At 67.5% G+C, this 94345-nt stretch carries 95 protein-coding genes and 1 pseudogene (1 of these 96 running past the window's edge); 60 read left to right on the top strand and 36 right to left on the bottom strand.

What is annotated here, in order from left to right:
• Together AS181_RS15400 and AS181_RS25430 are read right to left on the bottom strand one after the other, a co-directional pair.
• A partial coding sequence (locus AS181_RS15400; RefSeq protein WP_058252432.1) for a DUF222 domain-containing protein occupies positions 1-811 on the bottom strand: 811 nt, incomplete at its 3' end.
• Positions 812-1239: 428 nt separating this feature from the next.
• On the bottom strand, positions 1240-1860 hold the full coding sequence (locus AS181_RS25430; protein ID WP_231742476.1) for a hypothetical protein: 621 nt from the start codon (positions 1858-1860) through the stop codon (positions 1240-1242).
• Between the two features lie 525 nt (positions 1861-2385).
• Between AS181_RS25430 and AS181_RS15390 the strand changes: the two genes are divergently transcribed.
• The 3 genes from AS181_RS15390 to AS181_RS15380 all read left to right on the top strand — a co-directional run bounded on the left by AS181_RS15390 (position 2386) and on the right by AS181_RS15380 (position 4197).
• A complete protein-coding gene (locus AS181_RS15390) occupies positions 2386-2580 on the top strand; it encodes a hypothetical protein (protein WP_058252431.1) in 195 nt (64 codons plus the stop codon).
• Positions 2581-2761: 181 nt separating this feature from the next.
• On the top strand, positions 2762-3649 hold the full coding sequence (locus tag AS181_RS15385; protein WP_058252430.1) for a DUF3558 family protein: 888 nt from the start codon (positions 2762-2764) through the stop codon (positions 3647-3649).
• Entirely contained in the window at positions 3646-4197 is a 552-nt protein-coding gene (locus AS181_RS15380; protein WP_058252429.1) for a DUF3558 domain-containing protein, read from the top strand. The genes AS181_RS15385 and AS181_RS15380 overlap by 4 nt, the downstream gene beginning before the upstream one ends.
• A gap of 7 nt (positions 4198-4204) precedes the next feature.
• Here the strand turns inward: AS181_RS15380 and AS181_RS15375 are convergent, their stop codons facing one another.
• A complete protein-coding gene (locus tag AS181_RS15375) occupies positions 4205-5032 on the bottom strand; it encodes an acyl-[acyl-carrier-protein] thioesterase (RefSeq protein ID WP_058252428.1) in 828 nt (275 codons plus the stop codon).
• Between the two features lie 100 nt (positions 5033-5132).
• On the opposite strand from AS181_RS15375, the gene AS181_RS15370 reads away from it, so the two are divergent.
• From AS181_RS15370 to AS181_RS15355, 4 genes are read left to right on the top strand one after another with little or no spacing between them, the layout of a single operon-like run.
• Positions 5133-6809: an FAD-dependent oxidoreductase gene (locus tag AS181_RS15370; protein ID WP_078114127.1), complete on the top strand. Its 1677-nt coding sequence runs from the start codon at positions 5133-5135 to the stop codon at positions 6807-6809.
• 2 nt (positions 6810-6811) lie between these two features.
• Entirely contained in the window at positions 6812-8086 is a 1275-nt protein-coding gene (locus AS181_RS15365; protein ID WP_058252447.1) for a glycosyltransferase family 4 protein, read from the top strand.
• Entirely contained in the window at positions 8073-8804 is a 732-nt protein-coding gene (locus AS181_RS15360; protein ID WP_058252426.1) for a class I SAM-dependent methyltransferase, read from the top strand. The genes AS181_RS15365 and AS181_RS15360 overlap by 14 nt, the downstream gene beginning before the upstream one ends.
• A gap of 25 nt (positions 8805-8829) precedes the next feature.
• Positions 8830-9885, top strand: coding sequence for a prenyltransferase (locus tag AS181_RS15355; protein WP_058252425.1), 1056 nt, complete (start codon positions 8830-8832; stop codon positions 9883-9885).
• A 342-nt stretch (positions 9886-10227) separates the two neighbouring features.
• On the opposite strand, the gene AS181_RS15350 is transcribed toward AS181_RS15355, so the two are convergent.
• Both AS181_RS15350 and AS181_RS15345 read right to left on the bottom strand, forming a co-directional pair.
• Positions 10228-11085: an LLM class F420-dependent oxidoreductase gene (locus tag AS181_RS15350; RefSeq protein ID WP_058252424.1), complete on the bottom strand. Its 858-nt coding sequence runs from the start codon at positions 11083-11085 to the stop codon at positions 10228-10230.
• A gap of 114 nt (positions 11086-11199) precedes the next feature.
• Entirely contained in the window at positions 11200-11802 is a 603-nt protein-coding gene (locus AS181_RS15345; protein WP_175404341.1) for a TetR/AcrR family transcriptional regulator, read from the bottom strand.
• Between the two features lie 168 nt (positions 11803-11970).
• Here AS181_RS15345 and AS181_RS15340 point away from each other — a divergent pair, with 168 nt between their 5' ends.
• From AS181_RS15340 to AS181_RS15330, 3 genes are read left to right on the top strand one after another with little or no spacing between them, the layout of a single operon-like run.
• The gene (locus AS181_RS15340; protein WP_058252423.1) at positions 11971-13347 is read left to right on the top strand and encodes a flavin-containing monooxygenase; all 1377 of its coding nucleotides are present in this window, start codon (positions 11971-11973) and stop codon (positions 13345-13347) included.
• Positions 13344-14297 carry an alpha/beta hydrolase gene (locus AS181_RS15335; RefSeq protein WP_058252422.1) on the top strand — a complete coding sequence of 318 codons (954 nt, stop codon included), beginning with the start codon at positions 13344-13346 and terminating at the stop codon, positions 14295-14297. The genes AS181_RS15340 and AS181_RS15335 overlap by 4 nt, the downstream gene beginning before the upstream one ends.
• Positions 14294-15049 carry an SDR family NAD(P)-dependent oxidoreductase gene (locus AS181_RS15330; protein ID WP_058252421.1) on the top strand — a complete coding sequence of 252 codons (756 nt, stop codon included), beginning with the start codon at positions 14294-14296 and terminating at the stop codon, positions 15047-15049. The genes AS181_RS15335 and AS181_RS15330 overlap by 4 nt, the downstream gene beginning before the upstream one ends.
• Before the next feature lie 147 nt (positions 15050-15196).
• Here AS181_RS15330 and AS181_RS15325 read toward each other — a convergent pair whose 3' ends face one another.
• Positions 15197-15895, bottom strand: coding sequence for a class I SAM-dependent methyltransferase (locus tag AS181_RS15325; RefSeq protein ID WP_058252420.1), 699 nt, complete (start codon positions 15893-15895; stop codon positions 15197-15199).
• A gap of 50 nt (positions 15896-15945) precedes the next feature.
• On the opposite strand from AS181_RS15325, the gene AS181_RS15320 reads away from it, so the two are divergent.
• The 7 genes from AS181_RS15320 to AS181_RS15290 all read left to right on the top strand — a co-directional run bounded on the left by AS181_RS15320 (position 15946) and on the right by AS181_RS15290 (position 24102).
• Positions 15946-16920, top strand: coding sequence for an NADPH:quinone oxidoreductase family protein (locus AS181_RS15320; RefSeq protein WP_058252419.1), 975 nt, complete (start codon positions 15946-15948; stop codon positions 16918-16920).
• A 74-nt stretch (positions 16921-16994) separates the two neighbouring features.
• The gene (locus AS181_RS15315) at positions 16995-17264 is read left to right on the top strand and encodes a DUF2277 domain-containing protein (protein WP_058252418.1); all 270 of its coding nucleotides are present in this window, start codon (positions 16995-16997) and stop codon (positions 17262-17264) included.
• A 235-nt stretch (positions 17265-17499) separates the two neighbouring features.
• Positions 17500-17760: a hypothetical protein gene (locus AS181_RS15310; RefSeq protein WP_231742473.1), complete on the top strand. Its 261-nt coding sequence runs from the start codon at positions 17500-17502 to the stop codon at positions 17758-17760.
• Between the two features lie 23 nt (positions 17761-17783).
• Positions 17784-20159: a TPR repeat region-containing protein gene (locus AS181_RS15305; protein ID WP_231742471.1), complete on the top strand. Its 2376-nt coding sequence runs from the start codon at positions 17784-17786 to the stop codon at positions 20157-20159.
• A gap of 166 nt (positions 20160-20325) precedes the next feature.
• Positions 20326-20883 carry a hypothetical protein gene (locus AS181_RS15300; protein ID WP_231742469.1) on the top strand — a complete coding sequence of 186 codons (558 nt, stop codon included), beginning with the start codon at positions 20326-20328 and terminating at the stop codon, positions 20881-20883.
• A gap of 575 nt (positions 20884-21458) precedes the next feature.
• Complete coding sequence (locus tag AS181_RS15295; RefSeq protein ID WP_175404340.1) at positions 21459-23288, top strand: ABC transporter substrate-binding protein/permease; 1830 nt, start codon at positions 21459-21461, stop codon at positions 23286-23288.
• 4 nt (positions 23289-23292) lie between these two features.
• A complete protein-coding gene (locus tag AS181_RS15290; RefSeq protein WP_058252416.1) occupies positions 23293-24102 on the top strand; it encodes an amino acid ABC transporter ATP-binding protein in 810 nt (269 codons plus the stop codon).
• 13 nt (positions 24103-24115) lie between these two features.
• On the opposite strand, the gene AS181_RS15285 is transcribed toward AS181_RS15290, so the two are convergent.
• From AS181_RS15285 to AS181_RS15275, 3 genes and pseudogenes are all read right to left on the bottom strand, one after another.
• Complete coding sequence (locus tag AS181_RS15285; RefSeq protein ID WP_058252415.1) at positions 24116-25030, bottom strand: amidohydrolase family protein; 915 nt, start codon at positions 25028-25030, stop codon at positions 24116-24118.
• Between the two features lie 44 nt (positions 25031-25074).
• Positions 25075-26130, bottom strand: coding sequence for an alcohol dehydrogenase catalytic domain-containing protein (locus AS181_RS15280; RefSeq protein ID WP_058252414.1), 1056 nt, complete (start codon positions 26128-26130; stop codon positions 25075-25077).
• A pseudogene (locus tag AS181_RS15275) lies at positions 26130-26769 on the bottom strand (PaaI family thioesterase). The gene AS181_RS15280 and the pseudogene AS181_RS15275 overlap by 1 nt, the downstream one beginning before the upstream one ends.
• Positions 26770-26966: 197 nt before the next feature.
• Between AS181_RS15275 and AS181_RS15270 the strand changes: the two are divergent.
• From AS181_RS15270 to AS181_RS15255, 4 genes are read left to right on the top strand one after another with little or no spacing between them, the layout of a single operon-like run.
• Complete coding sequence (locus tag AS181_RS15270; RefSeq protein ID WP_058252413.1) at positions 26967-27764, top strand: lysophospholipid acyltransferase family protein; 798 nt, start codon at positions 26967-26969, stop codon at positions 27762-27764.
• A 16-nt stretch (positions 27765-27780) separates the two neighbouring features.
• Positions 27781-29433, top strand: a complete 1653-nt coding sequence (locus AS181_RS15265) for an AMP-binding protein (protein ID WP_058252412.1) — start codon at positions 27781-27783, stop codon at positions 29431-29433.
• A 3-nt stretch (positions 29434-29436) separates the two neighbouring features.
• Positions 29437-30894 carry a wax ester/triacylglycerol synthase domain-containing protein gene (locus tag AS181_RS15260; RefSeq protein WP_058252411.1) on the top strand — a complete coding sequence of 486 codons (1458 nt, stop codon included), beginning with the start codon at positions 29437-29439 and terminating at the stop codon, positions 30892-30894.
• The gene (locus AS181_RS15255; protein WP_058252410.1) at positions 30891-32063 is read left to right on the top strand and encodes an alpha/beta hydrolase family protein; all 1173 of its coding nucleotides are present in this window, start codon (positions 30891-30893) and stop codon (positions 32061-32063) included. Before AS181_RS15260 ends, AS181_RS15255 begins: the two co-directional genes overlap by 4 nt.
• Positions 32064-32172: 109 nt before the next feature.
• Here the strand turns inward: AS181_RS15255 and AS181_RS24960 are convergent, their stop codons facing one another.
• The 11 genes from AS181_RS24960 to AS181_RS15205 form a co-directional block, all read right to left on the bottom strand.
• Positions 32173-32322: a hypothetical protein gene (locus tag AS181_RS24960; RefSeq protein ID WP_231742467.1), complete on the bottom strand. Its 150-nt coding sequence runs from the start codon at positions 32320-32322 to the stop codon at positions 32173-32175.
• Positions 32319-33353, bottom strand: coding sequence for an ABC transporter substrate-binding protein (locus tag AS181_RS15250; RefSeq protein WP_058252409.1), 1035 nt, complete (start codon positions 33351-33353; stop codon positions 32319-32321). The genes AS181_RS24960 and AS181_RS15250 overlap by 4 nt, the downstream gene beginning before the upstream one ends.
• Before the next feature lie 46 nt (positions 33354-33399).
• Entirely contained in the window at positions 33400-33750 is a 351-nt protein-coding gene (locus AS181_RS15245; RefSeq protein ID WP_058252408.1) for a 4Fe-4S dicluster domain-containing protein, read from the bottom strand.
• On the bottom strand, positions 33747-35369 hold the full coding sequence (locus tag AS181_RS15240) for an FAD-dependent oxidoreductase (protein ID WP_058252407.1): 1623 nt from the start codon (positions 35367-35369) through the stop codon (positions 33747-33749). Before AS181_RS15240 ends, AS181_RS15245 begins: the two co-directional genes overlap by 4 nt.
• Positions 35362-36135: an ABC transporter ATP-binding protein gene (locus AS181_RS15235; RefSeq protein ID WP_058252406.1), complete on the bottom strand. Its 774-nt coding sequence runs from the start codon at positions 36133-36135 to the stop codon at positions 35362-35364. Before AS181_RS15235 ends, AS181_RS15240 begins: the two co-directional genes overlap by 8 nt.
• A 5-nt stretch (positions 36136-36140) precedes the next feature.
• Complete coding sequence (locus AS181_RS15230; RefSeq protein WP_058252405.1) at positions 36141-37016, bottom strand: ABC transporter permease; 876 nt, start codon at positions 37014-37016, stop codon at positions 36141-36143.
• Positions 37017-37140: 124 nt separating this feature from the next.
• Positions 37141-38469 (bottom strand): alpha/beta hydrolase domain-containing protein, encoded by a 1329-nt coding sequence (locus AS181_RS15225; protein WP_058252404.1) that lies wholly within the window; start codon positions 38467-38469, stop codon positions 37141-37143.
• Positions 38470-38477: 8 nt separating this feature from the next.
• Positions 38478-38867: a carboxymuconolactone decarboxylase family protein gene (locus AS181_RS15220; RefSeq protein WP_058252403.1), complete on the bottom strand. Its 390-nt coding sequence runs from the start codon at positions 38865-38867 to the stop codon at positions 38478-38480.
• The gene (locus AS181_RS15215; protein WP_058252402.1) at positions 38864-39745 is read right to left on the bottom strand and encodes an NAD(P)-dependent oxidoreductase; all 882 of its coding nucleotides are present in this window, start codon (positions 39743-39745) and stop codon (positions 38864-38866) included. The genes AS181_RS15220 and AS181_RS15215 overlap by 4 nt, the downstream gene beginning before the upstream one ends.
• The gene (locus AS181_RS15210; protein ID WP_058252401.1) at positions 39742-40482 is read right to left on the bottom strand and encodes an SDR family oxidoreductase; all 741 of its coding nucleotides are present in this window, start codon (positions 40480-40482) and stop codon (positions 39742-39744) included. The genes AS181_RS15215 and AS181_RS15210 overlap by 4 nt, the downstream gene beginning before the upstream one ends.
• 271 nt (positions 40483-40753) lie before the next feature.
• Complete coding sequence (locus AS181_RS15205) at positions 40754-42220, bottom strand: aldehyde dehydrogenase (RefSeq protein WP_058252442.1); 1467 nt, start codon at positions 42218-42220, stop codon at positions 40754-40756.
• 64 nt (positions 42221-42284) lie between these two features.
• On the opposite strand from AS181_RS15205, the gene AS181_RS15200 reads away from it, so the two are divergent.
• From AS181_RS15200 to AS181_RS15165, 8 genes are read left to right on the top strand one after another with little or no spacing between them, the layout of a single operon-like run.
• Positions 42285-42866, top strand: a complete 582-nt coding sequence (locus AS181_RS15200; RefSeq protein ID WP_033206302.1) for a TetR/AcrR family transcriptional regulator — start codon at positions 42285-42287, stop codon at positions 42864-42866.
• On the top strand, positions 42866-44110 hold the full coding sequence (locus tag AS181_RS15195) for a cytochrome P450 (protein WP_058252400.1): 1245 nt from the start codon (positions 42866-42868) through the stop codon (positions 44108-44110). The genes AS181_RS15200 and AS181_RS15195 overlap by 1 nt, the downstream gene beginning before the upstream one ends.
• Positions 44110-44922 carry an SDR family oxidoreductase gene (locus tag AS181_RS15190; RefSeq protein WP_058252399.1) on the top strand — a complete coding sequence of 271 codons (813 nt, stop codon included), beginning with the start codon at positions 44110-44112 and terminating at the stop codon, positions 44920-44922. Before AS181_RS15195 ends, AS181_RS15190 begins: the two co-directional genes overlap by 1 nt.
• The gene (locus AS181_RS15185; RefSeq protein WP_058252398.1) at positions 44919-46286 is read left to right on the top strand and encodes a cytochrome P450; all 1368 of its coding nucleotides are present in this window, start codon (positions 44919-44921) and stop codon (positions 46284-46286) included. The genes AS181_RS15190 and AS181_RS15185 overlap by 4 nt, the downstream gene beginning before the upstream one ends.
• Positions 46286-46477 (top strand): ferredoxin, encoded by a 192-nt coding sequence (locus AS181_RS15180; protein WP_058252397.1) that lies wholly within the window; start codon positions 46286-46288, stop codon positions 46475-46477. The genes AS181_RS15185 and AS181_RS15180 overlap by 1 nt, the downstream gene beginning before the upstream one ends.
• Before the next feature lie 54 nt (positions 46478-46531).
• A complete protein-coding gene (locus AS181_RS15175; RefSeq protein WP_058252396.1) occupies positions 46532-47077 on the top strand; it encodes a hypothetical protein in 546 nt (181 codons plus the stop codon).
• A gap of 6 nt (positions 47078-47083) precedes the next feature.
• On the top strand, positions 47084-48352 hold the full coding sequence (locus AS181_RS15170) for a hypothetical protein (protein ID WP_058252395.1): 1269 nt from the start codon (positions 47084-47086) through the stop codon (positions 48350-48352).
• On the top strand, positions 48349-49257 hold the full coding sequence (locus tag AS181_RS15165; RefSeq protein ID WP_058252394.1) for an SDR family NAD(P)-dependent oxidoreductase: 909 nt from the start codon (positions 48349-48351) through the stop codon (positions 49255-49257). The genes AS181_RS15170 and AS181_RS15165 overlap by 4 nt, the downstream gene beginning before the upstream one ends.
• A gap of 302 nt (positions 49258-49559) precedes the next feature.
• On the opposite strand, the gene AS181_RS15160 is transcribed toward AS181_RS15165, so the two are convergent.
• Both AS181_RS15160 and AS181_RS15155 read right to left on the bottom strand, forming a co-directional pair.
• The gene (locus AS181_RS15160; protein WP_058252393.1) at positions 49560-50558 is read right to left on the bottom strand and encodes an NAD-dependent epimerase/dehydratase family protein; all 999 of its coding nucleotides are present in this window, start codon (positions 50556-50558) and stop codon (positions 49560-49562) included.
• Positions 50559-50561: 3 nt separating this feature from the next.
• Positions 50562-51614, bottom strand: coding sequence for a phosphotransferase family protein (locus AS181_RS15155; RefSeq protein ID WP_416259069.1), 1053 nt, complete (start codon positions 51612-51614; stop codon positions 50562-50564).
• Positions 51615-51864: 250 nt separating this feature from the next.
• Here AS181_RS15155 and AS181_RS15150 point away from each other — a divergent pair, with 250 nt between their 5' ends.
• Positions 51865-52728, top strand: a complete 864-nt coding sequence (locus AS181_RS15150; RefSeq protein WP_058252391.1) for a mycofactocin-coupled SDR family oxidoreductase — start codon at positions 51865-51867, stop codon at positions 52726-52728.
• 3 nt (positions 52729-52731) lie between these two features.
• Here AS181_RS15150 and AS181_RS15145 read toward each other — a convergent pair whose 3' ends face one another.
• The 3 genes from AS181_RS15145 to AS181_RS15135 form a co-directional block, all read right to left on the bottom strand.
• A complete protein-coding gene (locus AS181_RS15145) occupies positions 52732-53865 on the bottom strand; it encodes a TIGR03857 family LLM class F420-dependent oxidoreductase (RefSeq protein WP_058252390.1) in 1134 nt (377 codons plus the stop codon).
• The gene (gene fadD1 / locus AS181_RS15140; protein WP_058252389.1) at positions 53862-55451 is read right to left on the bottom strand and encodes a fatty-acid--CoA ligase FadD1; all 1590 of its coding nucleotides are present in this window, start codon (positions 55449-55451) and stop codon (positions 53862-53864) included. Before fadD1 ends, AS181_RS15145 begins: the two co-directional genes overlap by 4 nt.
• Before the next feature lie 206 nt (positions 55452-55657).
• A complete protein-coding gene (locus AS181_RS15135) occupies positions 55658-56119 on the bottom strand; it encodes a hypothetical protein (RefSeq protein WP_058252388.1) in 462 nt (153 codons plus the stop codon).
• A 103-nt stretch (positions 56120-56222) separates the two neighbouring features.
• On the opposite strand from AS181_RS15135, the gene AS181_RS15130 reads away from it, so the two are divergent.
• From AS181_RS15130 to AS181_RS15110, 5 genes are all read left to right on the top strand, one after another.
• Positions 56223-57134 (top strand): PaaI family thioesterase, encoded by a 912-nt coding sequence (locus AS181_RS15130; protein ID WP_058252387.1) that lies wholly within the window; start codon positions 56223-56225, stop codon positions 57132-57134.
• Positions 57135-57495: 361 nt separating this feature from the next.
• A complete protein-coding gene (locus AS181_RS15125) occupies positions 57496-58296 on the top strand; it encodes a TIGR03084 family metal-binding protein (protein WP_058252386.1) in 801 nt (266 codons plus the stop codon).
• Between the two features lie 109 nt (positions 58297-58405).
• A complete protein-coding gene (locus tag AS181_RS15120) occupies positions 58406-59566 on the top strand; it encodes an acyl-CoA dehydrogenase family protein (RefSeq protein ID WP_058252385.1) in 1161 nt (386 codons plus the stop codon).
• 60 nt (positions 59567-59626) lie between these two features.
• On the top strand, positions 59627-60799 hold the full coding sequence (locus AS181_RS15115) for an acyl-CoA dehydrogenase family protein (RefSeq protein ID WP_058252384.1): 1173 nt from the start codon (positions 59627-59629) through the stop codon (positions 60797-60799).
• 8 nt (positions 60800-60807) lie between these two features.
• A complete protein-coding gene (locus tag AS181_RS15110; RefSeq protein WP_058252383.1) occupies positions 60808-61461 on the top strand; it encodes a TetR/AcrR family transcriptional regulator in 654 nt (217 codons plus the stop codon).
• On the opposite strand, the gene AS181_RS15105 is transcribed toward AS181_RS15110, so the two are convergent.
• From AS181_RS15105 to AS181_RS15095, 3 genes are all read right to left on the bottom strand, one after another.
• Positions 61458-62096 carry a Pr6Pr family membrane protein gene (locus tag AS181_RS15105; RefSeq protein ID WP_058252382.1) on the bottom strand — a complete coding sequence of 213 codons (639 nt, stop codon included), beginning with the start codon at positions 62094-62096 and terminating at the stop codon, positions 61458-61460. The two genes, AS181_RS15110 and AS181_RS15105, sit on opposite strands and share 4 nt — an antisense overlap.
• 109 nt (positions 62097-62205) lie before the next feature.
• Positions 62206-63324 carry an NDMA-dependent alcohol dehydrogenase gene (locus tag AS181_RS15100; protein ID WP_058252381.1) on the bottom strand — a complete coding sequence of 373 codons (1119 nt, stop codon included), beginning with the start codon at positions 63322-63324 and terminating at the stop codon, positions 62206-62208.
• A 40-nt stretch (positions 63325-63364) separates the two neighbouring features.
• Positions 63365-64867, bottom strand: a complete 1503-nt coding sequence (locus AS181_RS15095; protein WP_058252380.1) for an aldehyde dehydrogenase family protein — start codon at positions 64865-64867, stop codon at positions 63365-63367.
• A gap of 209 nt (positions 64868-65076) precedes the next feature.
• Between AS181_RS15095 and AS181_RS15090 the strand changes: the two genes are divergently transcribed.
• The gene (locus tag AS181_RS15090; protein ID WP_058252379.1) at positions 65077-66195 is read left to right on the top strand and encodes an HPP family protein; all 1119 of its coding nucleotides are present in this window, start codon (positions 65077-65079) and stop codon (positions 66193-66195) included.
• Between the two features lie 8 nt (positions 66196-66203).
• Here the strand turns inward: AS181_RS15090 and AS181_RS15085 are convergent, their stop codons facing one another.
• The gene (locus AS181_RS15085) at positions 66204-67841 is read right to left on the bottom strand and encodes a sigma-54-dependent Fis family transcriptional regulator (RefSeq protein ID WP_139114214.1); all 1638 of its coding nucleotides are present in this window, start codon (positions 67839-67841) and stop codon (positions 66204-66206) included.
• A gap of 88 nt (positions 67842-67929) precedes the next feature.
• Between AS181_RS15085 and AS181_RS15080 the strand changes: the two genes are divergently transcribed.
• The 6 genes from AS181_RS15080 (at position 67930) to tuf (ending at position 74423) form a co-directional block, all read left to right on the top strand.
• Positions 67930-68805, top strand: a complete 876-nt coding sequence (locus AS181_RS15080; RefSeq protein WP_058252440.1) for an exodeoxyribonuclease III — start codon at positions 67930-67932, stop codon at positions 68803-68805.
• Entirely contained in the window at positions 68802-69575 is a 774-nt protein-coding gene (locus AS181_RS15075) for a hypothetical protein (protein WP_231742464.1), read from the top strand. Before AS181_RS15080 ends, AS181_RS15075 begins: the two co-directional genes overlap by 4 nt.
• A gap of 450 nt (positions 69576-70025) precedes the next feature.
• On the top strand, positions 70026-70397 hold the full coding sequence (gene rpsL / locus AS181_RS15070) for a 30S ribosomal protein S12 (protein WP_004020596.1): 372 nt from the start codon (positions 70026-70028) through the stop codon (positions 70395-70397).
• A gap of 6 nt (positions 70398-70403) precedes the next feature.
• A complete protein-coding gene (gene rpsG / locus AS181_RS15065; RefSeq protein ID WP_004020595.1) occupies positions 70404-70874 on the top strand; it encodes a 30S ribosomal protein S7 in 471 nt (156 codons plus the stop codon).
• Positions 70875-71021: 147 nt separating this feature from the next.
• Positions 71022-73127, top strand: a complete 2106-nt coding sequence (gene fusA / locus AS181_RS15060) for an elongation factor G (RefSeq protein WP_058252378.1) — start codon at positions 71022-71024, stop codon at positions 73125-73127.
• Positions 73128-73232: 105 nt separating this feature from the next.
• Positions 73233-74423: an elongation factor Tu gene (gene tuf / locus AS181_RS15055; RefSeq protein ID WP_058252377.1), complete on the top strand. Its 1191-nt coding sequence runs from the start codon at positions 73233-73235 to the stop codon at positions 74421-74423.
• Positions 74424-74525: 102 nt separating this feature from the next.
• On the opposite strand, the gene AS181_RS25425 is transcribed toward tuf, so the two are convergent.
• Both AS181_RS25425 and AS181_RS25420 read right to left on the bottom strand, forming a co-directional pair.
• Positions 74526-75050, bottom strand: coding sequence for a CDP-diacylglycerol diphosphatase (locus AS181_RS25425; protein ID WP_323055852.1), 525 nt, complete (start codon positions 75048-75050; stop codon positions 74526-74528).
• A 45-nt stretch (positions 75051-75095) separates the two neighbouring features.
• Entirely contained in the window at positions 75096-75419 is a 324-nt protein-coding gene (locus tag AS181_RS25420; RefSeq protein WP_231742461.1) for a hypothetical protein, read from the bottom strand.
• 196 nt (positions 75420-75615) lie between these two features.
• Between AS181_RS25420 and AS181_RS15045 the strand changes: the two genes are divergently transcribed.
• The 3 genes from AS181_RS15045 to AS181_RS15035 all read left to right on the top strand — a co-directional run bounded on the left by AS181_RS15045 (position 75616) and on the right by AS181_RS15035 (position 78464).
• Positions 75616-76509, top strand: coding sequence for an SHOCT domain-containing protein (locus AS181_RS15045; RefSeq protein ID WP_231742459.1), 894 nt, complete (start codon positions 75616-75618; stop codon positions 76507-76509).
• A gap of 226 nt (positions 76510-76735) precedes the next feature.
• A complete protein-coding gene (locus AS181_RS15040) occupies positions 76736-77632 on the top strand; it encodes an alpha/beta hydrolase (RefSeq protein WP_374100833.1) in 897 nt (298 codons plus the stop codon).
• Positions 77633-77717: 85 nt separating this feature from the next.
• Positions 77718-78464 carry an alpha/beta fold hydrolase gene (locus tag AS181_RS15035; protein ID WP_058252437.1) on the top strand — a complete coding sequence of 249 codons (747 nt, stop codon included), beginning with the start codon at positions 77718-77720 and terminating at the stop codon, positions 78462-78464.
• A gap of 321 nt (positions 78465-78785) precedes the next feature.
• On the opposite strand, the gene AS181_RS15030 is transcribed toward AS181_RS15035, so the two are convergent.
• The gene (locus AS181_RS15030) at positions 78786-79721 is read right to left on the bottom strand and encodes an oxygenase MpaB family protein (protein ID WP_058252375.1); all 936 of its coding nucleotides are present in this window, start codon (positions 79719-79721) and stop codon (positions 78786-78788) included.
• An 84-nt stretch (positions 79722-79805) separates the two neighbouring features.
• On the opposite strand from AS181_RS15030, the gene AS181_RS15025 reads away from it, so the two are divergent.
• The 10 genes from AS181_RS15025 (at position 79806) to AS181_RS14980 (ending at position 87194) form a co-directional block, all read left to right on the top strand.
• Positions 79806-80819 (top strand): o-succinylbenzoate synthase, encoded by a 1014-nt coding sequence (locus AS181_RS15025; protein ID WP_058252374.1) that lies wholly within the window; start codon positions 79806-79808, stop codon positions 80817-80819.
• 100 nt (positions 80820-80919) lie between these two features.
• On the top strand, positions 80920-81153 hold the full coding sequence (locus AS181_RS15020) for a hypothetical protein (protein WP_058252373.1): 234 nt from the start codon (positions 80920-80922) through the stop codon (positions 81151-81153).
• Positions 81150-81782 carry a TetR/AcrR family transcriptional regulator gene (locus tag AS181_RS15015; protein ID WP_058252372.1) on the top strand — a complete coding sequence of 211 codons (633 nt, stop codon included), beginning with the start codon at positions 81150-81152 and terminating at the stop codon, positions 81780-81782. Before AS181_RS15020 ends, AS181_RS15015 begins: the two co-directional genes overlap by 4 nt.
• Positions 81783-81857: 75 nt before the next feature.
• Complete coding sequence (locus AS181_RS15010; protein WP_058252371.1) at positions 81858-82787, top strand: SDR family oxidoreductase; 930 nt, start codon at positions 81858-81860, stop codon at positions 82785-82787.
• 11 nt (positions 82788-82798) lie between these two features.
• Positions 82799-83395, top strand: coding sequence for a hypothetical protein (locus tag AS181_RS15005; RefSeq protein ID WP_058252370.1), 597 nt, complete (start codon positions 82799-82801; stop codon positions 83393-83395).
• Positions 83392-83931 (top strand): hypothetical protein, encoded by a 540-nt coding sequence (locus AS181_RS15000; protein ID WP_058252369.1) that lies wholly within the window; start codon positions 83392-83394, stop codon positions 83929-83931. The genes AS181_RS15005 and AS181_RS15000 overlap by 4 nt, the downstream gene beginning before the upstream one ends.
• 28 nt (positions 83932-83959) lie before the next feature.
• Positions 83960-84598: a hypothetical protein gene (locus AS181_RS14995; RefSeq protein WP_058252368.1), complete on the top strand. Its 639-nt coding sequence runs from the start codon at positions 83960-83962 to the stop codon at positions 84596-84598.
• On the top strand, positions 84595-85167 hold the full coding sequence (locus tag AS181_RS14990) for a hypothetical protein (RefSeq protein WP_058252367.1): 573 nt from the start codon (positions 84595-84597) through the stop codon (positions 85165-85167). The genes AS181_RS14995 and AS181_RS14990 overlap by 4 nt, the downstream gene beginning before the upstream one ends.
• An 88-nt stretch (positions 85168-85255) precedes the next feature.
• Positions 85256-86449, top strand: coding sequence for an NAD(P)/FAD-dependent oxidoreductase (locus AS181_RS14985; protein ID WP_058252366.1), 1194 nt, complete (start codon positions 85256-85258; stop codon positions 86447-86449).
• A 7-nt stretch (positions 86450-86456) separates the two neighbouring features.
• Positions 86457-87194, top strand: coding sequence for a DNA alkylation repair protein (locus AS181_RS14980; RefSeq protein WP_058252365.1), 738 nt, complete (start codon positions 86457-86459; stop codon positions 87192-87194).
• A gap of 8 nt (positions 87195-87202) precedes the next feature.
• Here AS181_RS14980 and AS181_RS14975 read toward each other — a convergent pair whose 3' ends face one another.
• The 3 genes from AS181_RS14975 to mftR all read right to left on the bottom strand — a co-directional run bounded on the left by AS181_RS14975 (position 87203) and on the right by mftR (position 89452).
• The gene (locus AS181_RS14975; RefSeq protein ID WP_058252436.1) at positions 87203-87592 is read right to left on the bottom strand and encodes a DoxX family protein; all 390 of its coding nucleotides are present in this window, start codon (positions 87590-87592) and stop codon (positions 87203-87205) included.
• Positions 87593-87644: 52 nt separating this feature from the next.
• Positions 87645-88703, bottom strand: coding sequence for a ferredoxin--NADP reductase (locus AS181_RS14970; RefSeq protein WP_058252364.1), 1059 nt, complete (start codon positions 88701-88703; stop codon positions 87645-87647).
• 131 nt (positions 88704-88834) lie between these two features.
• The gene (gene mftR / locus AS181_RS14965) at positions 88835-89452 is read right to left on the bottom strand and encodes a mycofactocin system transcriptional regulator (RefSeq protein WP_058252363.1); all 618 of its coding nucleotides are present in this window, start codon (positions 89450-89452) and stop codon (positions 88835-88837) included.
• A 158-nt stretch (positions 89453-89610) separates the two neighbouring features.
• Here mftR and mftA point away from each other — a divergent pair, with 158 nt between their 5' ends.
• From mftA to AS181_RS14940, 5 genes are all read left to right on the top strand, one after another.
• The gene (gene mftA, locus AS181_RS14960) at positions 89611-89718 is read left to right on the top strand and encodes a mycofactocin precursor MftA (protein WP_058252362.1); all 108 of its coding nucleotides are present in this window, start codon (positions 89611-89613) and stop codon (positions 89716-89718) included.
• Positions 89718-90068, top strand: coding sequence for a mycofactocin biosynthesis chaperone MftB (gene mftB, locus AS181_RS14955; protein WP_058252361.1), 351 nt, complete (start codon positions 89718-89720; stop codon positions 90066-90068). Before mftA ends, mftB begins: the two co-directional genes overlap by 1 nt.
• 73 nt (positions 90069-90141) lie before the next feature.
• Positions 90142-91437, top strand: a complete 1296-nt coding sequence (gene mftC / locus AS181_RS14950; RefSeq protein WP_058252360.1) for a mycofactocin radical SAM maturase — start codon at positions 90142-90144, stop codon at positions 91435-91437.
• 102 nt (positions 91438-91539) lie between these two features.
• On the top strand, positions 91540-92739 hold the full coding sequence (gene mftD, locus AS181_RS14945; RefSeq protein WP_058252359.1) for a pre-mycofactocin synthase MftD: 1200 nt from the start codon (positions 91540-91542) through the stop codon (positions 92737-92739).
• A gap of 61 nt (positions 92740-92800) precedes the next feature.
• Positions 92801-93613 (top strand): mycofactocin-coupled SDR family oxidoreductase, encoded by an 813-nt coding sequence (locus AS181_RS14940; RefSeq protein ID WP_058252358.1) that lies wholly within the window; start codon positions 92801-92803, stop codon positions 93611-93613.
• 240 nt (positions 93614-93853) lie between these two features.
• Here the strand turns inward: AS181_RS14940 and AS181_RS14935 are convergent, their stop codons facing one another.
• On the bottom strand, positions 93854-94345 hold the 3' end of the coding sequence (locus AS181_RS14935; protein ID WP_058252357.1) for a CaiB/BaiF CoA transferase family protein. The gene runs 621 nt beyond the window's last position; only the last 492 of its 1113 coding nucleotides appear in the window; its start codon lies off the right edge, out of view — the gene reads right to left on this strand; it ends in the stop codon at positions 93854-93856.

The following is a 94345-nucleotide window of genomic DNA, read 5'->3' as shown; positions in this document are numbered from 1 at the left end:
CCGGGCCCACACCATCAGCGGGGATGGTCACCACTACCTGAGTGCGGGGTGCACCTGCGGTGGTCATCGCCGCACCGATCGCGGCCTGATCGAGCAGTAGCTCCAACCCGTCCGCACGACGCTGCCCGACATCACGGCGGTCGTCGGCCCCGTCGGGTTCGGGACGCGGACAGGAGCGTTCGTCGATCATCGCCAGGAACTTCTCGCCGATCACCGCCGTCACATCGCCGGTGATCGCGACCCGGCCTTCGTCGGTCACTCTGGTGTGCAAGGTGTTCAGCGACGCATCATCGGCCGGCGCGACCGCGTGCGGATCGTCATCGGCGACCCGCGTGGCGATGCTCCGGGCGTGAGTGTTGATCTCGGCGGGGGTGGCACCGGAGAACGCCTGCGCCAGTAGTTCGCTCTCGAACACCGACCGGTCATCGTCGGACAACGCAGTCGCTGCCTGTTTGTCGATGGACGCGATACCGCGGACCACGGCATCAACACACTCGGCCGCGAGATACCCGTCGGCGGCGCAGTCAGCGACTTTCGGCAACGATCCCAGTCCGGCGGCGATCCGTGCACCGCGGTGCGCGGCCGTCGGGGGTAGGCCCATCTCGATCAGCCAGGATCGGGTCGTCGACCCAGCTCGCGCCGGTGCCCCCGAATCCTCCAACAGGGCGATGTGGACGGCGATCTGGTGATCGAGGACGTTGCGCAGCACGCGTAGTCCGTCGAGTCGCTCGACTACCAGGCGACCACTCCCGGCGTCGGGCGGGGGTTGCAGACCAATGAGGGTGTCGCGGAGCTCGGTGATCGAGGACATGAGACCAATGTACTCGCCAAAACGTTCGACGACGAGGTTTGTACACAACCTATCTGCCATCGAATCAAGCTGTGCGGCAATCTATGTCACACGAACATCAGTGGTGAACCGCAGTGAACCGTGGTGAACAGAAACCCCAGCAGTCACAGGCTGCTGATCGAACAGGGTTGTCATCGCCACTACGCAGCCGACAACAGGAGCGGGTGCGACGCCGAGGATGTGCAACGAAACAGCCGACTGCCCGCGCATTTTCCCTGAGCCCAGCCGAGTCGCACCGCATCGGCAGACGAAAGCGGGTCGCGACCCGGAAGACCGCCGGCTCCGTCATCTGTGCCATCGGATCGGCAACCTGATCAACGCCAACCTGCCATACACCTACGGTCAGTAATCGGAATCCGCGACGTTTCATCCGTCCTCGGTTCCGTGGGTCAGTCGTAGAACGGCTGGCGACCGTAGCGGTCTGCGGTCACGACATCGATGTCGTTTCGCAATGTGAGGTCGCGGATGGTGGCTGTGTTCGCCCCGATCCCGGCCCAGTGAGGATCGGTGTCGCTTGCCAGGCACCAGGCATGGTCAGCGGGCCATACAAAGGCCGGCGGGTCGTGAAACATTGCAGGCGTTTCGTGCGTCAAGGGCTCCTCCCACGCCTTGAGGTCGGACAGTGTGCCGACGTAGACGTGGTAGCCGCGGTTGGGGATGTACATCCGAGGGCCACCCGGTATAGGAGACACGACACCTGAATAGCCGGCCCAGATCGCGAAGTAGCACTCGTCCGAGCTGCGCGTCGCCGCAGCCAGGGCTCTACACGTCCTGGCGACGATGGCGTGCTCGTAGCCCTCATAGGCGGGCTCTGTGAAGTCCTCGCTCGGAACGCTCTGGTGAGGACGGTCTGGATCCGGTATGAAACGGACCCGTGCGTAGGCCTCGAACTCAGGAGGGCCGAACAGCGCTAGAGCTTTCCAAGCCTGGCCCGACGCGACGTCGTCGGTCGCGTCACGACTTCGTGTGATCCAGTCCGCGGCTGAGACGTCAGCACAGAAACGCAGCATGCCACGACTATGCGCCGGACGGGGTTGCCGCGGCCATCCTTTGTGAGAACGCCGGGGCGTCTCATCTGATGCAATATGCAGTCGATTACTTACCAGGTGAACCAGGTCAGACCAGACTTCGGAGCGAAGCAAGAAGTAGAAACCGCGGCCCTCCACATTCCACCAGAATGGAAGCCGCTGAACGGCATAGACATGTCAGACGGAGTAGACATGATCGGGTGGACCCGACATCGGTGCCGGCTCCGCCGCGGTCACCGACATCCTCGCCGACCCGCACATGTTCGCGTTGGACGTCCCGGCCGACTCCTCGGGCAGGAACATCTGCCGACATCGGACCGTGTGGCTGACGATATGGCTATTCGCTTCGCGGGCAGTTCGATGAGCTGAGAGCAGGGGTCAGGCCGCAGAGTCCCTGACCGGAACGGGGGCGATTTTCCGGGCCTGTCGCGACACGCGGCTACCCTGGTCACACGACCCCGGGCCGTTCACGGACCGATCCGGGTGCAACCGACCAGGGAGGGCATCATGGCCATCGATCGGGACAAGAGCAGAGCGGTGTCGGAGGTCGTGCGTCAGCACCCGGCGATGAGCCTGGTCGCGGTGTCACCGGGCATCGCGGTGTTCGTGACGTTGCTGCTGCTCGACCAGACCTTCCTGGCGATCCTGTTCCTCGTCCTGGCCGTCGGCGGGGGCGCATACCTGCTGACGCGCAAGCGCTGACGGTGTCGCCTGTTCAGCACCCGCGGCGAGCTGGGCGACCCCGCTACAGTGGTGCCCAACGAGCACCCGGCAGGGTTGAAAGCGCGGTGAAGGGAGTCGGCGTCGTGGGCACTGAACCGGGTCGGCGCGCCTGCGCCGGACGGACTCCCGGGTTGCGGACGAGTCGGCTGGGCGGCTGACCATGTCCACCCGCGTCGATGCCTACATCTGGGCCATCCGTCTGACCAAGACCCGATCGGCGGCGGGCGCCGCGTGTCGGGGCGGGCACGTCCGCGTGAACGGGGTGACCGCCAAACCGGCCCAGCCGGTGGTGCCGGGTGACGAGGTCCGCGTACGGCTCGCCGGACGGGAGCGCATCGTCGAGGTCACCAGGACGATCAGTAAGCGGGTGTCGGCGCCGATGGCCGCCGAGTGCTTCATCGACCGGTCTCCGCCGCCGCCGCCGAAGGAGATCCTCGCGAGTCAGCCGCGTCGCGACCGCGGTGCCGGTCGGCCGACGAAACGTGAACGGCGTCAACTGGATCGGCTGCGTGACGGCACATTCCTCATCGCGGTACTGGCGGCGATCACGCTCCTCGTCGGCGCCTGCTCGGACGACGAGCCGACGTCAGATCCAAACACTCCGAACACGCCCGAGGCGCCCGCCCAGGCCGGTTCCGGACCGTTCTTCGGCGAATGCGGCGGCGTGTCCCTCGACGAGGTGGTCCGCATCACCGGGTTCGGTGGACTCACCGAGACCGTGAACAACACTTCGGTGTGCGAATGGGACACGACCGGTTCGCGGACGGGTGCCGTCGCCTCGTTCAATTGGTATCGCGGATCGCCGATCGGTCGTGAGGAGGCGAACGTGAAGTTGTCGCGCGACGTCACCAACAGACTCGTGATCGACGGCCACGAGGGATTCATCGGTTACACGCAATCAGGTCAGATCTGTGAGGTCGGCATCGGTTTCGGCGCGGACTTCTTCGAATGGTCGATCCGCGGCGACGCGGCGACACCACGGCCGATCGAAGAGATCTGTGACGCCGCACGCGAGCTGGCGACGCTGTCGATAGAGCGTGCGTCGTGAAGCGCGCCCTCATCGTGATCGCCGCGGTGCTGCTGGGACTGACCGCCCTGGCCGGGTGTGCGCGCACCGTCGACGGTGAGGCGGTGCCGTTGGGGGCCGCGGACCAGTCCGGCAGCAGCGACATCGACACCGACCAGTTCGACCGGCTCTTGCTCGAATGCGATGTGCTACCCGACGCGATGATCGCCGATGTCGTCGCCGGCGGCGGGTTCGCCGAACGGTCGTTCAGCGGGGCCATCTGCCGATGGCTGGTCTCCGGCACCACCGACGTGGTGAGTGTGACGTTCAACTGGTTCGAGTGGGGCAACGTCAACGTGGAGAAGGAGACGGCCAAGAAGCTCGGTTTCCAGACCGAGAACATCAAGGTCGCCAGCCAGTCGGCGTTCACCCAGCGCAGTCCCGACCGGCCGGGCGTCTGCGGTGTGACCGCCCGTGCGCCGAGCCGGGGCATCTTCACCTGGTTCGTCGAACCTCGCAGCGCGCCCCAGGGCGATCCGTGCGCGGCGCCGATCAAGCTGATGGAGTTGCTGCTCCAGGGCGGTCAGTAGAAGTTGCTCACCCCGGGAGCGGCCCGACGACGACGCTGGCCGCGACCACGAGTTCGTCGCCGGTGCCCGGCATCAGCAACCACACGGTGAGCCGGTCGCCCTCGCGCACCCGGCGCAGGACCAGCCGCGTGCCCGGCACGATGGGCCGGAGATACTCGATGACCACCCGGTGCGGAGCGTCGACCAGGTCGGGATGCTCGACCAGTTCGTCCTCGATCGCCTCGAGGTAGGCGGCATTGTTGAGGTGCTTGAACGGGTCGAAGTCGGTGATCCGGAGAACGTGTTCACGGTCGGGGAAGTCGATGGCGGCGGCGTCGGGGGCCTTCTCGGGGTTCATCGACCGCCAGCGAAGGCGGTGCTCGTCGGTCATCGCCGACAGCATCGCGAAGGCGTCGTCGGACAGGCGTGACGGCACGCCCTGCTCGTTGACGTTGATCCAGAACGCCTCGGTCTCGATCAGGCCCGCGGGACGCGGTCGGGGGTTGAACCGGTTTGTCTCGTGCTCGGCGGTGAGGCGCACGCGCATGTTGGTCCAGCGCGTCGACAGGGCACCGCACCAGCGCTGCGCGGTCACCGTACCCGGCCAGGTGATGGGCTCGATGACATCGATGATGGTCCGCCGAACGATCCAGAACGGGTCGGTCGCGCTGAACTCGGTTGCCTCGAGGTTGTCGTTGGCGACGTCCTGCAGGTAGCGGGCCACCGCATCGAGGCGCACACGCATGTCCTGATCGACGTCGCCGGTGCGGACGCGATAGCCCACCTCGTAGAACTGGGCACCAGGCTTGCGATCCGGGAGTGATGCAACCGACACTGCTGGCGTAACCTGGCTCACTCGAGTCCCTCCGATAGGTCGCCGGTATCTTTGCGGCTAAGATACATTCAATCGGAAAAATAGAACACGTTCTACGTGTCGGATCACGAGGAAACAGCAGATGGCGCATGTGATTACCCGCCCATGTTGCAACGATGCCAGTTGCGTCAGCGTGTGTCCGGTGAACTGCATCCACCCCACGCCCGACGAGCCGGAGTTCCTCACGGCGGAGGCCCTCTACATCGATCCGGAGACCTGCATCGATTGCGGCGCCTGCATCGACGAGTGCCCGGTGGAGGCGATCATCCCCGACGATCAGCTGGACGAGCGTGACGAGCCGTACCTCCAGATCAACGCGGACTACTACAAGGACCACGACGTCGAGGGCGGCCTCGTGCCACCGCGCAAGGCACCCAAGCTGCCCGAGAAGGAACTGCACGTGGCCATCGTGGGTGCCGGGCCGGCGGCCTTCTACGCCGCCGAGGAGCTCGTCCGCAAACCGGCCATCAAGGTCGACATGTTCGATCGGCTGCCGACGCCCTACGGACTCGTGCGCGCCGGAGTCGCACCGGACCACAGCGCCACCAAGGGCGTGGAGAAGACCTTCGCCTCGGTCGCGGCGAAGAAGAACTTCAGCTACTACCTCAATGTCGAGGTCGGCAAGCACATCAGCCACGACGAGCTGGTCGCCCGCTACCACGCGGTGATCTACGCGGTCGGCGCCGCGACCGACAAGCGGCTGGGCATCGAAGGCGAGGATCTGCGCAATTCGGTCGCCGCGACCCAGTTCGTCGCCTGGTACAACGGTCACCCGGACTTCGCCGACCTCGACGTCGATTTGTCGGGCGAGCGGGCCGTCGTGGTCGGCAACGGCAACGTGGCACTCGACGTCGCGCGCATCCTCGTCACCGACCCCGACGAGCTCGCCAAGACCGACATCGCCGACCACGCCCTCGCGAAGCTGCGTGAATCCAACATCTCCGAGGTGGTGCTCCTGGGCCGCCGCGGCGTGGCGCAGGCGGCATACACCAACAGCGAGTTCCTGGCACTCGGTGACGTCGACGGTGTCGACGTCGTCATCGACCCCGACGAGCTGGTCCTCGACCCGGCCTCGGAGGCGGCGCAGTCCGACGACACGCTCGACTCGACGATCGCCACCAAGGTGCGTCTCGCCCGAGAATTCGCCGAGCGTCCGCAGACGCCGGGCAACAAGCGCATTGTGTTCCGGTTCCTCACGTCTCCCGTCGAAATTGCCGGTGACGGGGAAGTGGCTACGCTTACGTGCGTGCGCAACGCCTACGCCGACGCGACCGGGACAGTCGCGGTGACACCCACCGAGGATCGGTTCGACCTCGAGACCGGACTGGTCCTGCGGGCCATCGGTTACCGGGGCGTGCCGGTCACCGACCTACCGTTCGACGAGGGGCACGGCGTCGTCCCCAACACCGAGGGGCGGGTCCAGACCGCGGCCGACGGCGATGTGATGCCCGGCCTGTACGTCACGGGTTGGATCAAGCGAGGAGCGACAGGGGGTATCGGCATGAACCGCATCTGCGGTCAGGAGACCGCGCAGGCGGTCATCGCGGACTTCGTCGCCGCCGCGTTCGACGACCCCTCGACCTCGCGGGACGACGTCGCCGCACTCGTGGCCGACCGCGGCGCCAACCGCATCGACCTCACGGGCTGGAAGGCGATCGACGCCGCCGAGAAGTCCGCGGGCAGGGCCACCGGCCGGGTCCGCACGAAGTTCGTCAGAATCTCCGAGTTCGAGGCGGCTGCCACCGCCGGGGCGCAGTGACCGTGCGCATCGCACTGCTCTCGTACCGAAGCAAGCCGCACTGCGGTGGCCAGGGCGTCTACGTCCGCCACCTCTCCCGCGAACTGGCACTGCTGGGGCACAGCGTCGAGATCTTCTCGGGGCAGCCCTACCCCGAACTGGACCAGGTGGCCATCGACGCCGGGGTCACCGTCACCAAAGTGCCGAGCCTCGGTCTCTACGACGAGCCGGACCCGTTCCGGACGCCTCGTCCGGGCGAGTACCGCGATTGGATCGACGTGCTCGAGGTCGGCTCGATGTGGACGGCGAGCTTCGGCGAACCGCTCACGTTCAGCCTCCGGGTGGCGCGCCTTCTCAAAGAGCGCCGCGACGACTTCGACATCGTGCACGACAACCAGTGCCTCGGTTACGGACTGCTCGACATCCAGAAGGCCGGGTTCCCGCTGATCGCGACGATCCACCACCCCATCACCCGCGACCGCACACTGGCGGTGAAGGCGGCCAAGGGGTGGCGCAAGATCAGTGCCTGGCGGTGGCATTCGTTCCTGCGCATGCAGGGGCGCGTCTCACGCCGTATCCCCGAGCTGCTCACCGTTTCCCGCAGCAGCGAGGTCGACATCCGCAAGGCCTTCGACATCCCGTCGGGTCGCATCACCACCATCCCGCTGGGGGTGGACACCGAGATCTTCACGCCGGCCGCCACGCGCGTTCCCGGACGTATCGTGTGTGTCGCCAGTGCCGACGCGCCGCTGAAGGGTGTCTCGTACCTGCTCGAGGCGGTCGCGAAGCTGTCCTCCGAGCGGGATGTCGAATTGGTACTGGTGTCCAAGTTGGACCCGAACGGTCCGTCCGCCAAGATGATCGAGGATCTGGCGATCGGCGATCGCGTCTCGGTGGTGTCCGGCCTCGAGGACTCCGAGATCGCCGGCCTGCTCGCCTCCGCCGAGGTGGCGTGTGTGCCCTCGTTGTACGAGGGGTTCTCGCTGCCGGCGGTCGAGGCCATGAGTTGCGGAACGCCGCTGGTGGCAACCCGGGCCGGTGCGATCCCCGAGGTCGTCGGCACCGCTGAGGAGGCGGCGTTGCTGGTGCCGCCGCGGGATTCCGGACGCCTGGCGCAGGCGATCGGCCGGCTGCTGGACGATGCCGATCTGCGGACGCGTCTCGGCGACGGTGGTCGTCGACGCGCCGAGGAGCACTACAGCTGGGCAGCAGTGGCCGCGAAGACTGCGGCTCACTACGAAACCGTGCTCGCCGGACATCGGCGGGCAACAGAAGGGACATCGAGTGCTCACAGTTGATTTCGACCGGCTTGGCGTTGGACCGGGCACCAAGGCGATCGACATCGGGGCGGGGCAGGGTAGGCACTCGTTCGAGATGTTCCGTCGTGGCGCGGAGGTCATCGCCTTCGACATGTCCGAGAGCGACATGTCCGACGTCGGTGAGATGTTCGACGCCATGATGGCGGAGGGTCACGTGCCCGCGTCGGCCAAGGCGCGCGCCGAGGTCGGGGATGCGCTTCGACTCCCGTACGCGGACAACAGCTTCGACGTCGTCCTGATGAGCGAGATCCTCGAGCACATCCCGACCGACGAGGGCGCGATCAGTGAGATGGTGCGCGTGCTGAAGCCGGGTGGCGTCGCCGCGGTCACCGTGCCCCGGTACTGGCCGGAGAAGGTGTGCTGGGCCCTGTCGGACGAGTACCACGAGGTCGAGGGCGGACACGTCCGCATCTACAAGGCCTCCGAGCTCGCGGGCAAGTTGCAGCGAGCCGGACTCGAGGTCACCGGCACCGACCACGCCCATGCCCTGCACGCCCCCTACTGGTGGCTGAAATGCGCTGTGGGAGTCGAGAACAACGACAATGTCCTGGTGAAGGGCTACCACCAGCTGTTGGTCTGGGACATGATGAGCAAGCCGTGGCTGACCCGGGTCGGCGAGCAGGTGCTCAACCCGCTCATCGGCAAGTCGGTGGCCCTCTACCTGCGCAAGCCCGAGACCGCCACCGCGTCTTCATGACGGGGGCCTCCAGGACGGGAGCCCCATGACGGCCGTCCCGGCGATCCCCAGTGTGGTCACGGCCGAGCAGATGCGGGCCACCGGTGCCGCGATCGTCGGCATGCAGGAGGCCGACGGTGCGTTGCCGTGGTTCCCGGGCGGGCAGACCGACCCATGGGACCACATCGAATCGGCGATGGCGTTGTCCGTGACCGGGTTTCACTCCGAGGCAGAGGCGGCTTACGAGTGGTCGCGGCGTAAACAGCGCGACGACGGGTCGTGGCCGATCCGCACCGTCGTAGGAAAGGTGGAGGACGCCGGCACCGACAGCAACTTCTGCGCCTACATCGCGGTCGGGGTCTGGCATCACTATCTGATCACCGGTGACGACGCCTTCTTGCAGAAGATGTGGCCGGTGGTCTGGTCGGCGATCGACTGCGTGCTGCGCTTCCAGCGTGAGGACGGTGCGTTCCGCTGGGGCGGCGACCACCGGACCGGAGCGATGTTCGGTGAAGCGCTGATCACCGGGAACGCCAGCATCTTCCAAGCGCTGGACTGCGCGATCCGGATCGCCGGTGAGATGGATCAGCCCGACGCCGACTGGATCGCGGCGCACAGTGTGCTCGGCGACGCGATCCGTGCCGACGTCACGCGTGACGAGTGGCAGACCTTCACCCCGCCGTCCGAACACTCCATGGACTGGTACTACCCGATCCTCGGCGGCGCCGTCCGCGGACGCGACGGGCAGGAACTCATCGCGCGGCGGTGGGAACAGTTCGTGGTGCCCGGCAAGGGTGTTCGCTGCGTCGACCATCGTCCCTGGGTCACCGGCGCCGAGACCTGTGAGCTGGCACTGGCACTCGATGCCCTCGGTGACACCGCCGATGCCATCGAGCTCATCGCGTCGATTCAGCATCTGCGCGATCCGGACGGATCGTATTGGACCGGACTGGTTTTCGCCGATGGCAAACGCTGGCCCGTGGAGAAGAGCTGCTGGACCTCGGCGGCTGTGATCCTGGCGGCCGATGCGGTGAGCCGCACCAGCGTGGCCAACGGGATCTTCCGGGACGTCCGCCAGCGGCTCGTCGCACCGACTCCCTGAGCCGGCTGCGGAGGGCGCGGCCATCCGCGCTCCCTGAGGAGCGCGTCGAGGTCGACGAGAGCCACGAAGGGGTGGCGACGTCATCTCACCAGGACCCTTCGTGACGCGCCCTCCGCAAGCTCCGGCCTCCTCAGGGAGCAGGGGTTGACGCGCCCTCCGCAAGCTCCGGGCGCTCCTCAGGGAGCAGGGGTTGACGCGCCCTCCGCAAGCTCCGGCCTCCTCAGGGAGCAGGGGTTGACGCGCCCTCCGCAAGCTCCGGCCTCCTCAGGGAACAGGAGCCAGGTGGTTCTTTCGACTCAGGGAGCGGGGGTGGGTCGCTTCGCTCGCACCTCCCACAACGGCCTACACGACCGCCGGGGTGATGCCGAGCTTGCCGGCCAGCTTGGCGAGGTAGCCGCTCGCGCGCTCGACCGAGTCGTCGGGGAGGCCGTACAGCACTGTCGTGACCCCGATCTCGCGCCACTTCTCGAGCTTCTCGGGTACCGGCCGGAAGTCGAGGACGACGATCTCGGGGTCGCCCGCACGACCGGCGTCGGACCAGATCTGCTTGAGCAACGACACCGACCCCTCGATGTCCTCCTCGCCGGGTGTGGTGATCCAGCCGTCGGCGCTGCGCGCGATCCACTTGAAGTTCTTCTCGTTGCCTGCCGCGCCCACCTGGACCGGGATGTGCGACTGCGTCGATTTGGGCCACGCCCAGCTGGGGCCGAAATTCACGAACTCGCCCGCGAACTCGGCCTCTTCCTTAGTCCAGAGCGCGGTCATCGCCTCGAGGTACTCGCGCAGCATCGTCCGCCTGCGCTTCGGCGGGACGTTGTGGTCGGCGAGTTCGTCCAGATTCCAACCGAATCCGACGCCGAGGGTGACCCTTCCGTTCGAGATGTGGTCGAGCGTCGCAATGGTCTTGGCGAGCGTGATGGGGTCGGACTGCACCGGCAGTGCGACCGCGGTGGCGAGCCGGATGCGTTCGGTGACGGCCGCGGCGGCGGCGAGTGACGTCCAGGGATCGAGGGTGCGCATGTAGCGCTCGTCGGGCAGGGTCTCGTCACCGGTGCGGGGATGCGCGGCGTCGCGTCGAGTCGGGATGTGGCCGTGCTCGGGAACGTAGTACGACGCGAAACCTGCGTCCTCGATGAGCGGGGCCAGGACGTGGGGCTTGAGCCCGCGGTCGCTGGTGAACTGCACGATCCCGAAATCCATGGGGCCCTCCGACGGCGTCGTTCGGTCGTCCGCGGTTTCCGGACGGTTGACTGGACACTAGTCTAGGTGATCGGCGTCACCCAGGCCAGGGGGGCATCGGGGGCCCTCACCGACTCATCCCTGCGGGTCGGTGGCCAGACCCGGCATGACGAACCGCTCGAGATGGCGTCGGACCTGCCGCGCGTCGTCGATGTCGAGGGCCTCACCCGGGGAGGTGCCGAGGCTGATCAGGACGCGCGCAACCCATTCGGACACCTCGTACGGATCGTGCGCGGGGTGTATCTCCCCGCGGGCGGCGGCCTGTTCGACGAACGGAAACCAGAACGCTGCCAGGTCGGGAACCAGCTTGACGACACCGACACCGGCGCATTCGGCGAACTCCGTGGGTTCCTCCGTGCGGAGTCGGAGCAGCAGCGTGCCCGGGTCGTCGTAGGCACCCCGGCCGATCCGGACGCCGGCGGTGAGTTGCCCGACCAGGTCGGGGATGGCGTCGAGTTCGGCCCGGGCGTCGCGCCAGAACGACTCGGTGAGACGGACGATGGTCGCGCCGATCATGGACGGTTTGTCCGGATAGTGCCGATACAGCCACGCGCGGGACAGGCCTGCCGACTCCGCGACCTGCTGCATGGTGGTCGCCCGGATTCCCTTGTCGGCGAGCAGCTTCTGCGTGGCGTCGAGCAGTCGTTCGTGGACCGTCGTGGTCGAGGCCTCGGTCACTGACTCCTCCTGTGGTCGTGGTCGGTACGCGCCGCGTCCCCACATCCACATGTCTGCTCAGGAGGGCGCTGCGTAGACAGTTCGCGGATTCTGTGTACACGATACGTCTCATCGTGTAGACACAAATCAGATTGTGTCTACATCCAACGGGTCCACCGAGGGGGCAGTGTGCCTTTACCAACCACCGCGATCATCGGCGCCGGTATCAGCGGGCTGACCGCCGGCAAGATGCTCACCGACTACGGCGTGCCGTACACCTGCTTCGAGAGTTCGGACCGGGTCGGAGGCAACTGGGCCTTCGGCAACCCGAACGGTCACAGCAGTGCCTACCGGTCGCTGCACATCGACACCTCGAAACACCAGTTGTCGTTCCGCGACTTCCCGATGCCCGACGAGTATCCCGACTTCCCGCACCACACCCAGGTCAAGGCCTACCTGGACTCCTACGCCGAGGCCTTCGACCTCTACTCCTCGATCGAGTTCACCAACGGAATCGAGCATGCGACCCGACTGGACGGGGGCGGCTGGGAACTGGAGACCCAGGGCGGTGAGCGCAGGCGGTTCGACCTGCTGGTGGTGGCGAACGGCCATCACTGGGATCCGCGCTGGCCCGATTTCCCGGGCGAGTTCGACGGAATCGAGATGCACGCCCACCACTACATCGATCCGCGTACCCCGCACGATTTCACGGGTAAGCGCATCCTCGTCGTCGGCCTGGGTAACAGTGCCGCCGACATCGCCGTCGAACTGTCGTCGAAGGCGCTGGACAACAAGCTGACCCTCTCCACGCGGTCGGGAGCGTGGATCGTGCCGAAATACTTCGGGGGCAAGCCCGCCGACAAGTACTACCGGTCGACGCCGTATCTGCCGACGTCGTGGCAGCGCAAGTTCGTCCAGGTCATGCAACCCGTGACCGCCGGCCGGCCGGAGGATTACGGTCTGCCGACACCGAATCACAAGTTCTTTGAGGCACATCCGACGCAGTCGGTGGAACTGCCACTGCGACTGGGCTCGGGCGACGTGACCCCCAAGCCCAACATCAGCCGGTTCGACGGGTCCACGGTCCACTTCGACGACGGGACCGCCGACGACTTCGACATCATCATCTACGCAACGGGTTACAACATCACGTTCCCGTTCTTCGACCCGAACTTCATCAGTGCGCCCGACAATCGGATCGACCTCTACAAGCGCATGTTCTACCCGGGAATCGACGACCTCGTCTTCGCCGGTTTCGCGCAGGCGGTTCCGACGCTGTTTCCCTTCGTGGAATGCCAGGCGCGGCTGATCGGGGCCTACGCCACGGGTCACTACCGGCTCCCGTCGGTACCGGAGATGCGGCAGACGATCGAGGCGGACATGCAGTACTACACCGGACACATGCTCGACCGCCCGCGGCACACGCAGCAACTCGATCACTATCTCTACGAACACAACATGCGGACCAAGGAGATTCCGGCGGGGATCCGGCGGGCCCACCAGCAGGGGCCGCCGACGTGGGCCGGGGTGGCCGACGATCTGGTCTCGAAGGGAGCATCCGCATGACCATTTCAAATGGTGCGACCACCGTACGCTTCCGATCGTCCGACGCCGACTGCGACGCCTGGTTCTTTCCGGGCGCGGAGTCTTCGCCGTTCGAGATCGACGGCAAGCGCCCCGTCGTCGTGATGGCGCACGGTTTCGCCGGGACCAAGGACTCGGGTCTGGCGCCCTATGCGCAACGGTTCGCCGACGCGGGGTTGGCCGTGTTCGCGTTCGACTACCGCGGCTTCGGGCTGTCCGGTGGCGAACCGCGACAGTCGATTTCGCTGGAACGGCAGGCCGACGACTACCGCGCCGCGATCGGCGCCGCCAAGAAACAGCCGGGAGTGGACCCGGAACGGATCATCCTCTGGGGAGTGTCGCAATCCGGCGGGCATGCGCTGACCGTGGCGGCCGACCGGACCGACGTGGCCGCGGTGATCGCGGTGGTGCCACTGGTCAATGGGCTCGCCGCCGGTCGCGTCGCCTACGCCCAGGTCGGCGGGGCGGCGATCGCCCGCTCGACCGCCACGGCAGTGGCCAGTTCGGTGGGTCGACGGCTGGGCCGGGGTCCGAAGATGTTGCGGGTCGTCGGCGAACCCGGCGACGTGGGCGCCGCGCTGACCGCACCAGGGTTTCTGGAGAGCTACCGCGCGATCGCGGGGCCGTCGTGGCGCAACGAGGTCGACGCCTCGGTCGGTCTCGAGATCGGCTCGTTCCGAGTCGACAAGCACGCCGCGCGCGTCGATGCCCCGGTGCTGTTCCAGATCGCCGACTTCGATTCCGCCGCACCGCCGTACGCGGCGTCGAAGACCGCGTTCAAAGCTCACGCCGAAGTGCGCCACTACCCGTGCGACCATTTCGACATCTTCGCGGGCAACGACTTCTTCGAGCCCTGCGTCACGCACGAGATCGGCTTCCTGCGCCGTCATCTGGCATCGAACGCCGACGTTGTGGAAGCGGCTACGCGATGAACCGGGCGGTCGTGATCGGGGGTGCCTCGGGGATCGGACTGGCCACCGTCGACGCGTTCGTCGGCGAGGGGATGCAGGTGGTGGTGGCCGACCGCGACGTCGAACGTGCCGAGCAGGTGGCGGCGACGCGCGACGGGGCGCGGGCGGTGCACATGGACGTGACCGACGAGGACTCGGTCGCAGCGACTTTCGCCGGCATCGGCGACTTCGACACGGTGGTGAACTGTGCCGGACTGTCGAATCCGGGTGCGCTGACCGAACTCGAACTCGATGCCTGGCGCAACACCGTCGACATCTGTCTGACCGGAACGTTCCTCGTGATCAAACACGCCGGCGCCCGGATCGCCGAGGGCGGATCGATCACCTGCATCGCCTCACTCAACGGCCGCCAACCGGGCGCCGGGATGGGGGCGTACTGCGCGTCGAAAGCCGGTGTGCTGATGCTCGTCGAGGTGGCCGCACTCGAACTCGCCGACCGTCGGGTGCGGGTCAACGCGGTGTCGCCGGGGCTTGTGATGACCCCGCTGACCGAGGGCATCGGCTTCGTACCGGGCCTCACCGAGGACTACCTCGACAACACCCCACTGGGCCGGAGTGGAGAACCCGCCGAGATCGCCGACACCGTAGCCTTTCTCGCCTCCGACAAGGCGCGCTGGATCACCGGTGCCGCCTTCGACGTCAACGGCGGTGCGCACCTGAAGCGCTATCCCGACGTGCTCGGCAAGGTGCGGGCGCTGGCCGGTGAGGCTTAGTGCCCGCGACCCCGCCAGCTCTGCTCCCTGAGGAGTGCCCGGAGCTTGCGGAGGGCGCGGCCCACCACCGCTCCCTGAGGAGTGCCCGGAGCTTGCGGAGGGCGCGTCACGAAGGGTCCGGCGACCGAGGCCGCGAACCCTGAGAGGTCAGGACTTCCGCGGTAGCGGCGCGCCCACCTCGCCCGAGTCGCGGCGGAGGACACGCAGCGATCCCTCCGCCCGCACCTCGGTGAACTGTCCGGTTTCCAGTGCCTGGCAATAGATCTCGTACGGCGGGCGGCCGCCGTCCGCGGGGTCGGGGAAGACGTCGTGGATGAGCAGGGCCCCGCCGATGCGCACCCACGGCGCCCAGCCGTCGAGATCGGTCTGTGCCGCTTCCATGCTGTGCCCGCCGTCGATGAACACGAAATCGGCCGGACGGCCCCAGATCTTCGCGGCGACGGCCGACGGTGCGAGCAGTCCGACGACGGTGTTCTCGAGTCCGGCGTCGAACATGGTGCGGCGGAAGCGTGCCGAGGTGTCGAGCGTCCCGGTGTGTGCGTCGACGAGGGATTCGTCGTGGTACTCCCAACCGGGCTGGTGTTCCTCGGAACCGCGGTGATGGTCGACGGTCACGATGACGGCGTCGTTCGCTTCGCCGGCCGATCCCAGGAAGACGGTGGATTTCCCGCAGTAGGTACCGATCTCCACGCCGACCTTCGTCGAATCAGGCTGGGACAGATACTCTCCGGCGATCTCGAAGAGCGTCTGGGCCTCGTCGAGCGGCATGAATCCGGGTGCCTCGTCCGCGACGCGGAGGCGGTCGGGGGAGGGTGCGTTCGGCGACTGTGCCGCAGGTTGTGACATGGCATCAGATCCTATCGGGTGTGTGACGGTCGCCGCGTAGGGTGAGCCGTATGAAAGCTCAGGTACTCACCGCAGAGACAGGCCCGTCCGGACTCGAGTTGCAGGACGTTCCCGATCCCACCCCGGCCGACGGCCAGGTCGTCGTCGACGTGAAGTCGTGCGGCGTGTGCTTCCCCGACGTGCTGATGAGTCAGGGCAAGTACCAGCTGCGCGTGCCGACGCCGTTCACGCCGGGCACCGAGGTCGCCGGCGTGGTGCGCTCGGCTCCCGAGGGTGCCTCGGTGAAGGTCGGGGACAAGGTGCTCGTGGCGTCGATCGTCGGCGGATTCGCCGAACAGGTCGCGGCCGCGCCCGAACAGCTCCTGCCGCTTCCCGAAGGCCTGACCTTCGAGCAGGGCTCGGCCATGGGCATCAACTACCAGACCGCCTTGTTCGCGCTGAAGACCCGCGCGCACACCCAGCCCGGTGAGGTGGTCGGCGTGCTCGGCGCCGCCGGCGGCGTCGGGACCGCGTCGATCATGGTCGCCAAGGCGATGGGCGCGAAGGTCATCGCCATCGTCCACCGGAAGGGTGCCGAGGACCTGCTGCGCAGCGCCGGGGCCGACGAGATCGTCCAGCTCGAGGAGGGCTGGGGTACCAAGCTCAAGGAGATCGTCCCCAAGGGCGTCGACGTGATGATCGACCCGTCGGGCGGCGAGGTGTTCGACGAGGCGCTCCGCCAGGTCGCCCCCGACGGCCGCTACGTCGTGGTGGGCTTCGCGGCCGGCGACATCCCGACCGTCAAACTCAATCGAGTCCTGTTCCGCAACATCGCCGTCGTCGGGGCCGCGTGGGGCGAGTACGTGCGCACCCATCCGGAACTGAATCTGCCCGCGAAGCTGCATGAAGAGCTGACGCAGATGATCGCCGACGGGATGGAACCTCAGGTCAACGTCACCTACACGCTCGATCAGCTGCCGGAAGCGTTGACCGATCTCGCCGAAGGGCGGATTCTGGGGAAAGCGGTCGTCAAGATCGGCGAGTAGGCCCTCGGCGGGTCGGCCGGTTGCGACGTCGCATCGCCTTCCGCCCAGCGCATCCGTCATCGAAGGGATCTGCCATGTGCCGCAACATCACCGAACTCCGCGGGCTCGAACCGCCGGCCACCGAGGACGAGATCGAGGCGGCCGCACGGCAGTACGTGCGCAAGGTGAGCGGCGTGCGGCATCCGTCGCCGGCGAATGCGGAGGCCTTCGAGGCCGCGGTCGTCGCCGTCACCGCGGCTACCCGCACGCTGCTCGACGTCTTGCCCGAGCGTCGTCAGCCGCCGAAGACGGTGCCCCCGCTCCGGCGCCCCGAGGTGCAGGCGCGGATCGCCGCTCGGGGCTGAGGAGTCCCACGCACAGGTTCAGCAGTAGGTATCGCCAGGCGATACCTACTGCTGAACTTGTCTTGAGTTTGTGCGCTGTGGACTGACACCCGACCACGGGCTCGCGTGCGGTTAGTATCACTCCACGTGAATGCCTGTGCCTCTGCGGGAGGGGCACGGTGAGTGGTTGGGGGATTCGATGACACCAAAACCCGTTGAGGTCACTCCGAGCAGCTTGACGGATGCGGCTCGTCACATGGCGAGCAACGGAATATCGATTCGTGCGATCGAATCGCCGACGTTCGGCGCGATCACGATGGCGGTGCCTGGTTTCGAGGTTGCTGCAGTGGCAGACAGCGTCGGCGCATCCGTCAAACAGGCGCTGACGACGATCGCGGGCCGTCACGAGCAGTTCGGAGACGCCTTGGACTCGGCGGCGTCGGTCTTGGTGAACGTGGACGACGTTGCTGGGAGATTGCTTCAATCCCTGGGCAATCTCAACCAGCGACCTGAGTGATGAGTGCAAAGACTCGTAGCATTGTGGCCAACGCACATCCGGAAGTGCTCGGCCACGCGGCCTCCTCATTGAGCCCGGTCTCGACCGCAATCGAGCGGAGGGCCGGAGAGCTCTATGCGAAGGTAGCCGGCCTCGATTGGAAGGGCGCTTCGTTCGACGCTGCCGTGACCCGAGCCGACCACGAGAAGACTCAGATGACTCGTGTCGCCGCCGCCGTCGACGAACTTGCCGAGGCCTTCAAGTCGGGTGCGAGCAGGATGACGCCTATGGTCGAGACGCTCAACACCACGGCCACCAATTTGGAAGGGGACCGGTTCTCGGTCGACAACGACTGGACGGTCCGCGATCTCCGTGACTATGGGGCCGAGGAGCGGCGCAACGAGGGTGACAGCGTCGCTCTGACACGAATTGCGAATGATCGTGCGCTACGGGGAAACGAGGCGACGAACGAGACGGTCCGGCTCCAACGACTCGCACGCGAACTGCACGATGCCGACGTCGACACGAAACGCGCGATTGTGCGGGCGGAAGAACTCATTCGTGCGATGGCGCCGGTCACCGCTGGTTTGAGTTCACGCCAAGCTGAGCTCGACGTCAGGGCCTTACGAGAAGGGAACATCTCACCTGCTGGTCTCGCGCGTCTGAACCATGCGACGCACTTCTCCCCGGAACAACTTGAATCGCTTCGTCAAGGTCAGCCGACGGAGATTTCGCAGGGGCAGTACGACTACCTACGAACGTTCATGAGCGAGGTCGACTCGGCCAACATGAACGAGTTGCTGCGGGTCCACGAACAAGCGCCAGGTGTACTCGGCAACGCGCTCAGGGTGATGTCGTCGCCAAACGTGCGAACAAAGGCGGGGTCGGCGGGTGGACTCGACCGCCTGCCCGACAGTGTTGTGTCACTGCTTCGAGAGAACCAGATCAAGCACGAGGTAATCAGTCAGCCTGGCGGCCGGCTGCTCTCCCTGACGGGCGTGAATCGTCTCGACGATTTCAAGGCGCTCAACACGATTCTCAGTGACCGAACCGACCGCACCCTGCAACTTGGAACCGATGTCGATCGGGGAATGCTGAAACAGGCATCGGAAATCGTCGGAGCGCTCCCGCATGACGAGGACACACCGTTCGGTTTCTATGACGAGAATCAGAGTTTCGACGAGGTCCGCCAGGTCGCCAGTTCGATGCTCAGCACCGCGAGTCACGACCACCAAGCGGTGACAGACTTCCTCACAGGCGAGCGGATGGGGGTGACCGTCGCGGAAGGACACCGATACGATGCGGACACCCATGTGCTGAACGTCCTGACCGAGAACTGGTCTGAGGGCGACCCGAAGATGTGCAGCCCCGATGACCAGCGCGGACCGACAGACCTCTTCGACTGGATCGGCGAAGCGGCAGCGGCGCCTGGCTACGAGGGTGAGCTCGGAGGTAAGTCGGCGGATGCGCTGGCGCGTGTCCTGATCGAGAACGAAAAGGCACTCGATGCTCTTTACGTCAACAAGGACCACAGCGGAAATACGGAATACGAGACCTTTGGCGAGCGAAACCCCTACGTCTCACAGGTGTTGGCTGCGAACCTCGCTCCGTACTTCGGAAACTTTGCGGACGCACCCGGCGAGGTTCTGACCAATCACACGGCCGGGCCGCTTGCAGACACAGTTGAGTTCTCCAAATTGATCGGAGTCCTGTCCACTGACCCCGGGGCCGGCCGAATCGCCCTGACCGCGGCCGTCCAGTGGGAGAACTACCTTGCGCACGAGTTCGGAAGCGACCCGGACAACACCGAACTTGCCACTGCCGCAGGCAAGATCCATTCTTCGATGAGCGGCGGGTTGAGCAACGCCTTGGAGACGTTAGCGGACAACGACGAGTGGGAACGGCTCCGCAAATGGAATGAGGACACCTTCCTGATCGACTCCGCGGGCGCGCTGGTGGGTGCGGGCGGACTGAGGATTCCGGGTCTCTCCGAGGTTGCGGGGCTCACGGTGCCACTCGTGAAAGCCGAAGAGATCAGTCTCCCGACCGCAGACCCACAGCAGGACGAAAACACCTGGCGGACCGAGATTCGTGACATGGAAACACGGTTGGACAAGTTGACTGCGGGACACGATCGGGTTGTCCAGGTGACGTCCGGATTCGTAGAAAACCGCCCAGACCTGTGGGGAAAGGTCTGGATTGCAAAGGACGGTTCGGAGTTGACGTTCGTGAAGGCGGACGGCTCGTTGGACACCAAAGTCGCTGGTAGATACCAGGAGGACTTCGACAGATATGCAGAGAGCGTCGGTGCAAGACAGATTCGAGCCGAGTACACCGAAGACTATCGGGACGCTCGCGAGGACCCAACGATCGGCGACGACGAAGGTGTGGGAGATATTGCGACTCGTCCGCCCGGTTAGCGTTCTCCTTTCCGTCATATGCCTATCGACCGGATGTGCTGTTAGTGGTTCATCCGCTCCGAGTTCGACTGCAGGCTCCACCGATGCGGTCCAGTCGGCATCACCATCGGAGGCCCGTGCTCTACAGGGGTTACAGTGGCGATCCCGGTGGCGTGACGACAGTCGCGTGGAACTGTCAGCACCTGCCGGCACATTCATCCGCGCCGTGATAGAGGCGCACGCGTTGGCGATTTTTGACTGGGACGTGGAGGACGAGTTCCCAGGCGTCAAGCGAGCTGTCCCGACTAGGGACTCATGGGAGCCGGCGTGGGGAGCCGAGTTCTACAACACGTCGGACCACATGAACAAGATTGCGGACGTACGTCGGGTTGCCGACGACACCGTCATCGCGCTCGTTTGTTCGACCGGTCAGGCCAAGAATGACGAGAGTGAATTCCCGCCGTTTTTTGATGCCAGCAATCGTCCCGACCGGATCGATCGCGGCATCTCGGTTGTCAGGTTAACTGTCCACACCAGAGGTGAATCGCCTCCAGAGGAACGCCGAGGCGATCGGTTGTTTCCGGGATACGACGTGTTTGGGGACTGGTGGGTATCCGAATACAAGGACACCTGGGCACCGAACGTGCCGGGCGAACCGAAGCCCGACGTCGGTATCTGTGGCGACATGGGTGACCTGACGGCGCCCGGCCCGTCGTACCCCGGTTGGTCTGGCGCCGCCGTGTGAGTAGTCCCATACAGGTTCAGCAGTAGGTATCGCGAGGCGATACCTACTGCTGAACTCGTCCTGAGGTGGTGGAGCCTACGAACCGGCGGCTTCGTCACTGCCGGTGACGATCGTTTCCGCGAAGTCCCACAACAGATTGTCGAAAGCCTCGATTGCGTAGAAGATTGCAGACAGCATGATATTTCCCGCTTTCACTTCGAATTCGACAGTGGACGCAGGCCGCAACAAAGGCGCACGTCGGCGGCCTGTGGGATAGCGGGATGGGTGCCAGATGATCAAGAGGGGGTTGATTTCTGGCGCGGTGAAGAAATGATGTTACAAATCCCGAATCCCTGTATCATTGGTAGCACGCGAATCGTTTTCCGACAAGCAATTGGCAAATTCCGATAGAGAAGTATCGGCGTCGACCCCACGCAAGTGTCCCCGATGATCGGCGTGAGATGGCCAGGCCGACGGTGGCCTCCGCAGCGCGCCTCGCAGGCGCCCCGTGACGACGACGATCCCAGCTCAACCGGGTTAAACCCACCGGCGAGCAAAAATTTGGGACACCTCCTGCGCGTGGGGATAGTGTCGACATGGTGTCCAACCACCGATCCCATCGCGCCCGACGGGCCGCGCCGCGCGCCGTGCGCGTCGTCGCGCTGGCACTGACGGTCGCCATCGTCGGCCTGCTGACCATCCTCGGCGGACCTGCGCCACGAGCCCAGGCGGCTCCCGCCGACAGCTGTGCGCCCGCTGGACTCGCGTCGGCCTCGGCCGCGCCGGTCAACCTCGCCGCAGCCGATCAGGGCGGTGAGGACCGCTACACCACCGAGTCCACCACGCCGCTCGACCAGATCGATGTGAGTCGTCTCGAGTTGCTGTCGCCCGGCAAGATCTCCGTCGGCACGCTGTCGGACGCCGGACCGAGCATCTGCGTCAACGGCGCGGGCGACTTCACCGGCTTCGACAACGAACTCCTCAAGGCCGTCGCCGCGAAGCTGGGTCTGCAGATCGAGTTCAACGGCACCGAGTTCGCCGGCCTGCTGTCCCAGGTGGCCAACAACCGCTTCGACGTCGGGTCGTCGTCGATCACCACCACCGACGACCGGCGCAAGACCGTCGACTTCACCAACGGCTACGACTTCGGCTACTTCTCACTCGTGGCGCCGACCGACGGGGCGATCAAGGGCTTCGGCGACCTCTCCGACTCGACGCGCATCGCCGTGGTCCAGGGCACCGTCCAGGACGACTACGTCGTCAACACCCTGGGCCTCGACCCGGTGAAGTTTCCGGACTACGCCACCGCCTACGCCAACCTCCGGAGCGGTCAGGTCGACGCCTGGGTCGCACCGTCGCAGCAGGCGGAGGGTGCGGTCCGAGAGGGCGACGGCACCGCGATCGTCGAGAACACCTTCAGCGTCAACAACTTCGTCGCGTGGGCCGTCGGCAAGAACAAGCCGCGGCTCACCGAGGCCCTGAACTCCGGACTCGACGCCATCATCGCCGACGGCACGTATGCCGACCTCTACGTCGACTGGGTGCCGCGCGAGTTACCCGAGGGGTGGAAGCCGGGCAGCAAGGCCGCGCCCGCGCCCGAACTCCCCGACATCGCCGCCATCGCCGCCGAGAACGCGGAGAAGGCGGGCCCGGCCGAGGGGACCGCGCCCAAGAGCACCCTGGAACAGCTCGGCGACACCTTCTTCAACTGGGATCTCTACAAGGAGTCGTTCCCGGAGCTGATCAAGACCGGGCTCGTGAACACCTTGATCCTGTCCGTGGTGTCCGGGGTGCTCGGCACCATCCTGGGCATGATCCTGGCGCTCTGCGGCATCTCTCGGTCGCGGTGGTTGCGCTGGCCGGCGCGTGTGTACACCGATATCTTCCGCGGACTGCCCGCCGTCGTCGTCATCCTGATTGTCGGACTCGGTGTGGGCCCGGTGGTCAAGGGCATCACCGGCAACAACCCGTACTGGCTCGGGGCGGTCGCCCTGGCCCTGCTCGCCGCGGCCTACATCGGCGAGATCTTCCGGTCCGGAATCCAGAGCGTCGACGACGGGCAACTCGAGGCCTCGCGGGCCATCGGGTTCAGCTATCGGCAGTCGATGCGTCTGGTGGTGGTGCCGCAGGGCGTGCGGCGGGTGCTCCCGGCGCTGATGAACCAGTTCATCAGCCTGATCAAGGACAGCTCGCTGGTGTACTTCCTCGGGTTGCTGGCCAGCCAGCGGGAATTGTTCGCGGTCGGCCGCGACCTGAACGCGCAGACGGGCAACCTCTCGCCCCTCGTCGCCGCGGGAATCATGTACCTGATCCTCACGATCCCGCTGACGCACCTGGTCAACTACATCGACCGGCGCCTGCGCACCGGACGTCCCACCGACGTCCAGGACGACCCGCTGCCCCCGACCGTCGTCGAGAAGGGATAGGTCCATGCCTGATCTCAACAAGTCCGAGACCGACACCGAGGGCTCCCAGACGCCGGGCTCCCGGACGCCGAGTGCGACCGCCACCCGGACGGCCGTCTCGCTCACCGGCACCGACCTGCACCTGTCCTTCGGCAAGCACCACGTGTTGCGGGGCGTCGACATCCAGGTCGACGCCGGCACCACGACGACGGTCATCGGACCGTCGGGCTCGGGCAAGTCCACTCTCCTGCGAGTGCTGAACCGGCTGCACGAACCCGACCAGGGCGACATCCTGCTCGACGGCCGGTCGGTCCTGAAGGACAACCCGGACGAACTCCGACGCCGGATCGGCATGGTGTTCCAGCACTTCAACCTGTTCCCGCACAAGAGCGTCGTCGACAACGTCGCTCTCGGACCGCGCAAGTTGAAGGGGCTGAGCAGGGACGAGGCCCGCGAGGTCGCGCTCCGTCAGCTCGAGATCGTCGGGCTGACCAACAAGGCCGATGTGCGCCCGGCACGCCTGTCCGGCGGCCAGCAGCAGCGGGTGGCCATCGCCCGTGCGCTCGCCATGACCCCCGAGGTCATGTTCTTCGACGAGGCGACCTCCGCCCTCGACCCGGAACTGGTCAAGGGGATCCTCGCGCTCATGGCCGACCTCGCCAGCGAGGGGATGACCATGGTGGTCGTCACCCACGAGATGGGCTTCGCGCGCAACGTCTCCGACAACGTGCTGTTCATGGATCACGGTGCCGTCGTGGAGACCGGGCGTCCGGAACAGGTCTTCGACGACGCGACGTCGGATCGGCTGCGGGCGTTCCTGTCCCAGGTGCTGTAGGCGCTCGCCCCGGTCAGCCGATCCCGAAGAGCCTGGAGCCGTTGCGGTAGAACACGTCTCGGAGCCACTCGGCCCCGAGGTCGAGGCGGATGATCGCCTCGAGGGCGTGGGTGTAGCCGTAGGGGATGTTCGGGAAGTCGCTGCCGAACAGGATCTTGTCGCCGGCGTCGGCCAGTCGCGGCAGGTAGTCCGACGGGAACGGGGCGTCCTCTTCGGCGAAGTCGGTGAACGCCATCGTGGTGTCCAGGCGCACGTTGGGGTACTCCAACGCGAGGTCGAGGAACGCGGTGTACTCGGGCATCCCCATGTGCGCGACGATCAGTGGCAACGACGGAAACCGGTGCAGCAGTTCGCGGATGGGGTCGGGTCCGGTGTACGTCCCCGGGGCGGGCCCGGAACCGCAGTGGATGATGACCGGAACCTGGGAGTCGGCGATCTGCGACCACACCCCGTCGAGCAGCGAATCCGTCGGGGCGAAGTCGCCGACCTGGATGTGGCATTTGAAGACCTGCGTGCCGGCTTGGATGGCGCGGGAGACGTAGGTGTGGGCGGACTCCTCGGGATAGAACGTCGCCGTGTGCAGGCAGTCGTCGTGGTTGGCGGCGAAGTCGTGCGCCCAGCCGTTCAGCCACTCGGCCATGTTCGGTTTGTGTGGATAGACCAGGGACGAGTAGGCCCGCACCCCGAAGTCGCGCAGGGTGGCGACGCGGACGTCCTCGTCGGCGCGGTAGGTGATCGGCCACTCCCGTCCGACCAACGGCCCGACGGAATCGAAATAGGCCCACACCTTGTCCATCACCGGTCGCGGCATGAAGTGGGTGTGGACGTCGACGATGCCCGGCAGGCCCAGCTCGGCAGAGATCGCGCGCACCTGCCGCGCCTCGTCGGTGCTGAACGGCTCGGGGGCTTCGGGGACGGCACTGTTCATCCGAGTGACCGTACGCCGGTTGCGCGGGCGGCCGCGAGTGCCGATCAGCCGACCGTGGACACCCCGGGCGCGATCAGCACCTTGCGGTGATCGTTGGGCGCCGAGAGCTCGCGGACGACGCGATCGGTCTCGTCGAGCCCCACGATCCCGCTGACCAGCGTCGACGACCCGATCGCGCCCTTGTTCAACTCCGCTGCGGCGGTGTCGAACTCGCGCTTGGTGTAGTAGGAGACGAAGTGCATGGTGATCTCCTTGACGACTCCGGCCACCGGCATGAACGTGTCCGGGCTCAAGCAGACGCCCGCGATGACCACTGTGCCGTGGGTCGCGACCGCGTCGAGGGCGGACGCGATCATCCCCGGCTTGCCCACGCACTCGACGACCACGTCGAAGCCCGATTCGACCTGGGCGGGGAGTTCGTCCGGAGCGCACGCCGCGGACGCGCCGAGATCGAGTGCGGCCGCGCGCCTGCCCGGCGACGGGTCCGAACACACGAGTTCGGTGGCCACGCCGCGGGAGAGCCAGTGCAACGCCGCGAGGCCGACGGGACCGGCGCCGAGGACCAGCACCCGGTCGCCGGGCCGGACGGACGCGCGGGTGACGGCGTGCAGACCCACCGCCAGCGGCTCGACCAGCGCGCCGTCGACCGGGTCGATGTCGTCGAGCAGGACACTCTCGGCGGCGCCGACCACTGCGAACTCGGCGAGTCCGCCGGGCAGGACGCCGAGTCCCAGGGTGCGCGCCGACGGGCAGCGGGCGACGTCACCGGTGAGACAGGCGCGGCACCGGTGGCATCCGATGACCGGCATGGCGGCCACGGCATCGCCGACCCGGAAGGCGTGGGGGACGTCCGGGTCCGCGGGCCCGATGCCGACGACCTCGCCGGCGAACTCGTGGCCCATGATCGTGCCGGCCGGGAGCAGCGGCGCGGTCGACAGGTCGGAACCGCAGATCCCGTTCGCCGCGACCCGCAGAACGAGTTCGCCGGGCCCCGGTGTCGGATCCGGACGGTGCTCGACGACGAATCCGCCTGGGCCGAACTCTCCTGGGCCGGACTCTCCGGGGCCAAGCTCTCCGGGGGCGGTCACCGCGGCTCGCATCAGCCCGCCGACCAGCGCACCGACGGGACATCGACCGCGGAGCGGGGCACGATGAACACCCCTTCGGCGTCGCAGGTGACCCCGTCGGCGTCGGAGATCGTGCCCCGGACGATGCGTTTGCGTCCGCTGTGCTCGGTCACCGACGCCTGCGCGACCAGTGCGCCCAGGGGCGTCGGTCGCCCGTACCGGACGGTGAGGGTGCCGGTGTAGCACGGCCCCTCGACACTGGCCGCGTTGCCGAGGACGTGATCGAGGACCATCGCACACCCCGCCGTGCACCTGACCGGGCGGCCCCTCGTAGGCCGCTCCCAGCGTGAACTCACTGCGGACCCCGTCGGCGTCATGCACGACGTCGAGCGGTGGCGCGAGCGCGTTGCGCACGCCGATGACCGCATTTCCCCAGGCCATTCCGGTGTTCTCGCGCGTGTGTCGCACCCCGAAGGCCCCGTCCATCTGGCTTCTCCGCAAGTCGGCCACCACCTCGGCAATCCGTCGGCGTGCTTCTTCGAGGTCGTCCTCGGCGACCTCGGTGCGGATCACCGCGTCGACGAGGTCCCGGACGGTGTCGGTGAGAGGGGTGTAGACCGCGCGGCGACGCGCGACCTCCGCTTCGGAGATGTCCTCCAGGATGAAGTCCATAAGGCTACCGATCAGTCAGTTGTGGCATGGGTAACGAAGTGTGGCGACGCAAAGTAGAACGTGTTCTAATTTAACCACTAGAACGTGTTCTCATTTTGCGGTTCCGAGGACATCGACCCCGGTCGGACATCTGGCTCCGACCGATCCAGCGGTGATCCGCGCGAACCGCCGAAATCGATCCCACAGGAGATGGACCGATGAGTGCCGAGACCTTCGACCTCACCGCACGCGACGAGACCTGGGTGAAGCGGGTGCTGCCCGTGCTCAAGCTCGTGGCCAAGACCTACTTCCGCTCCGAGGTCCGGGGCATGGACAAGGTGCCCGACGGCGGTGCCCTCCTCGTGTCCAACCACTCGGGCGGTCTGATGGCCTTCGACGTCCCGGTGATCAGCGTGGCCTTTGCCGACGAGTTCGGGGCGGACCGGCCGTTGTACACCCTGGCCCACGACCTCATCTTCACCGGATCGGGCAAACAGATCTTCGGAAAGGTCGGGTTCCTGCCGGCTCACCCGAAGAACGCGGTCGCCGCCCTGCGGTCCGGCGCGGCCACCATCGTGTTCCCCGGCGGGGAGTGGGAGGCGCTGCGGCCGAGCAGCCAGAGCGCGACGATCGACTTCCACGGTCGGACCGGGTACATCCGCACCGCACTCGAGGCGGGCGTCCCGATCGTCCCGATCGTCACCATCGGGGGCCAGGAGACGCAGCTGTTCCTCAACCGCGGTGACACGCTGGCCCGGATACTGCGGCTCGACAAGCTGATCCGCACCGACACCGCTCCGTTCGCGCTCGGCTTCCCGTTCGGTCTGACCGCGCACCTCCCGCCGAACATCCCGTTGCCGTCGAAGCTGGTCACCGAGGTTCTCGACCCGATCGACATCACCGCCGAGTTCGGCAACAACCCCGAACACGACGAGGTGGACCAGATGGTCCGCAAACGCATGCAGCACGCACTGGACGACCTCGCCCGCAAGCGCCGATTCCCGGTCATCGGCTGATCACCAGGAGACGACGATGATCTCGCAACTCCGCGATCGCGTCACCACACAGATGTGGCTCGTTCGCACCCTCGTCCGCAGCGGCTTTCTCGGTTCGCTTCGGGTCGATCGCTATGTCCGCATGGGGCTCAACCTCCGTCGGCACGGCGGTGCCTCGCCGGTGAGCGGGATCGGCCTCGCCGCGGCGCGCGATCCCGACGGACTCGCCCTCATCGACGAGGCGGGACAACTCACCTGGCGCGAGCTCGATGCCCGCTGTGACGCGCTCGCCGTCGGTCTGCGCGATCTACCCGGCACGACCGTCGGCACCGTCGCCATCCTTTGCCGCAACCACCGCGGTCTCATCGAGGCGCTCGCCGCGACGTCCCGGCTCGGTGCCGACGCGGTACTCCTCAACACCGGGTTCGCCGGACCCCAGCTCGCCGACGTCCTCGAACGTGAACAGGCAGACGTGCTCATCGCCGACGACGAGTTCGACACCGTCGTCGAGGCCGCGGCGCAACGACTTCCGGAACTGCGGCGCATCCGTGCATGGACGGAGTACGAGTCGTCGCAAGGTGTCACCGTCAACGGACTGATCGGCGCGAATCGCGGCGCGCGACCCGCGCGGCCCGATCGTGCCGGCCGGATCGTGTTGCTGACCTCGGGAACCACCGGAACGCCCAAGGGTGCGCGCCGAGGCGGAAGCACCGACGTGGCGTCCCTCGCCGCGATGCTCGACCGGATTCCCTGGCGCGCAGGCGAGTCCATCGTCATCGCGGCCCCGGTCTTCCACGCATGGGGTTTCGGGCAGGTGGCCATCGCGGCGACGATGACGTGCACTATGATCATGCGCCGTCGCTTCGATCCCGTGGCGACGCTCGACATGGTCCGCGACCACGGGGCCACCGGCCTCGCCGTGGTTCCGGTGATGCTCGAACGCATCACGGACCTCCCCGACGACGTCCTCGACGACCACCCGATGCCGACACTGCGCTTCGCCACCGCGAGCGGATCGCGGATGCGCTCCGACGCTCTCGTCGCATTCCTGGACCGGTACGGCGACGTGGTCTACAACAGCTACAACGCCACCGAGGCGGGTCTCATCACCACCGCCACCCCAACCGATCTGCGCACCGCGCCGGAGACCGCCGGGCGGCCGCTCGCGGGTACGAGTGTTCGCATCCTGGACGACGACGACCGCGAGGTCCCCGTCGGCGAGGTCGGGCGCATCGTGGTCGCGAACAACTCCGGGTTCGACGGTTACACCAGCTCGGACACCAAGGCATTCAGCGACGGACACATGGTGTCGGGCGATGTCGGCCGCTTCGACGAGAACGGGCTGCTGTTCGTCGTCGGCCGCGACGACGAGATGATCGTCTCCGGTGGGGAGAACGTGTATCCCCTCGAGGTCGAGTTGGTCATCGGGGCTCTCGACGAGGTGGTCGAGGTCGCGGTGACCGGGGTCGACGACGACAGGTTCGGCCAGCGTCTCGTCGCCCATGTGGTGCGAGCACCGGAGGCCGAGATCGGCGCCGAGGACATCCAGCGGCACGTGCGAGAACAGCTCGCCGGGTTCAAGGTCCCCCGCGACGTCCACTTCCTCGACGAACTGCCGCGCAATGCCACCGGCAAGATCCTCAAACGCGAACTCCCGTCCGCCCCGTCGACCGAACGAAAGGTGAGCTGAATCATGCACGCTGTCAAGCAGATCGACCGCTCCACCGGTGTTCTGGACGCCGAACGGATGTCCGGTCCCGACGCGCTGATGCTGAACATGGAATCGGCGTCGACCCCGATGCACACACTGAAGGTCGCGGTGCTCGACACCTCCCGTCGTGGCCGGCCCCTCGATCTCACCGAGATCGCCGACGTCCTGCCCGACTACCTCGGCATGTTCCCGCGCGCGACCCAGCGGCTCGCGTGGGCTCGCGGACACGGCGCCCGTCCCTTCTGGGTGCACGACAACGACTTCGACGTGCGCCGGCACCTGGACGAGCGTTCCGCCGCCGCACCGGGGGGACGTGCCGAGCTGGACGCGATCCTGTCCGAGCTCGCCGTCCGGCAACTCGATCGGAGTCGGCCGCTCTGGGGACTGACCCTCGTGCACGGTCTCGCCGGTGGGCGGCAGGCGGTCGTCGTCCGCGTCCATCACGCCGTCGCCGACGGTCTCGCCGCACTCAACACGTTCATGGCCGCGACCGCCGGTCCGGATGAGCGGGTCGAGCAGGCGCCGATCTCCGCGACCCGCATCGAGCACGACGACGACGAGCTCACGCGCGCAGCGCGTTCGGAATCCTGGCGTATGGTTCGTCGCCTGCCGTCGGCAGCGTCGGCACTGGCGCGTGCGGTTGTCGCGAAACGCCGGGCCGGCGATGCCGAACTCATCCCGAAACCCCTGACGGTCCGTCGGACGAGTTTCAACGCCCGCAGCGGCGCCGAACGCGTGTGTGCGTCCGGCGACATCCCGCTCGCCGCCGTCCAGCGACTCGCGCTGGCCACCGGAAACACCGTGAACGGGGCTCTGCACGGTGTCATCGCCGGTGCGATCCGGGCGGAACTCATCGCTCGCGGCGAGGAGCCGGGAGTGTCGGTCTCGATCTTCGGGGTATGCAAGGACCTGGCCTCCACCCGTGTGCACGGCAACGAGATCGCCACCGCGATGGCCTATCTCAGGTCGGATCTGGCCGACCCGATCGAGCGGATCGCGGCCACCGGTGAGAGCTGCGCGGCGACTGTTCGATGCCGGCGCGAGGTCGGCTTCGATCTCACCGACGCGCTGGCCACCTACACCGGACGGCTCGGCCCGACCTTCCGCGGTCTGGCCGCGAATCGCGCGCCGCTGGTGATGAACAACATCACCACCGCCAACATGCCGGGTCCGCGCACCACGCGGTGGGTCGGGGACATCGAGGTCGTCGACTGGATCTCGTTCGCGCTGGCCATCGCACCCGCCGACGTCAACCTCACCACCTACAGCTATGCCGGCAGGCTCAGCATGGGCCTCATCGCGACACCGGAGTCGATGCCCGACCCGGCCGGCTTCTTGCGGCGGGTGGCCGACGCGGTCGCCGAGGCCGCCGATGCGCTCGGACGGACGACCGCCGACGAGGACGAGAACAGTACCGCGATGGCGCAGGAGGCGAGTTGATCGACTGGGAGTCGGGAGCAGCACGACTGGGGTTGTTCGCGAAAGTGCTGCCCCGTGCGATCGGCAGTTCGCGTGCGGCCGGCCGCGGGGATCCCGCGACGGGCGTCCCGCCGGCGGACTGCGGTCCGCGGATGGTCGGGGAGACCGCCGTCGACGAGCTGTTCATCGCGGTCAACTCGGTGATCCGGGACATCCCGCCGATCGACTTCGTGGAAGACTGCGTCGACCGATGTGTCGGTGTCGCAGATGAACTGGCTGCCCTCGGTCCGTCGCGAGTCCACCTCGACCCCGGCCCACCCGGCATCGTCTCCCGCAACCGGAAGACCTTCGGGACCACCTCGTTCGATCACATCGACTACTCGGTGGCGGTGCCGCTCCCGGAATCGATCGCCGCGGCCGACCCCTACGCCGACGGGATCGCCTCGGTGCGGGTGCTGTCACGACGACGCGCCGGTCGCCGTTGGTTGATCTGGGTCCACGGGGCGGCTCAGGGTCGGGCCGACGATCTCTACGCGTTCCGCGCGGCCAACCTGTACAACAAGCTCGGTTACGACGTGGTCTTCCCCGTTCTTCCGGCCCACGGCTCGCGGCGAGTCGAGAAGGTGGCCTATCCGGGGTTCGATCCACTGGTCAACACCGTCATCACCATCCGGGCGATCGCCGAGATCCGTTCGCTCATCACGTGGATCGAGAGTCAGGAACCCGCCGACATCGCGATCGCGGGCACGTCGCTCGGCGGACCGATCGCCGCGATGGTCGCCTCGATGGACCCCCGTATCAGCTCGGTGCTCGCCGTCGTGCCGATGCTGGAGATGCATGCCACCCTGGCTCATCACATGGAGCGCGGCGGGTCCAAGGGGCGCCATCTCGCGTCGTTGATGCGGAGCGAGCCGGTTCGTGCGGTCTCGTCGGTCATCAACCCACTGTCCGTGGAGCCGGTTCCGACACCAGAACGCCGCATGGTGGTCGCGGCGCTCAACGACCGGGTGACCTCCGTGACCGCCGCCCAGCAGCTACACAATCACTGGGGTGGGAAAGTCCACTGGTACTCCGGTAGCCATGTCGGACACGCCATCTCGGGCAGTATCCGACAGGCCACCGACGAATTCTTCCGCGCCGCTCCGCCCCCGCGGTCCGACAGCGAACCGGGCCTCCGTTCGCTGATGTGAGGCAGCGCTGACCTCTTCTGCTCCCTAATCCGAAAGAACGCCCTGCCCCTGCTCAGGGAGCAGTAGTTGGGCTCGCACCTCAGGGGGGTGGGTTCGTTTCGCTCGCACCTCACGGGGTGCTGTGATACCCCAGTTCCTCCGCGCGTCGAACCAGTGCGAGATTGCGTTCCCAGGATGCGTCGACCGGGTCGTCGGGATGGTGTGCCGACGCCCAGGTGCCGTACACATTGGTCCACACCCCGAACCGGGGCCCGGTCACGAGTTCGCTCCCGTCGCGGGACGCTGCAGCCAGGAGTCGAGTTCGAAGTCTTCTTCGATGCTGCCCTGCTCGACCAGGAAAGCCTTGGTGCCGGTGAGCAATTCGACGGCGCGGGCCGGGAACGGCTCCTCGGAGTAGCCCTCGGGGTTGGCGGCGGCACGGACGGCGGCTTCGGGTGCCTTGGAGTTGCCGAGCTCGAACTGGAGGTACTCCTCCCAGTTCGCCTTCGCGTAGCGGACCGACGACGCGTGCAATTGCTGCCACGTCGCGGCGAAGTCCGGGTTCTTCTCCAGGAACTGGTCACTGCTGACCGTCACGCTGGTGCCGGCCAGATCGGGATGGTCCCGGTAGACCGAGTCGACCAGGTGAAATCCCTTGCCTTCGAAGGTCTGCAGCGCCACCGACGGGATGACGCCGGGCAGCGCCGCTCCGTCGATCTCACCGGAGTTCAACGGTGCCTCCTGATCGGCCGGATACAGGTGGATCAGGTTGGCGGTGATGCCCTGTTCGGCCAGTGCGCCTTGCAGATAGCGGTCGATGTAGGACCCCTTCGGCACACCGATGTTCTTGCCCGCCAGGTCGGCCAGCGAGCGGATCGACGGGTCTTTGGCCACCACGCCGGCATCGTTGTCGAACTGGTTGATCGACAGCAGGCGGGTTTGTAGTCCCGAGCCGCGGGCGACCAGCGCCGGGGTGTCACCGTAGCTCGCCACGTCGAGGCGTCCGCCGATGAGCGCTTGATTGAGATCGGGCCCGTTCGGGAAGTTGAAGACCTCGACGTTGTTGACACCGAGCGGGGCGAAGGCCTCGAGGAGTTCCCCGCGACTGTGGGCGAAGCCGACCGGACCGGCGATCACGTTGCTCGAGCCGATGACGCCGATCCGGAGTGTGTCGATGACCTCGCGCTGCGCCGACGACGCGTCGTCGGAACCGCACGCGGCCACCGCTGCGATTGCCACGCCCGCCGACAAGAGGGCGAGGGCGCGTCTGATCCGGCGCAGCGGTGATCCGAAAGATGATGTGGTGGGCATGATTTCTCTGTTCTGGCGATCTGAAGGGATGAACGGGGTGAGCCGGTCAGTCGGCGTGTTGCTCGACGAGCCGGGGTGGCGGGTCTCCATGCGGGATCGGGGGCCCGACCGCGGTGAGGCTTCCTGGTGCGCGCCCCTTGCCCCAGCCGAGCCGCTCCCGGTAGCTGCCGATCAGCTCGAGCGGCAACGATTCTCGGGTGCCGAGTGGGGACGACTCCGGGCTGACGTAGAGAGCGTCGGTGGGGCAGTACGCCTCGCACATGAAGCAGGTCTGGCAGTCGGACTGCCGTGCGATGACCGGTACGCCGTCGGGTCCGGTGTCGAAGACGTTGGTGGGACAGGCATTCACGCATTTGTCGCAGGCGATACACGCCGACGCGACGACGAGCTCGATCACGCGGGAATCCTGACGGCGAGCCGAGGGGCCGGGTCTGGCCGGCGGACAGCCGATCCGGGTGCGGCGACCCAGACATCGCCGAGTCCGCCGGTGCGGACGTGATCGCCCAGCGCCGGGTCGAGCTCGGGGTGGTCGGCGCGCTTGCTCATCCCGCGGGATTCGGTGCGGGCGAGTGCGGATCGGTAGATCCACCGTCCGACCGCGGTGATCGCAGCCGCCTCCCGCGCGCGGACGCGCCCCGCCGGTGTGCGGGCGCCGTAGGCCGGGCCGGAGACCTCATCCCACAGCGAGTCCAGGGCGTTCAGCGCCGGACCCATACGGTCGCCGTGACGCAGGTAGTTCTTCTCGAAGGGGATCAGTTCGCCCTGTGCGGCGGTCACCACCTCGTCGGGTGTGATCCCGCTCCGGGCGGAGTCCAATCCGACGGTGCCGGCGCCCGAGAGCCGATCGAGTGGGGATGCCCCGCCCGCGTCGCGGGCCGCTCGTGCCGCGGCAGTGCCTGCGAAACCGCCCGACGACATCGCCCAGGCGGAGTTGTGGCTGCCGCCGCCGGTGAAGCCACCGCAGATCCGCTCGCGGGTGGCGGCGTCGCCGGCCGCGTAGAGACCCGGGACGCCGGTCCAGCAGTCCGCGTCGACGATGTCGATGCCACCGGTTCCGCGAACGGTGCCCTCGGCGAGGAGATCGACCTCGAACCGGTCGGTGAACGGGTTGATGCCCCGGCGGTCGAACTGGAGGAAGAAGTTGGGTTGACCCTGGCGCATCTGTGCCGCCACTCGCTCATCGGCCCGGTCCAGCTGTGCGTAGACCTTCTCCTGCAGCAGAGTCCGTGCGATCACCGACCGCCCCTTCGTCGATCCCGCACCCTCGACGATGCGTCCGTCGGCGTGGAAGAAGGTGGCGTAGCCGTAGTACGCGGTCTTGGTCACCGTGGAGCCCTTCGGCACGATCGCGTACGCGTTGGCGAACTCCATCCCGGAGAACGAGGCACCCACCTCCGCCGCCATCAGTGCGCCGTCGCCGGTGTCGACGTTGCTGCCCAGTGCCTTGGACAGGAACGCACATCCGCCCGTCGCCACGACGACGGCGCCGGCCGAGATCCGGAAGTCCCGGCCTGTCTGCCGCTGGTGTCCGGCGGCGCCCCGCACGGCGCCCTGGCTGTCGGTGAGGAGTTGCAGGACAGGGGAGTGATCGAGGATCTGTACACCGCGGCGCCGGACCCACGCGCGCATGCGACGCATGTACTCCGGGCCCTGGACACCGGTGCGGATGGGCTCCCCGGTGTGCTCGTCGATCGGGAACGGGTAGCGACCCTCGGTGCCCAGCCGGTGCATGTTCGCGTAGGTCCTGTCGAGAACCCGGTCCATCCAGGCGTGGTCCGCGAGATACCCACCGAGCGCTTCGCGACTCGCCTTCGCCGCCGAGCGCTTGTCCGGGTCCGGGACGACGTACCAGACCCCGGTCCCGGCCGGGGCCGTCGTACCCGACGCACCGCAGTAACCCTTGTCCACGACGATCACCTCGGCTCCGGCGTCGCGAGCGTGGATGGCGGCCCAGGTCGCGGCGGGACCACCGCCGATCACCAGCACGTCCGTGGACAGGGTCAGTACGTCAGACATGGGTGAACTCCCGGCGTGTCGTTGTCGGTGTCGTTGTGGGGCCGGTGGATTCGGCGTCGGTTCCGCCGACGCCGAGCCCGGCGAGCAGTTGTGAACGGAGGGCGACGAATTCGGGATCGGTGACCTGGCGTGGGCGAGGTAGATCCACGACGATCTCCTGTGCGATCCGGCCGGCCCGCAGGATCAGCGCGCGATCCGCGAGCAGAAGGGCTTCCTCGACGTCGTGCGTCACCAGCAGTGTTGCCGGACGGTGCGCTTCCCACAACCGGGCCACCAGGCGTTGGGCATTGATCCGGGTCAGGGCGTCGAGCGCGCCGAACGGTTCGTCGAGCAACAGCAGGTCGGGCTCCCGGACGAGTGCGCGTGCCAGCGCGGTGCGCTGGGCCTCGCCACCCGAGAGCGTGGACGGCCAGGCGCCGGACTTGGCCGCCAGCCCCACCTCGTCGAGTGCGCGGAGCGCGCGGGCCTCGGTGTCACCGCCGCGCAGCCCGAGCGCGACGTTGCGCCACACCGACATCCAGGGCATGAGTCGGTGCTCCTGGAACACGATGGCCTTGGCCGAGGGTGCCTCGATCGTGCCGGTGAAACCGCGGTCGAGCCCGCCGATCCCCCGGAGAAGGGTGCTCTTCCCGGAACCACTCGCTCCGAGCAGCGCGACGAACTCGCCCCGGGCGATGGTCAGATCCACGCGGTCGAGAACCCGCCGGCCGTCGAACTCGCGCCCGGCGCCGAGGACGCGGACACCGTCGACTCGATCTGCGGACATTCCACTCACCTACCTTCGAATCCGTTGCGCCACGACAGGAACCGACGCTCGAGTATTCGCACGCCGATGTCGGTGAGCAGTCCGAGTACCGCGTAGATCACCAGGACCAGGAAGATCTGATCGGTGCGTAGGTACTCCTTGGCGTCGTTCATCAGGAAGCCCAGACCGACCGGGGTGGTCTGCATCTCCGCGACGACCAGGACGAGCCAACCGATGCCCAGCGCCTGTCGTAGCCCGACGAAGATCTGCGGTAGTGCGCCCGGCAGGACCACGTATCGCACGAGTTCGAAACGCGTCAGCTCCAGCGATTCGGCGGCTTCGATGAGCTTCTGGTCCACGCCCCGGATGCCGGCGAGGAAGTTGAGATAGATGGGGAAGATCGGGGCGACGATGATCAGGGCGATCTTGAACGAGTCGCCGATCCCGAACCAGATGATGAAGACCGGGACGAGGGCCACGGCGGGCATCATCCGCAGCACCTGGACCGGTGCGTTGACCAGGTCTTCGGCGACCTTGAAGAGGCCGGCGGCCGCGCCGAGCACCGCGCCGATGGCGATCCCGATCGCCAGTCCGATCGCGACGCGCCGCCCCGACGCGGCCAGATGGGTCCAGAGTTCACCGGTGCTGATCAGTTCCCAGCCCGCCTCGACCACCTCGGTGGGTGCGGGGGTGGTCGCGCCGAGCCATCCCCGCGCGCCGACCTGCCAGATGACGACGACCAGGATCAGGCCGATGGACTGACGGAGCGTGCGTGTGGCGGCGTGACGGGAGAGCCGTCGCCGACGTACTCGGGCCGCCGGGCCGTCGGACGGCACGTCGACGGGCCCGGCCGCGGACGGGGCGGGGGCGACACCGACCGGTGTCGTGAGTTCTAGAGTCATCGAAATCCGCCTGGGAGAGGGCTGGCAGGACTTCTGGGACGCTACTGAGAACTCGACTCCACCGGCACCGTTGGAGTCATGGTGATTTTCAAACCGCCGCGCGCCGAGACGATTCGGCGGACGGTCAGTTCGGGATCAGGTCCGGATTGGCGTCGGCGAGCAGCTCGTCACGGTCCTCGGCGAGGACGAATCCGCCCGCGATGGCGGCGTCGGCGGCGTTCCGGTAGTGCTTCTCGTATTCGTCGCGCGTTCCGTACCGGGCCGCCAACGCGTCGGCGGGGACGGGGAATGTCGTGCCGAACAGCAGGCAGATGCGGGAGACGGGGTCGGCGACGATCCCGCTGAGGACCTGGGTCGGTGCGTCGACGCACGGCGTCCGGACCCCGCCCCGGACGTTGCCGATGTCGTCCAGCTCGAACACGGGGTCGGCGCCGTCGATGTCCCGGAGGGCCAGCGGGTCGGCTGCCGGCGGCGGATCGCCACCGTCGGCCCAGGATCGCAGGTGCCGCAACGCAGCCCGCAGGACGAAACGCTGCTGACCCCGGTTGACGGGGTCGGGGCAGCCGAGGAACTCCTCGAAGTCGCCGACCTGGTGCAGGTCGGCGTGGGACGTGCCCGCCATTTCCCACACGCGTAACCGGTCGGAATCCGGTTGCCGCGCAGTGTGATAACGGAAGTTGGTCAGGACGTCGGTCTCGGTCTGCACCACGAACACCGGTGCGTCGAGGTCGGCGCGGATCGTGGTGGGCTCGCGCCCGAAGACGGTCGCCACGTCGATGCCCGAACCGACCTCGCCTGCGGGCAACCCGGCGGCCGCGCGGCTGTGGATGAGGTATCCGTCGAACGGCGCCGCATCCGGGCCGATGGCGTTCACGTAGGTCGTCAGGGCCATCGCCGACTGTGATTCGCCGATCGCGAGCACGGTGGCGACCGTCAGGCCCGCGAGGGGATGGTCGGCCCCAGCGGTGTCCCGGGCGGCCCGTCCGATCGAGCTGAAGATGTCGTAACAGTACGCATCACCAGGATGGTGGAGTCCGGCATACCGTTCCGGGTCCTTGGCGGCGAGACTCTGCGGCGCACCGGTCGCGACGCCGACCGAGCCCGTGCCGCCCTCCACTCCGACGAACTGGGCCGAGACCCCGATCCAGGCGTGCCCGGAACGGACCAGTTCAGCAGCCACATAGGAGTATTCGGGGGCGGCGTCGGCGCCACTGCTGACGTTCAGCCACTCGACGACAACGCAGCCGCTGAACGTCGCGGGCTCCGCTGGGCGTCGGACGACGACCCGGGTCGTGAACTCGGCGGCGGGCGCGGGCGGGTCCCCGACGATCTTCTCGGCCACCCCCGACGCCGCGTACTCGATGTCGGTGTATCCGGCCGCGGCGAGGTCGGGGAGGGGAGAGGCGCTGAGCAACGAACACCCGTCGCCGCCCTGTAGGACTCGAAACCGCATAGGTCGACTCACTTCTTCTTCCGGTGCTGCTTGATCACCTCACCGAACATGAAGTGCATCTTGGTGCCCTGCGGCCAGCCTACGTAGTAGCAGAGGAAGAGGCTGATCTCCTCGAGCTGCTCTGGGGTGAGCTCTCCGTTCCCGAGTGCGGCACCGGCCTGGATCTCGGCGACGTCGATGTTGTTGCTCGCGGCGAGCGCGCCGAGCAGGAGCAGCCGACGATCACGGTTGGACAGACCGTCTCGCGCCCACACATTGCCGAACACCTGGTCGGCGGTGTGTGCGAAGTAGTCGCCCGGGCCGTCGCTCACCTCCCAGCCGTAGACCTCTGACATCTTGGCGAGGCCGCGCTTGCGTGCCTCGTCGGGTGTGTCGTCGGAGATGTTGGAACGGGTCATGCTGGTTCTCCTTCGAGGTGGGGGACACCGAGCCCGGTGGCCAGGTTCCGCAACGCGAGCTGCCCGAGGGGCAGGTCGACGCCGAGTTCCTCACCGAGTGCGAGTGCGAGCGTCAGGTCCTTCTCGCCCAGGGTACGGACGCCGGCGAGGATTCCGTACCAGGGATCGTCGCGCTCGACGGGAGCGGTGGTGTCGCGCAACATGATCGCCCCGGCCCCACCGGTCACGGCGTCGGAGTGCCGGACCACCTTGCCGAGCTTGGTGATGTCGATGCCGGCGGCCTCGGCCAGTCGCGCGGCCTCGGTGGTCGCGGTGAACGAGATGAAGTGGAGGAGGTTGCGCGCCAGCTTCATCCGGGTACCCGCGCCGACCTCGGGCCCCGCGTGGACCAGCATGTCGGCGGTCAGCGCGAACGGTTCCTTCAGCTTCTCGTACGCGTCCCGCGGTCCACCGACCATGATCGCGAGGCGGCCCGACGCCGCGCCCATCGCACCACCGGAGATCGGTGCGTCGAGCAGTGTCACCTCGCGCGCCGCGCACAGATCCGCCAGTTCGACGGCGGTCTCCGGCGCGATGGTCGAGTGGACGGTGATGACGGTGCCCGGGCGAGCTGCCGACAGCAGGCCGTCCGGACCCGCGACCACGGTTCGGACCTGCGCGTCGTCGAGCACGCAGATGCCGATGATGTCGGCCGACGCGGCGAGATCGGCGAGCGATTCCGCAGCGGTGGCGCCCTTCTCCACGACCTTCGCGACGGCGTCGGACGACAGGTCGAACACCGTCAGCCCACCCGCCCAGGCGGCGAGGCTCCCGGCCATCGGCCCACCGATGTTGCCGAGTCCGACATACCCCAGACGGATGGGGGACGACTCGCTCATGAGCGGATGACCTGGCCGCCGTCGACGTTGAAGATCTGCCCGGTGATCCACCCGGCTTCGTCGGACAGCAGGAACAGGCACATTCCGACGAGATCCTCGGGAGTGCCGAAACGCTTCAGCGGCAGCCGGTCCACGATGTCGGCGACCATCTCCTTGGGCGTCGTGCTCCGGGTCGCCTCGGTGTCGATGGGTCCCGGGGCGATCGCGTTGACACGGATGTTCTGCCCGCCGAGCTCGGTGGCGAGCTGCTGGGTCAGCCCGTTGACGCCGACCTTGGCCAGCCCGTAGAAGCCGCTGTACAGCCATGCGGCGGTCGAGGACTGGTTGACGATGGCGCCGCCGCCGTTGGTCATGTGCGGGTAGACCGCCCGGGTCACGTTGAGTGCACCATCGAGGTTCACGCTCATGAACTTCTTGTAATAGTCCCAGGGCACCGTGATGAGGAAGTCGAGTTTCATCCCGCCGTAGATCGCGGCGTTGTTCACCAGACCGTCGATCGAACCGTAGGCGTCGACGGTGGCGGCGGCGAGCGCCTTCGCCGAATCCTCTTCCGCGACATCGGTGCTGACGTACAGTCCGCCGATGTCGGCCGCGACCTGCTTGCCCTTCTCGTCGGCGAGGTCGGCGACCACGACGTTCGCGCCCTCCGCGGCGAGGGCACGCGCATAGGCCTCGCCGATCCCGCCGGCGGCGCCGGTGACGATGATGGTCTTGTTCTCGAAACGCTTAGAACTCATTGTCCTGCTTTCTGTGTGGATGATGTGCTGGCCCTTCGTGGCTCGCTTCGCTCGCACCTCAGGGGGCGGGGGCAACGGCTCGGTTTGTCGCACCTCAGGGGGCGGTCGAATCTGCTCCCTGAGGTGCGAGGAGCGATCGCGCGAGGCTTTTGCTCCCTGAGGTGCGAGGAGCGATAGCGCGAGGCTTTTGCTCCCTGAGGTGCGAGGAGCGATAGCCGCCGGGCCGAGCAAGCGACGAAGGAGCGCGTCGAGGTCGACGAGCCTCGAAGGGTCACGCCGGGCGGGCGACGGCCTTGGTCTCCAGGTACTCCTCGAAACCGGCGACACCCATCTCGCGGCCGATGCCCGACTGTTTGAAACCGCCGAACGGGACGTCGGCGGAATACCAGATGCCGCCGTTGACGCCCATCGTTCCGGTACGAACTCCGTTGACGACCTTGTTGATCCGGTCCTCATCGGTCCCGTAGACCATGCCGGACAACCCGTACGGCGAGTCGTTGGCGATGCGGATCGCGTCGTCGTCGCCGTCGTGGGGGATGATCACGAGCACCGGGCCGAAGATCTCTTCCTGCGCCACTCGCGCCGAGTTGTCCAGACCCGAGATCAGGGTCGGTTCGACGAAGAATCCGGCGGGCCTGTCGGCGGGACGGCCGCCGCCGATCTCGATCGTGCCGCCCTCACTGGTGGCGAGTTCGATGTAGGACTCGATGCGCTGGCGCTGCCGGGCCGAGATGACCGGTCCGCAGATGGTGCCGCCGTCGGTCGGGTCCCCGGCGGGCAGGCCGGCCATCGCGTCGCGGGTGGCCGTGATCGCCTCATCGAGGCTGCCGCGCGGCACCACGAGACGCGTCGTGATCGCGCACCCCTGGCCGGCATGGGTGACGACGTTGAACGCGGCCATGGCGCAGGCGGATCCGATGTCGGCGTCGTCGAGGACGATGAAGGCCGACTTGCCGCCCAGCTCCAGGAACACCTTCTTCAGCGACTCGGAGGCGGCCGCCATCACCTTCTTGCCCGTCGCGGTGGAGCCGGTGAACGAGACCAGGTCGACGCGAGGGTCGGTGCTGAGCTGGGCGCCGAGCTGATGGTCGGTCGAGGTGACGATGTTGAGGACGCCCGGCGGGAAGTCCGTCTCCTCGGCGACCACCTTGCCGACGAGCGCCGCACACCACGGGGTGTCGGGCGCGGGCTTGAGCACCACCGTGCACCCGGCGGCGAGGGCGGGTCCGATCTTGGCGAAGTTGATCTGGTGCGGGAAGTTCCACGGGGTGATCGCGCCGACGACGCCGACCGCCTCCGAGCGCAGCTCACGGTGGTTCTTCAGTCCCATGGGTTTCGCGGTGCCGAGGTCGCGAGTCCACTCATAGCTCTCGGCGAGGTCGGCGAAGTAGCCCAGATCGGTGACGGGTCCCTCGAACTGCGGGCCGTGGGTGAGGAACGACGGGCATCCCACCTCGGCGATGGTGAGCTCGCGGAGCTCGTCGCCGTGGGCGAGCAGTGCGTCGCGCAGCTGACGCAGGCAGCGAGCGCGGAAGGCGTGATCGCGCGACCAGTCGGTGGTGTCGAAGGCGGTGCGCGCCGCCGTGATGGCGGCATCCATGTCGGCCGCGGTGGCGTCGGCCGCCTGCCCGATGACCTCCTCGGTCGCGGGATTGACGACGTCGAAGACGCCACCGCTCCCGGGGGTGAGCTTGCCGTCGATCAACAGATCCGACGCGGATTCGGGGCGAAGAGGCATGAGCTGGAACTCCATCTGGACAGGTGTCTGGACTCGCGTTCAAACCTAGTGTAGCGTGGCTCACATGTCCAGTCCCGTGTCTCAGGAATCCACCCGCCGCAGGCTGACCCAGCAGCAGGCGGAGACGGTCACACGCCTCACCGATGCCGCGGTCGACGTGCTGAACGCCGAGGGTTTCGACGGTCTGACCGTGCGGTCGGTGGCCAAGATCGCCGGGGTCGCGCCGGCTACCGCCTACACCTACTTCTCGTCGAAGAGTCACCTCGTCGCCGAGGTGTTCTGGCGTCGCCTCTCGGCCGGGGTGCTCGAACCGGATCCCGGTGCACCGCGGAGTGAGCGCGTCGCGCAGGTGCTTCGGGAGGTCGCGCTGGTCGTGGCCGGCGAGGGGCAGCTGGGTGGTGCGGTCACGGTGGCCCTGCTGGGCAGTGACCCTGACGTCGAACACCTGCGCGTGCGAATCGGCGCATTCATCCGGCGTCGTCTCGCCGCCGCCCTCGAAGAGGACCCGGAGAACCCGGGCCCGCTGCTCGACGCCCTGGAGATGATCTACTCCGGCGGCCTGGTCTACGCCGGTATGGGGCACATGACCTACGAGCAGACCTCCGAACGTCTTGTCGCAGCCGCACATCTACTGATGGAGAAGTGATGACCGAAACGACGGCGGTGTCGGGGATGGAGCACGAGCTCCCCTTCGACCCGTATGCCTATGGTTTCCACGAGGATCCCTACCCGACCTATTCCCGTCTCCGCGCGGAGGCGCCGGTCTACTACCACGGCGGGATGAACTTCTGGGCCCTCGCCGGACACGCCGACGTCCGTGCCGCATTCCGTGACACACAACGACTCTCGAACAGCTGGGGCGTGTCGATGGACCCCTCGGCGTACGGTCCCGACGCGCACAAGTCGATGTCGTTCCTCGCCATGGACGACCCCAAGCACATGCGTATCCGCAAACTCGTCTCCAAGGGCTTCACGCCTCGCCGCGTCAACGAACTCACCGGCCGGATCACCGCCCTCACCCATCAGCATTGGAGCAGATGTCTCGACAAGGGCGAGTTCGACTTCGTGCACGACTTCGCCGCCCTGCTCCCGATGGACGTCGTGTCCGAACTGCTGGGAGTGCCCGAAGCCGATCGCACCCGGCTGCGCCACCAGTCCGACCTGCTGTTGCATCGCGAGGACGGCGACCTCGACCTTCCCGAGGCGGCGGTGTACGCGTACATCGAACTGCACAAGTACTATTCGGAGCTCATCGCCGACCGTCGCAAGAACCCCGGCGAGGATCTGGTCTCGGCCCTCATCGCGGCCGAGATCGACGACGACGAGACCGGTGAGAAGACGAAGCTCACCGAGGACGAGATCGTCGGGTTCATGGTTCTGATGGTGGTGGCGGGCAACGAGACCACCACCAAACTGCTTGCCAACGCCCTGTATTGGGGCTGGCGCAATCCGGACGAGCTCGCCAAGGTCTTCGCCGACCCGGAAGTCGTCGTCCCGGACTGGACCGAGGAGACGCTGCGCTACGACAACTCGACGCAGATCGTCGTGCGGCGGGTGATCGAGGATGCCCCTTATGGCGACTTCGTGATCCCGGCGGGCGACCGTGTACTCCTGCTCGTCGGTTCGGCGAACCGCGACGTCGAGGTGTTCGGCGCCGACGCCGACCGGTACGAGATCGGCCGCGACTGCGCCCAGTCCCTGATGAGTTTCGGCCTGGGCGCCCACTTCTGCCTCGGGGCGCACCTCGCGCGCCTCGAGGCCAACATCGGCCTGACCGAAGTGATCAAGTCGATCCGGGCAGTGGAGATCGATGCCGACAAGGCGGTACGGGTCCACTCGGTGAACGTGCGCGGCTTCGCCGAGCTCCCGGTGAAGGTGACGGTGCGCTGATGGCTTTCCGTCCCCATCCCGAGCGCCGACCGGTCCTCGTCGCGGGCGCGTCGTCGGGAATCGGCGCCGCCACGGCCGAATTCCTCTCCGCCGCGGGCCATCCCGTCGCCCTGGCCGCCCGCCGGTTGGAGAAGCTACAGGAACTCGCCGACAAGATCACGGCCGCCGGCGGCGAAGCCGTCGCGGTACCGTTGGACGTCACCGACGAGCAATCGGTGTTGGATTGCGTGGCGAAGGCCGAGGCGGCGCTGGGGCCGCTGGAGATCGTCGTCGCCGGCGCCGGTGATCTCGCAGTCGGTCTCTCCTACGAGACCGGCACCGATCATTTCGCCGATCAGATCAACATCCACCTCACCGGCGCGTACCGTATCTACCGCGCCGTGATCGGCGGCATGATCGACCGTGCGCGAGGCGATTTCGTGTTCATCGGGTCCGATGTCGCCATCCACCCCCGGCCGTGGTCGTCGGCCTACGTAGCCGCGAAGTCCGGTATCGACGGACTGGTCGCGACCATCCAGCTCGAACTCGAGGGGACCGGTGTGCGGGCCGGGGTCGTCCGTCCCGGACAGACCCTCACGGGCATGGGGATGAACCTCGACCCGAAGACGACCGAGAACATGCTCAACGACTGGATCACACACGGTCTGGCCCGCCACGGCAATTTCCTCTCGCCCGAACACATCGCACAGGCCGTCGCGGCCATGGTGACCATGCCGCGCGGAGCGCACATGCGGTCGGTCGAGGTGGAGGCCGAAGGCGCGGTCAGCGACAAGAAACGACAGGCAGTACAGGAGAAGGGGACGGATGGATGACCGCCATCACCGAATCAGGCCTGAAACAACCGAATCGCGTCTCGGGTGGCGAGGGCGAACACGGACATCTCGACGAACTCGCCACCGACCCGATCTCGCTGTTCTGGCGCGTCCGTGAGGAATGCGGTGACGTCGGCATGTTCCAGCTCGCCGACCGCGAGGTGGTGCTCGTCTCGGGATCGGCGGCGAGCGAGGAGTTCTTCCGCGCCCCCGAGGAGGACCTCGACCAGGCCGCCGCCTACCCTTTCATGACACCGGTCTTCGGCGAGGGCGTCGTGTTCGACACCAGTCCCGAGGAACGATCCAAGGCGATCCACAACTCGGCGCTCAAGGGCGCACACATGAAGCAGCACGCGGTGACCATTCCCAACGAGGTCGAACGGATCATCGCCGAGTGGGGCGACGAGGGCGAGATCGATCTGCTGGACTTCTTCGCCGAGCTGACCCTCTACACGTCGTCGTCGTGCCTCATCGGGCGGAAGTTCCGGGAGCGGCTCAACGGGCACATCGCCCACCTGTTCCACGATCTCGAGAAGGGCACGGACCCGATCGCCTACGTTGACTACAACGCCGACATCGAGAGCTTCCGCAAGCGCGACGAGGCCCGGGCCGAACTGGTCGAGTTCATCCAGGGCGTGATGGACGAACGGATCGCGAATCCGACCGAGGACAAGGAAGATCGCGACCTGATGGACGTCCTCGTCCAGGTCGGCTTCGACGCCAACACCATCACCGGCATGTTCATCTCGATGATGTTCGCGGGCCACCACACGACGTCGGGCACCGCCGCGTGGACCCTCATCGAACTGCTGCGCAACCCCGACTACATGCAACGCGTGTACGAGGAGCTCGACGAGATCTACGGCGAGACCCCGCCCGGCGAGCGCCCGGAATACACCTTTGCGCACACCCGTCAGATGCCACAGCTCGAGAACGCGCTCAAAGAAGCGCTGCGGCTGCACCCGCCGCTCATCATCCTCATGCGCGTGGTGCAGAACGACTTTCACGTCGAGGACTTCGAGGTGAAGGCCGGGCAGTCGATCGCCGTCTCGCCGGCGATCTCCAACCGGCTGCCCGAGGACTTCCCCGAGGCGGACACCTTCGACCCCGACCGTTACGACAAACCGCGGCAGGAGGATCTGGTCAATCGCTGGACCTGGATCCCCTTCGGCGCCGGTCGTCACCGTTGCGTCGGTGCGCAATTCGCGATCATGCAACTGAAGGCCATCTTCTCGGTGCTCTTCCAGAACTACGAGTTCGAGATGTTGCAGCCGCCGGAGAGCTACCGCAACGACCACTCGAAGATGGTGGTCCAGCTGCAGCAACCCTGCCGCGTCGCTTACCGCAAGCGTCAGGACGCGTGATGCGCGTCGAGGTGGACCTGGACCTCTGCCAGGGACATGGGATGTGTGAGCTCGAGGCGCCCGAGGTCTTCGCCGCGCACACCGATCATGTGGAGATCCTCGACGCGACCCCCGACGAATCCCAGCGCGCCGAGGTCGAGGCCGGCGTGCACTACTGCCCGACTCAGGCCCTTCGGATCATCGAGGACTGAGCTCCGACCACGTCGCCCACGCAATACCCGAACGATCGAATAAAGGTGAAACACATGTCTTTTGACCGTGCCGAACTCGACGAGATGAAGGAGCGGTGGCTCGCCGCCAACATCGAGGCCGAAAAGGCGGGGGACTGGAAGCCCCTGGCCGACTTCTACACCGAGGATGCCACCTACGGGTGGAACTACGGCCCCAACAAGGATTTCATGGCCGTCGGCCGCGAGGAGATCCGCGAGCTCGCCCTCGGACAGGAGATGGAGGGTCTGCAGGGGTGGGAGTACCCGTACCAGGCGTGGGTCATCGATGACCAGACCGGCGACATGATCGGACTGTGGAAGCAGATCTACGAGGGCACACGCGACGACGGCAGCCACTACGCCCTCGAGGGCATCCAGGGTAGCTGGTTCAAGTACGGAGGAAACTTCCAGTTCCGTTGGCAGCGTGACTTCTTCGACTACGGCAACGTCTCGGCTCTCTTCATCGAAATGATGAAGAACAACGCGATGAGTGAGCCGATGCTCAAGCGTGTGGAGAAGTCGGCGCCGGGTGATCTGCCGGGTTGGTACGACTTCGGCAAGGCCCCGGTCGCGTTCTGGTGAACTGACATGACTTCCACAGCCCCGACCTACCAAGGTCTGAGTCAGGATCAGCTCGCCGTGCTCGTACCGGAACTGCTGCTGTCGGGTCAGATGATCGACCGCAGCGGCATGGCGCATCTCATCAGCGCCTTCGGCAGGGACGTGATGGGCAAGGTCGCCATCGAGGAGTGGATGGCCGCGAGTCCGGTCTACACGCATCGCATGCGTACGGCCCTGGGTATCGACGGCGACGGTGTCGAGGACATGTTCAAGTGTCTGCAACTCGACATCGGTGCGCCACCCCAGTTCATGGACTTCCGATACCGCATCGACGACGAGTACCACGGGTCGTTCGTGCTCGATCACTGCGGCGCGCTGCTCGACGTCGAACCCCTCGGCGACGACTACGTGACAACCATGTGCCACGACATCGAGGACCCCACCTTCGATGCGACGGCGATCGCGACCAACCGGCGCGCACGAATCCGTCCGGTTCATCGCCCCCCGCGTCGACCGGTCGATCGCACGCCGCACTGTGAGTGGACGGTCACGATCGAACCGGATCGAGACGAGCTGCCGCTCCCACCGGATTCGGTCGACATGTTCGAGACGAGGGCCGGTCAACTCGTCCTGTCGGCCATCGACACCACGGAGACCGACGGCTGGGTCGACTACCGCGGCCCGCTCGTCGAGGATCTGCAGTTCGCGGAGTGGTCGACGTCGGCTCTGGTGCGGGTCGCCGAAGAGGTTGCGCTGCAACACCAGTTGCTGTCGCTGGGCTTCCTCGTCAGCCTGCGCAGGTATGCCGAGAGCGAGGCGCAGACCACCGAGATCTTCCGCAAGCAGCTGATCGGCATCGCCGGACTCGCTGCCGACCGGATTCGCGTCGCGCTCGATCTGTCCGCCGACGCCGCAGGTCTCGCCCAGGTACTGGCACTGCATCCGTGTTTCGGTCCGACCCAGTACACGGGACTCACCGCAGAGGCCGACGGGGACACGGTCACCGTCCGAATCCCCCGGGAGTCCTATGCGATGACCGACGGCGGTTGGACGTCGATACTCGATGTCGACCACGTCGAACCGTTGCAGGCGGCGGCGACCGCCGTCGATCCGTATCTCGTCGTCGCGGACGCGACCGAGGCCGACGGCGATCTCGTCGTCCGGATCACCAAGGCGGACACGCCGCAGAAGGAGTACGGTGAGGTGGCCGTCGCACGCTTCAGCGGGGGCGCGAGTTTCGAATTCGTCGACCGCGGGCGGTCGATCCCGATCACGCCGGTGGGCAGCTCGGCGTGACGTCGGGCGGCGGTTGGTCACCTGGCGGCGCGGGACTGGGGGGCCGGGTCGCCGTTGTCGCAGGCGCGACCCGCGGTATCGGACTGGCCGTCTCGTATGCGCTGGCCGGACAGGGAGTCTCGGTCGTCGTCAACGGTCGCGACGGACAGGCCGTCGACGACACCGTCGCCGAGATCCGCGGCGGCGGCGGATATGCCGTGGGCGTTCGCGGGTCCGCGGGTGACGACGGAGTGGCGCAGGCGATGGTCGAGGCGGCGCTGGCGGAGTTCGGTGCCCTCGACATCGCCATCAACTGCGCCGGCATCGCCGAACCTCCCGGTTCGACGGTGCTGACGATCGCTTCCGACGAGTTCCGCGAGCAGATCGACGCCCACCTGATGAGCGCCTTCCATCTCCTACAGGCCGCGGGGAGGGTGTTCGTCGAACAAGGATCGGGGTCGGTCGTGCTCACGGGTTCGGCGGCCTCGCTCGGAATGTTCGGTGGCAGCGGCTATCCCGCGGCGAAGGGCGGCGTCAACGCACTCGCCCTCGCCGCGGCCGCGGACCTCCGGGATCATCACGTACGCGTCAACGTGGTGATGCCGGGAGCGAAGTCGAGGTTGTCCTCCGGCGACGACTACGTCGCCCACATCGAAGGACTCCATCGTCGCGGAATCCTCGACGACCCCACGCGCGACGCGGCGCTCGATCCCGCCCCGCCCGAGTACGTCGCCCCGCTGTACGTGTTCCTGGCCAGTGACGCGGCCGAGCACATCACCGGCGAGATCTTCAGCGCTGCCGGTGGATTCATCGGCCGGTTCGAGTCGCAGCAGGCGAGTTTCGTCGCTTACCGCGATCACAAGGGCACCTCGCCCTACAGCCTCGACGAACTCGCCGGCATCCTGGCCGGGCCTTCCGGTCCCTGAGATCGATCGCGTTCGTCCTCCCTGAGAAGCGTGCGGAGCTTGCGGAGGGCCACCCCTCTGCTCCCTGAGGTGCGAGCGAAGCGAGCCACGAAGGGCTCGCAAGGTGCCCCACCAGGCCCTTCGTGGCTCGTCGCTATCGCTCCTCGCACCTCAGAGACCAGTGCTTTTGCGGTTCTTGGGGATTGGGGAGCAGGGCGGGTTGACTCGCCCGCTGACCGAGCTCGTCGAGGTCACCAAGTGGCTTCGACTCGGCGCCTCGCTTCGCTCGGTGCCGGCTCAACCAGCGAGGTGGTGGTGTCGGCTCAACCAGCGCGGCGGGCGGCGCGTCGTTCGAGCCAGAAGCGGGCACCGTCGGCGATGGCCTCGGTCACCGGACGTGGATGCCATCCGAGGTCGCGTTCGGCCTTGCCGTGGTCCATCTCGGACATGAAGTGCATCAACCGGACCGAGGGGATCGTCAACTGCACCGGCTTGCGCGTCAGCGCCCCACGGGCGGAACCCACCGCCCCGAAGGTGTACAGCGCAGCGCGGTTGAGAACGACGCGCGGGGGCTGACGATCCGCGGTCGCGGCGGCGATGGCCACGATCTCACCGGTGTCGATGGACCGCTCGGAGACGATGTAGCGTTCGCCGACCTCGCCGCGGTCCGCCGCGAGGAGCAGCGCCTGCGCGGCGTCGTCGATGCCGACCGACTCGGCGCGACAGCCGCGGACGGTGAACGGTAACTTGCCCAGCGCCGCACCGGCAACGAATGCGCCGTGGGGAGTTGGTTGCCAGTCGCCGGGTCCGTAGGTGTTGGCGACGCACATCGCGACGGCGGGTACCGCGTCGTCCTGCGCTCGACGCAGCACCAGGTCCTCGGCGGCCACGCGACTGCGCACATAGGCGGGAGCCCGCGCGGCCCAGTTGAACACATCGTCCTCCGTCGCCCGACGGCTGTTCACCCGCCCGATGGTCGCCGCGGTGCTGGTGAACACGAACTTCCGCAGTGGCATCCGGGCTGCGACGTCCAGCACCGAACGCAGGGCCTCGACGTTCGTCCGGTACAGCGGTGCCGGATCGCGCAACCACGCGCGCGTGTCGACCGCGCAGTGGAACACCACGTCGCAACCGGTCATCGCCCGCGCGACGGCGTCGGCGTCGAAGAGTTCGCCCGTCACGTGATCGACGCCGAGACCGGCCAGGGTCCGGAGGTCACTCGTGGGCCGGGTGAACACCCGCACCTCCACGCCCGCGTCCACGAGCTGCCGAACGAGATGAGAACCGAGAAACCCGTTGCCCCCGATAACCAGTGACGGCACGGTTCACAACCCTCCGGGTGCGAGATCGTCGATCGCGGCTGCGCTGCGGGACAGCATCGCATCGAACATCGCATTGCCGCGCTCGGTGGGTTGTGCAGCAGCGGAGCCGAACACGATGATCAGCGGCGCCTGGATCAGGTTGCCGACGTAGTCGTCCCAGCAGTCGTCGAGCGTGTAGTCGCCGACGCCCGCGGTGACCAGCGCCCGATGATACGAGGCGACGATGCCGCGCTCGTGCCGGCGCCGGTCGGCGGTGGTCAGACTGGTACTCAGCAGGAAGGCGATGTCGCGCAGCGGGTTACCGGTGGTGATCGTCTGCCAGTCGATCACCGTGACCTCACCGGACGGGCCGAACAGGACGTTGTCGACCCGGAGATCGCCGTGGATCAGGGTGGCATTGTCCAGCGGGGCGACCAGCCAGTGGCCGGCCTCACGGACGAGCCAATCGACCGCTGCCGATGACGGACCGATAGGGGAGAAGCGCTCGCGATAGACCTCGGCCATCGGCGCGAGGATCGACTCCATCACTTCCCGGTCGGCGTCGGTGGGCAACGGCATCTCGGCCAGCAGGGTCGGATCGTTCCACCGGGGAGCGTGCAGACCGGCAGTCGCCACGGCTACCGCCTCGGCCTGCGCGGGTGTGCAGCCGGCGATCTGATCGCCCTGCACGGCCGCGCCCATGTCCTCCAGCAGGAGTACGAACTCGGTGCCGCGGTCGGAGATGGTCGCGGCGAAGCAGTCTGGCATCGGCACCGTGAACGACCCGGCGAGGTCGCGGTAGAAGCGCACCTCGTTGCGGAACACCCCCGATCCGAACTCGCGCTGGTCCGGTGAGCCGGTCGCGAGCTTCGCGATCATGGTGTCGGGCAACGTCGCTGGGCTGTCGTGCGCGAGGTGGAGGCGATAGGAACCCGCCATCTGCCCGGTTCCCACCGGTTCGGCACCGACCGACTCTACGCTGACGTCGTGACCGTGAGAGCGGAGGAATGAGGTCAACCACGTCGGGGTGAGTTCGTCTATGCAAGTCGGGATTCCGACGGTGTCCGGCACGGGCACGCCCTTTCGATCGAGCTGCGCGGGCCGGGCCGATGTGACCGGGCTCACCCAGGCTGCTGATCGGACACTACCGAGGAATTGGACTGGTGTCCAGGGAACCGGCGCGGCGGTGTGCAGCGGTGCGGGTCCGGCCGCGCAGGGCGACCTCGCGATCAGCAAATCCATTCCGCCACACGAAGGATGGCCGTCGGCTAGGCTGCGCGGACATACGGCGACCCGATTCGCGGTCGCCGGGACGAGGAGAGCGCGAGTGAGTACCAGACTCGACGGGAAGGTCGCACTCGTGACGGGCGCGGCACGGGGCCAGGGACGCAGCCACGCCGTGCGGATGGCCGAGCAGGGTGCCGACATCATCGCCGTCGACATCTGCGATCAGATCACGACGGTCAATTACGCGATGAGTACCCCGGACGACCTGCAGCAGACCGCGAAGATGGTCGACGCGACGGACAGTCGGGTGATCGCGAAGATCGCCGACGTCCGCAGCCGGGACGCCCTGCAGGCCGCGATCGACGACGCGGTGGCGCAGTTCGGCAGACTCGACATCGTCGTGGCCAACGCCGGTATCAGCCCGCTCGGGCCCGAGAGTCCCTCGGTCACCTGGCTGAACACGGTGTCGGTGAATCTCGGTGGGGTGATCAACACCCTCGAGTTGTCTCTGCCGCACCTCGAAGCGGGTGCATCGATCGTCTGCATCGGTTCGATGGCCGCGTTCATGCCGTCGTTCGAGTCCGCGCAGGCCGGGCCGGGTGCAGGCGGTTACGGCCACTCGAAACGAGCGGTGGCGCGACTCGTCAACGACCTCGCCCGGCACCTGGCGCCGAAAGGTATTCGCGTCAACGCGATTCATCCCGGCAACGTCGACACCGCGATGGTGCATCACGACGAACTCTACCGGCTGTTCCGACCCGATCTCGAGAAGCCGGTCTACGACGACGTCAAGGACGTCTTCGCGTCGTTGCACGCGATGCCGGTGGACCTGCTCGCGCCGGAGGATGTCACCGAGGCGGTCCTCTACCTGGTGTCCGATGCTGCCCGGTACGTGACCGGTCAACAGCTCCGGGTCGAGGCGGGCGCGTTGCTGAACTCGGTGCCACCCGGCGTGCCCGACTGACGGTCACTGAACCGGTGGTCCCGCAACCGAACCCGGGTTCACTGGCAGAGCCGGCAAGGCGGGTCGTATCGACCGGTACGCCGTCAGCACCGACAACAGTTCCGACGGCGCGGCGCCGTGCATGATGACCGAGTCGACTCCCAGGTCGAACTGGCGCGCCACGGCGGCCGCGCACTGTTCGGCACTGCCGACCGCGCTGTCGGCGACCCACGACGCCGGGATGACCTCGGCGAGCCGGGCCAGTTCGTCGGCCGTGGCGGTGGCGTCGATGGGTCCGCGGGCGCCGGCGAAAGCCGGACTGTCTCTGATTCGTTCGAGATCATCCCCACGCCATCCGTTGGCACGCATCAGGACGTCCGGATACCCCTGGAGATAGGTCGCGAGCCGGCCGTACAGACGTCGCAACCGGTCGTCATCATCGAGATGGTCGGGCACGGTGGCCAGTACCGACCAGATGCGCACCGAAGCGGGGTCCCGACCGGCCTCGGCGGCCGCCGCCCGGACGGTCTCGACCGCGGCGATGGTGGCCTCGTCGGAGAAGAACGTGTGCAGGACGACACCGTCGGCGATGCGCCCGGCAAGACGTAAGGTGTTGGGCGACATCGTCACGAGCAGGATGGGGACCGGTGGAACCGCGACACCGAGGTTGAGGTAGTCGTAGGTGCCGAGCGGGCCGTCGTGGCCCAGGATCATCTCGCCGCGCCAAAGGGTGCGCAACACCGAGGCGGCGTCGGTGAGCTGGGCGCTCGTGACATCGGGAACCCCGAGAACCTGCCACTGTGCGGCGAATCCACGACCGAGGCCGAGCGCGAAGCGACCATCCGTCATGGTCGACAACGTGGCGGCCATGGACGCGGTGATGATGGGGTGACGGGTGTTGTGGTTGGTCGCGGCCGTGGCGACGCCCATCCGGCGACTCGCCGCCGCGAGACCGCCCGCGAGTACGGCCGCGTCCTTCACGTTGAACCGCTCGGAGACGAAGGCGGCACCGAAGCCCGCGCGGTCGGCGAGCCCCGCTTCGTCGGCGAGTTCGGCGGGATCGACCGGATGGCGCGAGAGTGCGTAGTAGCCGATCTCCGGAAGCGTTTGCTGAGGGACGGATTCCGGTGTCGGTATGGTGGCCGCGGTCGAGGTCATGCCTGTGCGGCGACGGCTTGTCGATACACGCGGGACCGCGGCTCGCGCACCCAGAGTGTGCCCGTGCCGGGGACGGCTCCCTCGGATTTCAGGGTGCGCTTGAGGATCTTGTTCGTTGCGGTCGTGGGCAGGTCGTCCTCGATCCGGACATACGTCGGCCACGCTTTCGGCGACAGGTCGGCCTGTGCGGCAAGCTGTTCGGCGAAGGACTCCGGGGTCAGCTCGACGCCGTCCTGCAGGACAACGGCGGCCATCACCGCATCGCCGACGTGGTCGTCCGGAACGGCATACACGGCAACGCGATTGATCTCGGGAACGCGCAACAGCACCCGTTCGATCGGTCCGGCGGCGAGGTTCTCGCCGTCGACGCGCATCCAGTCGCCGGTCCGGCCGGCGAGGTAGATCCAGTCGTCGGCGTCCTTGTACGCGAGGTCGCCCGACCAGTACATCCCGTGGCGGAGACGCTCGCTGGTGGCGTCGGAATCGTTGTAGTAGCCCATGAACATCCCGCCGCCCTCGATGTTCACCAGCTCGCCGATCGCGTCGTCGGCATTGATAAGCGCTCCGCTGGAGTCGAATTCGGCACGCGGGCATTCGGTCAGCGTCGACGAGTTGTACACGGCGACGTTCGGGAAACCCTTGCCGATCGAACCGTGCGGCGTGCCGGGCTCACGGGTGATGATGATCGCCAGCTCGGTGGAACCGAAGCCGTCCCAGACGGTGCAACCGAACCGGCGCGAGAAATCGTCGATGTCGCGGTCGGTGGCCTCGTTGCCGAACGCCACCCGGAGCGGATTGTCGGCGTCGTCGGGCCTCTCCTCGGTGGCCAGGATGTAGGCGAGCGGTTTGCCCACGTAGTTCATGTACGTCGCGTTGTAGCGGCGGATGTCGGCCAGGAAGGTCGAGGCGGAGAACTTGGCGGGCGCGATCGCGGCACCGCCGCACAGTGCGACGCAGTAACCCCCCATGAGCGCGGCACTGTGGAACAGGGGCATCGACAGGTAGCAGACGTCGCCGGGGCCGATGTCGTATTTGTCGGCGAGCACCGGACCCGCGAACGGCATCATCATGTGCGCGAACTGGACCGGCTTGGGGTTTCCACTGGTCCCCGAGGTGAAGATCAGCATGAACGTGTCCATCGCCCCGGGTACCGAATGCGGGGTCAACTCCGCGGCGCCGGAGAGCATCTCGGCCCACTGCGGAGTAGAGGTGTCCAGCACCGTCACGCCCGGTAGCTCCAAGCCATCGAGGAGAGGGCGGTGCTCGGCGTCGGTGAGCAGGATCTGACAGTCCGCGCGCACGATGTCGGCCGCCAGACCCTCACCGCGGCGAGTGTTGTTGATCCCCGCCGTCACGTAACCGCCCAGCGCGCCGGCGGCCAGGGCGATCAGCATGTCCGGCGTGTTCCCGAGCAGCACACCCACATGCAGCGGGCGCTCGGTGTCGGCGATGCCGAGAATCGCCGACGCGGCGCGTTCGGCGTCGCGAATGTACTCGCGCCACGTCCATTGCCGACCCTCGTAGGTGATCGCGAGGTTGTCGTCGTCGGCGCGTGCCTGCAGGAGCTGGGTGACTGTCTCGGCCATGCGGCAAATCTAGAACGTGTTCACCGCACGTGTATACAGATTTGCGAGATTGTCTACTGGCGTGCCTGAGGGCGTGGGCTGGGCAACCGGCAGACCTCAACACGACCGGCAGACTTCGATCGAGGTCTGCCGGTCGAGTTGAGGTCTGCCGGTCCGTCGTGGACCTCCCGCGCCTCAGCGAAGAGTGGGTTGTGGTCGGCTCGGCGTCAGCGCGTGAACGATCCGCTGCCCGGGACGACCGTGAAGGTCTGGTCGCCCTGGCCGAGGATCGTCGTGGTGAACTCGACCGATCCCGCTCCGGTCGCAACGGCGACCCCGTCGGACGGACGTCCGTCCGCACATGCGGCGAAGACCTCGTCGCCGGACGCCCCGGTGGAGGTGTTCTTCCAGGTGATCCCGACGCGCGCATCCTTCAGGTTGGTGGCGCAGGACTCGGTGGGCGTCGTGTTGAGCGTGATCAGCGTGACCCCGGGTTCGGTGGCCGAGGCGAGGATGCCCGCCACGAAACCGCCCGTGATGCCGCTGGCGCCGACGGTGACGCCGGCGTTGGGGACCTGCTCCACGCTGAGGGGTCGTTCCGCGGGTGCGGCGGAGGCGGTGCCTGCTCCTACGCCGAACGCTCCCACTGCCGCAATCGCCCCGATCGTCGCCACAGTTGTGCGTCGCATCTGTCTCTCCCGTCACTCTGGACACGTACGCACCCACACTACGGGAGTGAGATTGGACTCTCCACTGTGAGATCGGCGGTACATCGCTGATACAAGAGATTTCATGAGCCAGCCGCACGATCCCCTGTCCGCGTTCCACCTCGGCGGCATCTCGGTGTCGGAGTCGGGGGTGCGGGCCTCGCAGCGGCTGTGCCCGCGGTTCGCCGACCATCGGGGCGTGATCGAGCTGCCGGCGCTCGCCGTGCTGTTCGATCACTGCGGTGGTATCCCGTTCCATCGCATCCACGACGACCCCGCCGCGGCGACCCTCCAGGCACGCCTGACGATGTCCACGCACGGCCGCGCAGAAGTGGGCGACCTGGTCGCCGCACGGGCCGAGGTGGTCATGCACGACGACGCCTGGGGCTCGACGTCGGTCGAGATCCGCACCGGTACCGGGGACCTGTGCTGCGTCGGGACCGCGCGCAACGTCCGGGTCGGCCGTGCCCCGACCGGCGCCACCCCGTCCGCCGAGATCGGTCTCGCGACACCGCGATGCAGCGACGATGACGGGTCCGTCCTGCCCGAGCCCATACCCGCCGCGCTGTCCGGGCGGGCCGTGGTCGAGGAGATCGCGTCGAAGATGCGGGAACCCGGCCCGCTCACCGACATGCTCAACGGCCGCGTCGAGGTGATCGACGGCACCACCGACCGCGAGTCCGGCATCCGCTTTCGCAGCGCCACCGAACCGTGGATGGGCAACATGTTCGGCACCATGCACGGCGGCGTCATCGCCACCATCGCCGGCCAGGCGGCATCGTTCGCCGGGCATCTGCATGCCGGGGCCGGGCAGGAGTACTCGATCGGGGACATGGCGATCGGTTTCTACCGTTCACCTGCTGTCGACGGCAGTGAAGTGGTGGTCGAGGTGACGCCGATCAAACTCGGCCGCCGCATCTCGTCCTTCGAGGCGACGATGACCTCCTACGACGACATCCTGCTGAGCCGAGCCACGGTCGACATCCACTACCGCTGACCGCAGTTGGGTCGTCAGCCGGCCGAGCAGCGTCTATCGGGCGTGGCGAGGTTGCCGCGTCGGTCGAGGTCACCTCTTGTGCCCGGGTCGCCGAGTGGCTTCGACTCGGCGCCTCGCTCCGCTCGGTGCCGGCTCAACCAGCGGTGGGGCTCGGGTCGCCGAGTGGCTTCGACTCGGCGCCTCGCTCCGCTCGGTGCCGGCTCAACCAGCGGTGGGGGCAGGTCGCCGAGTGGCTTCGACTCGGCGCCTCGCTCCGCTCGGTGCCGGCTCAACCACCGGCGGTGAAGGCGCCGGGTCGTCCCTGCGGGAAAAACAATCAAGCGCGCTTGATTCTTCTGAGGCCGTGTGTGAGGGTGATCGCATGCCTGAGGGACAAGCAGCCGTGATCGGCGTCGTCGCCGACCTCGAAGCCGAATCCGCGCAGCTCGACGCGCTCGTCGCGGGTCTCGACGATGCGGGCTGGGCCACCCCCACGCCGGCGCCGGGGTGGACGATCGCGCACCAGATCGCGCATCTGGCGTGGACCGACGAGGTGGCGGCGGTCGCGGCCACCGACCCGGACCGGTTCGGCGCACTGCTCTCCGAGGCGGCGAGCAGCGTGGCGACCTACGTCGACGACGCCGCCGAAGCGGGGGCCGCCGCGCCGGCCGACGAGATCCTGGCCGGGTGGCGGGCGGCGCGCGACCGTCTCGCCGACGCGCTGCGCGAGGTACCGGCCGGCGTCAAGATCCCGTGGTTTGGACCACCGATGTCCGCGGCGTCGATGGCGACCGCGCGCCTGATGGAGACATGGGCGCACGGCCTCGATGTCGCCGACGCCCTCGGTGTTCCCGTCGTGCCGACCGATCGGATCCGCAGCGTCGCCCACATCGGCGTCCGCACACGCGACTTCGCCTACATCGTCAACGGCCGCACGCCCCCGGCCGAGCCGTTCCACTACGCGCTCACCGCGCCGTCGGGCGAGATCTGGACCTGGGGCCCGGACGACGCGTCGAACAGCGTGCGCGGGCCAGCACTCGACTTCTGCTTCCTGGTGACCCAGCGACGCGCACTCGCCGACCTCGCACTCGAGCTCACCGGACCCGACGCGGTCGAATGGTCGGGTATCGCACAGTGTTTCGCAGGTCCGCCCGGGCCGGGTCGCGAACCGCGGGCGAGCTGAGACGCCCGTCGTCGTCGCCGTCCGCCGCTGAGGTCCACCGCCCCCTTACGCCGCCGAATCGTCCGATCGCAGCAGCACGCAGTCGCACGCAGTCCGACAGGAGAACACGATGCCCATCGCCAGTCCGATCTGGGAGACGCCCGAACGCCTCGAATTGCGTTCCACCGTGCGCCGATTCGTCGACAAACACATCCTCCCGTTCCAGAACGACTGGGAGCGCGAGGGTGCCATCCCCCGTGAACTGCACATCGAGGCGGCCAAACTGGGTCTGTTCGGGCTCGGGGTCCCCGAGGAGGTGGGTGGTTCCGGCGGTGATCTGATCGACAGCACGATCCTCGGCGAGGAACTCCACTACGCCGGCGCGGCCGGTGGCGTCTTCGCGTCGCTGTTCACCCATGGCATCGCCCTGCCGCACCTGATCGCGGCCGGCGACCCCGACCAGATCGACCGGTGGGTGCGGCCCACGCTCGCGGGCGAGAAGATCGGGAGCCTCGCGATCACCGAACCCGGCGGCGGAAGCGACGTCGGCCACCTGACGACGAAGGCCGAGCGCGACGGGGACCACTACGTCGTCAACGGTTCCAAGACCTACATCACCTCCGCGGTCCGCGCCGACTTCGTCGTCGTCGCCGTCCGCACCGGAGGACCGGGAGCCGCGGGCGTCTCACTGCTCGTCGTCGAGAAGGGCACACCCGGCTTCGAGGTCACGCGGAAGCTGGACAAGATGGGGTGGCGCAGTTCCGACACCGCGGAACTGTCCTTCGTCGATGCGCGGGTGCCGGTCACCAACCTGGTCGGACCGGAGAACTCCGGATTCTCGCAGATAGCAACCGCTTTCGTCACCGAACGGTCCGGTCTGGCGGTGCAGGCGTACGCCAGTGCGCAACGCTGCCTCGACCTCACCCTGCAGTGGGCGCGCGACCGTGAGACCTTCGGCAAACCCATCATCGCCCGGCAGTCGGTGCAGGACACCCTGATCGAGATGGCACGCCGCATCGACATCGCCCGCACCTACACGCGGGCCCTCGTCGAACGGAAGGTCAGCTCCACCGACGACCTCATCGCCGAGGTGTGCTTCGCCAAGAACACCGCGGTCGAGGCGGGGGAGTGGGTGGCCAACAAAGCCGTTCAGCTGCACGGCGGCCTCGGTTACATGACCGGCACCGAGGTCGAACGGCAATACCGCGACATGCGCATCATCGGGATCGGTGGCGGCACCACCGAGATCCTCAACGGACTGGCCGCCAAATGGCTCGGTTACCAGGCCTGACCGGCCGCCGAAACCGTCCGCCGCCGAACCACATCGAAGACCGAGACAGGGAGCATCGACATGACCGTGGACACCAATCCGTTCGTGGAGACCACCGAACGCGCCGAGCTGCGCGCGGCGGTCGCCGGACTCGCCGCGAAGTACGGACAGGAGTACTTCCGCGAGTGCGCGCGCACCGGCCGCAAGACCGACGAGTTGTGGGCCGAGGCGGGCAAGCTCGGCTTCATCGGGGTCAATCTCCCCGAGGAGTACGGCGGCGGCGGTGCCGGGATGTACGAGCTCGCCATCGTGATGGAGGAGATCGCCGCGTCGGGCACCGGACTGCTGATGCTCGTCGTCTCACCGGCCATCTGCGGCAACGTCATCGCCCGTTTCGGCACCGACGAGCAGAAGCAGCGGTGGCTGCCGGGTCTCGCCGACGGGTCGATCACGATGGCGTTCGGTATCACCGAACCCGATGCCGGCTCCAATTCCCACCAGATCACCACCACGGCCCGTCGGGACGGCTCGGACTGGTTGCTCACCGGCCAGAAGGTCTACATCTCCGGCGTCGACCAGGCGCAGGCCGTGTTGATCGTCGCCCGCACCGAAGACGCGAAGACCGGCAACCTCAAGCCCGCGCTCTTCATCGTCCCCACCGACTCCGAGAACTTCTCGTACACGATGATCGACATGGAACTGCAGAACCCAGAGAAGCAGTTTCAGCTCTACCTCGACGATGTGCGATTGCCCGCCGACGCGCTCGTCGGCTCCGAGGACGCTGCCCTGAGTCAACTGTTCGCCGGGCTCAATCCGGAACGCATCATGGCCGCGGCGTCGGCCGTCGGGATGGGCCGGTTCGCGCTCGACAAGGCGGTGTCGTACGTGAAGGAGCGCACGGTGTGGAAGACGCCGATCGGTGCGCACCAGGCGATCGCGCACCCGCTCGCCCAGGGCAAGGTCGAGCTCGAGATGGCCAAGCTGATGATGCAGAAGGCCGCGACCCTCTACGACGCCGGCGACGACTGGGGCGCCGCCGAGCCGGCCAACATGGCGAAGTACGCGGCCGCCGAGGCCTGTGTGAAGGTCGTGGACCAGGCCGTGCACTCCCTGGGCGGCAACGGTCTGACCACCGAGTACGGACTGGCGCCGATGCTGAGCCTCGCCCGGATCGCCCGCATCGCCCCGGTGAGCCGGGAGATGATCCTCAACTTCGTCGCGCAGACCAGCCTCGGGCTGCCGAAGTCCTACTGAGGCTCGCGGTGACCACGTCGTCGGCGAACACCCGCTCCCCGCAACAGGAACGCTCGCGGTTGACCCGCGAGCGCCTGTTGCGGTCCACGGTCGACGCGCTGGCCGCGGACGGCTGGGCCGCCGCGACCGTGGCCGCGGTCGCCGAACGTGCCGGCGTGTCCCGCGGTGCGGCGCAACATCACTTCCCGACGCGCGAAGCCCTCATCACCGCGGCACTCGAGCAGGTCTTCGAGGACATGACCCGCGCTGCCGTCGGGGATCCGCACGCATCGCCGGAGGCGGCCGACGAAGTGCCCCCGGACCGGGTCATCCGCGCCGTCCAGCGGGCCGTCGACGTCTACACCGGCACCGAATTCAAGGCAGCACTCCAGGTCTGGGCCGCCGCCGCGTCCGACCCGGCGCTGCGGCGGCTCATCCTGCCACTCGAAGCGAAGTTCGCCCGCGCGGCCCATCAGCGGACGATGGCCGCGATGGGGGTGGCCCCGGACGACGAGACCGGTTACCGGCTGGTGCAGGCGACTCTGGACATGGCGCGCGGACTCGGCCTGGCGGACACGCTGTCCGATGACTCCGCCCGGCGTGCGCTGGTCGTCGACACCTGGTCGGCGCAGCTCGTCGCGGCGTTCGGGAGCGCGCCCGCGGACCGGCCGGGCGCGGACTAACCGCGTTCGTCGGCGGGCTGTCCGGGCTCCGGCGCATCGGGTCGCCGACCGCGGGTGCCGACCCGGTAGACGCCGAACGACATGAAGGCCATGCCGACGAACACGACGACGAGCGAGATCGTCATCGACAGATGACCCTGCCCGCGCGGATCGATGAACGGGTAGGGATACCAGTCCGCGATCGGCCCGCGGATCAACGTGTAGACGCCGTACACGAGCGGGATCGTGAGCCAGGACAGCCACGCCCGTTCGGGTAGTCGCCGGGCGCGCACCACGATCCAGTCCAAAAGCATGACGAGCGGGATGACGCGATGCAGCACGTCGTTCACCCAGGCGTAGGTGACATCGACGTCGATGCCCTGCAGCAGAAGCGCATAGACGATCCCGGTGATGACCATGCAGGTGGTCGCCGCCCCGCGGCACCACTCCCAGGCCGGGCTTGCCGGGGCCAGCAGTCCGCCGACGAGCAGGATGAGCGCGGCGAAGATATTGCTCAGCACCGTGAAGTAGCTGAAGAAGTTCGCGAGCGTGAAGCCGGCGTCGCCGTAGCGCAGCACCGCCTGATACACGAGCGCGGTGACGCCCAGGGCGGCAAAGGCGATGCGGAGCAGACGTATCCACCAGGTCACGGTCACAGGTGTGATTCAAGCACCTCGTGCGGGCGCGGACCGGAAAGTCCGCCCGGCGACGTGGGTGGCCGGTTCGCCCGAGGGAGACGGCACCTCGGGCGAACCGACCGGGGATTCACTCCGCGTGGATGATGACCCCGCGGATGTTCTTGCCGTCCCGCAGATCCTGGTAGCCCTCGTTGACCTGGTCGAGGGTGTAGGTCTGCGTGACCAGTTCGTCGAGCTTGAGCTGCCCCGCGTCGTACAGGCGCAGCAGTTTGACGATGTCGTACTGCGGATTGGCCGAGCCGAACAGACTGCCCTTGATGGTTTTCTGGTTCAGGGTCAGATCGGTTCCGGAGACCTGCACGGTCAGCTTCGTCGGATCGGCAAGACCGGTGATGACGACCGTCCCGCCCTTGCCCACGACGGCGGTCGCGTTGGCCACGACCTCCGCGTCGACCGTGCCGACGAGGATGAGGGCCTGGTCGGCACCCTGCCCCCAGGTCAGTTCGTTGACCTTCTCCGCGGCCTCGGCGGCGTCGGCGAAGGCATGTGTTGCACCGAATTTGAGCGCCGTGTCGCGCTTGAGCGCGACCGGGTCGACGACCACGACGTATTTGGCCCCGGCCGACACCGCGCCCTGCACCGCGTTGATGCCCAGGCCGCCGATGCCGTAGATCACCACGGTGTCGCCGGCACGCACGCCGCCCGCGTACACCGAGGTGCCCCAGCCCGAGGGCACGCCGCAACCTACGAGCACTGCCTTGTCGAGCGGCAACCACTCGTCGACCTTGACGACCGAGTGCTGCGAGATCGTCGCGCGTTCGGCGAAGGTGCCGAGCATGCACATGGCTCCGAAATCGTCACCGCCACCGTGGAATCGGAATGTGCCATCGGGCATCGATCCCTCGAGGATGGTGGCGCCCATGTCGCAGAGGTTCTGCCGGCCGGTGGAGCAGTAGCGGCAGGTGCCGCAGTTGGGGATGAAGCTGCAGACCACGTGGTCGCCGGGCTTGACCTTGGTGACGCCCGGGCCGACCGCCTCGATGATCCCCGAACCCTCGTGGCCGCCCACGATCGGATAGCGGGGCGGGAGGTCGCCGTCGGTCAGGTGAAGGTCGGAGTGGCACAGGCCGGCCGCGGTGTACTTGATCAGCACCTCGCCTTCGCGGGGCTCGTCGAGGTCGAGTTCGACGATCTCGAACGGCTTTCCGGGTCCGGTGAGGACGGCTGCCTTGGTGGTGAGAGACATGAAATCGTGCTCCTTGGGTGTACTCGAGGGCGGATGGGGGTCAGAGCGAGATGTTGACGGCCTTGGTCTGGGTGTAGAGCTCGATGGCCGACGAGCCGAGTTCGCGCCCCCATCCCGACTGCTTGTAACCGCCGAACGGCATGGCGGTGTCGAAGCCGTTGTACTGGTTCACCCAGACCGAGCCGGCCTTGATCTGTCGAGCTGTCCGGTGCGCCTTGGACAGATCCGTGGTCCAGATGCCTGCTGCGAGACCGTAGATGGAGTCGTTGGCCGCGGCCGCGACCCCGGTGTCGGCATCGAAGGGCATGGCGGCGACGACGGGACCGAAGATCTCCTCCTGCACGATCGAGAAACTCGGGTCGACGTCGACGAAGACGGTCGGTTCGATGAAGAATCCCTCGTCGCCCCAACGCTTTCCACCCGTCAGCGCCCGTGCGCCGTCGGCGAGGCCCGCCGCCAGGTATCCCGAGACGCGATCGAACTGCTCTTGGCTGACCAGCGGTCCGAGTTCGGTCGACGGGTCGAGGCCGGGTCCGATCTTGGCCTGCGAGGCCGCCTCGGCGACGGCCGCGGTGAAGTCGTCGAAGATCGGCCGCTCGACGAAGAGACGTGTTCCGGCGACACAGCACTGTCCGTGGTTGAACATCCAGGCCGCGACCGACCCGGCGACCGCCTTCTCGAAGTCGGCGTCGGCGAAAACGATGTTGGGGCTCTTGCCGCCGAGTTCCAGCGACACCTTCTTGAGGTTGCCCTTCGCGGCGTCGACGATCTTCTTGCCGACCTCCGTCGAGCCGGTGAACGCGATCTTGTCGACGTCGTCGTGCGCGGCGAGCGCCGCGCCGGCCTCGCCGTAACCGGTGACGATGTTGACCACGCCCGGTGGGAAGCCGGCCTCTTGGAACACCTCGCCGAGGAGCAGGGCCGTCAGCGGGGTCTGTTCGGCCGGCTTGAGGATGACGGTGTTGCCGGCCGCCAATGCGGGGGCCAGCTTGAACGCGGCCATCAGGAGCGGGAAGTTCCACGGCACGATCAGGCCGCAGACTCCGACCGGCTCGCGCAGGGTGTACGCGTGGAACTCGCCGCCGGGCACGAACGGCATCGAGACGTCGACCGTCGACCCGGTGATCTTGGTGGCGAGGCCCGCGTTGTAGTGGAAGATGTCGGCCGACCAGTTGGTGTCGACCGCGGCGGCGATGGTGGCCGCCTTGCCGTTGTCGAGCGCCTCCAGCTGGCCGAACTCCTCGGCGCGTTCGGTGAGGATGTCGCCGACCCGCCAGAGCAGGCGTTCGCGTTCATTCGGCTTCATCCGGGTCCACGGGCCGTCGTCGAAGGCCTGGCGCGCGGCGCGGACCGCGCGGTCGATGTCGGCCGCGTCGCCGTGCGCGACCGAGGTGAGCGGACGCGCCGTCGCGGGATCGATGGTCTCGAAGGTGCGGCCCGAGGCCGACCACACCCACTCGCCGCCGATCAGCATCGGACGGTCGGCGGAGATGAAATCGCGAACGCGCTCATGCAGGGCGGTGTCGGGAACGACGGCGGTCATGTGGCCTCCTGGTCGGCGTGGTGCCGGCGGTGATGTGGTCGGTGGAGTGATCTCGGTCATATTCGACCTGACTTATTTCTCTCACCGTTCCGACGTGTCGCCGTGTCCAGAAACTGAACACCTGGGCTGTACAGGGGTCGCGGCGACCGGCCGTCACCGCGTGGCTACCGTGAGACGCCGGACAAGTCAGGGACCTTCGGAGGAGCAGAGTGAACGTGCGCCCAGCGGGCAGGGTCGGCGCCGCCCTGCGTGGCCTCGGCCCGGTGACCGGGGGTATCTCGATCCGTGAGGCCCTCCGGGCGGGAGCAGGGGCCGGGGTGGCGCTCGGACTCGTCGGTCTGGTGCTCGCCGCGTCGGGGGTCGACCTGCGGCTCGGACTCTTCCTGATCGCGCCGTTCGGGGCGACCGCCGTGCTCGTCTTCGCCGCGCCGAACAGTCCGTTGGCGCAGCCGTGGCCCGCGACCGTCGGCAACGCGGTGTCGGCGGTCGTGGGGGTGGCGACCACCCTCACCATCGGCCAGCCCGCGCTTCGGGCGGCGCTCGCGGTCGGTCTGTCCGTGGCCTTGATGATCGGGTGCCACGCGGTCCATCCGCCTGCCGGCGCGGTGGCGATGACAGCCGCGCTCAGTCCGGAGACGATCCAGTCGCTGGGGTTCCGGTTCGTCCTCGCACCCGTCCTCGTGGGCACGCTCCTGCTGGTGGTCCTCGCCGCCGGGTACGCCCGGTTGACCGGACGGCGTTATCCGTATCGCCGGTTCGACGCGGCGCCCCCGCCGGCGGCGCGGCTGGGTCTGGACGAGGACGAACTGACCGGCATCCTCGACCGGTACGGGCAGTCGCTCAACCTCGGTGTCGCCGACCTCGCGCGACTGATCGGGGCCGCCGAACTGCAGGCTGCCGGTCACCGCGCGGGCCCGCTCGCCGCGACGGACGTGATGTCCCGAGACCTGGTGACCGTGAACCCCGAGACGCCGCTGCGAGACGTCGCCGTCCTCTTCGACGAGTACGGCTTCACCTCGCTGCCGGTGACGTCGGACGACGGCATGTTCGTCGGTGTGGTGTTCCAGATCCATCTCGTGCGGCGGTTGATGCGCTCGAACGACGTCGAGTTGTGCGCCGCGGACGTGATGTCGGCGGAACCGGCCGTCGCGACCCCGGGCACGCCGGTCGGGGCGCTGTTGCCGCTGCTCGCCGAGAGCGGATGCGACGCGGTCCCGGTGTTGGATGGGCACACCCTGGTCGGCATCGTGACCCGGACCGACCTCATCGCGGCGCTCGCACGGCAGACGCTGCGGGACCCGGTGCCCCGCACCGCGGTGCCGGAGTAGCCGCGCGCTCAGATGTCCAGTGCGCGCATCCGCGAGTACAGCGTCGTCCGGCTGATGCCGAGATCCCTTGCGGCATGCACCTTGTTGCCGCGGGCGCGGTCCAGCGCCTCGACGATCGCGGTGCGCTCGGCCTGTTCCCGGCCGGACAGGTGCGCGGCCCGGCTGGTCGTCCGATAGGCGGGTGGCAGGTCGGCGGGTTCGACGACCCGCGCGGCGCGCGCTCGGCACGTCAGAGCGGCCTGCCGGAGCACCGAGTTGAGCTCGGTGAGGTTCCCGGGCCAGTCGTCGCACAGCAAGGCGTCCGTCGCCAGTCCGGACAGCGTGAGCTCCGGGTCGATGTCTGTCAGTGCGCTGCTCGCGATCGACGCCAGCTCCGAGGTCCGATGACGTAGAGGAGCGAGATCGACCCGTGTGGCGCACCGGGCGAGGAGTGCGGCGACTCCCGGACTCGCCTGGTCGCGCGGCCCGCCGACGACGATCAGCGGCGACTCCGGCGAGCTCGACACCGCCACGCGCCCGAGTAGGGCGACCGACTGCGCGTCGAGGAGATCGACGCCGTCGATCACCAGGGTCGTGCTCATCGACCGGGCGCGTCCGACGAACGCGGGGATGTCGGGGCGACGACCGCTGATGATCTCGTCGGCGACATCGACGATCACCGGTGGCGAGTCGGTCTCGGCGGCGAGCGCAGCGGCGTGGGTGCTGCGTCCGGTCCCCGGTTCGCCGGTGATCGCGACGCTGGTGCGGGACGGGGCGGTCGGTGGCGCGGACCGCCTCGGCGGCGGCTCGCTGACCGGCCGGAAGCGGAACAGGGCCGCGCCGCAGGCGCCCGGCACGGGTTCGACGGCGACCTCGACCTCGGCGCCCGACACCAGGGTCAGCGGCAGTACTGTCGCGCGCAGTGCGGGATCGGTCGCGACGATCCGCATCGCGCCGATGTCGGTGGGGGAGAGCAGTTCGGCAGCAAGGGCATTCGTGAGCTGGAGGTCGTCGCCGATGGCCGCGACGGCGAGGTCGCGACGCGGTGCGGCGCGCTGGAACGCGTCGAGGACGCGTCGCTGGTGCGCTCGCGACCGGTCCAGCAGGCGGTCGGCGATGTCGGCGACGATCCCGTTGACGACCGGGATCGCCAAGGGGTTGATGCGATCGGCGATCTCGGACATGCAGATGATCCCGGCCAGCCTGCGGGTCGCGGGATGGATGATCGGCTGTCCGAAGCAACTGATCGACTTGAACTGGTCCAGGTAGTGCTCGGAGCTGTTCACGACGATCCCGCCCCGGGTCTCCGCCGGGGTACCGAGGGCCGTCGTCCCGACGACGTCCTCGCCGAACGGCACGCCCGGCGAGGCGCCGATCGCGTCGAGACGGCGCTCCACGGTCGTGCCGAACGCCACCCGCGTCACCATCCGGCACTCGTGGTCGACGAGCAGCAGCGAGACATCGGTGTCGGCGAGTCGGGCGGCGGCGTCATCGAGGACCGGGCGGGCGGCGTCGAGCAGCGGGTCGGCGGCAGCGATGTCCTGGACCTGCGTCGGCGTCCGGTCCTCGGGGCGGACCCCGGACAGCTCCGAACGACGCCACGACGACTCGATGACGGGCCGTCGGGGCGACGAATCGGAGGTGCGGTGCAACGTGTCGATACCCACCAACGTGACACATGTCACCGTGCAACGAAAGGCCGGGTCCGCGATCGGCGGTGGCCGGGCCCTGATGGCGGGGTACTACCGTGGTCGCATGCGCGTGGCGACCTGGAACGTGAACTCCGTGAAGCAGCGCATCCCGCGCCTGTTGCCCTGGCTCGACGAGCGCCGACCCGACGTGGTGTGCCTGCAGGAGACCAAACTCTCCGACGCCGCGTTCGACGAGTCACTCGGCACCGATCTCACCGACCGCGGATACGAGGTCGCGCACGCCGGACAGGGTCAGTGGAACGGGGTGGCGCTGTTGTCGCGGGTCGGACTCGACGACGTCCGGATCGGGTTCGACGGCATGCCCGGATACCCCGACCCGTCGACCCTGGAGGCACGGGCGGTGTCGGCGGTGTGCGGCGGACTCCGCATCCACTCGCTGTACGTGCCCAACGGCCGGACCCCGGACTCGGACCACTACACCTACAAACTCGAGTGGCTCGCGGCGCTGGCCCGTGCCGTGGAGGACCCGACCACGACACTCCTGTGCGGCGACATGAACATCGCGCCGGCCGACGCCGACCTGTTCGACCCCGCCGCGTATGTGGGACACACCCACGTCACTCCGGCGGAACGGGCCGCGCTGGCCACCTTCGAATCGATGGGCCTGCGCGACGTCGTCCGGGACCGGTGGCCGGGCGAGCGTGTGTTCAGCTACTGGGACTACCGCGCCGGCATGTTCCACAAAGACCTCGGGATGCGCATCGACCTGATCCTCGCCGGAGCGTCCGCTGCCGATCGCGTCGCGGCCGCCTGGATCGACCGGAAAGCACGCAAGGGCAGCAAGCCGAGTGACCACGCGCCGGTCATCGTCGACCTCGACGAGGCTCCCGATGGCGACATCGGACCGGTGGTCCCGCCGCCGTCGAATCCGGCGAAACCCGGTGCGACGAAGGTGAAACTGCCGCAGACGCCGGAATGATGCCCCGCCCGGCGTCCGCGACGCGCCTGCGCCGTTCGGTCATCGCGGCCGCCCGGGCCTATGGGCGCCTGCTCGGCACGGTGCTCTCCGTCGCCCGCCGGCTCGAGGCGGGACGACTCGGCGACGCCCCGGCGGCCACGGCGGGTGTGCTCCTTGCGGTGCACCTGGTGCCGGTGACGATCTGGCTCGGCCCGCTCGGGTTCGTCGTCGTGCTGGGCGCGGGCCTCGTCACGTCGAGCGTCATCCGCCGTCGCGTGCGTCATCGCGGGTTGACCCCGGCCGAGCGAAGCGTGGCCGTGGCGGTCTTCGGGGACGTGGGGTGGCTCGATGACGTCGTCCTCACCGATCTCGCCGGTCGGGGCGGGCGCGCCTTCACGGTGCCCGCGGTCGACGGACGCATCCTCTGCAATCTCGGGTCGCACCTCGACGCGACCCTGGGGCCGGGGAGCAGGGCATATCCGGTGCCGGGTCAGCTGCTCATCCACGAACTGGTCCACGCCTGGCAGATCGCCGCTGCCCGTTCCCCTGCCGGGTTCCTCGCCGATGCGCTGGCCGACCAGGCCCGGTACGAACTGGGTGAGGACGTGTACGGCGTGCGCGATGCCGGTGAGAACCACCACATGCCGCGCCGGGGCGAGGTGGAACGGCAGGCGACGATCGTCGACCGGTGGTTCGGCGGTCAGTCCTCGCCGACGCGTCGACCGTGCGACCCCGAGAGCCCGTCCGCACCCGTGATCGAGCAGCTCAGGCGACCCGTGCAGCGCGGATGACGGAATGGTCGCACCGGCGACTCGCGCCCTCGACGCATGCGGTTTGACGGTGTAGAAGTGGGAGGGTCACGCCGAGCACGAGCGTGGCCCGGAGCCGATCGCGCACGACCCGTTCACCTGCCGGTTGCGTGCAGGATCCGTTTTTTGACCTGTGTAAACCCGATCGGTAGAGTGGATCGTCGGTGCCCGGCCCATGCTGGGCCAGTCCGCATGCCTGCCCTACGGCTCTCGAGCCGCCGAGCATCTCGGGGTACGGCCGGCAGAGGGGCTGACAGGCGAATCCGCTGTCGAGTGTATGACACGCCCGACCTCGGGGTAGCGAAAATGTACTGACCAGCACATACGTGCTGGTGGGGCGAGTTGTGGAAGCCGCGAAAACAGGCCTGCGAGCCACTTCGTGCTTGCCCGGAGCACCAACCACAACCGATGACAAAGAGGAACGAACACCTAGTGCCAACCATCAATCAGCTGGTCCGCAAGGGCCGTCACGACAAGGCTGCCAAGACCAAGACCGCGGCCCTCAAGGGAAGCCCGCAGCGTCGTGGCGTGTGCACCCGCGTCTACACCACCACCCCCAAGAAGCCGAACTCGGCACTGCGCAAGGTCGCCCGTGTGCGCCTGACCAGCTCGGTCGAGGTCACCGCCTACATCCCCGGCGAAGGCCACAACCTGCAGGAGCACTCGATGGTGCTCGTCCGCGGCGGTCGTGTGAAGGACCTCCCGGGTGTGCGCTACAAGATCATCCGCGGCTCGCTCGACACCCAGGGTGTCAAGGACCGCAAGCAGGCTCGCAGCCGCTACGGCGCCAAGAAGGGGAACTGATAAGTCATGCCACGTAAAGGACCCGCTCCCAAGCGCCCCCTCATCAACGATCCCGTCTACGGTTCGCCGCTGGTCACCCAGCTGGTCAACAAGATCCTGCTGGACGGCAAGAAGTCGACCGCCGAGCGCATCGTCTACGGCGCCCTCGAGCAGGCTCGCGACAAGACCGGCACCGATCCGGTCGTCACCCTCAAGCGCGCTCTCGACAACGTGAAGCCCACCCTCGAGGTGAAGAGCCGCCGCGTCGGTGGTGCCACCTACCAGGTGCCGATCGAGGTCAAGCCGAACCGCGCCAACACCCTCGCGCTCCGCTGGCTCGTCAGCTTCAGCCGTCAGCGTCGTGAGAAGACCATGGTCGAGCGTCTCGCCAACGAGTTGCTGGACGCGTCCAACGGTCTCGGTGCTTCGGTGAAGCGCCGCGAGGACACCCACAAGATGGCCGAGGCCAACCGGGCGTTCGCGCACTACCGCTGGTAATCGACCCCAAACCGGGTACTGGGCGCTCGGCGCGAAGCGACGGCCGCCCAGTCCACCCGAACTCGTTCGGGTGGGGGCGAGCGCAGCGAGCCCGGGGCTGATAAGTGAAGACAGCCTTTAGTCCGAAATCTTCCCGAAGGGAACTTGATGGCACAGGAAGTGCTCAGCGACCTGAACAAGGTTCGCAACATCGGCATCATGGCCCACATCGATGCCGGCAAGACCACCGCCACCGAGCGAATCCTCTTCTACACCGGTGTGAACTACAAGATCGGTGAAACCCACGACGGTGCCTCGACCACCGACTGGATGGAGCAGGAGAAGGAGCGGGGGATCACCATCACCTCCGCGGCGGTGACGTGTTTCTGGAACAAGAACCAGATCAACATCATCGACACCCCCGGCCACGTCGACTTCACCGTCGAGGTGGAGCGCAGCCTCCGCGTGCTCGACGGCGCGGTCGCCGTGTTCGACGGCAAGGAAGGCGTCGAGCCGCAGTCCGAGCAGGTCTGGCGTCAGGCGGAGAAGTACGACGTCCCGCGTATCTGCTTCGTCAACAAGATGGACAAGCTCGGTGCGGACTTCTTCTTCACCGTGCGCACCATCGAGGAGCGCCTCGGCGCCAAGCCGCTGGTCCTGCAGCTGCCGATCGGCGCCGAGGACAACTTCGACGGCGTCGTCGACCTCATCGAGCAGAAGGCGATCACCTGGCGCGGAACCGTCGAGATCGGCGCTGCGCCGACCATCGAGGAGATCCCCGCCGATCTGGTCGACCAGGTTGCGGAGTACCGCGAGAAGCTCCTCGAGACGGTCGCCGAGACTGACGAGGCACTGCTCGAGAAGTACTTCGGCGGCGAAGAGCTGACCACCGAGGAGATCAAGGGCGCGATCCGCAAGCTCACGATCGCCCGTGAGTTCTACCCGGTGATCTGTGGCTCGGCGTTCAAGAACAAGGGCGTGCAGCCCATGCTCGACGCGATCATCGACTACCTGCCGTCCCCGCTGGACGTGCCGTCGGTCGAGGGTCACGCAGTGGGCGACGAGGAGGAGATCCTCTCGCGCAAGCCGTCCGCGGACGAGCCGTTCTCGGCTCTCGCGTTCAAGATCGCGGCTCACCCGTTCTTCGGCAAGCTCACCTTCGTGCGCGTGTACTCCGGCAAGATCAACGCCGGAACCCAGGTGCTCAACGCCACCAAGGGCAAGAAGGAGCGCGTCGGCAAGCTCTTCCAGATGCATGCCAACAAGGAGAACCCGGTCGAGGACGCCACCGCGGGCCACATCTACGCGATGATCGGTCTCAAGGACACCACCACCGGTGACACCCTGTGCGATTCGGCGTCGCCGATCGTGCTCGAGTCCATGAGCTTCCCGGACCCGGTCATCAACGTCTCGATCGAGCCGAAGACCAAGTCCGACCAGGAGAAGCTGGGCACCGCGATCCAGAAGCTCGCCGAAGAGGACCCGACCTTCTCGGTCCAGCTCGACGAGGAGACCGGCCAGACCGTCATCGGCGGTATGGGCGAGCTCCACCTCGACATCCTCGTCGACCGCATGAAGCGCGAGTTCAAGGTCGAGGCCAACGTCGGCAAGCCGCAGGTGGCCTACCGCGAGACCATCCGCAAGACGGTCGAGAAGCACGAGTTCACCCACAAGAAGCAGACCGGTGGATCGGGCCAGTTCGCGAAGGTCATCATCAAGCTCGAGCCCCTGGTGGACGCCGAGGACGGTGCGACCTACGAGTTCGCCAACGCCGTCACCGGTGGTCGCGTCCCGCGCGAGTACATCCCGTCGGTGGACGCCGGTGCCCAGGACGCCATGCAGTACGGTGTCCTCGCCGGATACCCGCTGGTGAACCTGAAGGTCACCCTGCTCGACGGTCAGTACCACGACGTCGACTCCTCGGAGATGGCGTTCAAGATCGCCGGCTCGCAGGCCCTGAAGGAAGCTGCGCGGATGGCCGGTCCGGTCATCCTCGAGCCCCTGATGGCCGTCGAGGTCACGACTCCCGAGGACTACATGGGTGACGTGATCGGCGACCTGAACTCCCGCCGTGGCCAGATCCAGGCCATGGAGGAGCGCAGTGGTGCGCGTGTCGTGAAGGCACAGGTGCCGCTGTCGGAGATGTTCGGCTACATCGGAGACCTCCGGTCGAAGACCCAGGGCCGGGCAAACTACTCCATGGTGTTCGATTCGTACGCGGAGGTTCCCGCGAACGTGTCGAAGGAAATCATCGCGAAGGCCACCGGCGAGTAAACCCGGTCCTAGCGACATGCGCCGACCAGTTCTGCGCACCAACGTAAGAAGAAAACCCCTGCTGGGATCCGCCCAGTAGAGCAACAAGTCCAGGAGGACAATCAAGTGGCGAAGGCGAAGTTCGAGCGGACCAAGCCGCACGTGAACATCGGCACCATCGGTCACGTCGACCACGGCAAGACCACGCTGACCGCGGCCATCACCAAGGTGCTGCACGACAAGTACCCGGAACTCAACAAGAGCTTCGCGTTCGATCAGATCGACAAGGCTCCCGAGGAAAAAGCTCGCGGTATCACGATCAACATCTCGCACGTCGAGTACGAGACCGATAAGCGTCACTACGCCCACGTCGACGCCCCCGGTCACGCCGACTACATCAAGAACATGATCACCGGTGCTGCCCAGATGGACGGCGCGATCCTCGTGGTCGCCGCCACCGACGGCCCGATGCCGCAGACCCGCGAGCACGTGCTGCTGGCCCGCCAGGTCGGTGTGCCCTACATCCTGGTCGCCCTGAACAAGGCCGACATGGTCGACGACGACGAGATCATCGAGCTCGTCGAGATGGAGGTCCGCGAACTGCTGGCCGCCCAGGAGTTCGACGAGGAAGCCCCGGTCGTCAAGGTCTCGGCGCTCAAGGCCCTCGAGGGTGACCCCGAGTGGACCAAGTCGGTCGAAGAGCTCATGGCTGCCGTCGACGAGTCGATCCCGGACCCGGTCCGCGAGACCGAGAAGCCGTTCCTCATGCCCGTCGAGGACGTTTTCACCATCACCGGCCGCGGCACCGTGGTCACCGGTCGTGTGGAGCGCGGCGAGGTCAACGTGAACGAGGAAGTCGAGATCGTCGGCATCCGCGAGAAGAGCACCAAGACCACCGTCACCGGTATCGAGATGTTCCACAAGCTCCTCGATTCCGCACAGGCAGGCGACAACGCCGGTCTGCTGCTCCGCGGCCTCAAGCGTGAGGACGTCGAGCGCGGTCAGGTCATCGTGAAGCCGGGCACCACGACCCCGCACACCGAGTTCGAGGGCCAGGCGTACATCCTGTCCAAGGACGAGGGCGGCCGTCACACCCCGTTCTTCAACAACTACCGTCCGCAGTTCTACTTCCGTACCACGGACGTGACCGGCGTCGTGACCCTCCCCGAGGGCACCGAGATGGTCATGCCGGGCGACAACACCGAGATGAGCGTCAAGCTCATCCAGCCGGTCGCCATGGACGAGGGCCTGCGTTTCGCCATCCGCGAGGGTGGCCGCACCGTCGGTGCGGGTCGAGTCACCAAGATCACCAAGTGATCTCGTTCTGACTCACTGACTCACTGACTCACTGACTCACTGAGTCGAAGGCGCCCGGTCACGAAAGTGGCCGGGCGCCTTTGTCGTTGATCCTGCCGAGGGTCAGACGCCCCAGCCGTAGATCATGTCCATCAGACCCGTCCCGGCACCACCCAGTTTCGGATTGCTGGTGAGGACGAAGTAGGTGTTGGGCTGGCCGGCATCGACCACGCCGATCGATTGGTCCGCCATGTCCTCGGTGGCGGGCAGCTGACGTTTCAGGACACGAAACAGATCGGGCAGACCGCCGGTGTACTTGACGACGCGGAAGTGCCGGGGGATCTTCGATTTGGTCTTGTTGAGCCTCAAGACGACGTCGGTCTTCGTCCAGTTGTCCAGATGCGTCTCCGGGTTGGGGATCGCCCTCAGGTCGGCCAGCGTGGTGGGATTCACCTGCGCCAGATGAATGTGCAGCTGGTTTTGCGAGCGCGCCGTGGCGGAGTTCACCCCTATCGCAATCGGTCGAGTGGGATTCTTGGCGACCAATTTGCCCGCCTGCAGCCACGCCGCGCTCCACAGGTTCAACTCGGAACCGTTGTACAGATAGGGGCATTCGATGCCCCTGATCCGGTTGGTGGGTAGGAGCAGGAAGTCATCGTTGTGACCTTTGTGGTCACCACCTCGACGGATTGCTTAGTACTTCACGTACTTCGGGTTCGGCTGGTACTGGGGACCCGGCTGAATGACGTCGATGTTGTCGCCGATCTGACCAGGCTTGGTGCCCTTCACCTTTCCCCAGAGAAGCAGGGACTTATCGGTGGCGGGATCGTCGGTGCTCTGGCCGCAGAGTTTTTGGGTCGGCGTCGGTGGTGCGGCCGAGGCGACCCCGCCTCCACTCAGGGCGGAGCTCGCGACGATGGCGGCGGTGACGGCCATCGTCGAGAGGAGCCGGGTGAACCGATGCGAGCGGGTGTCGTCCATGGGGAACCTCTCGGTGGTGAGCCTCGGCGTGCTCATCTGAGCGCAGAGTGTGCCACCGAGACTCTCCGGGTCGTGCCGAAACCGCAGATCAGGCAACTTTGACCCGGGAAAGTGCGGCGAACTACTCGTATCCGGCGCCGACTGCGAACGGTGGCGCTTCCATGTCGTTCCAAGGTGGGACGCCTCGGCCTTCGAACTTCCGTCGCCGCAGGTCCGCGCATAGAGTTCGCGCATGACCATGTTCGGAGAGTCGGGGACCGGGCCACGTGTTCCTGCCCATGTGTGGAGTGCCGTGGGCACTTTCGCGTTTGTCATGCTGTGCGGGATCGTCGGTCCGATCTTCCTCGTCGCCTACTTCGTGATCGATGCACCCGACACGGAGTGGATGCTGTGGACCGGGATCGGCATCACCGTGCTGGATATCGTTCTCGGCGTTGCCATCGCGTGGTTCAACTATCGGGGTGGCGCCAAGCTGGAACGCCTGCGCGCCGCCGGAGTGTTCGGCATCGCCGAGATCACCTCGATCGGTCAGACGAATGTCGAGATCAACGACCAGCCGCTGATGAAGCTGGGGCTCCGGATCCACGCCGAGGGACTCGCTCCGTTCGAGGTGTCGACGAGGAAGGTCGTGCCGCATTACCAGCAGCCGCTGCTTCACGCCCGTCGGTTGGCCGTGATGGTCGATCCCGAGTCCCAGGACTTCGAGATCGACTGGCAGGCAACCGCTTTGCTCGCCGGTTCGGTGCCGGCCAGGTTCACCTCCGAAGAGGACGGCCGGACCTACGATCTCACCGGTCAGGCGGAACCGTTGGGGGAGATCCTGCAGATCCTGGGGCGTCACGGGGTGGCGGGCAGTGGCGTGATCGATCTGCGGTCCAATCCCGCGGCCCGAGCGGAGGTCATGGAGGTCGTGCGCGGCTGGGCGGGAGTCCGGGCGGATTCGGCGAGCTCGTCTCGGATGGACCCCCCGTCGTTCACCAAGGCCGGTGGCGGGTCGGGCCGGGGTGGTGACCCGGGCCGTTCGCCGGCCGAACGGCTCGCGTCGCTGGACGAACTGCGCCGCACCGGCGCGGTCACCGAGGAGGAGTACGCGCGGGCGCGTCAGCGCATCGTCGACGATCTCTGACGCTGCGTGGATCGTCTGTAACAAAATGAATCCTCTGCCACATACGCCACTTGATTCACTCTAGTCACTCTGGTCACCACTCGATATCGATGTCGATGCCCTAGGGTCACAGCCGTGGCATTGCTGATGGTCGTCGAATTACAGTTCGTCGGTGCAGCTTTCACTACGGCCGCGTCGGCTTGCCCGCCGACGTCGAGCCCTCGCGTTCGCCCTCGCGCTCCTCGCGGTGGTCGGCGTGGTCACCATCGGGTCGGGTAACGCATCCGCGTCGGCCGCGTTCGGCAGGTTCCATGTGTCCGGCTGCGGCATGCCGAGCACCCCGGTCGACACCTGGACTCGGTGGGGCAACAGCAAAACCGTCATCGCTCTCGACGGTCTTCGCGCGACCGGTGACATCAGTGGCTGGCGTCGCGACACGCGTGTCCACCGCATCGCCGACTCCGGCGTCAACGTGATCCAACCGGTCGGAGGTCTCGCGAGCTTCTACACCGATTGGGAAGCGGCGAGCCCGGCCAACAAGGTCGGATACCGCTATCGGTGGACGTGCCGACTCGACACCATCGTGCGCGAACTCGACGCGCGCGGACTCGCCGTCGGCCCGCTGGGCAAATACGCGATCATGGGCATCTCCATGGGCGGTAACGCTGCGATGGTCTACGGGGCGTACCACCGCAAGCGCATCTCGCACGTCTTCTCGATGTCCGGCTACCTGAACCTGTCCGCGCCCACGATGCGAGAGGCTGTTCGGCTCGCGTTGATCGACGCCGGTGTCGGGGCGGGGGTCGGTCCGTTCAGCGCGGACGCCATGTGGGGACCGCCCTGGAGTGACCGGTGGACGCGCAACGATGCACTCGTCCAGCTGCCGCGGATGCGGGGGATGAAGATCCGCATCGGGTCCGGTTCGGCGACGTGGGGTCCGCACAACGCCGACGCCGTGGCCTCGGTCAAGGGCACACCGCTGGAGGTGGTGTCGCTCGCGCAGACCCGGTCGTTCGAAGTCGCGGCCGCTTTGCAGGGCATCCCGGTCACGACGGACTTTCCGTCCGTCGGGACACACGCCTGGGGGTACTGGGAGGACATGGTGTGGCGCGCCAAGAACAGCGGCTGGTTCCGCGACCGGTGACGACGACCGGTGAGGTGCGGTCTGCGCGGACGGCCGGGTGGAGTGTGACGGCGCCCGCACGGCCGACGTTCGTAAGCTGACGGTCATGCGTGTTCTGCGTCGAAGCGGCGACCCCGACCTCGCGGTCCGGATCGCGGGGGAGGCCGACCGGGGCGTACCGGTCGTCCTCGTGCACGGGATGGCATCGGACCATTCGACCTGGCGCCGGCTCGCGACGGCACTCCGCGCCCGCGGGCGTGCGGTGATCAGCGTGGACCTCCGTGGACACGGTCGCAGCGGCCGGGCCCGTGAGGTCTACCGGCTCGACGACTTCCGCGACGACCTGGCCTATGTCCTCGACACCCTCGGGATCGCGGTCGCCGACGTGGTCGGCCATTCGCTCGGTGCCCACACCGCGCTGCGAGTGGCCATGCGTGAGCCGACGAGGATCCGACGCCTGGTGCTCGAAGAGGTGCCGCCGATGCCCCGCGACGAGGCCGATCTGTCCGAGGGCATCGCCATGCGCGCCACCCTGGGCGAGCAGATTCGTGGGCTGATCGCGCTCGCGCGCAACCCCTTTCCGGTCATCCGCTACGACGGCCGGATGGGCGACCAGATCGTCGCCGAATTCGACGTCTGCGCGCCGCACTGGTGGTCGGAGCTGCCGGATGTGCAGGCCACCGCCATGGTCATCTCCGGTGGCGAGAAGAGCTTCCTGCCGCCGCGCCACCTGCGGACCCTCAGCGACGCCCTGCCGAACTCGCGGTTCGTCACCATCGAGGCGGGGCACAGCGTTCACCGCGACCGCGCCGAGGAGTTCGTCACCCACGTCGACGGGTTCCTCGGGCACTGACGCCTGCCGGCGTCATCTCCGGCTCGCTGGTTCCTGATCGAGAGAACCGCGAAACCACTGGCCCACCACTGCTCCCTGAGGAGCGCCCGGAGCTTGCGGAGGGCGCGTCACGAAGGGTCTGCCACGAATGTCACCAAGACCCTTCGTGACGCTCGCAAGCTCGCTCCTCAGGGAGCGGGGGATGGCGCTCGTCCGGGGCGGGATGGCGCTCCTCCGGGGGCGGGATGGCGCTCGTCCGGGGGCGGGATGGCGCTCCTCCGGGGGCGGGATGGCGCTCGTCCGGGGCGGGATGGTGCTCCTCAGCTCAGAGAGCGGAGCGGGTCAGGCGGGCTTGTTGTGCAGCGGTCGCGGGTCGATCCCGACCTTGCGCCACGCCTCGTAGGCCCACGGGACGTAGAGGTACTTGAGCGGCAGGCGGTTGATCAACGGGTTGGCAGCCCGCATGAGGGCGGCGAAACGCTGGAAGTTCCTCTCGCGCCTGTCGTTCCACTCGAGGTCGCACACGTCCCGCATCTGCTGGGGCAGCGTTCCGACGACAACGGTGCGGATGAAGGCGTTCAACGGAAGCGACACGATCTTCCACACGGGTGCGGGGATCTTCTTGGGGCGGGGGAGCCCCTGCCGGATGTAGCCGGTGGCGTAGACGATCGTCTTGTGCGGCACGAACCGGTCGAGCATGTCGTCCCAGTACTGGACGAACTCCTCGTAGGTCTGCGGCTGCCCGCGATCGCTCACCCCGTAGAGCTGATACCAGACCTTGCTCTCCTCGAAGATCTGGACCTTCTCGGCGTAACTCAGGCGTCGGATGAAGGTGTCGGTGATGTAGAGGACCTGGTCGACGAACGTCGCGTGCGCCCAGTAGAACAACTCCGGATTGAGTGCGTGGTACCGCGATCCGTCGCTGATGGTGCCCTTGATGTCGCGGTGGAAGTCGCGCACCGTGCGCCCCCACTTCTCCGGCTCGGTGCTGTACACGGTCCGCATGACCGGGGGGCCGGTCCGCTTGGCCCGGCCGAGGAAGTCGCTGAAGATGATCGAGTGATCGAGCACGGCCTGGCCGAGTTGTTCGATGCAGTTCTCGGTGCCGGCCAGACGCTGGAAGCCCAGCAGTCCGCGGTTGTCGCCGTAGAACTTCCACACGAGCGAGTCGGCGCCGAGACGTGGCGAGGCGACCTCGCCCGCGGTGTCCGGAGTGTCGTCGACGATCATCGGCTCTGCCTCGCGGATACCGGCGTCGAATCCCTGGTTGACTGACATGGCGGCGAGAATATCGCACTTGGAACAAACTTGGAAGGTTGTTCCAACGACGCGGGGTGATCTGTGTGCGGAGAGGGAGGACGGATGATGCGGGGCAGGCAACCGGACTGGGCGCTTCCCGACGTCGAGGAGGTCCTCGCTTCCGCTGTCGCGGTGCGCCTGCCGATGCGTACGAGATTCCGCGGCCTGACCACGCGCGAGACGATGGTCTTCGCGGGGCCGGCGGGTTGGGGGGAGTTCGGTCCGTTCGTCGAGTACGACGACCCGGAGGCGGCCTCGTGGCTACGGGCCGGCATCGAGGCCGCCTGGGTCGGTCCTCCCACCGCGGTCCGCGACACCGTCCCGGTCAACGCGACCGTGCCCGCCATCCCCGCCGACGAGGTCGGCGCATTGCTGCAGCGATACCCCGGCGCGGGAACCGCGAAGGTCAAGGTCGCCGAGCCGGGGCAGACCCTCGACGACGACGTCGCCCGGGTCGCGGCGACGCGGGCGCTCATCGGCAGGGTGCGCATCGATGCGAACGGCGGCTGGACCGTCGACGAGGCCATCGCCGCCCTGCGCGCCATCGGTGAGGTCGAGTATGCCGAACAGCCCTGTCGCACAGTCGAAGAACTGGCGGCCGTGCGTCGGGCGGTCGAGGTGCCGATCGCGGCCGACGAATCCATCAGGAAGGCCGAGGACCCGTACCGTGTCGTCGCGGCCGACGCCGCTGACGTGGCGGTGGTCAAGGTCGCGCCGCTCGGCGGCATGCGCGCAACCCTCCAGCTCGCCGAGAACCTGGGACTCGACATCGTGGTCTCGAGTGCCCTCGACAGCGCGATCGGGATGGCCGCCGGCGTGGCTGCCGCGGCCGCGCTACCGCGCCTGGAACTCGCGTGCGGGCTGGGCACCGGGTCGTTGCTCGCCACGGATGTCGCCGCGTCGTTCCAGATGGTCGACGGCGCGGTGGGAACGCGATGGTTCGGCCCCGACGCCGCGGTCGACGTGCGGGAACCCGCGGTCGAAGAAGAGCGTCAGTACTGGTGGCGCGAGCGTCTGCGGCGGTGTCACCGCCTGCTGACGATGGACGGGTCGCCCACGGGTCGCGGGCGAGGATAGGAACGCATTTTCCGATCTGTCTCAACGTGGTCTATCATGCGATGTGGGTCACATGCCGACCGTCCGTACCCGGGGCGGCCGTTGCGGGAGGGAGACAATCATGGCCTCGGTTCTGGCGACAGTGCCGGCAGCAGCCGATTCGGTCGGCGTCCCGTCTCCCGGCCGCAACGGAACCCCGTTGCACGTCGGCCGGGGTCGCGGTGTCCGCGGACGCCGGACCGCCGGGCTGTATTTTGACCAGATGGAGATCACGGAGATCAGACATCGCCGGCTGCACGAAAACCACTGGTCGGCACCCGAGGACTCGCAGCCCGCCACCCGTCGGCGGCGATGACCGTGGCAGGCACCGGAACCAAGGCCGACAGCAGGAATCGGACCTCGACGCGTAAGGTCCGCAACACCGCCAGCCCGGCCGACCAGGAAGCCGCGATCCTCGCGGCCGCCGGGGCGGAGTTCGCCGAGGTCGGTGTCCGCCGCGCGAACATCGACGAGGTCGCCGCGCGGGCTGGAGTGAGCCGCAGCACCTTGTACCGGCGCTTCCCGAACAAGGATGCGCTGCTCTACGCGGTGGCCAACGACGCCTACGAGACGGGCATGCAGAAGCTCGAGGCCTCGGTGAAGGGGCTCGGACCCAAGGCCGCACTGGTGGAGGCGTTCGCTGTCGGCGCCGAGTGGGTCAACTCCGATCCGCTGCTGAGCCGGATCGTCCTCACCGACTCCGAGATCAAGAGCGTCACGTCGACGATGACGTCGTTGTTCATCGACATGGTCACCGACCGGGTCGCGGCCACACTCCGCGACGAGGGTGCGCAGATGCCCGTCGAGGATCTGCTGGAAGCCGTCGAGATCCATGTGCGACTGGTGATCTCACTGCTGGAGACGCCGCCGTCGGACCCTGCTCGCAACGAACCCCAGCGCGTTCGGGATTTCGCCGCCAAGTTCCTCGCACCGATGATCTGGTGAAACCCCACCGGAGATGACGGGCCACGCCGGCCCCGTTCCTCTCGTCTGAAGTCCGCATCCACCGAAGGAGATCCAATGAGTCTGCGTGACAAGCTGTCCCGCACACCCGACCACGACGCGATCCGCGCCGCGCTACGGGACAAGGTCGTGGTCATCACCGGCGGCGCGCGTGGCATCGGATTCGAGACCGCGACCCAGCTGTCCGAGGCGGGGGCCAGGGTCGCGATCGGTGATGTGGATTCCGAGGCGGTGGGCAAGGCCGCCGCCGACCTCGGTTGCGAGGGCATCGAGGTGGACGTGACCAAACGCGAGTCCTTCGATGCGTTCCTGACCGAGGTCGAAAACCGGCTCGGACCGATCGACGTGCTCGTGAACAACGCCGGGATCATGCCGGTCGGACCGTTCCTCTCCTACGACGACACGATCATCCGCCGGACCTACGAGATCGACGTCCTGGGCGTGATCATCGGATGCCAGGAGGCGGCCCGTCGGATGGCGCCCCGCCGGACCGGCCACATCGTGAACATCGCATCGACGGCCGGGCGCATACCCACCCCCGGCCTCACCATCTACAACGGCGCCAAGGCAGCCGTCATCGAGTTCTCCGAGGCGCTGGGCGCCGAGCTGGAGCCGCAGGGCGTCGCCGTCAGCGCGGTACTCCCCACGTTCACGCGAACCGCCCTGATCTCCGGCCTGCAGACCAACAAGTTCATCCAGACCGTCGAGCCCGGCGAGGTGGCGTCGATCGTCGTGCAGACGATCGCGCGGCCGGTGGTCCGCGTCTACGCGCCCCGGTCGATGCGGTGGGCGGAGTCGGGCGCGCTGTTCCCACAGGCGATGAAGCGGTGGTCGCGCCGGTTGACCAAGCTGGACTCGATCTTCCTGAGCCCCGACCAGCAGGCGCGCGCGGCATACTCCAGCCGGATCCGCGGTGAGAAGGTCGAGACCCGGGCGCCGGGCGACAGTCTGACGCAGCCCCAGGAGAGCACGCCCCTGTCGTCGTGAAGAGGGACGGCATGGGTGCTCGGTCGGGGGCGCAGGAGGTGTCCGCCGACCGGGCCGCGAGGCGCGAGCTGCGCGAGGCACTGGACGATCTGCACACCCTCGAGTTCGAGGCCGGACTCCGTCGGCGCCTGTCGCGGCTCCGGTGGGTCGTCGCGGTCGTGGTCCTCGTCGTCGCGCTCGTGCTCGCGGGGGTGGCGGTGACCGCGTGGCAGCGAGACCGTGAGCGGTACTCCGATGCCGAACTCCAGTCCGCGGCGGCCGACCGGGTTGCGGTGCTCATCGCCCCGGACAGCCGAGACGATCGGCGCGCCCAGCGCATCCTGGCCGGCGCCACCGGCACCTTCTACGACGAGTTCGCCCAATCCGCCGACAGCTACACCGAATTCATCCGGGCCAACGGCACCGTCGCGCAGTCCTCCGTCGACGGCACGGGGATCTCCGTCCGGACCGGCGACACCGCCACGGTCCTCGTCGCGGCCACCGTCGTCTTCACCGGTGGGGCGGCGGCGGCCGAGACCGGCGACCAGGCGCGCAGATTCCGGTTGCGGGTGCTCATCACACCGGCCGACGACACGCTGAAACTGAGTGCGGTGCAGTACCTTCCATGACGCCACCGACTCACACCCCGGGCGTCGAGCCGGTCCCGGGACGCGGAACTACCCGGCCGATCGGGGTGCGAGGTGCCACCATCCGCCTCGCGATCGCGGCGGTTGTCCTGGTCGCGACGCTCGTCGTGGTGCTCACCCTGTGGAATTCGCACCGCACGGGCTCCGACGTCACGGAGAGCCGAGACCAGTTGCGAGCACAGGCGGGAACGATCGTCGCGGACGTCTTCTCGGTCGATGCGGACCGCTGGCAGCAGGACCGGACGCGGGCGCGGGAGCGGGTCGCCGACGAGTTCACCGACAGCTACGGGGCCCAGCTCGATCGGCCCCCGCCCGAGGGGACGTCGTCGGTGACCTGGCGCCCCGAGGTCGTCAGCATCGTCGCGGTCGACGCCGCGGAGGGGGAGGCGCTGCTGCGTGTCGTGGTGACAGTACGTCCGGCCGCGGGGCCGGCGACGACCGTTCAACGCACGGTCCTGGCCCGCTACGCGCGGTCGGACGACACATGGCTCCTCGCGGCGGCGGATGTGATCGGATGACCGTCCATCGGAATCTGCGGGTGCGACGATGACCGAGACCATCACCACGCGAATCGAACTCGCCCGCGCCCGGGTCGACGCGGCGACCCGACGGGCGCGCACCGCCCGGATCGTCGCCGCGCCGGCGCTCCGGGCGCGTGCGGCACGCCGGACACAGACGGTGCGCCGGACTCTCGTCGGAGCAGCGATCGCGGTGGTCGTCCTCGTTGGCGTCGCCGGCTTTCTTGCCTGGCAGATCCGCGGCCAGCAGGCGGCGACCGAGTTGCAGGACGACGTGCTCGCATCCGCCCGCGGCGCCGTCACCGTCATGCTGACCGCCGACCCGGCCGACCCCGAAGGCTACGTGACACGCGTGGCGGAGGTGAGCACCGGACCGCAGCTGAAACGGATCGACGCCGCCCGGGAGGCACTGATGACAGAGGTGGGCGGGAAACGGGGTTCGAGTGTCGGGCAAGTGATCTCGGCCGGGCTCGTCACCGATCCGTCGTCCGACGACATCGGTGGAAGCGTGGACGTGCTCGTCGTCGCCGACGCGACGAACCCGGCGCTCCTGGGCGGGTCGGGGGACGGTTCGGAGATCGACACCACCGGGGAGCGGATCACGGCGCTGATCACCATGACGCGCACCGACGGCGGCTGGAAGATCGCCGAGGCGAGGCGTCCATGACCACCGCTCACGACCGGGTCCTGCTACCGGCACGGCCGACCCGAACCCAACGCATCCGCATGCGGCTTCTCATCGCCGCATCGGCGGTATCCCTGGTGGTCGCGGCGATCGCGGGCGCCGCGACCCTGCGCCCCGATCCCGACCCGACCGAGGCGCAACGCAGCGAGATCCTCAGCGCGGCTGCGGCTGCCGTGAGTGCGCTTCTGACCTACTCGCCCGACGACCCCGCCGACCGGCGGCAGGCGACCGACGCGTTGCTGACCGACCCGCTACGCCTGGAGTACCGGAACCGCGGTACCGACGTCGTGGTTCCCGGCGTCCGTGCATCAGCGTTGTCGGTGACCGGCGAGGTCGTCGGTGCCGGACTGCAGGAGGGCGACTCGGAACGCGCCCGGGTGCTCGTCTTCGCCGACCAGCGGGTGACAGCCGGGTCCGGTTCACCGGCACCGGGTGCCGCGAGTCGTCCACCGGCCGAGACGACCTCTATCGCCCGGTGGGCACTTATGCGTAAGGTCGACGGGAATTGGCTGCTGTCCGACCTGCAACCGGTCGGCGACGTGACCCGTTGAGACACGAGATGCCCGGCCCCGGGCGGTCCGCGTGACCGCCGGCGCAGACGGGTGCTCGCGGGGTGGGATGACGAAAAGGGGACCAGAGATGAGTGCATCGAGCGCGGGTGTGGTGATCGTCGGAGCCGGACTCGGCGGAATCCGGGTCGCGGAGAACCTGCGGAACAACGGCTTCACCGATCCGATCACCCTCGTCGGAGCCGAAGCGCATCCACCGTACGACCGTCCGCCGCTGTCGAAGTCGGTGCTGCTGGGCAAGGACGACCGCGTCGATCTCAAACCCGCGGAGTTCTACGAGGACTCCGACATCACGCTGCGACTCGGTGAAGCGGTGACCGCGGTGTCACCGACGGACCGGACGATCACACTGGCCTCCGGCGCCACCGTCGCCTACGACACTCTCGTACTGGCGACCGGGCTCGATCCGCGGCCGTTTCCCGGTCTCGCAGAGAACGTCCGTGGCGCGCACGTGCTCCGCACCTACGACGACGCGGTGGCGCTGCGTCGCGAGATCGATTCCGCGAGCACCGCAGTCGTCATCGGCGCCGGCTTCATCGGATGCGAGGTGGCGGCCGGCCTCGCGGCCCGCGGACTGGCGGTCAGCCTCGTCGAACCGGCTCCGACGCCGCTCGCCGTGGCGCTGGGGGAGCGGATCGGCGCCCTGGTGTCGCGGTTGCACGTGGCCAACGGCATCGATCTGCGGACCGGGGTCGGGGTCGCGAAGATCGACGTGTCCGACGGGCGGGTCAGCGCGGTCGAACTCACCGACGGCACCACCCTGCCCGCCGACATCGTCGTCGTCGGTATCGGTTCGACCCCGGTGACCGGGTACCTGGACGGGTCGGGTATCGAGTTCGCCGCACGCGAGGTGGGGGGCGGAATCGCCTGTGATGCAACCGGACACACCAGCGCTGAGAGCGTCTACGCCCTCGGTGACGTGGCGAACTGGCTCGACGAGGACGGGCGGCCGAAACGCGTCGAGCACTGGAACCACACGGTCGAGCAGGCCTCGGTCGTCGCGCACCAGATCACCGGTGGCGACGCGGTCACCGCGTCGGTCGCCTATTTCTGGAGCGACCAGTTCGACGTCAAGATCCAGGTACTCGGCTCCCCGCGCGCCGATGACGAGGTCCACGTCGTCGACGACGACGGGAAGAAGTTCGTTGCCTACTACAGCCGGGACGGCGTGCTCACCGGGGTGGTGGGCGCCGGCAAGGTGGGTGCCGTGATGAAGACCCGGCCGAAGCTGCAGACCCCCACTCCCGTGGCGGATCTGCTGTAGTGACGCAGTGACGGATACGCCCACCGCTACGCGGGTGCGCGACGCCGCGGCCGAGGTGGCCGACCCGCAGCTCGCGCTCGGCCAGGCTGCGTTCTTCCAGGCCCGACCGGGGGGATACGGGGAGGGTGACGAATTCCTCGGAATCCGTGTACCGGTACAACGGAAGCTCGCGAAGGGGTTCCGCGGCATCGCGTCGGATCAGGTCGTCGACTTGCTCGACTCACCGATCCACGAGCATCGCCTGATCGCATTGTTCCTCCTGCGTGAGGAGTTCGAACGCGAGCTACGCCGCGGCGGCGACGGCAAGGGTTGGGTCGACCTCTACCTCGACGCCGTGCGCCGCGGCCGGGTGAACAACTGGGATCTCGTCGACTCGTCCGCCGATCCCGTCCTCGGCGAATACTGCTGGCGCAGCGGCGAACTCGATCTCGTCCTGCAACACGCGCGGGACGACGATCTGTGGCGGCGCCGGGTGGGGGTGATCGCGACCTTCGCCTTCATCAAGCACGGCGACCCGGCGGCACTGCTCGCGGTGGCGCCGCTCGTCCGCGACGACCGACGGGGTCTCATCCAGAAGGCATTCGGCTGGATGCTGCGGGAGGTCGGCAAACGAGTCGACGAGAGCGTCCTGCTCGGCTACCTGGACGACAACGCTGCCCGGATGGGCCGCACCGCACTGTCATACGCGCTCGAACACCGGACCCCGGAGGAGCGTGCCCACTACCGCGCCCTCCGGGATCTGTGACGACAGGGTCAGCCCTCGCGTGCGACCTTCGCAGCGGCCCAGATCATCGGGAACTGGAACGGCAACCGGGCCAGCGCGACGATCTTGTAGGGCAGCGGCCGGTCCCACCACAGCCGGACCATGTTGATGTTGGCGGGGTAGACGGCGAGGAACAGCAGCACCGACGCCGCGCCGGCGGCGCGTCGGGTCTTCGGAGCGAGAAGTGCCGCGCCCAAACCGATCTCGGCAACACCGGAAGCGTAGGTCAGCGTGCGGGGGTCGCCGGGGATCTCCTCCGGGATGATCTCGTCGAACGGTTTGGGTGCCACGAAGTGGAGCACTCCGATGCTGATGAGCATCGCGGCGAGGCCACGGGCGAGCTGGACGGGGTCGAGCCGGGAACCGCGGATGGTGCTCACGTCGTCGTTCTCCTTCGATGGACCGGTGACTGCACGAACTCGAACCACTCTCTCAGAATTCGACCTTCAGCGTGTCCGATGTCGGATGCGCCTGACAGCCGAGGATGTACCCGTCCTCGATGTCCTCGGGGTCGAGCGCGCCGGCGTTGTCCATGTCGACGCTGCCCTCGGTGAGAGTGCAGGCGCACGAACCGCACTCACCCTCCTGGCAGGAATACGGGGCATCGAGTCCGGCGGCGAGCATGATGTCGACGAGAGTTCGTGAGCGAGGCCAGGTCAGGGTGTGGGTCTCACCGTCGAGCTCCACCTCGACGGTGGCGGCACCCGCCTGCTCCTCCTCACTCACCTCGCCGAGTTCGACGTCGGCGAACGGGTCGCCGGACAGCGAGTTGTAGACCTCGGTGTGGACGTTGTGGTGCGGGAAGTTCGCGTCCGACAGACCCTTGTGGACGGCATCCATGAACGGGCCCGGTCCGCACATGTAGGCGACGTGCGACGTCGCGTAGGGCGCGAAAGCCGTTGCCAGAGCGGCCGCACTCGGCAGACCCTGGAGTGATTCGAGCCAGTGGACGAGGGTGAGCCGATTTGGGTGGGCGGCCAGGAGTTCTCGGAGTTCGGCGGCGAAGATCACGTCGGCGACGTCCCGGTTGGCATAGAAGAAGACGATCGGTGCGTCGCCCTTCTCGAGGGCCGCCTTGAGGATCGACATCACCGGCGTGACACCGCTGCCGGCCGCGATGAGCAGCAATGGGGTGTCATAGGACTTCGGGGTGAACACGCCCGATGGCGGCAGCACCTCGACCTGGGTGCCGGGGGAGAGGTTGTCGCACACCCAGTTGGATCCGTAGCCGTCGGCGGTGCGCTTCACGGTCACCTTGGGCTGCGGGTCGGTGAACGGCGACGACGCGAGGGAGTAGCAGCGCGCGACCGAACCAGTCTGCTCGCTCGGAATCCGTAGCGTGAGGAACTGCCCCGGTTTGTAATCGGTGAACGGCTTCGGCGAGGCCTCGGGTAGTTCGAAGGCGATGGACTTGGCCTCGGCCGTCTCGTCGATCACCTCGGACACCGTGAGGATCACGCTGCGTGAACCGTGAGGGGTCAGGTCAGACATGTGCGCAGTCTCCGCCGTCGAGGACCGGCACCCCGGCCCAAATTAGAACACGTTCTACTTCAGCCTAGCGCAACGACCGGTGTTCCCACGAGGGGCTTGCGGTCGATCACTTGCGGCCGTTGCCAGCGTAGTCACGCCAGGGCGGCCACGCCGTCGGCCACGGTGCGCGCGCCGGACTCGATGAGCGTCTCCAGGTCGGCATCGGGGTCGTCGAGCCATTTCTCGTACGCGGCGAGGGCGGCACCGAGGCACAGCCAGCCGATGGTCTGCGGCAGGTGATCGCGGACATCGACGCCCAGCCGGGTCGCGCAGAACTCGGCGATGACCTGACGCCAGTCGGCATAGACGATCATCGAATGTGCCTGCAGCGCAGGCACCCCGAGGAGGAGGGACATACGTCGGCGATGGTTGTCGAGTTCCTCGGCGGGCACCCGGTTGAACGAGACGAGGGCGTCGACGAGGGCCTGCGCCATCGGCGTCTCGGGCGGGATGCCGGCGAGGAGAGTGCGTAGTTCGAGGAGATGGTCGTCGAACTCGCCCCAGGGGATCTCGTTCTTCGACGAGTAATACCGGAACAGTGTGCGCCGGGCTATCCCGGCCGCCTCGGCGATGTCGTCGACGCTGGTGTCCTCGAAGCCCTGGGTGGTGAAGAGGCGGATCGCGAGTGCGCTGATCTGCGCACGCGACGTGATGGGGCGCCGGCCCGGCGGGGTACGTGCGGGCTCGTCACCGCGCATCTTCGTGGTCATCGGGACCTCAGCCTATGGGACCGGTGTCGTCCGGATCGACAGAACCGTCCACCTGGCCATTCGGGCAGTTCGCTCGCGAACGCTGGATTTCTGCACCGAGTGCCACTAGAGTCTGTCGTGATCCACATCACTAACCCACCAACCAGGAGGTATGGATCATGGCAGATCAGTCCGCTGCGACCAGTCACAGCTCGAACGACACCGAACTCCTCGCCGAGTCACTCGTCGAAGAGGTCTCGATCGACGGGATGTGCGGGGTCTACTGATGTCAGCCCCGACATCGAATCCGATCTCCGGCGACCGTTCCGCGGTCGCCGGGGTCCGGTTCGACACCCCAGCCGAGGCGCCCGGTTTCGACACGCTCGAGCCGTGGCGGCTCAATCCGAAGGTCGCTCTGCGGCCGGAACCGTTCGGCGCGCTGCTGTACCACTTCGGTACGCGCAAGCTGTCGTTCCTCAAGAACCTCACCGTCGTCGGCATCGTGCAATCACTCGCCGACCACGACTCGGCGGAGGCCGCCCTCCTCGCCGCCGGGATCTCGCCCGCCCAACGTCCCCTGTACCTGCAGGCGCTCACCGCCCTCGCCGACAGCGGCATGATCGTGCCCCGCTCCTGAGCGATCAGGCCCGACGTCCCGGCCCGGACGTCCCAGTCCCGAACCGACAGCCCCGAATGCAAGGACCTCAACGATGACGACCATCGAGATGCCGCCCACAGCAACCGAATTCGCGAGTGCACTCCGGGCGCCCGCACCGACCGCCGGCGAGGTGCCGAAGGTCGGCCGGCTCGTCGACCAGTTCGAGAAGGGTCTCGACGCGCCCATCTGCCTCACCTGGGAACTGACCTATGCGTGCAACCTCGCGTGCGTGCACTGCCTGTCGTCGTCGGGCAAACGCGATCCCCGCGAGCTGTCCACCGAACAGTGCAAGGCGATCATCGACGAGTTGCAGCGGATGCAGGTCTTCTACGTCAACATCGGCGGCGGCGAACCGACCGTTCGCCCGGACTTCTGGGAGCTCGTCGACTACGCCACCAGCCATCAGGTGGGGGTGAAGTTCTCCACCAACGGCCTGCGCATCGACAAGAAGGTGGCCGCGAGACTCGCGGCGTCGGATTATGTCGACGTCCAGATCTCGCTGGACGGGGCGACCGCGGAGGTCAACGACGCGGTCCGCGGTCCGGGTTCGTTCGACATGGCCGTCCGTGCGCTGGAGAACCTGGCAGAGGCGGGTTTCGCCGACGCCAAGATCAGCGTCGTCATGACGCGACAGAACGTCGCGCAACTCGACGAGTTCAAGGCGCTCGCCGACCGCTACAACGCCACGCTGCGCATCACCCGGTTGCGTCCCTCCGGCCGGGGCGCCGACGTGTGGGATGACCTGCATCCGTTGCCGCACCAGCAGCGCGAACTCTACGACTGGCTTGTCGCACACGGTGATCGAGTGCTGACGGGTGACTCGTTCTTCCATCTGTCGGCGTTCGGTTCCGATTCCGGCGGCGGCCTCCCCGGCCTCAATCTGTGTGGTGCGGGACGCGTGGTCTGCCTCATCGACCCGGTCGGTGACGTGTACGCGTGCCCGTTCGCGATCCACGAGAACTTCCTCGCCGGGAACATCCTGTCCGACGGCGGTTTCCAGGAGATCTGGCAGCGGTCGGACCTGTTCACCGAATTGCGCGAACCGCAGAACGCCGGCGCCTGCACGAAGTGTGCGCATTTCGACGCCTGCCGCGGCGGGTGCATGGCCGCGAAGTTCTTCACCGGCCTCCCGCTCGCCGGCCCGGACCCGGAGTGCGTGCAGGGTTACGGTGAGGAACTCCTCGCCGGCGACCGCACGAAACCGACCGCCAACAAGGACCATTCACGCGGCACGCCGCTGACCCTGATGACCCGGCGGCCCGACGGCGACCTGACCCCGGTGGCCTCGCGTCCCACCAAGTCCTGTGACGAGAACCCGCTCGCCGGGTTCACCCCCGCCGCGCGGTAGATCGCCCGCGGTACACCACGGGGCGCGCCGTCGTCGGAACCGGCGCCCCGTCTCCATGAGAGCCAACCGGTCTCCATGGATGGATCAATGAGTAGGAAGAACATGTCTGCCAACCCCTGGGCCCGAAATCCCTGGTTCGAGACCGTCACCGAGGCGCAGCGCCGGGCCAAGAAGCGGCTGCCCAAATCGGTGTACTCGTCGCTGGTCGCCGGTACGCAGGCCGGTGTCACCGTCGACGACAACGTCCGCGCGTTCTCCGAACTGGGCTGGGCGCCGCACGTCGTCGGTGTGCAGTCCGACCGCGAGATGACGACAACGGTGATGGGGCAAGAGATCTCGTTCCCGGTGATGATCTCGCCGACCGGCGTGCAGGCCGTCGACCCGGAGGGTGAAGTCGCCGTCGCCCGCGCCGCCGCGGCCCGCGGAACGGCGATGGGGCTGTCGAGCTTCGCCTCGCACGCGGTCGAGGAGGTCACCGCGGTCAATGACAAGGTGTTCTTCCAGATCTACTGGCTGGGCAGCCGCGAGGAGATCCTCGCGCGAGCCGAGCGCGCGAAGGCGGCCGGCGCGAAGGGGCTGATCGTCACGACCGACTGGGTCTTCAACGTCGGACGCGACTGGGGCAGCCCCGAGATCCCCGAGAAGGTCGACCTCAAGGCGCTTCTCCGTCTGGGGCCGGAGATCGCGGTCAAGCCGAGGTACGCACTCGATTGGGTCAAGGGCGGGAAGATCAACATCCCCGACCTGACCGCGCCGAACCTCACACCGCAGGGGGTGCCCGGGCCGACGTTCTTCGGGGCCTACGGGTCCTGGATGAACACGCCGCCGCCCACCTGGGAGGACCTGAAGTGGTTGCGCGAGCAGTGGGATGGCCCCTTCATGGTCAAGGGCATCACCCGTCTCGACGACGCGAAGCGGGCAGTGGACATCGGCGCGACGGCACTGTCGGTGTCCAACCACGGGGGCAACAATCTCGACGGCACGCCGGCGACGATCCGCCTCCTTCCCGACATCGCGGCCGCGGTGGGCAACGACATCGAGGTCCTGCTCGACGGTGGTATCCGACGCGGCAGCGATGTGGCCAAAGCGCTGGCGCTCGGGGCCCGCGCGGTCATGATCGGCCGTGCCTACCTCTGGGGTCTAGCCGCCAACGGCCAGGCCGGTGTCGAGAACGTGCTGGACCTCATGCGCATGGGACTCGACGGCGTGCTGATGGGTCTCGGCCACAAGAGCGTGCACGAGCTCTCGGCCGCCGACCTCGTCGTACCCGACGGCTTCACCCGCGCGTTCGGGCACGCCTGAACCGTTCGTCGGGCCCCGGCGAACACTGGGGAGCAGAACTAGAACGTGTTACAGTTCTGCCATGGGACAGTTCGACGGCAAGGTCGTCTACATCACCGGCATCGCCCGAGGTCAAGGTCGCAATCATGCGATCCGGTTCGCCCGTGAGGGGGCCGCGATCGTCGGCCTCGACATCGCGGGTCCGATCATCGACCACGCGACCTACCCCGCGGCCACGGCCGACGACCTCGCCGAGACGATTCGTCTCGTCGAGGGCGTCGGCGGCAAGATCCTTGCACGGCAGGGAGATACGCGCGATCTTGCTTTCCAGCAGCAGCTCGTGGCCGACGCCGTCGAGCAGTTCGGTCGGCTCGACCACGTCGTCGCCAACGCCGGGGTGCTGACCTGGGGCAAGGTCTGGGAGCTCAGCGAAGAGCAGTTCACCGACGTCGTCGACATCAACCTCGTCGGCGCGTGGAAGACGCTGAAGGCCACCATTCCGGCGATGCTCGAGGCGGGCAACGGGGGCTCGATCACCGTCATCAGTTCCGTCGCGGGGCTGAAGGCGATGCCGCTGCAGGCGTCGTACTCGGCGTCGAAGTACGGACTCGTCGGACTGACCCAGACGACCGCGAAAGAGCTCGGTCACCATCGCATCCGGGTGAACAGCGTGCACCCGTACGCGGTCGACACCCCGATGGGTGTGGCTGACACCGAGGCCCACCGGATCTTCGGAATCCCCTGGGTCAACCCGCATTTCACGTCGATCCTCGACTACCATCCGGTCGCCGCGCTCGACGAGATCTCCGACGCCGTCCTCTACCTCGCGTCCGACAGTGCCAAGGGGATCACCGCGGCCGAGTTCCAGATCGACATGGGGCATTCGAAGGTCTGACGCCGCGCGGCCGCGGAAGAACCCTTGCGTTCGAGGGCGAGTGGCCGATTCATCTGCTCCCTGAGGTGCGAGCGAAGCGAGCCACGAAGGGCGACGTGAGTTGTCGCCCTTCGTGGCTCGTCGACCTCGACGCGCTCCTTCGTCGCTTGCTCGGCCCGGCGGCTTTCGCTCCTGGAACCTCGGGGAGCAATGGGCGGGTCGCCACCGCTTCTCCCGCACGGAGAAGCGGTGGCGGGACCCTCAGTCGGCCCAGAGCGTCGACGGATCGGTCGCCTCGGTGGTCGGGCCCGTGGGGGTCTCCGGCTTGGTGCGCGAGAAGCGCGGTGCCACCTGGGCCTGGGTCACGCCGTCGATGTCGACGAGGTTGGCGCGGGCGGCCATGTGGGCGTCGGCAGGTGCCTCGGCGAAGGTGAGGACCGGCGAGGTGCAGGCGTCGGTGCCCTCGAAGACCGCGGCCCATTCGTCGCGGGTGCGCGACTTGAAGGTCTCGGTGAAGATCTCCTTCAGCTTCCCCCACTGGGCGATGTCGTTCTGGTCCGGCAGGTCGGCGTCGGTGAGTTCGAGGCCCTTGAGCAGCTCGGCGTAGAACTGCGGTTCGATCGCGCCGACCGCCATGTACTTGCCGTCCGAGGTCTCGTAGACCTCGTAGTACGGAGCGCCGGTGTCGAGCATGTTCACACCCCGGGTGTCGCTCCACAGTCCGGTGCCGCGGAACGCCCACATCATCTGTCC

Source organism: Gordonia sp. SGD-V-85 (assembly GCF_001456905.1).
Lineage (GTDB): Bacteria > Actinomycetota > Actinomycetes > Mycobacteriales > Mycobacteriaceae > Gordonia > Gordonia hongkongensis.
This window is presented reverse-complemented; position numbering and strand designations above follow the sequence as displayed.

Bases quoted from the DNA above. Each gene is read 5' to 3' on its own strand.
- AS181_RS25430 (WP_231742476.1), bottom strand. From the start codon at position 1,860: ATGCTGCGTTTCTGTGCTGACGTCTCAGCCGCGGACTGGATCACACGA.
- AS181_RS15390 (WP_058252431.1), top strand. From the start codon at position 2,386: ATGGCCATCGATCGGGACAAGAGCAGAGCGGTGTCGGAGGTCGTGCGT.
- AS181_RS15385 (WP_058252430.1), top strand. From the start codon at position 2,762: ATGTCCACCCGCGTCGATGCCTACATCTGGGCCATCCGTCTGACCAAG.
- AS181_RS15370 (WP_078114127.1), top strand. From the start codon at position 5,133: ATGGCGCATGTGATTACCCGCCCATGTTGCAACGATGCCAGTTGCGTC.
- AS181_RS15355 (WP_058252425.1), top strand. From the start codon at position 8,830: ATGACGGCCGTCCCGGCGATCCCCAGTGTGGTCACGGCCGAGCAGATG.
- AS181_RS15350 (WP_058252424.1), bottom strand. From the start codon at position 11,085: ATGGATTTCGGGATCGTGCAGTTCACCAGCGACCGCGGGCTCAAGCCC.
- AS181_RS15335 (WP_058252422.1), top strand. From the start codon at position 13,344: ATGACCATTTCAAATGGTGCGACCACCGTACGCTTCCGATCGTCCGAC.
- AS181_RS15330 (WP_058252421.1), top strand. From the start codon at position 14,294: ATGAACCGGGCGGTCGTGATCGGGGGTGCCTCGGGGATCGGACTGGCC.
- AS181_RS15325 (WP_058252420.1), bottom strand. From the start codon at position 15,895: ATGTCACAACCTGCGGCACAGTCGCCGAACGCACCCTCCCCCGACCGC.
- AS181_RS15320 (WP_058252419.1), top strand. From the start codon at position 15,946: ATGAAAGCTCAGGTACTCACCGCAGAGACAGGCCCGTCCGGACTCGAG.
- AS181_RS15315 (WP_058252418.1), top strand. From the start codon at position 16,995: ATGTGCCGCAACATCACCGAACTCCGCGGGCTCGAACCGCCGGCCACC.
- AS181_RS15310 (WP_231742473.1), top strand. From the start codon at position 17,500: ATGGCGAGCAACGGAATATCGATTCGTGCGATCGAATCGCCGACGTTC.
- AS181_RS15295 (WP_175404340.1), top strand. From the start codon at position 21,459: ATGGTGTCCAACCACCGATCCCATCGCGCCCGACGGGCCGCGCCGCGC.
- AS181_RS15290 (WP_058252416.1), top strand. From the start codon at position 23,293: ATGCCTGATCTCAACAAGTCCGAGACCGACACCGAGGGCTCCCAGACG.
- AS181_RS15285 (WP_058252415.1), bottom strand. From the start codon at position 25,030: ATGAACAGTGCCGTCCCCGAAGCCCCCGAGCCGTTCAGCACCGACGAG.
- AS181_RS15280 (WP_058252414.1), bottom strand. From the start codon at position 26,130: ATGCGAGCCGCGGTGACCGCCCCCGGAGAGCTTGGCCCCGGAGAGTCC.
- AS181_RS15270 (WP_058252413.1), top strand. From the start codon at position 26,967: ATGAGTGCCGAGACCTTCGACCTCACCGCACGCGACGAGACCTGGGTG.
- AS181_RS15265 (WP_058252412.1), top strand. From the start codon at position 27,781: ATGATCTCGCAACTCCGCGATCGCGTCACCACACAGATGTGGCTCGTT.
- AS181_RS15260 (WP_058252411.1), top strand. From the start codon at position 29,437: ATGCACGCTGTCAAGCAGATCGACCGCTCCACCGGTGTTCTGGACGCC.
- AS181_RS15250 (WP_058252409.1), bottom strand. From the start codon at position 33,353: ATGCCCACCACATCATCTTTCGGATCACCGCTGCGCCGGATCAGACGC.
- AS181_RS15240 (WP_058252407.1), bottom strand. From the start codon at position 35,369: ATGTCTGACGTACTGACCCTGTCCACGGACGTGCTGGTGATCGGCGGT.
- AS181_RS15235 (WP_058252406.1), bottom strand. From the start codon at position 36,135: ATGTCCGCAGATCGAGTCGACGGTGTCCGCGTCCTCGGCGCCGGGCGC.
- AS181_RS15230 (WP_058252405.1), bottom strand. From the start codon at position 37,016: ATGACTCTAGAACTCACGACACCGGTCGGTGTCGCCCCCGCCCCGTCC.
- AS181_RS15225 (WP_058252404.1), bottom strand. From the start codon at position 38,469: ATGCGGTTTCGAGTCCTACAGGGCGGCGACGGGTGTTCGTTGCTCAGC.
- AS181_RS15220 (WP_058252403.1), bottom strand. From the start codon at position 38,867: ATGACCCGTTCCAACATCTCCGACGACACACCCGACGAGGCACGCAAG.
- AS181_RS15215 (WP_058252402.1), bottom strand. From the start codon at position 39,745: ATGAGCGAGTCGTCCCCCATCCGTCTGGGGTATGTCGGACTCGGCAAC.
- AS181_RS15210 (WP_058252401.1), bottom strand. From the start codon at position 40,482: ATGAGTTCTAAGCGTTTCGAGAACAAGACCATCATCGTCACCGGCGCC.
- AS181_RS15205 (WP_058252442.1), bottom strand. From the start codon at position 42,220: ATGCCTCTTCGCCCCGAATCCGCGTCGGATCTGTTGATCGACGGCAAG.
- AS181_RS15200 (WP_033206302.1), top strand. From the start codon at position 42,285: ATGTCCAGTCCCGTGTCTCAGGAATCCACCCGCCGCAGGCTGACCCAG.
- AS181_RS15195 (WP_058252400.1), top strand. From the start codon at position 42,866: ATGACCGAAACGACGGCGGTGTCGGGGATGGAGCACGAGCTCCCCTTC.
- AS181_RS15190 (WP_058252399.1), top strand. From the start codon at position 44,110: ATGGCTTTCCGTCCCCATCCCGAGCGCCGACCGGTCCTCGTCGCGGGC.
- AS181_RS15185 (WP_058252398.1), top strand. From the start codon at position 44,919: ATGACCGCCATCACCGAATCAGGCCTGAAACAACCGAATCGCGTCTCG.
- AS181_RS15180 (WP_058252397.1), top strand. From the start codon at position 46,286: ATGCGCGTCGAGGTGGACCTGGACCTCTGCCAGGGACATGGGATGTGT.
- AS181_RS15175 (WP_058252396.1), top strand. From the start codon at position 46,532: ATGTCTTTTGACCGTGCCGAACTCGACGAGATGAAGGAGCGGTGGCTC.
- AS181_RS15170 (WP_058252395.1), top strand. From the start codon at position 47,084: ATGACTTCCACAGCCCCGACCTACCAAGGTCTGAGTCAGGATCAGCTC.
- AS181_RS15145 (WP_058252390.1), bottom strand. From the start codon at position 53,865: ATGACCTCGACCGCGGCCACCATACCGACACCGGAATCCGTCCCTCAG.
- fadD1 (WP_058252389.1), bottom strand. From the start codon at position 55,451: ATGGCCGAGACAGTCACCCAGCTCCTGCAGGCACGCGCCGACGACGAC.
- AS181_RS15135 (WP_058252388.1), bottom strand. From the start codon at position 56,119: ATGCGACGCACAACTGTGGCGACGATCGGGGCGATTGCGGCAGTGGGA.
- AS181_RS15130 (WP_058252387.1), top strand. From the start codon at position 56,223: ATGAGCCAGCCGCACGATCCCCTGTCCGCGTTCCACCTCGGCGGCATC.
- AS181_RS15125 (WP_058252386.1), top strand. From the start codon at position 57,496: ATGCCTGAGGGACAAGCAGCCGTGATCGGCGTCGTCGCCGACCTCGAA.
- AS181_RS15120 (WP_058252385.1), top strand. From the start codon at position 58,406: ATGCCCATCGCCAGTCCGATCTGGGAGACGCCCGAACGCCTCGAATTG.
- AS181_RS15115 (WP_058252384.1), top strand. From the start codon at position 59,627: ATGACCGTGGACACCAATCCGTTCGTGGAGACCACCGAACGCGCCGAG.
- AS181_RS15100 (WP_058252381.1), bottom strand. From the start codon at position 63,324: ATGTCTCTCACCACCAAGGCAGCCGTCCTCACCGGACCCGGAAAGCCG.
- AS181_RS15095 (WP_058252380.1), bottom strand. From the start codon at position 64,867: ATGACCGCCGTCGTTCCCGACACCGCCCTGCATGAGCGCGTTCGCGAT.
- AS181_RS15080 (WP_058252440.1), top strand. From the start codon at position 67,930: ATGCGCGTGGCGACCTGGAACGTGAACTCCGTGAAGCAGCGCATCCCG.
- AS181_RS15075 (WP_231742464.1), top strand. From the start codon at position 68,802: ATGATGCCCCGCCCGGCGTCCGCGACGCGCCTGCGCCGTTCGGTCATC.
- rpsG (WP_004020595.1), top strand. From the start codon at position 70,404: ATGCCACGTAAAGGACCCGCTCCCAAGCGCCCCCTCATCAACGATCCC.
- fusA (WP_058252378.1), top strand. From the start codon at position 71,022: ATGGCACAGGAAGTGCTCAGCGACCTGAACAAGGTTCGCAACATCGGC.
- AS181_RS25420 (WP_231742461.1), bottom strand. From the start codon at position 75,419: ATGAGCACGCCGAGGCTCACCACCGAGAGGTTCCCCATGGACGACACC.
- AS181_RS15045 (WP_231742459.1), top strand. From the start codon at position 75,616: ATGACCATGTTCGGAGAGTCGGGGACCGGGCCACGTGTTCCTGCCCAT.
- AS181_RS15035 (WP_058252437.1), top strand. From the start codon at position 77,718: ATGCGTGTTCTGCGTCGAAGCGGCGACCCCGACCTCGCGGTCCGGATC.
- AS181_RS15030 (WP_058252375.1), bottom strand. From the start codon at position 79,721: ATGTCAGTCAACCAGGGATTCGACGCCGGTATCCGCGAGGCAGAGCCG.
- AS181_RS15025 (WP_058252374.1), top strand. From the start codon at position 79,806: ATGATGCGGGGCAGGCAACCGGACTGGGCGCTTCCCGACGTCGAGGAG.
- AS181_RS15020 (WP_058252373.1), top strand. From the start codon at position 80,920: ATGGCCTCGGTTCTGGCGACAGTGCCGGCAGCAGCCGATTCGGTCGGC.
- AS181_RS15015 (WP_058252372.1), top strand. From the start codon at position 81,150: ATGACCGTGGCAGGCACCGGAACCAAGGCCGACAGCAGGAATCGGACC.
- AS181_RS15010 (WP_058252371.1), top strand. From the start codon at position 81,858: ATGAGTCTGCGTGACAAGCTGTCCCGCACACCCGACCACGACGCGATC.
- AS181_RS15005 (WP_058252370.1), top strand. From the start codon at position 82,799: ATGGGTGCTCGGTCGGGGGCGCAGGAGGTGTCCGCCGACCGGGCCGCG.
- AS181_RS15000 (WP_058252369.1), top strand. From the start codon at position 83,392: ATGACGCCACCGACTCACACCCCGGGCGTCGAGCCGGTCCCGGGACGC.
- AS181_RS14995 (WP_058252368.1), top strand. From the start codon at position 83,960: ATGACCGAGACCATCACCACGCGAATCGAACTCGCCCGCGCCCGGGTC.
- AS181_RS14990 (WP_058252367.1), top strand. From the start codon at position 84,595: ATGACCACCGCTCACGACCGGGTCCTGCTACCGGCACGGCCGACCCGA.
- AS181_RS14985 (WP_058252366.1), top strand. From the start codon at position 85,256: ATGAGTGCATCGAGCGCGGGTGTGGTGATCGTCGGAGCCGGACTCGGC.
- AS181_RS14970 (WP_058252364.1), bottom strand. From the start codon at position 88,703: ATGTCTGACCTGACCCCTCACGGTTCACGCAGCGTGATCCTCACGGTG.
- mftR (WP_058252363.1), bottom strand. From the start codon at position 89,452: ATGACCACGAAGATGCGCGGTGACGAGCCCGCACGTACCCCGCCGGGC.
- mftA (WP_058252362.1), top strand. From the start codon at position 89,611: ATGGCAGATCAGTCCGCTGCGACCAGTCACAGCTCGAACGACACCGAA.
- mftB (WP_058252361.1), top strand. From the start codon at position 89,718: ATGTCAGCCCCGACATCGAATCCGATCTCCGGCGACCGTTCCGCGGTC.
- mftC (WP_058252360.1), top strand. From the start codon at position 90,142: ATGACGACCATCGAGATGCCGCCCACAGCAACCGAATTCGCGAGTGCA.
- mftD (WP_058252359.1), top strand. From the start codon at position 91,540: ATGTCTGCCAACCCCTGGGCCCGAAATCCCTGGTTCGAGACCGTCACC.
- AS181_RS14940 (WP_058252358.1), top strand. From the start codon at position 92,801: ATGGGACAGTTCGACGGCAAGGTCGTCTACATCACCGGCATCGCCCGA.